Below are 112,958 nucleotides of genomic sequence, written 5' to 3' on the forward strand. Positions count from 1 at the left end.
TGCCCGCCTCGTCGAAGCCGCCCGCCAGCTCGGCTCCCTCGGCAAGACCTTCTAGTTATGTCGGACGAGTTCCGCAAGAACCTGATGGGTCCGGAGCCGACGCTCCTGCCTGCCGAGACCGACGTCTACGAGCAGCTGGACGGCGGCGCCGAACCCCTGGACCTGGTGGAAAAGCACCCCACGTCCTCGCTGTTGTGGGCTGTCCTAGCGGAGGATGCGTGGTCCGAGGGCCGCACCATCGATTCCTACGCCTACTCGCGCGTTGGCTACCACCGCGGGCTGGACTCACTGCGCCGCAACGGCTGGCGCGGGGTGGGCCCTATCCCGTGGGAGCACGGACCTAACCGCGGCTTCCTGCGCGCGCTCTACTCGCTGGGCCGCGCGTCCGCGGCCATCGGCGAAGCCGAGGAACCGGAACGCATCGAGAAGTTCCTCAACGACTCGGACCCGGCAGCCAAGGCAGCCATCGAGGGCAAGTAGTTTAAAGAGCAACGCGGGGTCACTTCCGGCCCGTTCCGCACCGGCGGATGGCTCGGAAGTGACCCCGCGTTGTTTAACGAACGACGGCGGCTAGACTTTCGCGAGTCCTGTGCGGGCCATCGCATCGGTGTAGACGACGCGCATTTCCTCGAGGTACTGTTCCTGCCGCGCGGGCGTCCCGGCGAAGGCGCGGCCGCTGAGGGAGCGGACCTTGTAGGTCTTCAGCCCGCGGCGCCAGAGCAGCGGAACTTCGGTCTTCAGCAGCAGGTTGGCCAGGCGGTTGGCTTCGGTGCCGTGTGCCACGATCACCGAGGCGCGGGGGACCACGGCGAGGAACTTCAGCAGCGGCTTGAGGCCGGCGGAAATCTGGTCCGGCGTGAACTTGCCGTTGACCTCGCCGGGGGTGTGCCAGGGGTGCACGTTCCAGGGCATCACGAACTCCGGGCGCAGGCCCAGCGTCCACTGGATGCCAAGCATGCGGGTGGCGGCGTCTTCGTCGCCGGCGGTGATGAAGCCGGACGGGTCAGCTTCGCCGATGTTGGAGTAGAGGCTGATGATGCGGCACTCGTCGACGTCGTGCATGGGGTCGACGTAGGGGACTTCGGTGTGGGGCTTGACGCTCTGCAGGGAATCGCACAGCTCGTTGACGGCTGCAACGTTGGGCTCGTAGCGGCGGCTGAGGAACTGTTCACGGAGGGATTCTGGGGCCAGGGCTGTCATATAGTGCAATGTCTCCTGCGGGGCTCGGCGATGCTGCCAATCCGGAAAATGGGCGCGTGATGGGCGCGCCCGTCCGGCGTGGTTTCAAATGTGGTGTGGACCGATTCCTGGTCGATCTCTATCAGTTTAGCAAGCCCCGCGAAATGCGGACCCCGTCCGGTGAGATTCCGTGACGAAAGGCATAGGCCGGGCCACTGAGGCGGAGAGTAAAAGCCGCGGACGATCCGTTGTGGCGCGGCAGGCTCCGCAGGCCCAACGGGTGGAGGAAACCCCCGCATCGGCTAAACTTGGGTGGTAAGAGCCCCGGACTCTTGCGTGGTTGGCCGCCGTAGCGGTCCGGCCAGGCTGTGGCCTTCGGGGCATTCTCATGAACGGCGCTACTCGGGTCTGCCATCTCGGTGGACGGACCTGCGCGGCCCGAACGAATGGGGGAGGATCCCATGCCAGCAATCGTGATCGTAGGAGCCCAGTGGGGCGACGAAGGAAAAGGCAAGGCCACCGATCTTCTCGGCGGCCGCGTTGACTACGTCGTCAAGCCCAACGGCGGTAACAATGCCGGGCACACCGTCGTCGTAGGCGGTGAGAAGTATGAGCTCAAACTCCTTCCGGCCGGCATTCTGAGCCCCAACGCGATTCCGATCATCGGCAACGGCTGTGTGGTGAACCTTGAGGCCCTGTTCCAGGAGATCGAAGGCCTGCAGGCCCGCGGCGCGGACACGTCCAAGCTGCGCATCTCCGCCAATGCGCACCTCGTGGCGCCCTACCACCAGGTCCTGGATAAAGTCACCGAGCGTTTCCTCGGCGGCCGCGCCATCGGCACCACCGGCCGTGGCATTGGCCCCGCCTACATGGACAAGGTGGCCCGCCTGGGCATCCGAGTCCAGGACGTCTTTGACGAGTCCATCCTCCGCCAGAAGGTGGAAGGATCCCTACGTCAGAAGAACGAACTCCTGGTCAAGGTCTATAATCGCCGCGACATCGTGGTGGACGAGATCGTGGACTACTTCCTGGCCTTCGCCGAGCGCCTTCGCCCGCTGGTCATCGACAGCACACTTGTCCTCAACAACGCCCTGGACGAGGGCAAGGTTGTGCTGATGGAAGGCGGCCAGGCCACGTTCCTGGACGTGGACCACGGCACCTACCCGTTCGTGACCTCCTCCAACCCCACAGCCGGCGGCGCGTCCGTTGGCTCGGGTATCGGCCCCACCCGGATTTCCCGCTCCATCGGCATCATCAAGGCCTACACCACCCGTGTTGGCGCCGGACCGTTCCCCACCGAACTGTTCGACGAGATGGGCATGTACCTGCAGAAGACCGGTGGCGAGTTCGGCGTAAACACCGGCCGTCCGCGCCGCTGCGGCTGGTACGACGCCGTCCTGGCCCGCCACGCTTCCCGCGTGAACGGCTTCACGGACTACTTCGTCACCAAGCTGGACGTCCTCACCGGCATCGAGCAGATCCCCGTCTGCGTTGCCTACGACGTCGATGGTGTGCGGCACGACGAAATGCCCATGACGCAGACCGAGTTCCACCACGCCGTGCCCATCTTTGAGTACTTCGAGGGCTGGACCGAGGACATCACCGGCGCCCGCACCCTGGAGGACCTCCCCGAGAACGCCCGCAACTACGTGCTGGCCCTCGAAAAGCTCTCCGGCACGCGTTTCTCCGCGATCGGCGTCGGCCCGGACCGCGACCAGACCATCGTGGTCCACGATCTGATCAACGACTAACAGCCTGCAAACCACGACGACGGCGGGTCACCTGAAGAGGTGGCCCGCCGCCGCCGTCTGTTAACCAAAGTGGGTAGCAGTAAGTGTTGTTTTGAGCGTTCAAAACGACACTTACTCGGTGGGGTTGTACGCAATTTACACAGGCTTGACGCAACCGGTCTTGTGAGGCTGTACGCGAGGCGGACAGACTCTTAAGCACACCCTGAACTGATCAGTTGATCATACGACCAGACCCGCAGGTGCCGGACGCAGCGATGCTCCGGGACCGCCCGTGGCGAAGATGCTGCCCGGACGGGACCCGCAGACCGGAAGGATTCATCATGGCCGGGAAGTTTGAAGTTTTCTTGGACTCGGATTCACGTTTCAGGTTCCAGCTCACGGCAGCGGACGGCACGGCGATGGCTGTGTCCGGAGCCTTTAAGGACAAGGCAGCCGTGGCTGCCGGTATCGCCGCCGTCCGCGAATGCGCCGGGACAGGGCTGGTCACCGATCTCTGCCCGGCCGCCAAAGCTGCGCCGACCGCCCCCGCGGCTGCCGCTGTGCCGGGCCGCGCCCAACCCCAGCAGAACCGTGGGGACCAGCGCGTTCCCGCGGCCAGGACGCACACCTTTGTCCTTGCCAAGGGACCGCGCCGGAGGTTGACCACGCCGCGCTGGACGTAGGCAACCCGGCAGTCCACCTGCATCGCGGTCCCGGTCCCGGAAAGTTCTTTGTCCGAGCGCGTAACCCCTGCGATGCCTGGAACGATTACCCCTATGAAGCGCCGGTCTGGAACTTGTCCCCCATCATGTTCCAGACCGGCTCTTTTGTTACCGGAGGGTAAAGTTAGCAGGCGAGGACATTCCGCGTATAACGTGCGGGCCCCAAGATGAACAAGCCCAGTCCCCTCCACCGAAGGCCTTTGTGTCCGTGAGCGATGCACTGACAGACCACGTTCTGCGTGCGCGCGCCCGGGATCCGGAGCTCTTCAGCATCGTGTACCGAACCTATGCGTCACAGGTCCTGGGCTACCTCACAGCCCGCGGGGTAGAAGATGCGGAGGCGGTTATGCAGGAAGTTTTCCTCGCGGTCCTGCCGCGGCTGCAGACGGTTACCGGCGGTGTCGCCGGGCTGCGTACGTTTGTCTTTTCCGTGGCGCACGCGAGGATGGTGGACGATCACCGGCGGCAGCGCCGCGCCCCCGTTGCGCTCCCGTTCGAACCGGACCTGGACGGACGCGTGGAGTCCTCCGCCGAGGATGAAATGCTGCAGCGGATCTCCCCGCGGGAGGTCGCGGATCTCCTGAATGAGCTGTCGGATGAGCAGCGGGAAGTGCTGTCGCTACGTCTCGTCGCGGGCCTGACAGTGGACCAGGCGGCCGCTGTGATGGGAAAGAGCGCCGGTGCCGTCAAACAGCTCCAGCGCCGTGCACTGATCCGGCTGCGCGAGCAGTCCGCAGTGAAGGAGTACGTGGCGCCATGACGTCCAATGCCAGCTCCCTGATCCGCACCGTGGATGAAATGCTCCTTGACGCCGGTTGGGCCGATACCGCAGGGCTCCGAGAAACGCTGCTCGCGGTGGGTTCCCTTGCCTCCCTGCCGGTCCCCGAGCCCGGCTCTGAACTGGCGGCACTGCTCTCGGTCCAGACGCACCAGCTCGCCCGGCACCGCCTGCTCCGCAAGCACCGGACCGCCGTTGTGGGCCTGGCTGTCATCGCGGGGATGGGCCTCGGCGTCACCGGCGTGGCCGCCACCGGGACCGCTCCGGGTGCACAGGCCACCAACTCCATTCAGCAGCTGCTGCAGGACTGGGCTCCCGCCTGGTCCGTGGCGGGGGCCCCCGCCGCCAATGGGAGGGCCGCCAATCCGACGGAGGTGCAGCCGCCCGCAGAGCCGGCATCCCCCGACGACGCTGCGCCGGTACCTCCCGAAAATGTTGATCCGGAAACTGCCCTGCCAGAGGACGGTCCGGAAAACGCAGGCCAGAGCGTGGGAACAGCACCGGCCGGCCGTGGAAACGACACCGCGCCCGGCAAATCAAAGACGGACGACGGCGGCGCGCCGGGGAACGCTGCCGGCGTCACCCCCGGCGGCGCTGCTTCCCGGGACGCAGCGACCCAGGACGCTGCCACCCAGGAGAGCAACGGTCCTGCCAGGGCCGCTGCCGCTGCTGCTGCCGAGCTCGAGAAGGCCGGCAAACAGGTGGCCGGCACCCTGGCTGAAGCAGCCACCGCGGGAGAGTCCCTGACGTCAGCCCTCGTCCCACCGGCACCGACGGAAAGAACCGGGCCCGGCAATGCCGGACCCGGTTCAAACTGGCTGAGGAAGTTCAACCGGTAGTCAGGTTCCCCGTCAGGAAGAGCCTTTCCGCCGGGAAGCACCTCAGGAAAGCAGTTGCCGTTTGGAGGAGATCACGCCGGTATCGAAGCCGGCCAGGTGCAGCCCGCCGTGGAACCGGGCGTGCTCGATCTTCACGCAGCGGTCCATCACAACGTTGATCCCGGCGGCTTCCGCGCCGGCGGCCACGTCCTCATGCCAGGAGCCGAGCTGCAGCCAGAGGGTTTTGGCGCCGGCCGCGATGGTTTCGTCCAGGACGCCCGGGAGGTCATCGTGCTTGCGGAACACATCCACGATGTCCGGGCTTTCGGGAAGATCGGCCAGTGAGGCGTAGGTCGGTTCACCAAGGATCTCCTTGACCACGGGGTTCACGAAGTACACCTTGTACCGCGTGGACGACTGCAGGTAAGTCGCCACAAAATAGCTGGCCCGGGACGGCTTGTCCGAGGCGCCCACAATCGCAATTGAGGTGGCTGCGCGCAGCAGGTTCAGACGCTCCGGCGCCGAAGGTCCGGTCCAGGCGCGTTCGCTGGGGCTCATACGTTCGCTCCAATTGTGCATGATTCTGCTTCGGTGGTTGAGCCCGTCGAAACCCCGGCCTCAACCACCGGTTCCGAGGCCGCGTCCAGTGCCTGGTCCAGGTCCCACAGGATGTCCTCGATATCCTCCAGGCCCACGGAAATCCGGACCAGGTCCTCGGGGACGCCCGCGGACTCCAGCTGGGCCGGGCTCAGCTGCTGGTGCGTGGTGGACCCCGGGTGGATCACCAGCGTGCGGGAATCGCCCACGTTGGCCAGGTGCGAGGCGATCTGCAGGGATTCGATGAACTTCTGCCCGGCCGTGCGGCCGCCCTTCACACCGAAGGAGAAGACCGAGCCGGGGCCCAGCGGCAGGTACTTCTTCGCGCGCTCAAAATGCGGGTGCGAAGGAAGCCCGGAGAAGTTGACGTAGGCCACGCGGGGATCGGCCTCAAGCCATTCGGCCACGGCCTTGGCGTTCTTGAGGTGCTCGTCGAGCCGCTGCGGGAGGGTTTCCACGCCCTGCAGCAACTGGAAGGCCGACAGCGGGGACAGCGCCGGACCGATATCGCGCAGCTGTTCGCAGCGCAGCTTGGTGAGGAAGCCGTACTCGCCGAAGTTGCCCCACCAGGAGACATTTCCGTAGGACGCCACCGGCTCGGTCATGGTGGGGAACTTGCCGTTGCCCCAATCGAACCGGCCGCTCTCCACAATCACGCCGCCCAGGGTGGTGCCGTGCCCGCCGAGGAACTTGGTGGCGGAGTGGATGACGATGTCGGCGCCGTGTTCGATCGGGCGCACAAGGTACGGCGTGCTCAAGGTGGCGTCCACCACGAGGGGGACGCCGGCGTCGTGCGCTACCTTCGCCAGGGCCGCCAGGTCCTGGACTTCCGACGACGGGTTCGCCACCACCTCGACGAAGATCGCCTTGGTGTTTTCCTGGACCGCCGCGGCATAGTCCGCGGGGTCGGTGCCGGGAACGAACGTGGTGTCCACGCCGAAGCGGCGGAGGGTCACATCGAGCTGGGTGACCGTCCCGCCGTACAGCTGGGAGGCTGCCACGATGTGGTCGCCGGACTGGGTCAGCGCGGCGAAGGTGATGAACTCAGCTGCCATGCCGGACGACGTCGCCACCGCTCCGATGCCGCCTTCCAGCGAGGCGATCCGCTCTTCGAACGCTGCCACGGTGGGGTTGCCGATGCGGGAGTAAATGTTGCCGTACTTCTGCAGCGCAAACAGGTTGGCGGCGTCCTGGGTGTCCTTGAACACGAAGGACGTGGTCTGGTAGATGGGCACCGCGCGGGCGCCGTGCTCGGCGTCGGGGGTGCCGCCGGCGTGCAGGGCGCGGGTGCGGAATCCGAACTTGCGGTCAGCCATCAGACAGCCACCGACTCAGCTACAGGCGTGTTGGAGAGATCAAGTTCTGTGCCGTTCTGGCGGGCCAGGTCGGCTTCGAGTTCGCGGACGATCGGCAGGATGTCCTGGCCGAATGCGGCGACTTCCTCCTGGAAGTGAAGGTAGCCGGTGAGGAAGAGGTTCACGCCGATCTTCTTGTATTCCACGATCCGCTCGGCGATCTGCTCGGGGGTGCCGATGAGCTGGGTCTTGAAGCCGTCGTTGTACTGGACCAGGTCCTCGAAGCTGGAGTCGGCCCACATGCCCTTGCCGTCCTTGGTGGACGCGCCGGCTTCCTGCACGGCGTCGCGGAACCCCTGGACTGCAGGCTTGTGTGCCTTCGCCACGATTTCGCGGAGGGTATCGCGGGCTTCCTTCTCGGAATCGCGGGCGATCACAAAGCCGTTGAGGCCGAACCTGGGAGCAGACAGGGCGCCGTCGGTGCCGCGCTTCGTTTCACCCGAAGCTGCGACCACGCCGGCAATGTTCTCCTTGAAGCCTTCCAGATCCTTGCCGTTAGAGAAGTACCAGTCAGCCACGCGGCCTGCAGTGGCCTGTGCCGCCGTCGAGTTTCCGCCGAAAAAGACCTCCGGGTGCGCGCGGCCCGGAACGTCCACGGGGGCCGGGTTCAGGGTGAAGTCGGTGATGTTGTAATACTTGCCGGCCTGGCTGTATTGCTGCTCGGTCCAGAGGCCACGCAGTACCCTGATGAACTCCTCGGTGCGGACGTAACGTTCGTCGTGCTCCAACCAGTCGAGGCCGAAGTTGGTGAACTCATTCTTGAGCCAGCCGGAGACGATGTTGACGGCGGCGCGGCCGTTGGAGATGTGGTCCGCCGTGATGATGAACTTGGCCAGCACGCCAGGGTGCCACATGCCCGGGTGGACGGCGGCGATGACTTTGAGGCGCTCGGTGGCGGCGAGCAGGGCCAGGCTGAACGACGTGGCCTCGTGCTGCTTGTCGGCTCCGTAGGACGCGGCGTACCGGGTCTGCGTCAGGGCGTACTCGAAGCCGGAGTTCTCGGCGATCTGCGCCAGCTTCTTGTTGTAGTCAAAGTCCCAGCCGGTGCGCTGTTCGATGGTGGAGACCACCAGACCGCCGGAGACGTTTGGCACCCAGTACGCAAACTTGAGCGGCTCTGAAAGGCGGGCAACGTTGCTGATGTCTGTCATGAGTTTTCCTTTACTAGGGCCCGCTCGCGCAGGACGTCCTGGATTCCGGCGATCGCCGGTTCGTTTTGAAGTGAGGTGGTGTCGCCCAGGGCGGTCCCCTCAAATAATTGGGTGAGCAGCCGGCGCATGATTTTGCCGCTGCGGGTCTTCGGTACGTCAGGAACGACGACGACGTCGCGCGGTTTGGCGATCGGGCCGATCGCCTTCGCGACGTGCGCTTTGAGCTGGTCCCCGGTGGTTGAGCCCGTCGAAACCCCGGCCTTTAACACCACAAAAGCGACAATCGCGTGCCCGGTTTTGGGATCTGCTACCGGACAGACACCGGCCTCCACCACGTCCGGGTGGGCCACCAGGGCTGACTCGATCTCGATGGTGGAGAGCAGGTGGCCGGAGACGTTCAGGGTGTCGTCCACGCGGCCCAGAATCCAGATATCGCCGTCGGCGTCGTACTTCGCGCCGTCGCCGGCGAGGAACCAGCCCTGCTCCACATACTGGCTCCAGTAGGAGTCGTAGTAGCGGCGGGGGTTGCCCCAGACGGTGCGCGCAATAGCGGGCCCGGGAGTGTCAACCACAATGAATCCCTGGACGCCCGGCGGTACGGTATTGCCGGCGTCGTCCACGATCCTGGTACTGACGCCCGGCAGCGGGCGGGCCGCGCAGCCCGGCTTGAACTCGGTGTCCGTGGGGGCGGGGGAGAGGATGGTGGCGCCGGTTTCGGACTGCCACCAGGTGTCCACCACGGGGGCGGTGCCGGCGCCGACGTTCTGCCGCAGCCAGCGCCAGGCTTCAGGATTGACGGCTTCGCCAACGGTGCCAAGCATTCGGATGGACGAGAGGTCGTAGCTGTCCGGCACGCCCTCCGGGAACCAGCCCATGAGGGACCGGACCAAGGTGGGCGCGGTGTAGTACTGGGTGACCCTATACCGTTCGATGATCTCGAAGTGGCGGCCCGGGTGCGGGGTGTTCGGAGTGCCTTCGAAGATCACCTGGGTGACGCCGTTGGAGAGCGGACCGTAGATCTCATAGGTGTGAGCCGTGACCCATGCGAGGTCGGCGGTGCACCAGTGCACGTCCCGGTCGCGGAGTGCAGGATCGGGGTTGCTGAAGAGGTGTTCGAAGCTCCAGGACGCCTGGGTCAGGTAGCCGCCGGACGTGTGGACCAGGCCCTTGGGCTTGCCGGTGGTGCCGGAGGTGTACATGATGAACAGCGGCGTTTCGGCGTCGAATGCTTCGGCTTCGTGGACGTCCGCCGCGCTCCCGACGGCGTCATGCCACCACATGTCGCGGCCTTCAGTCATGGGGACGGCGGCCAGGTCCTCGGGCGCTGTGGTGCGGTTGATGACCAGCACGTGTTCGATCGCGTTGTCACCGGCGACGGCAGCGTCGGCGTTGTCCTTGACGGGCACGGCGACACCGCGGCGGAACTGGCCGTCCGTGGTCACCAGGAGCTTGGCGCCTGTGTCCTCGACGCGGAACTTCAGGGCTTCGGCGGAGAAGCCACCGAAAACGAGCGAGTGGATGGCGCCGATCCGGGCCACTGCGAGGGTGATGATGACGGTTTCGGGGATGACCGGCAGGTAGATGACCACGCGGTCACCCTTGGTGATGCCCAGGGCCAGCAGGGCGTTGGCGGCCTTGGAGACTTCGCGCTGCAGCTCCGCGTATGTGATGGCTCGGCGGTCCCCGGGCTCGCCTTCGAAGTGGAGGGCCACCTTGTCGCCGCGGCCATTGGCGACGTGGCGGTCCACGCAGTTGTAGGCGACGTTGAGCTTGCCGCCCTCAAACCAGGTGATTTCCGGGCCTTTGCCGGCAGCGGCGTCGGCCGGGACGCGGCGGTGGGCCGTGTGCCAGGGCTTGCCGGTGATTGCTTCAGGCTGCGCCCAGTTCAGGCGGAGGGCCTGCTGCTCCCAAAATGCCACATGGTCTGGTTGGGCGTCTTCGCGTCCTTCTCGGTGCCCCGCCGTCTGCTGTGTCGTGATGGTGCTGCTGTGGCGCGCCGGCCCTCCCGACGGTGCGCCGTGCACGGCGTCGTCGTTCGGCTCGGTCGAGGACCATCCCGATGAGCTGCTGGAAGGGCCGGGCGCGTCACGCAGCCCTGCTTCGACCGCCGTCGCGTTCGAAGTGGATTGTGGGGAGTCCGTTTCAGCGGCCGCTGCTGCGGCACCGGCGGGACTCTGGGTGGGCAAAGCCGTGGCAGAAGATACTTCTGGTGTCATAGATGCGCTCCATCGATCCTGGCGGTAGCACCCTTCGCTGTGTGCCGAGGATGGTCGCCTCAACGGGTACAGCGCTGGTCAGGGATGCTGCGGCTTCATCGATCCAGGTCTCTTGGCCGCTCGGGATGGTCACTTCCACTACAACCGAACCGCACGCCATGCGCCAAATCGGGGTCCACAGAACGTAATATTCGTTCCTGCCATGCGGTGCTGCCTCGAGTCAGTCAATTATTCGACGAGGAGCCACTCCGGAGACGATGTACGCTTGCCTCATGGGCCACGTCAACGATCCTGCCGTTAGTGAGCGCCTGATGCGAAACAAAGGGCGGTGGGCCATCGTGGGCCTGACCACCAACGAGTGGCGCGCAGCTTACGACACCTCGCTGTTTATCCGCGACCGGCTCGGCATGGAGATCATCCCCGTCAACCTTCCCGGCGACCCCGTCCACGGCGAAACCGGGTACCGCACGCTGGGTGAGATTCCCCCTGAAAAGCAACCCCTCGACGTCGTCGACTGCTTTGTGAATTCGCAAAAGGTCGGGGCGGTGGTGGACCAGGCAATTGCGGTGGGCGCCAAGGCCGTGTGGTTGCAGCTGGGCGTTATCGACGAAGCGGCGGTGGACCGGGCCAAGGCCGCCGGCCTGGACGTGGTGATGAACGTTTGCCCCGCGCAGCAGGCATGGAAGTACAACCTCTGACTGGTTCGGGGCGCGCTGATTCCCGCGGCCGCTCAACGCGCCTCGCGCGGCCGCTCAGCGCTGCATAAGCTCCGGGTAGTGGCGTTCGGTCACGTCGGGATGGGCGCGCATGCGGCCCTTGAGCATGTTCAGGCCAAAGGACGCGAGCAGCGGGTTGGCCGGGTCGTCGGAGATGCCGCGGGCCTGGGCTTTGAGCTCGGGCGGAAGCGGTACCGGATCGATGACGGCATCCAGCCGCGGCGACCAGAAGAATGGGACTGAGTAGCGGTCCACGCCGGGTCGCGGCGCCTGGACGCGGTGGATCGTGGCGGCAAGGAAACCTTCCGTGGCCACCTCCAGCATTTCGCCCAGATTCACCACAAGTGCCCCGGGAACAGGCTCAACCGGCGCCCATTCGCTCGTCCCGGGCGGCAGGACTTCGAGTCCGCCTACCTCGTCCTGGAGGAGCAGGGTGACAAAACCGTAGTCGGCGTGGGAGCCCACGCCCTGGTCGCCGGCCGCCTCCACCACACCGCCGACGTAATGCACCAGCTTTCCCATCCACGCCGGTTCGTTGCCGAAGGGCTCGTCGAAGTGGTCCTCGGGCAGTCCCAAGGAAACCGAGATGCCCCGCAGCAGCTCCATGCCCACGCTGGACATCAGGTCGGCCCAGGCCATGGCCGCGGACTTGAGCTCCGGCAATGCCTCATCAGGCCACATGTTGTGCCCTTGGAGCAGCCAGTACGGCTGATCGGCCGGGTAGTTGTGGACGGGTTCGCGTTCCGGGGAGTAGTCGATCTGCTCGCGCGCGTCGGCCCGGCCCTGCGTGATTTCGGTGCCCATCCGGGTGTAGCCGCGGAAATGCGGTGAAATCCTGTTGTCCAGCTTCATCCGCTCCTCGAGCGGCAGATCGAAGAACCGTTTAATGAGGGCCAGCAGCTCCTCGGCCTGGCCGGGGGCGGCGCCGTAACCAGTGATTTGGAAGAAGCCCACGTTGTGGGCGGCGTCCCGCAGCGGGTCAATGAATTCCGGGCTGAAGGAGCCGTACGGCTGGCGTGCGGCGCTCATGTCCAGAACGGGGATGGTGGCCTGGTCGGGTGACATCTTCGCAGACTAGCACCGCCGGGAAGGGCTTTGTAGGCTCGATCCATGGACGCAGCGCAACTCAAGGAAATATGCCTGTCATTTCCCGGTGCCTTCGAGGACTTTCCCTTCGGTCCCGAGACTTCCGTGTTCAAGGTACGGGCCCTGGTAGCTGGTGGCGCCAGGAACGAAGCCAAGATGTTCGCGGCGTCTGCGCTTGACGGCCCCAGCCTTTCCGTCAGCCTGAAGTGCGAGCCCGCCCTGGCTGAGCAGTTGCGCGCAGCCCATCCGGACATTACGGGCGCGTGGCACATGAACAAGACCCACTGGAACGGTGTGCGGCTGGACGGAAACCTGCCCGATGCCACGGTCCGGGACATGGTGGAGGATTCCTACGACCTGGTGGTGGCCTCCCTGAGCCGCAAGCAACAGGAGCAGCTGGGGTGGGCGCGGCTGTCCGGTTCTTCGGGTTCATCGGGCGGGCCCCGTTGACCGGGAAGCGCCTGGCCGCCGGGGACCTCAACTACGCGGGCATCGGCTCCACCGAACACGGCCGGCCGCCGGAAGGCTACGCCTGCTTCGTTTCGCGGGAGTACCTTGGCGTTGGACCGGCGGTCTACCGCCGGGTGGCACACGGAATCCTCACCTGGGAGCTGCAGCGGCGGTCCGGGCTGCGCGTCTGGACTGAGTCCGACGTCGTGGTCCCCGGTGCACGCGTTGTGAGCGGGTTCGGCGTCGGGCCGTTCCGGATCAATGCCCCGTGCGAGGTCGTCTGGGTCCGGCATCCCGTGCCGGGCGAGGGTCCGCAGTCGGCGGGCTTCGGTTACGGGACGCTGCCCGGCCACCCGGAGCGCGGCGAGGAAGCATTCGAAGTTGAGATCGGGGCCGACGGGCGGGTGTTTTTGAAGATCACAGCCTTCAGCAGGCACGCCAACTGGTTCTATCAGGCCGGCGGCCTGCTGGCCCGGGCCGCGCAAAAGCACATCACTTCGCGATACGTTGAAGGGGCACGTCAGCTCGCCGCGGGATAGTCCGTGTTCCGCATCGGAAGGAAAATCCATGATCTTCATCGTCGTTAAATTCAAGGTCAAAACCGAATGGTCCGAGCGCTGGCTCGGCCTCGTTGACGACTTCACCCATGCCACACGGGCGGAGCCCGGTAACCTGTGGTTCGACTGGTCCCGCAGCGTGGAGGACCCCAACGAGTTTGTGCTTGTGGAAGCCTTCAAGGACGACGCCGCCGGGGACCACGTCAACAGCTCCCACTTCAAGCAGGTCATGGCGGACATGCCGCAGGCGCTGGCGGAAACACCGCAAATCATCAGCCGCCAACTCGACGGCGACGGCTGGGACCGGATGGGCGAACTGACCATCTGATGTGGATCGGCTGGATTGAATTCGACATCCTCCTCGGCGATGTCCAGAGCCTGAAGGAGAAACGTTCCGTCATCAGGCCGCTGCTGGCCGAGCTCAAGCGCCGCTTTGACGTGTCCGTCGCGGAGGTGGGGGACCATGACCAGTACCGGCGCTCGCAGGTGGGGGCAGGGCTGGTGGCAGCAGACCGGGCGCACCTCGTGGAGGTACTCACCGCCGTCGAACGCTTTGTGGCCGCCCGGCCCGAATTTGAGCTGCTTAGCTCGAGGCAGCGGGAGCTCCGCAGCGACGATTAAACCAACGCGGGGTCACTTACGGCCCATCCCGAGGGGATTATTGGGCGGAAAGTGACCCCGCGTTGATTTAAGGGTGGGGACTAGCCGAAGTATTTCGGCAGGGTCGCCTCGTGGGCTTCGCGGAGGGCGGCCAGGGACATGGTGTCCACGCCCTTGATCTCCAGGTTGCCGCTGGCTGCGTCCACCACGCCGATCCGGGTGTGGGCAAAGCCGCGGGCCGTGCACATGTCCTTGAACCGGACTTCTTCCGAGCGGGGCACGCCGACAATTGCGCGGCCCTGGGACTCGGAGAACAGCGCCGTGAACAGGTCCACGCCGTCGCGGTCCAGGACGTCCTGCAGGGCGATCCGGGCACCAACGCCGTAGCGCAGCGCGGACTCCACGAGGGCTGCCGCGAGGCCGCCCTCGGAGAGGTCGTGAGCCGAATCCACCATGCCGTCGCGGGACGCGTTGATCAGGATTTCGCCCAGCTCGCGTTCGGTGGCAAGGTCAACCTTGGGCGGAAGTCCACCAAGGTGGCCGCGCATGTTGGCCCATTCGGAACCGTCCAGCTCGGCGGCCGTCGTACCCAGCAGGTAGATGGCCTGGCCATCTTCCCTCCAGCCCGACGGCGTGCGGCGGGCGACGTCGTCGAGCTTGCCCAGCACTGCCACCACGGGGGAGGGGTGGATGGGGGTGGTGCCGGTCTGGTTGTACAGCGAGACGTTGCCGCCGGTGACCGGGATGCCCAGCACCATGCAGGCATCGGACAGGCCGCGGATGGCCTCCGCGAGCTGCCACATCACGTCCGGGTCCTCGGGGGAGCCGAAGTTCAGGCAGTCGCTGACGGCCATCGGAACAGCGCCGGAGGTGGCCACGTTGCGGTAGGCCTCGGCCAGCGCCAGCTGTGCGCCGTGGTAAGGGTCAAGGTATGTGTAGCGGCCGTTGGCATCGGTGGCCAGGGCGACGCCCAGGCCGGTTTCCTCGTCCACGCGGACCACGCCGGCGTCGTCCGGGAACGCGAGGGCGGTGTTGCCGCCGACGTACCGGTCGTACTGGTTGGTGATCCACGCCTTGCTGCACATGTTCGGCGAAGCCACGAGTTCGGTGACGGCGGCAGCCAGTTCCGCAGGGGCGGAGGGGCGGGCGGTGTCCTGGACAGAGCCGGTGAAGGAATCGGCCTGTACGGAATCCTGCCATGAGGGGCGGGCGTACGGGCGGTCGTAAACCGGGCCGTCGTGGGCCACTGTGCGCGGGTCGACGTCCACGATGACTACGCCGTCCCAGGTGATGATCAGGCGGCCGGTGTCGGTGACCTCGCCGAGCCACGAGTACTCCACGGCCCACTTGTCCATCACAGCTTCGAAGGCGGCGACGTTCTCGGGGGTGACCACGGCCATCATGCGTTCCTGCGACTCGGACATCAGGATCTCGCCCGGAGTCAGGGTGGGATCGCGCAGCAGGACGGAGGTCAGTTCAACTTCCATGCCGCCGTCGCCGTTGGAGGCCAGTTCGGACGTGGCGCAGGAGATGCCAGCGGCGCCGAGGTCCTGGATGCCCTCAACCAGCGAGCCCTTGAAGAGCTCCAGGCAGCACTCGATCAGGACCTTTTCAGCGAAGGGGTCGCCCACCTGGACGGCGGGGCGCTTGGACGGCTTCGTGTCATCGAAGGACTCCGAAGCGAGCACCGAGGCGCCGCCAATGCCGTCGCCTCCGGTGCGTGCACCGAACAGGACCACCCTATTGCCTTTACCGGACGCGTTGGCGAGGCGGATGTCCTCGTGGCGCATTACGCCTACAGCCAGCGCGTTGACAAGCGGGTTGCCCTGGTAAACCGAGTCGAACACCATTTCGCCGCCGATGTTCGGCAGGCCCAGCGAGTTGCCATAGCCGCCGATGCCGGCAACGGCACCGTGCATCACTCGGGCAGTGTCTGGGTGGTCAATGGCGCCGAAGCGGAGCGGATCCATCACTGCAACCGGGCGCGCGCCCATGGAGATGATGTCGCGGACAATGCCGCCAATGCCGGTGGCTGCACCCTGGTAGGGCTCCACGAACGACGGCGAGTTGTGGGACTCGATCTTGAACGTTACGGCCCAGCCGTCGCCCAGGTTGGTGACGCCGGCGTTTTCGCCGATGCCCACCAGCATGTCCTTCTTCATCTCCTCGGTCACCTTGTCGCCGAACTGGCGCAGGTGGTTCTTCGAAGACTTGTAGGAGCAGTGCTCGCTCCACATGACGGAGTACATGGCCAGTTCGGCGCCGGTGGGGCGGCGGCCCAGGACCTTGACTACTTCATCGAACTCGTTCTGCTTCAGGCCCAGTTCGGCCCACGGCAGGTCGGTGTCCGGCGTCTTGGCAGCGTTCTCGACGGTGTCAATGTTGAATTTCTTGGATGAGGTCTCGACAGGCTCGACCACCGAATTGGTTTCGGTCATTTGTTGCCTCCCACAATCTTGTTCAGTACGGAGGTGAAGAACCCCAGGCCGTCGGTATCCGTGCCCCCAATGCCATCCAGCGACTGCGGGCCGAAACCAACTTCCACCGCGTGCTCGGGGTGGGGCATAAGTCCCACCACGTTGCCAGCCGCGTTGGAGATGCCGGCGATGTCGCGGCGCGAGCCGTTGGGGTTGAAGCCAACGTAGCGGAACACCACGCGGCCTTCCGCTTCGAGGGCGTCCAGGACTTTTTCGTCGGCGATGTACTGGCCGTCCTGGTTTTTCAGCGGAACCGTGATTTCCTGGCCGGCCTCGTAGTCAAGGGTCCAGGCAGTGTTGCTGTTTTCCACGCGCAGGACCTGGTCGCGGCACATGAACTTCAGGTGGTCGTTCTTGATCATGGAGCCGGGCAGCAGGTGCGACTCGGTCAGGATCTGGAAGCCGTTGCAGATGCCCAGCACGGGCAAAGGATTCGAGGACGCGGTGCCTGTTGCTGCCTTAATGATCTCGGACATCAGCGGGGCGAAGCGGGCGATAGCGCCGGCGCGGAGGTAGTCGCCGTAGGAGAAACCGCCGGGGATTACGACGGCGTCCACGTCACCCAAGGTGGTGTCGGCGTGCCAGAGCGGCACTGGGGTGCCGCCGGCGAGCCGGACTGCACGGGCGGCGTCGCGGTCGTCAAGGGTGCCTGGGAACGTGACAACGCCGATCCGGGCACCGGCGAGCCGGGGCTCGGCGGCGACGGCGATTGCCTCGCCGATCAAGGGAAGTTCAGTCATCTCAGGCCTCGACGACCTCGACGTTGACGACGTCCTCGATCACCGGGTTGGACAGCAGGGTCTCGGCGGCTTCGCGGGCCTGGGCCAGGATTGCGTCTGTCACCTCGCCGTCAACCGTCAGTTCAAAGCGCTTGCCCTGGCGGACAGAGCTAAAGCTGGTGAAGCCCAGACGGGGGAGTGCACCCACGATGGCCTTCCCCTGCGGGTCCAGAATCTCGGGCTTGGGCATGACGTCAACAACGATCCGGGGCATCCGGCAACTCCTGTGCGTGAGCATTGGGTAAGGGCGCAGCGGAGTCACGCCGTCTTACGCCGTTCCAGGATGTTTTTCGAACAGTGTCTTTAGAACAGTGTGAACGGGCGCTCCGCGAGCTTGCTAGCCCATTCTACCGGGCGGAGCGCCGCACCCTGTATTCGGTGGGATCGGCCACAGTCATCGCGGCGGGGCGGGCTTTGGGGAGGTGGAGCACGACGGCGGCTATGGCCTCGCGGTGCTGGCGTCACTAGGATTGCGACATGGCTGAAAAATCGAAATCCGTACTGTTGCCGATGATGGCTGTGGCCGTTTTTGCCGGCTTGGGCCGGATGGTGGCGCAGAAGATCAAGGCGGACCGGGCTGCCCGGGAAACGCGAGTGACCGGCCCTATGGACGAAAAGACCCGGCAGTGGATCAGCGATGTGGTGCGAACGCCCAGGCAGTAGACGCCCGCTTACCCAGGCCTCAAGACTTTACGCAAGCGCAAATGGGCGTCCCACCACGGGGCGCCCATTTTTGTGCCCAGAGACAGGGCCCCAGAGGCAGGGCCCCTGCCCCAGATCCTCGGCTGCAAAATGCCCTGCTCCCCAGGCCCTGACCCAGGCCTCTCTAAAGTTGCGTCTCTGAGGTTGCGTCAGAATCTCCTAGCCATGTGAGGTTCTACACACTATGGTCATAGGACGTCGTATGTGGCAGGTGGTATCCCCTCGGATGCCGCAACCGCCCCGCACGGCCGAATTCTCCCGATCCGCCGCCCCGCGGCGCCTTGAAAGGATATGGATTTGCGACTTTTCACTCAGCGGAGCCGGTACCGGAATATTGGCCGGACCGCAGGAACCGGGCTGGTAGCGCTGGCGCTGCTGGCCGGATCCGGGATCGCCGCGCAGGCGGCACCGATCCCGTCGAACAGCCCCACCACACCTCCCGGGTCGTTTGCGGAGGCCAACATCGGCGCCGACCGCACGGCGGCGAACTTCTTCTATCGGATCCCGGCCCTGACCTATCTGGGTAACAACGTGGTGCTCGCGTCCTGGGACGGCCGCCCCGGCAGCGCAGCCGATGCGCCCAACCCGAACTCCATCGTGCAGCGACGCAGTACAGACGGAGGCCAGACCTGGGGCCGGGTGCAGGTTATCGCCGCGGGCCACCCGGGAGATGCCATTACGCCGAAATACGGCTACAGCGACCCGTCCTACATTTACGACGCCGAGACGGGCAAGGTCTTCTCACTGTTTGTGTATTCCAAGGACCAGGGTTTCTTCGGCAGCCAGTTCGGCAACGACGACGCCGACCGTGCCGTCATTTCCTCCGCCGTCGTCGAGTCCTCGGACGGAGGCATCACCTGGAGCCAGCCGAGGCTCATCACCAACGTCACCAAGCCGGGCACCAGCAAGACCAGCCCCGTGGCCGGCGATATCCGTTCCAACTTCGCGTCCTCCGGCGAAGGTATCCAGCTTAAATACGGCCAGTACAAGGGCCGCCTGATCCAGCAGTACGCCGGCGATGTGCGCCAGACGGACGGCACCAACAAGATCCAGGCCTACAGCGTCTACTCTGACGATCACGGCGTGACCTGGCACAAGGGCGCCAACGTGGGCGACCGTATGGACGAGAACAAAACCGTGGAGCTTTCCGACGGCCGTGTGCTCCTGAATTCGCGCGACAACGCCAACCAGGGCTACCGCAAGGTGGCCGTCTCCACTGATGGCGGCACTACCTACGGTCCGGTCACCCAGGACACCGAGCTGCCGGACCCGGCCAATAACGGCGCCATCGCCCGGATGTTCCCGGCCGCGGCACAGGGTTCGGCGGACGCCAGAATGCTCATTTTCACCAACTCCAATTCCAAGACCGGCCGCGAGAACGTCTCTGCCCGCATTTCCTGCGACGACGGCGCCACCTGGCCCGGCGTGCGCACCATCCACGCAGGCTTCTCCGCCTACTCCACAGTCACCCGGCTGGAGGACGGCAAGTTCGGTGTCCTGTACGAGGGCAACTACACCGACAACATCCAGTTCGCGAAGTTCGACGACGCGTGGCTGAATTACGTTTGCGCCCCGTTGTCCGTGCCGGCCGTCACCACTGCACCCGGTGCCACTTCGCAGGTAGCTGTCACCGTTACAAATCAGGAAGACGCCACGCTCTCCGGCGCCAACGCCACCGTCTACACCCCGGCTGGCTGGTCCGCCACTACGGTGCCCGTGCCTGACGTCGCGCCCGGCGCCTCGGTAACCGTCAACGTCGCCCTGACCGCCCCGGCAAACGCCAGCGGTCCGCAGAACCTCAACGCAGCGTTTGCGACCGCGGATGGCCGGGTTTCGCAGTTCACGTTCACTGCCACCGTCCCGGCAGCTCCGCAGGTTGGGCTCACCATCACCGGAACGGCCCCGGCCCGCGACGTCATCGCCAACCCCTACCGGGCAGGTGACGTACTGACCTACACGTTCGCCGTCAAGAGCACAGCAAATGTCACGGCTGACTCAGTGCCGGTTTCGGGGACCTTCGACTCCGGCTTCCTGCCGCCGTCGGCCCCCAACTGCCGGTACAACACCCTGGCCGCCGGTGCCACCTACAACTGCGGCACCGCCAAGCACACGGTGACCGCCGAGGATATCGCCCGCGGCTACTTCGTTCCGCAGGCGAGCTTCACCATCACGGCCAGCTCGACGCCGTCGCTCACCAAGACGGTTCCGTTCACCGGCGCCGCTGTGGCGATGCGTGATGGTCTGGTCTCCGCCAGCATCACTGGCGCCCGTGCGGATTCCGGCCGTGACCTCGCCACCGCACCGTACGCCGCCGGCGACGCGTTTCCTTACACGTTCAGCGTGAGCAACACGAGTCCACTCGTGGAAAAGGTCGTTCCCACCGCCGGTAACTTCAGCCCGTTCGTCCCCGAAGGCCCGGGTAACTGCCGCTACCGTGTGCTCCCGGCTGGCCAGGGTTACAGCTGCGCCACGCCGCGCCACACCGTGACGGCGGAAGAGGCCGCGCAGGGCTACTTCGTTCCGAACACCACTTGGGAAGTCAGCTCGGCAGGCCAGAGCAGCAAGGTCTACACGATCGACGGCGGCGAAGTGGACCTGAAGGTCCGCGACGCCAGGCTCGACGGTACCGTTTCCACCGAGTGGGCCGACGCCGACGGCGACCGCTACGCCAGCGAAGGCGATACTGTCTCGTACACGTACACGGTAGGAAACGCCGGCAATGTCTCCCTGACCGGGCTGAGTGCCCCGGACGCTTCCATCAGCCAGGACGCCCTGGCCGTGGGCGGAACAGTGTCGGCAACGCGCGAGTACGTCCTGACCGCAGCCGACATTGCGGCAGGCCGCCTCGACGCTGTCTCGTTTGAGGTAGTTGCCACCAACGGCGCCAAACAGGTCGCAGCAACGGTGACCGGTGGCGCCCTGGTGCTAAACCTCCAGCCGGCACAGCCCGGGACTGTCCCCGTCCTCGCTGTGCAGGACTTCGAGGGGCGGACGGCTCCCATTGATCTGGGAACGCAGGAGAAGTACCGCAACGGCCAGAAGGTGACACTGAAGGGTCTCGAGTACGGCCAGTGGTACTACGTGTACCTGAACAAGAAGAGCTACCGGATCGGCTGGATTTTCCCCACCACGGACAACACGGTTGAGTTCATCCTCCCCTCCGACGTACAGAACGGCAGCGACGATGTGGTGGTGCTGGACAAGGATGGCAAGCAGGTCTCCTTTGACCGCCTGCAGGTTACTCCCAAGGGCTAAGCCAGGCGATTTCCCAGCACCAATGAAGACCTCCGCGTGGATCCGGACTGACCCAGAGTCCGGTCCACGGGGGGTCTTTCTTTCGTGCCTTCCCGGCTCTCCCCTGGACGCTGCCTGATTGACGTATGCAACTGATGTGTCCTATGTCATATTCAGCTCTCAGTCTGTACTGTTTGTAACGGCTGGTCATAGCATTACAAAATCTGTAATGCTGTGTGCCGTTCCCAGCTGCTCCAGACCGGCAACGTGGCCGGCCGTTCCTCGTGAAAGGTGTAGTCGCTCGTGAAATCAACTGGACAAAGCCCCATTCGGGGTAGAGGACTCCGGCGGGCGGCGGCATTGGCCGTGGGCTTGCCGCTGCTCCTTTCTTCGATGGCGATGAGCCCCGCTACCGCGGCGCCCGCTGAAGCAAACACGGCAGTTGCCTCAAAGAAGGTCACCCCCGGCGACTACCCCGCTGGCCGGTACATTGTGGTGCTGGCCGAGAAGCCGGCGGCCACCTACGACGGCGGGTCTCCCGGACTCGCAGCGACGAAACCCCAGAACGGCCGCAAGCTTGACGCCGACCGTCCCGAAGTCCAGCAGTACCAGGCGCACCTTGAGGGCAGGCAGAACGCTGTGGCCGGGTCCGAAAGCGTCCGGATCAAGCGCCAGTACACGGCTGCCATCAACGGGTTTTCGGCCGATTTGACCGCCGACCAGGCCGTTAAGCTCGCCAAGGACCCGTCTGTCCTGGTAGTGGCACCGGACACGGAGAACGCGCCGGATTACTCCACCACGGACTTCCTTGGGCTCAGTGGAGAAAACGGCCTCTGGAAGACTGCCTTCGGCGGGCAGGAAAATGCCGGCAAAGGCGTCGTAGTGGGAGTTATTGACTCCGGCTACACCCCCTCCAACCCGTTCTTCGCCGGGGAAGCCGTGCAACCCCTCGCCGGCCAGGCCCAAGTGGGTGCTCCGTACCGCACCGCGGACGGCCACATCGCCATGCTCAAATCCGACGGCGACACCTTCGTCGGTGAGTGCCAAAAGGGCCAGGGGACCGGGGCTGCTTTTGACGGCAGCGCCTGCAATTCCAAAGTCCTGAGTGCCCGCTACTTCGCTGACGACTACATGGCGTACGTGGCACCGGAGAACCGTGCGCCCGAAGAACTGATTTCGCCTGTGGACGTGGGAAGCCACGGGACGCACACTGCCAGCACCGCTGCAGGCAACTCGAACGTCCGGGCCAACCTTGGTGCAACCGATATGGGTATCACCAGCGGGGTGGCACCGGCTGCAAAGGTCTCCGTCTACAAGGTCTGCTGGAAGGACAACAACCCGGCCACGGGCGGGTGCTACAGCTCCGCCTCCGTGGCCGCGATCAATCAAGCCATCCTGGACGGAGTGGATGTGCTGAACTACTCCATCTCCGGCAGTACCTCAACCACCACAGACCCCGTTTCGTTGGCCTTTCTCTCCGCGGCCTCGGCAGGAATCTTTGTTGCCGCGTCCGCCGGAAACTCGGGACCAACGGCAAGTACCGTGAACCACGGCGCGCCGTGGCTGACCACAGTTGCCGCGAGCTCCTTCTCCACGGCATTGCAGGGCACCGTCGAATTTGAGGACGGCAGCAAGTACCGCGGCGCCAGTCTTATGGCCGCTCCCGTTCCTGCGAGCAACGTTGTGCTGGCGGCAGGTGCTGCAGCAGCCGGCGCAGCAAACCCGGAACTGTGCGCCCCCAATGCCCTGGATCCCGCCAAAGTGACAGGGAAGATCGTTGTCTGCGACCGCGGGGTGGTGGACCGCGTAGCCAAGAGCGCCGAGGTGCAGCGTGCCGGCGGCATCGGCATGATCCTGGTCAACGTGACCACCTCCTCCGAGGACCTTGACCGCCACGCAGTCCCCACCGTGCACGTGAACCCGCCGGCCACGCAGCAGATCAAGGACAAGATCACCGCCAACCCCGGCATCAAGGTCGCCCTGGTGAACACGGACACCACGGGACTTCCGGCCGCGCCGCAGCCGCAGATCGCCGGCTTCTCCTCCCGGGGCCCGCTGCTTGCCACCGGCTCAGACCTGCTCAAGCCTGATGTGGCGGCGCCGGGTGTAGCGGTGCTGGCAGGCGTTTCGCCCATCGGTTCCGGCGGCGACCAGTTCGGCATGATGTCCGGGACGTCGATGGCTGCGCCGCATGTGGCCGGATTCGGCGCCTTGATTTTGGCAAAGAACCCCATGTGGTCTCCGGCCACGGTCAAGTCGGCCATGATGACCACGGCAGCTGATATCAAGAACGAAGACGGCAGCCGGAACGGTGACGTGTTCGCCACCGGCGCCGGCCAGGTGGACATTGCGCGGGTCCTTGATCCCGGCTTGGTCTACGACAATTCAGCGGACGACTATCTGAAGTTCATTCAGGGAACGGGCCTGGACCTGGGCATCCCGGGTCTCGGATCAACGGCGCCGCGGGATATGAATGTGGCCTCGTTCGCGCTGGGGGCACTCACCGGGACGACGGAGGTCACCCGGACGCTCACCGCGCTGACCCCCGGCGTCTACCGGGCCAAGGCCAGCGTTCCCGGGATCAAGGTGACGGTCACGCCGTCGATCCTCAGCTTTAATGCTGCCGGCGAGAAACGCACTTTCAGGGTCAAGTTCGAGAACACCAGCGCTGCTTTGGGGCAGTTTGCCATGGGTAACCTCGTCTGGCAGGGTGCGGGCAAGAACGTGGCATCGCCGGTGGCTGTCCGCCCGCAGTCGGTGGTGGCGCCGGCCAACCTGGCCTTCGCCTCGGAAGGCGGCCAGGGGCAGGGCGACATCCCGGTGGTTTCCGGCACCAACGCGCCCGTGAAGATCACCTTGGATGGTCTGTCCAAGGCTGACTCCTCGGCCATCGAGCTGGTTCCCGGACCGCTGGCCCTGGAAACGAACGCGTCCAACTTCGCCAAGGAGGTCACCGTTCCGGCAGGATCGCCGTTGGCAAAGTTCTCCGTCTTTTCAGCGGACCAGGCCGCCGACTTCGACATGGTGGTCTTCAACCCGGCGGGACAGGCGCTGCTGGCACAGACTGCCTCTGCCAGTGAATCGATTTCGGTTCCAAACCCGGCGCCGGGCGTTTACACGATTTTTGTGAACCTCTACGCGAGCCCCAATGGACAGCCCACTAAGGCGTCCGTGGACGCAGCGGTGCTGGGAGCCAACGTGGGAAATGCAACGGTGACCCCCAATCCGCTGCGGCTCGGTAACGGTCAAGCGGGCATTGTGAAGCTGCAGTGGAAGGATCTCGCTGCGGGCTCATACATCGGCCGGGTGACGTTCGCCGGTTCGAGCGTGCCCACCTTCGTCTCCGTGGTAGTCACTCCGGGCAGTGCTGCGGTGGTCCCTGATGACGAAACGGCCGATAACCCTGTCACGGACTCGAAAGACAAGAAGGACAAGGTCAAAAAGGAGAAGAAGAAACAGGAGGTCCCGGAGTTCTCCGGAAACCGCAACATGGATCTCTAGCTCGTCAGGATGAGCACGGGAACGCCGCCGGACCGCTTGGGTCCGGCGGCGTTCCCGTGGGTGCGGAGATTTCCGCCGAGGGTCAGGTTTCGCCGCGGGAACCCGTTGTCCCGCCCAGCAGGGGAGCCATGGCGCGCCAGCGGGAGATTTCACAACCATCAGTTCGCCGGAAAGTTACACTCACGGGACGGCCGTTGATGGAGCCGGTCACAACGGCCACCTGCGGCCCGCCGTATTGCTGCGTGCAGAGTTTCGGGGGGCCCGGTTTGGGGAAGAAGATGTCCTCGCCGAAGCGTTCCATGGCTGACAACGCTCCTGCGGGATCCGGCAACGTGCAACCTTCAGCGGGGCGGCCATCGCGGACTATCAGCCGGAATTCGTACTCGGGGGCGTCGGGGTCTTCCCTGGCCCTGATGGTCAGCTCCAGATCCTTCATACCGTCCTCCCCGCAGGCCGAAGCGGTGCCAAGGCCTGCGCCAGGCGCCCACGGAGTGCGGCAGCCTCGGCCGCGAAGTCCCGCTGATGCTCAACGTAGGCCGCTTTGCCTTCAGCGGTTTCGATCCGGATGGGCGGGTAACCCCACTCCGCGAGGTCATAGGGGGAAGCCTGCATGTCCATGGCCCGGATCCGCCAGGACAGTTCGAAGCAATCCATGACCAGTTCGCTGGGAAGCGCGGGCAGCAGCTTGTACGCCCACTTGTAGAGGTCCATGTTGGCGTGCAGGCAGCCCGGCTGTTCCATGTGCCGCTGGTTTTCGCGGCTGGGCGCCAGTTCGTTCAGCGCCATGGCGTCGGGTGTGTAGAAGCGGAAGGCATCAAAGTGTGAGCACCGGATCCGGTTGTCCTCCACCACTTTGTCCGTGCCGGCAGAACCCAGCCTCAGCTGCAGGTATTCATGGCGCAGGTCGAACTTGTCCTGGCGGTAGACCATGGCCCATTCGTGCAGCCCGAAGCAGCCGAACTGCGCAGGCCGGGCAGCGGTGCCGCGGAGAATGATGTCCGCGAAGGCCACCGCCTCGTGCCGGTCGGCCAGGAATTTGGCGCGATTAAAAGTCACGGCAGGGGTTCCTGGCGGCAGCCCGAGGGAGGCGAGTTCGCCGTCGTCGAGCGTCCTATAGTGCTTCCAGCCCAGGCGGGCAGACGCCGCTTCGCCGGCCAGTACGACGCCGGTTCCCGGGTGCCAGCGCAGCAGCTGGCCAGGCTTCTGGGTGTAGTAGGTGAAAAGAAAGTCCTCCACCGGGTGCTTCCGGCCTGCCGACCGGCGGGCAAGGTAGGGATCGGAATAACGGCGGACACGTTGGGCGTGCGCTTCTTCGCGGGCACGCCAGGCATCGGCCGTCAGCAGGCTAAGGTGCTCCACCGCTGGCACCCAGGACGTCCTGGGCTGCGGTCCAGGCACCGATTTCGCAGCCGTTGGTGCGCGCGAATGCTGCATCCACGGGAGTGTTGCCCACAATCCCGGTGACCGTGGCGGTCTGCGGGCCGCCGTACTGTTCGGTGCAGGCCACGTCTTTGCTCCTGGGAGCCGGGCTGAGGAGCGCAGCGTTGTTCTTGAGGGCCGTGCACGCAGCCTCAGGCGTGGGGTGCTTGCTCTCGGCAGTGGGAAGGCCATCGCGGCAGACCAGCGTGTAGTTCACCGCCGGCTCAGCGGGAGAGGGCTTGACCATGATGGCTAGCTCGGCGTTTCCGGCGCCGGGGCCTGCTGTCGGGGCCGGAGGCGCGGAAGGGGACGGTGCCGGGACGGTGGTCTCGGTGTCAGGAGCGGGGGCGGGGGAAGCGCCCTGGCTGGCGGAGGAGCTGGCTGTAGGGGTGTTGGACGACGTCCCGGTCCCGTCAGACGTGCCCGTACACGCGGCAAGCAAGGCAACGGCGAGGACCGCCAGCAATGGCCGTACTGTTCGCAAACGCATGGTCCCTCCTAGGTTGCTGCCATTTTACGCCTTGGCGGGTTTACGCCCCGACGGGTTGCCCGTCGGTTCCGGCGGTGGCGGCGATGAGCCCCATCATGGATTTGTGCAGCTCGCCCACCTGCTCCCGGGTGAGTCCCAGGCGCTCCATCATGGCGCCCGGGACGGCAATGGCCTGCTGACGCAGTGCGGCGCCGGACGGGGTCAGGCCCACGGCAAGGCTGCGTTCATTTCCGTCCACCCGCTGGCGGGTAATAAAGCCTGCCTCCTCCAGCCGCCGAAGAAGCGGTGAGATGGTGGCCGGCGCCTGCGCCAGGGCTTCACTGATGCTGCGCAGGGTCCGGGGTGCTGATTCCCAGAGGCACAGCATTACGAGATACTGCGGGTGCGTGAGTCCGAGCTTTTCGAGTACGGGCTTGTAGGCGCCCACTACGCTTCTGGATGCCACGGTGAGGGCAAAACAGAGCTGCTGCTCCAAGAGGAGGTCATTTTCCTGCTGCCGCGCGTCGCCGGCCCGTACCGTCATCACATTCCTCCAATACTTAGTGCCCTAATTATTAGCGTACACTGGAGCGAGTAGATGGTTCTATCGAAGGGGTCACTTTCATGGGCACAGGCAAGTGGGCGGACAAGGGCAACGCATCCCAGAGGTTCATGCGGGCAACCGGAAAGCTCCGGGCAATTTTCGGCCCGGCCAACCGCAGTTCCCTGGTGCATGACATGACCGAAGATAACCGGGCACTCCTTGCTCAGCGCGAACGGGAAACACAGCAATGGGAAACGCTCACCCGCCCGGACGGCAGCACCTACGTTGTGCCCAGGAACCCGGACGACCAGTCCCTCCGCTGAGCCTCTCCCGGCCGTCCCATCAGGCCGAACCTCACCGGGCTCTTTTTGTGGCCGCGGGCGTAAAATAAGGGCACTGACTCCAACAGGAGGTAGCGGCTCTTCACCCGCAACGCGGGAAGGGGGTGGAAACAATGGGACATGCGCTCACCGGTTTTATGCACGTGACTGACAGGCTCCGTTTTGTCTTCGGGCCGGCAACGCGTCTGGACACGGATTCGCCCGTGGTCCACAAGCATGATGAGTATGAGCAGGCCTCTGACGAGGACCTTTCCCACTTCGCAGTGGAAACCGATTCCGAAGGTCATCACTACGCCGTGCGCCGCGAAGAACTGGACAAACAAGCCTGAAATAAGGGCAACGCGGGGTCACTTCCGGCCAGATAAACGAAGGTTCTGGCCGGAAGTGACCCCGCGTTGCTTGTAGAGGGCGGACTTGGCCTAACGCCCGGTGCCACCGTAGACGGTGGCCTCGTCCTCGCTGTCCAGGTCGAAGGCCTTGTGGATTGCGCGAACGGCGTCGTCGAGGAAATCGGCGTGTGTCACCACGGAGATCCGGATTTCCGAGGTGGAGATCATGTTGATGTTGATCCCGGCGTCGGACAGGGCCTTGAAGAACGTTGCGGAGACGCCCGGGTGTGACCGCATGCCGGCCCCGATCAGGGACAGTTTGCCGATCTGTTCGTTGTATTCGATGTTCTCGAAGCCGATGTCCGGCTGTGCGGCCTTGAGCGCTGCCAGGGCCTCTGCGCCTTCGACGATGGGGAGCGTGAAGGAAATGTCCGTCCGGCCCGTGCCGTGTGTGGAAACGTTCTGCACGATCATGTCGATGTTCGAGTGGGCGTCGGCAATGACCTGGAAGATCGCCGCGGCCTTGCCGGGGATGTCCGGTACACCCACCACGGTGACCTTGGCTTCGGAACGGTCGTGTGCAACGCCGGAGATGATTGGCTGCTCCAAGGCAACTCCCTCTTGAGTGGTGATCTTGTCTTCGGCGCTGGGGATGACCCAGGTGCCTTCGTTCTGGCTGAATGAGGACCGGACATGCAGCGGCACGCCGAACCGACGCGCGTATTCAACGCAGCGAAGGTGCAGGATCTTTGCGCCGGACGCCGCGAGTTCCAGCATTTCCTCGCTGGAGATGGTGTCAATTTTCTGGGCGGACGGCACCACCCGTGGGTCTGCGGTGTAGATGCCGTCAACGTCCGTGTAGATCTCGCAGACGTCGGCGTCGAGAGCGGCAGCCAGCGCGACGGCGGTGGTATCCGAGCCGCCGCGGCCCAGGGTGGTGATCTCGTTGGTGCTGCGGCTCATGCCCTGGAATCCTGCCACGATCGCGATGTGCCCCTTGTCCAGGGCTGTACGGATGCGGTGCGGATCGACGTCGATGATTCGAGCCTTGCCGTGGATGCCGTCGGTGATCATGCCGGCCTGGGAGCCGGTGAAAGACTGCGCCGAGGCGCCGAACTTGTTGATGGCCATGGCCAGCAGGGCCATGGAGATGCGCTCACCGGCGGAGAGGAGCATGTCCATCTCGCGGGCAGGGGCGGAATCGGTCACCTGCGCGGCGAGGTCCAGCAGTTCGTCGGTAGTGTCGCCCATGGCCGAAACGACCACCACCACTTCGTTGCCGGCACGCTGGGCGTCGACCACGCGCTTTGCGACGCGTTTGACGCCCTCAGCATCCGAGACCGAGGAGCCGCCGAACTTCTGCACGATCAGCTGTTTGGTCGCGGCAGCGGATTCGGGCAGCTCCTGTGGCTGCGTTGCTGCGTGCACTTCGGTAGTGGGCGTACTCATGCGCGTACCTTCACTGGATCAATCGGAGTTCTGGAGGTCAGGCACGGCCTTGCGGCTGGACGGCGTGACGTGTCAGCCCAGTTTATCGCCGCCTGTGGCCGCACGCGGAATTGTGTCCAAATCTCAGCCTCCCGGCGCATTCTGCGCCCGTCGGCTCGGGCGTAGGCTCAAATAGTCAGTATGTATGGACGGCTTGGGGGACAGGTGCTCGGAAAATGACAGAAAATTGGGACCAAATAGGCATTCCGGCCCGGCCGGAAAGCCCTCGTCGGGACGGCATCAGCGCCTCCGCGGTGAGCCGCCGCTTCGGCCAGGTGCACGCCGTCGAGCACATGGATTTTCATGCTCCGGCGGGTAGAGTCACCGCCCTGATCGGCCCTAACGGGGCCGGTAAGACCACCTTGTTGCTTATGCTGGCTTCGCTGTTGGCACCGGATTCCGGCACTATCACGGTGGATGGGCTCGATCCGCAGCACCACAGCGCGGAAGTGCGCAAAAGGATTGGCTGGATGCCGGACACACTGGGGGTGTGGGAGTCCCTGACCGCCCGTGAGATTCTCACGCAGATAGCCCGTTTCTACCAGCTGCCCAAGGCCGGCATCCCGCAGCGCGTCACCGCCATGCTGGAACGTGTCCGCCTGAGCGATCTGGCGGACCAGCCGGCCCGCGTCCTGTCCCGGGGGCAGCAGCAGCGCCTCAGCCTGGCCCGGGCCCTGATCCACGATCCGTCCGTGTTGCTCCTCGATGAGCCGGCGTCCGGCCTGGACCCGGGATCACGGGTGGAGCTGCGCGTGACGCTGCGGCAGCTTGCGGCGGAGGGCAAATCCATAGTTGTCTCCTCCCACGTACTCAGCGAGCTGGACGAGATTGCCGATGCGGCGGTGTTCGTCAACCAGGGGAAGACGGTCCGGCACCAGACCACGGACGAGGCTTCCGCCTCCGGCCGGCGCTACGCCATCTCGGCAACCGACGGTACCGCTCTCGCCGCCAAACTAACGGAGCTGGGCCTGGCGTTCCGGGTTGAGGACGGCCGCCGGCCGGCCGTCAGCCTGGTGTTGCTGAACGACGACGACGCCGCCCGCCTCCTGCGCGACCTGGTGCTGGCCGGCGTCGGGGTCAGCTCCTTTGCGCCCGCCTCGGGTGCCCTGGAAGAGACATACATGAACCTTGAGGGGGAGCGGCGATGAGCGAGCTGACAGATATACCCCAGCGCCCGGCGGCCGCCGGTTTTGGTGCCGGCTACCTTGCCGGTATCCGTGATGTGGTGGTCCTGGAACTCAAACAGCGGCTGCGGTCCCGCGGCTGGTACATCATGCTGGCGATCTGGTTCATCCTGACGGGCCTGGTGACCTGGCTGACGTGGGCCAGCTGGAATGCCCAGCGCGAAGCCCAGCGGGCCTACTCCAACTTCATGCCGCCCGACACCGGACCAGGGTCCATGATCTTCGAAGTGGTCCTGGCCTTTGTCCTCCTTTTCGCGTTGCTGGTGGCGCCCGCGCTCTCTGCCAATGCCGTCAACGGCGACCGCGCCGGCGGCACCCTGGCCATCCTTCAGGTGACCCTGCTACGGCCCGGCCAGATCCTGTGGGGCAAGTTCTTCGCCGCATGGGCCGCCGCTCTGGCATTCCTGGTGGCCAGCACGCCGTTCCTGATCATCGGAGTCGCCCTCGGCGGCATGACGCCCGGCCATGTCCTCGTGGCCCTGCTGATGCTGGCCGTCGAAGTCGGCGTGGTGTGTGCCATCGGCGTCGGAATTTCCGCGCTGGCGGGGCGCCCGCTGTTCTCGATTGTGGTCACGTACCTTGCCGTGGCCGGGCTGGTTTTCGGTTCCCTGATTGCCTTTGGCCTGGGCACCGGACTCTCGCAGGGCACCATCATGGCCAACCAGGCGCAGTACCGCAACTACGAACAGTTGCGGCCGGTACCCGACGAGACGGTGGCGGAGGAGCCGGCGTACACCTGCTCCGGACCGCTGCGTGCCCAGCCGACCGTGCGCACAGAGAGAGTGGCGTGGATGCTTGCCATGAACCCCTACGTGGTGGTGGCCGACGCCATCCCCTATACGGTCCGCGTTAACAGTGGCTTCGGCATGTCGTCTCCGGTAGGGGCCATCGAATCCATCAGCCAGGGTGCGCGTTACGCCATGGCCGGCCCGGAGGGCACATACCCTTGCGCCAATGGCGAGGCCAAGCCTCAGTATCTGGCGCAGTCCACTCCCTTGTGGCCGCTGGGGCTTGGCCTGCAGCTGCTGCTTGCCGGGCTGCTGATGTGGCTGGGATGGCGCTCGCTGCGCACCCCCGCGCACAGGCTGGCGCGCGGTACCCGTATTGCCTGAGGCGGGCACTGGACAGATCTGCCCCCGGCGGATCACGATTGGAATAGCCGGCCGAATGGCCGGTGACCGAGGGGGCTGGGCCTGTCCACCGGGATGGAGGCTCCGTCGTGGCGGAAGCCGAACACACTCCTGACCTGCGTCCCCCTCCCGACGCCGTGTTCGAGCCTATCGGCGGGAGCCTGCCCAGCGAGCCGGAAGTGGGTGACGGTGACTGCTCGCCGACGGAAGGGCAGCCCGGCAGGTGGCTCCTCACGCAGATTGCGCACGAAGGATTTTTGGCCATCCGCAGTCGCCGGTTCTGGGTGGATTCGGCGATTGTCCTGGTAGGTACCGGGCTCGCAGGCACGGTCATTGTTGCGGTCATGTCCGGGGCCGGCGCGCCCGGGCTCGCCGGGACATGGCCCTGGGCCTACGCGCTGACGTCAGCAATTGTGCCTGCGTCGGCCTGCATGCTGGCGGTCCACTGGGGGTTGCTGGGTGAGCGCTGGCGGGGCCAACAGGACTCTTCGGGCTTTGGCCCCGGGTTGCCACTGCTCGCAACAAGTGTGCGGGGTCTGATCTTTGCGGTGCTGGCGTTGATGTCGGAATGGGTGGAGGCAACGATTACCGGCGGTTCCGGCTGGCTTGCCGTCGCTGCCGCTGCCGCCGTTGCCCTGGAATTCCTGGTGTTCGGTGCCATCGGCACGGGGGTGGCCGCGTTGCTAAGGAACCCGGTGCGGGCGGGGGTCCTCGGATGGATGCTCGCCATGATGCTGGTTGCGGGGAACATAGCGGCAGTGTGGGCGCTGATGCCTGCCGTCCGCTCGCAAGAGCCTGTAACAGTTGCCATCAACGTTACGTACGGGCATTTCGGTGAACCTATCGCCTACGACTGCGCGCCCGAAGTGGTGGGCACTGCCGAGGTCTTCCATACTGAACGGATTATGTGGCTGGCCGCCACGAACCCGGTTGTCATCTTCACAATGGTGGCGGCGGATGCCGGGTTCGACGACGGCATTCCGGAATGGATTCCGGCGGCGCTTCAGTCGGCCGGTGACGGAAGCCAGGTTCCGTGTGCGGGCGGCGTTCCTGTAGTCGAAGACTCGCTGCACACTCCGTTGGCCGGAATCGGCCTCGCACTGCAGGGAACCCTGGCCGTCCTCCTCCTTGCCGCCGGCCACTGGGCTGCCCGACGCCGGCTGGCCACGGCAGCTTAGGCCCTCTCGCGGCCGGCGGCTCAGGTCAGGGCGTTGCGGCGGCCTTCGAATGCGCGGCCGAGCGTGACCTCGTCGGCGTACTCAAGATCGCCGCCCACGGGCAGGCCAGAGGCCAGCCTGGTTACCACGATGCCGATGGTCTTCAGCATTCGGGCCAGGTAGGTGGCCGTTGCTTCGCCTTCGAGGTTGGGGTCGGTGGCAATGATGACTTCCTGGATGGCGCCGTCGTTCAGCCGGGTCAGGAGTTCCCGGATCCGCAGTTGCTCGGGCCCCACCCCGGCGATGGGGTTGATGGCCCCGCCCAGCACGTGGTAGCGGCCGCGGAAGGATCGTGTGCGCTCCACGGCGAGGACATCTTTTGACTCCTCCACCACACAAATGACTGACGGGTCCCGCCGGGGATCGCGGCAGATGTTGCACAAGTTCTGCTCGGTGACGTTGCCGCATACCGTGCAGAACTTCACGCGTTCCTTCACCATGGTGATGGCTTCCACGAGTCGCTTCATGTCCTGGGGGTCCGCTTCGAGGATGTGGAAGGCAAGCCGCTGGGCGGACTTGGGACCGACACCGGGAAGCCGTCCGAGCTCGTCAATCAGCTCCTGGACTGCACCTTCGTACACGTTTTCCTCTTTTGGTTTGGCTTGGATGGTGATTGGAGCTGCGCGAGCACGTGCTGCAGGTGCCTAGAACCTCGAAACGATGGGGTCTCCGTCCGGGGACCGCTCCTCGATGAGCTTTCCGCCCAGAATACGCTCCACGGCGGCGCGTCCGAAGACGCCGGATTCCTCGATGGTTTCATCGTCCGCGCTCGGAATGTCCTGGACGTAGGTGGCGGCGGCAGCCTTGGCTGGAGCCTTGGCGCGCCCGGCTTCGGCCTCGGGGCTGTTGGACAGGCGCTGGTAAAGACTCTGCCGGGCGGCAGCAGCGGACTCGGAGGTTGCCGGTGCGGGCTGCAGGGGCACGGCTGCCGAAGTAGTCGATGCCATGGCGTATTCGCGGACTTCGGCCGGTTCTGGAACCACCGCTTTCTCCACAGGGACTGCCGGAGCCGCTGGGAGTTGGCCGGTCGACGCCGGGCTAGGAAGCGCCGCGGTTTCTGGTGCAGGGCTTTGTGGTGCGGCTGGTTGGTGCGCAGCAACGCCTGACGTTGCGGCGACAGCCACGGGCGGCAAGCCCCAACTGGCGTCGGCCTCGGACTGGCTAACCACAGGTGACTTCTGCGGCATCTGAGCGGTGGCCGGCTCGTAGCTGGGGGCGGGAGCGGCGCTGGCGGACTCTTCAGGGACGGGCGTGTTCAGGCTTTTGCCAACGTTGGGTTCGGTACCAACAACCCACACGCCCGGAGCCTGCTCGACGGCGCGGCCCCACGGATCCAGTGCCGAATCGGGCTGCGACGGAGCGGCAGAGGTCCTGGCCGTTGGGGAGGTTCTTGTTGCTGCAGCCTTTGAGGTACTTCGAGCAGGCCGCTTGGCGGGTGTGGCCGCCGAAGCGCCAGTCTGTGAAGGCGACAGCCGTGGCGCAGCAGGAGCCGATGGATCCCAGTCCATGGGGGGTTCCTCGTCCAGGGACGGAGCATCGTCGTCGCGCGGCGGGCCCCAGTCGTCATCGGAGTAGGCGTACGAGCCGGCAGTGGCATCAGACTCAGCCGGCTCGGACTGACCCTGGGCGGCTGGTGCCAGGGCGGACTCTGTGGCTGCCGGGGCGCTGACGGCGCCGGTGTGCTGGACAGGAGACTCCGGAGCCGCTGGGACTGTGGACGGTGCATTATCAGACGGGGCAGCGGTGGCAGGAAGTACGGCCGGTTCAGGAGTACGCGTCGCGGGGGACGGGGCAAGAGAGGGTGCGGGCGCGGTGGCATCGGCGGCAGGGGTGGAAACAGTGGAGGCAGGGGCCAGGCCCCAAGCGACATCGGCTGAACTGGCCGGGGTTTCCGGGCTAGCGGGTGCTTTTGGGTTTGGCTCAGCGCTCGCTGCACTGTTGGCGGCGCCACCGGCGACTGCGGTGATCTGGCAGTCGATGCCTACCGTTTTGTGGATCGCCTGCCGCAGGTTCTCAGCGTGGTCAGCCCGGCCAAAGGCGCCGGCCAACCCCGTGGTGCTGAAGGAAAGCGTCAGGACCTGGCCGTCAAAGGCACCTACCTGGGAGTTAGGCTCAACCAGGGCCCACGTGCTGCGTTTGATCTGGGAGAGCGTCTGCAGAACTTCCGGCCAGGCACGGCGCAGGACTTCAACATCCCCTGTCCCTGCCGCAACGGTGGCGGCGGCCGGGGCAGGAACCGCGACGGGGTCTGTGTTTGCCGGCGGGGTGGCCGGCGGAACTTCGCGGGTGGCGTCTTGCCTGGTCTCCCGGCTGGGCTGACCGGTTGCCTGCGGCGTGGAAACGGGCCGCCGGCCTGTGGACTCGTCAACCGGCCAGTCGTTGGTGCTGACCCTGGGTGGCGTCAGCGCCGGCCTGGCCGCTTCGGCCCCGACGGCCTGTGGGCGTGCAGATTCGGGACCGGCAGCGGAGGGTGGCGAAGGCTGCTGCGCGGCAACCGGCGCCGCCGCACGTTCCGGTGTCGCGGCCGGAACCGAAGCAACCGCGGACGCCGGAGCGGGAGCACCGACGTCGTTCCCTGCGTAGTTCAGGCGCCGCTCCACACGGTCGATCCGGGCAGCGATGCCGCGTTCGGTCTGTTCCGAACTGGGGAGCAGGATGCGGGCGCAAAGCAGCTCGAGGTGCAGCCGGGGGGACGTGGCGCCGGTCATCTCGGTCAGCGCCGTGTTGGTGACATCAGCTGCGCGCGAAAGTTCGGAGGCCCCGAGGTTGTGCGCCTGGTTCTGGAGCCGGGCGATCTGGTCCGCCGGCATACCGCGGAGTATAACCTGGGCGCTTTCGGGCATGGCCTGGACGATGATGAGGTCGCGGAAGCGTTCCAGTAGGTCCTCGACGAAGCGGCGGGGATCGTGGCCGGTCTGCACCACGCGGTCCACAGCCCGGAAAACGGTGGCGGCATCTGAGGCAGCCACAGCTTCCACCACGTCATCCAGCAGCGATGAGTGCGTGTAGCCGAGCAGGGCAACGGCCAGCTCGTAATTGAGGCCGGTGGGTCCGGCGCCGGCCATCAGCTGGTCCAGCACAGATAGGGAATCTCGGACGGAGCCGCCGCCGGCCCGGACCACCAGGGACAGAACGCCGGGTGCCACGGGAACGTTTTCCTGGTTGCAGAGCAGTTCCAGGTACGCCATCAGCGGCTCCGGCGGGACAAGCCGGAAAGGGTAGTGGTGCGTGCGGGAGCGGATGGTGCCGATGACCTTGTCCGGCTCCGTGGTGGCGAAGATGAACTTGATATGCTCCGGCGGCTCTTCAACGATTTTCAGCAGGGCGTTGAACCCGGCGGAGGTGACCATGTGGGCCTCGTCGATGATGAAAATCTTGTAACGGTCGCGGACCGGAGCGTACGTTGCGCGTTCGCGGAGGTCGCGGGCGTCGTCCACGCCACCGTGGCTGGCGGCGTCGATCTCGATGACGTCCAGGGAGCCTGAGCCGCCGCGTGCCAGTTCAATGCAGCTGGGGCACGTCCCACAGGGAGTATCCGTAGGGCCTTGGGCGCAGTTGAGGCAGCGGGCCAGGATGCGGGCGGAGGTGGTCTTTCCGCAACCGCGGGGGCCGGAGAAGAGATAGGCGTGATTGACGCGGTTTTTCCGCAGCGCCGTCATCAGCGGCTCCGTGACATGTTCCTGCCCGATAACGTCAGCGAAAGAGTCCGGGCGGTACCTGCGGTAAAGGGCGGTGGTAGTAACAGTCACGAGAAGACCCTACCAATCCGGGCAGACATCCTGCCGCCCTGTGGGGGAATAGTAAAGACCCCCCATGCACCCGCCAGAGCCCGTTTACCCTTGCTACCTTCCGGTCCTGGGGGAGTTCAACAGGATGACGCCACATGAGGGGCCGCAGACAAGTTTACCCGAAGATTCGGGAAGGTCTGGACGGCCCCGGTGGCGGCCGGCCGCGGTTCCTTTTGCGGTTCAAAGCCCGCAGGTAATCCCCGGCTGGACATAGGCAGCAATTTCCATTGCTTATCCGGCGGATAGGGCCGATCATGGATATGTACACCGATTGGGGCAATCTCAAGGTTGTGAGCTGCGGGGCCTGGCTGGAGGGCCGGACCCGGCAGCTCAACGGCGTATCGGAGGAATGGGCGCATTGGGGGCGTCCATTTTTACGTTAAGCAGCCAAATGAAGTCCGGGTTGCGCGCCCGCGGTAATAGCCCGAAGGACCAATTGGGCGATGCCGGAAAGTTCAGGTAGTCTAGTGTCTGCTTTTGATTCAGAAGCAGCTGGAGAATTCGCCTAGCGGCCTATGGCGCACGCCTGGAACGCGTGTTGGGTTAACGCCCTCGGGGGTTCAAATCCCCCATTCTCCGCCAGCAAAAAACCCGGTCCTGACCTCGTCAGGGCCGGGTTTTTGTTTTGCTCCAGCCAGGCGCTGACAGGTGACTGGAGTCCAGCTTCCCTGCCCAGCTGTCCGGGTCAGCTGCCCGCATAGCCAAGGCGGCGGAGGCGCTCCCGGGCCGCCTGCTCGCTGGGTCCAGGCCCGCGTCCAAGGGCAAGATGTACGACGCCGAGAGTCGCCTTCGTAGCCAGCCTCACGGGGAGCGGGAACGGACCCAGCCGGGGGACCTGGAGCCCCAGCATCAGGCGGTACTTCGGTTCCAGGCTGTAGACGGCGCCGGCGAAGATGATCCGGTAGCCAGGACGCAGCAGCGGGTGCAGCGGCGGGTTGCGGATGAACTCGATGGTCTCGGCAACCCTGCTGTCCGCGACCAGCTCACCGTTGTTATACCAGCGGTCCAGTTGCTCCCGCATTTCGGCCTCGCTCAGGGGTGGATCGCCTATGCCCATCAGCCGCCCGGCCTGGGCCCACTCGCGCACATAGGCGTCCGGGCCGCCGGGGATCGCGGCACCCCAGATTTTGTGGGCCGCGAGGAAGGCGTCCACGAACGCGATGTGGACCCAGCGGGCGAGTTCCGGATCGTTGGCCGAGTAGCTCCGCTCGCCGCCGTGCCCGTCACCGTAATTTCCCTGAACAGGCTCGTGTAGGCGACGGACCCTGGCGGAAGCCTCGTCTGCGGCGGTCTGCGGGCCATAGGTGACAGTGAAGATCCATCGGATGGTCCGGGCCAGCCGGCTCAGCGGATCTGCGCGGAAGTCGGAGTGCTCGTGGATTCCCGCCAGCGCTCCCGGATGCAAGGCCTGCATCAGGAGCGCGCGGACCCCGGCCACAATCGTGGTCATGGAGCCATGCACCGCCCAGACGGCCGAGCCAGGCAGGTGATAGCCGGCGTCGTCCCCGTCGGCCAGCCGCGGAACCCACGCGGGCGGGCCGTCCGTGCTGCCGGTGAATACCCGTTTGATTTCGCCCTGCCATTCCCTGAGGAAATTTCGCATGCCACCATTCTCTCCCAGAACCCGGCGGGCATGCTTTGATGTGGATCCACATAATATCCGCAGCCGTACCGGCGCGGGGGTTCACATGCACGGGGCTTTGTGGTCCCATGAAGTGGTAAAGTCCGTCTGGATCCGGGGTCTGGCGGGCCAACCCGAGAGTAGCGAGTGGGCAATCATTGGGGATCCGGCCGGGCGAAGGAGCCTGCGGGCGGCTGCGTCTTGGCTGTGCGCGTCCTGGCCGCCAGTGCCGTTGTTGCCGCGTCCCTCTTCGCCGCCGGATTCCCTGGAACGCCCCCCATTGAACACAGCCTGGCTTCGCCGGTCGGTGCCGGGCACGTTGGCCTGCCTGGGCTGGCCGGTGCTTACCTGACGGACAGCCGGGCTTTGGTTCCGTTCAACCGCACACTGGTCAGGACCATCGCCAAGGGCGGAAGCGCTCCGCTCAATGTGGCCTCGGCAGGGCTCACGCGCCCGCCGGAGGGGTCCCTCATGGCGCCCCTGGAACTCCTCATCCCAAGCTCTCCTTTCGGGTTCAGGGTCAGCCCGATCACCGGTGCGGGCGGCGACTTCCACCTGGGCCAGGACTTCGCTGCAGGCTGCGGCACCAGGGTCTATTCGGCCGACGCCGGCGTGGTCCGGGCCGCCGGCTGGCACCCCTGGGGCGGCGGGAACCGCGTGGAAATAGACCACGGCAACGGGCTGATCACCACGTACAACCACCTGGAGGCCGTCGCAGTCAGGACCGGGGACTCCGTGCAGGTGGGGCAGGTCATTGCCCGGGTAGGCACTACCGGATGGTCCACGGGCTGCCATCTGCATTTCGAAACCATCCTCCACGGCAAGCACACCAGCCCGCTGAACTGGACACTCCTCCCAATTCGTCAGGTGGACATGCTCGCGGACCTAGCCATGGTCAGCTATGACGCCAAATCCGCAGCTGACGGCGCGCAACGCTGGGCCATCCCGGTCGCCGAGGACAACAGCCACACGGTCCTTGGCGGCGAAGAGGAACTGTCCGAAGCGCCCCTTGTGGACGGAACGCTGCCCGCGACAGAACCGCAGGGCGAGGCACCCACGGGGGCGCCGTCGTCGGACGCTACCTCGCCGGAATCCGCATCGCCGGACCCCAGCGCGACGGAAACAGCGACCGAAACAGCCACTTCGACGGCGTCACCTTCCACGACGTTTTCCTCGCCCGGGGCAACGCCGACGCCTACGGGCACCTCAAGCGACACGCCGACGACGACGTCACCCACCCCCAAGGGCACGTCGCCTGCGCCGACGAGCGCGTCCCTAACTCCGACGCCCACTGTCTCCAGGTCATGGCCGTTCATGCCTACCTCGCGCACAACGCCGGCACCGGCGCCAGCGGTGGAGCCACCGGCCACAACGAGTACAGAGTCCTCGGCGGAAACAGCGTCGTCCTCGCTTACAACTGCAGCCACAGCTACAACCACCGCCACGCCTGGTGACACCGCAACCGGGTCCGAGCCGGCGGGACCCTGACGGGAAACTCCCAGACTGCACCCGTACCCTTGATGGTTGGCAACGGATCACCTGCATGACCAACCTTTCAAGGACGGCGCTGTGACAGACCTGTACACCATTCCCCTTACCCTCAACGACGGCACCGAAACCGATTTCGACCGGTTCAAGGGCAACGTGGTGATGGTGGTGAACGTGGCGTCAAAGTGCGGGTTCACTCCTCAGTACGCGGGCCTCGAGACGCTCTACGAGAAGTTCCGGGACCGCGGCTTCGACCTACTCGGAGTCCCGTGCAACCAATTCGCCGGCCAGGAGCCAGGCAACGACAGCGAGATCGCCGAGTTCTGCGAGCGGAATTTTGGTGTCACCTTCCCGCTGACGGCCAAGGCCAACGTGCGGGGCAAGGACCAGCATCCGCTCTATGCCGAGCTGACGAAGTTTAAAACCAGTGTGCTGCCCGGCCTGGTGAAATGGAACTTTGAAAAGTTTCTGGTCAACCGCAAGGGCGACGTGGTGGCACGCTTCGCGCCCACGGTCGAACCGGACTCCGCCGAAGTCATCGATGCCATAGAAATGGCACTGGCCGAATTCGACGGACCGGCGCCCACAACTGGACTTTCCAGGCCTTAATTCTTAATTTTTTCCAACTGGCCGCAATAATTTACCCACAGTTTGCCAATTGTCTGATTGGATAATAGTTACTGAAGGGTAGAAGGGAAACGCCGTTTCCCACCAACCACAGAGGCAGCAATGAAGCACATCGAGGCCGAACACCCCCGGCCACGCCACTTCCTTCTCCACCTGAGCGACCCCCACTTGTTGGGAGGTCCGGATCCCCTTCACGGCGCAGTCGACAGCGAAGCAAAGCTCATTCAGCTTTTCGAAGAGGTCAGGGCTTCCGGTGCCCGGCCCGAGGCCGTGATCTTCACGGGCGACCTCGCTGACCGGGGCGACCCTGAAGCTTACGCAAAGCTCCGGGCAATCGTCGATCCCGCCTGCGAAGACTTGGGCGCCCAAGTCATCTGGGCGATGGGCAACCACGACAACCGCGCCAACTTCCGGACCGGGCTGCTGGACGAGCAGGCGAGCGATGCACCGGTCGATCGAAGCTACTTCATCAACGGCCTGCGCATCATCACCATGGACACCTCGGTCCCCGGGTACCACCACGGCGAGCTAAGCCCGTCACAGCTGGGGTGGCTCACTCGCCAGCTGGATACCCCGGCCCCCGACGGCACCATCCTGGCGCTCCACCATCCGCCGGTCCCATCGGTCCTTGACCTTGCCGTGCTCGTGGAACTGCGGGATCAGGCAAGCCTGGCGTCTGTGGTCCGCAACTCCGACGTCCGGACCATTCTTGCCGGGCATCTGCACTACTCGACCACCGCCACCTTTGCGGGGATTCCCGTCTCTGTCGCCTCGGCAACGTGCTACACCCAGGATCTCAACGTCGCCGTCGGCGGTACCCGCGGCCGGGACGGCGGGCAGGCCTTTAACCTGGTGCACGTCTACGAGCACACCATTGTCCATTCCGTGGTTCCGCTGGGCAGCGCAGCCACCGTAGGCGAGCATGTCACCGCGGAAATGACTGCCGAGCGACTGGCCGCCGCGGGCGTCAGCATCCCTGACCACGCGAAAACAGGAGGCGTCAGGAAGGTAGCCCTTCCCTACCACGCTGTCTAGCCCTGATCGGCGGCCGGGCATGAGCCCCAGCGCCGGTGGATTAGCGCCAGCGTGCCTGACGTTGGTCCACCCCACCTCAGTGTTCCCAGGGCGCCTTGATGGGGTAGTACTTCTCCAGGAAATCGGTCACGATCTCGGCGCGCTCGTCCGCCGGGACCTCGGGGAAGCTGCCGTCGTTGAGGCAGAAAAAGTCCATGTTCCGCTTCGCCAGCAGCTTGGGCAGGTAGTTCAGCCCGGCGCGGGCGGTGGTGTCCACGTAACGCACCTTGGCTGCGGTTTGGGTGACCGCGCGGCCTGTGAGCAGCGCGTAGTAGTGGTAGAAGGAATTGGTGACCGAGATATTGTCGGCGGCGCGGAACCTGCTGCCCGCCGTCTTCTGGAATTCGTCCGGGAACTCACGCTCCATCCTGGCCACAACGCTGCGTCGCAGCGGGGCAGCGGTGTGCTCGAGGTGCCGTGTGGTGATCCGCCCGAAGCGGTTCCAGAGGAGCTTGCGGTTGACTCGGGCGGCGTTCTCGAAGCCACTGCGCTCGGCATCGTTATCGCCCAGCCCGATCCGGGTCTCGGCTTCGATGAACTTGGTGACGCCACCCGGTGTGAAGAACATGTCCGGGCCCACGGGCCGGCCGAAGAACATGTCGTCATTCGAGTAAAGGAAGTGCTCGGAGAGGCCCTCGATGTTGTGGAGCTGGCATTCAACGGCCTGTGAATTGTGCGTGGGCAGCACCGTGGGATCGGCGAAAAATTCCTCGCTGCGGACGATTGTTACCGACGGGTGGTCGGCGAGCCACTCCGGGGCGGGGGAGTCCGTGGCGATAAAGATGCGGCGGATCCAGGGCGCGAACATGTATACCGAGCGCAGGGCGTATTTTAGTTCGTTGATCTGCCGGAAGCGGGCTTCGTTGTCGTCGCCTTCGCCGAGAACCACACCCTTCTGCTGGGCGCGGCGGGCCGCGATGTAATCGGGCGAGCTGCCGTCCACCCATGAGAAGACCAGATCGATGTCGAAGCTGATGTCGCTGGCGTGATCTGCGAACATGTTCTCGATGGTGGGCCAGGTGTGCCCGTACCGTTCAACCGTCCCGCGGACAGCGTCCTGGGACTGCATGGTGCGGCGGGTCAGGGAGTTTTCGATCGGGAGGATCAGCTGGTCGCCCTCAAAGCTCCAGAGTTCAATCTGGACGCCGGCGGAGGAACCGAACTCGAAACCGCCGTCGGGCTCAACCCGTGGACGGTAGAGGCGGAAGATACGGGCCTGGCGGTTGGGGGAGAGGTCCCCGTCGGCCACCAGCACGGAGGATTTCTTTTTCGCGTCCACGGTCATGGAGTAGACGGGTTCGTTGCGGCAGGCCTCCACCAAGGCTGCCCGCAGCTTCTTGCGGTCCTTCCAGTCCAGGGCGATGACCGGACGGTCGTTGTTGCCCCGGACCAGCAGGTAGTCCAGGCCTTCGCCCGCGAGGACACCACGCAGGAACAACAGGTCCTCAACCATGGCCTGGTACGGCGTCCGGTTGTGGTTGATCAGGGCATACCTGCCCTTGTGTCGGACCACGTCAGGCCGGTGTTTGAGCCGCGCCTCAGCCGCAGGAGATGTCACCTCGGCGTGGGTGCGCGGTTCTACGGACGCCTGGCCGCCGTAGTAGATCTCGTCCTGGACAGGTGCTTCTGTAATGGTTGTCTCCGTCGCGGGTAAATGCTAAGCGTTCTTACCTGAATAATAGCGCGACCCCCAAAATGGCAGGCTTTGCCGGGCGGAAGGCCGCCCGGCAGGGGCTCAGTCGACCATTGCCTTCCGCCAGCTGAGCAGGAAAGCTGCGCCGGCGTCGTCGTGAATGACATCTTCCCCAAGCCCCAGATCGGTGGCCGTCAACACGTCATAGGGTTTGACCGGAACGCCGTCCGCCGGGCGGACATCAACGTGCTTCACGGAATGGTCATTATGGTGCAGCCAGTCCGCCATCGCGTAGTCGGTGCGGGAATCACCCACGGTACGCCAGGCCTGGGGCGTGATGCCCTGCGCCGCCAGCAACTCCACCGCGCGGCTGGCGCCGAGGTCCTTGCCCAGCCGCACCGACTCAATATCGGTGGAAATGATGGTGGGATCGACGCGGTAGTCCACATCGTCGTCGGAATTCGGTGCGTGGTGCTCCAGGCGGACCACGCCCATGCCGTGGCGGGCCATCAGTTCCATGGCATCGGAGTCGAAAAGCTTCTGTTCGGCCAGGTAATCGGTGGAGGGCACCTCGATGTGCTGCTCAACGGACACCATGGCGCGTTTGGTCTCGTCAAAGAACATGTGCTTGGAGTAATCCTCAGCCACGAGCCTGCGTACGTCATCGCCATAAGCCTTTGGCACGGCAAGGTCGCGGTCAACATGGACGGGGCCGGGCCCGGCAGCGGTGTAGCTGAACCACACGGCGCCCTTCTCGCAAATTGCGTGGATGACCGTCCCGGCGGGCATTCCCGCAGCGATCATCGGCTCCATGATCTGCCCGCGGATGAACGCATCGGAGCGGCCGGTATTGAAAATGACCGGAATACCGGCGGTAGCCAGGGCCACAAGATCGGCAATGATGTCCGGTTTCACATCACGGGTCACGGGGCTGGCCACGGGTCCGTCGACGTCGAGCAGGAGGGCGAGGGGCGGGCTGGACGGCAGGCGGACGCCGGGCGTGGTGGCGGCAGGGAATTCGGGTGCAGTCATGGCTCCATTGTGTCAGCCGGAGGGCCCCGAGCCTGCGCCGGCGGTGCAACGTCCGCGGCATGTGACAGTTTGGCTACAACCTTGGGATGCTGCGGGCCGGACACTTCTCTTGGGGCGCCAAGCTGCCTAGGGTGGCATGGTGATATTCAAAGCTGTGGGCGAGGGACGCCCGTATCCCGATCATGGTTTCAACACGCCCAAACAGTGGGCATCGCTGCCGCCCCGCCCTGTCCGTCTGGACGAACTGGTGACCACCAAGCGGACGCTGGACCTGGAAGCGCTCCTGGCTGAAGATTCCACCTTTTTCGGCGACCTCTTTCCCCACGTGGTGCAGTACCAGGGGATCCTGTACCTGGAGGACGGCCTGCACCGCGCCGTCCGGACAGCCCTGCACCAGCGGACCGCCATCCACGCCCGCGTGCTGGTCATAGATGGCTAGGAAACCAAAGGACGCCAGCGTCCTGCACGGCCACCACGTTGTCACCGGCCCCGAACTGCGGGCCACCTTCGAGGCTGCTGGCGACCACGACGATCCGGTGCGGTTGCGCCGCCGCGTGGTGCATGGCGTGGTCCTGGTTTTGCTGCTGGGCCTCATTGCCGGCGCCATCATCGTTGCGCTGGCCATCATGAACGGGCAGCTTAAGCTTCCGACGACGGCGGGCAGCGATGAGCCCCGGACCACCTGCCCCGGGGCCACCTTTGACTACACCCCCAACGACAAAATCAACCTCAACGTCTACAACTCCACCAGCCGTCCCGGGCTGGCCCGCTCTGTGGCGGATGAGTTGCTGGTCCGGAAATTTGTGGTGGGGGCCGTGGCCAACACGGAGGCCGGGTTCCGCGGCGTGGCTGCGGTGGTGTCCGGGGCTGCCGGGCAGTCTGCCGCCTTCAGCGTCCAGCGGAACCTGCCGGGCTCCGACTACTTCCAGGATGGCCGGACGGACGCCAGCGTTGACGTCATTCTTTCCAACGATTACCGGGAGCTCGCCGCCGCGGACCGCGTGGACCAGACGCCGGGGAAGCTCAGCTGCCCGCGTGAAAGCCGGCGGATCGCTGACGACGCCAAGTGGCCGGTTATTCCGACGGCCGGCCCCTGACCTGCCGTTGCTCTATCACGTCTGGTTGCTAAACCAGGCGGATGACGACCGGAGGTGATAGAGCAACGCAGGGGTTACGTCAAGGGGAGGCTAGCGCGCAGGGGTGCGCCGTCGTCGTCGAACCTTGCTCCGGCGCCCAGTTGGATGAACCGCACGGTGCGGGCGACCCGGGCCTCAAGGTCGGCGGGCTCGTTGCTGCCGCGTGCGGCGCTGGAGGAGAGCGTGCCGTGGATGAGCTGCGCCTGCTGGCCAATGTCCGCTTGCGGCAGGTACCCCTGCGCCATAGCGTCCCGGAGGATGCCCTGCAGAAGGACGCTGAGTTCACCCACGTGGCCGGCCAGCTTGGCAAAGGACGACGGCGACAGCACGGCCGCCATCGCCGGTCCGGGCGGGAGGTGGCGGCGGCTGAGGTCCTCCACCTGGGTGCGCACGTACAGGGCCAGCCGTTGGACGGGGTTCTCGAGAGTGTTCAGTGACTCACGCAGTTCGGCCAGGAACCGCTCGGTCTCATCCAGGGTGTAGGAGATCAGCAGCTCTTCGATGTCGGCGTAGTAGTTGTACACCGCGGTCCGCCCCACCCCGGCATGCCGGGCGACGTCCGTCATGGTCAGTCCGGGCAGGCCATGGGTGAACAGGAGTTCCCCGAACGCTGTCAGGACCCGGCGTTGCGTCTCGGCACGTTGCGCGGCATTGTTGGCCGCCGAAATCCTGGGCATGCAGACACTTTACCGCGATGTGTCAGTAAACTGATCGGGCCGGCCCTGTGTAGTCCCGGATCGTTCAGACCGCGCAGCCTTCCGGGCCGCAGGACTCGCCGTCTTTGCCGTTCGCGTCGTTGACCAGAACCAGGGGGTTTGTCTCCTGCCAGGCCTGGTGTAGCGCCGCAGTGAACGTTTCGGCCGGCTGGGCACCGGAAAGGCCGAACTTGCGGTCAATCACGAAGAACGGCACGCCCGTGATGCCCAGGGCGCGGGCTTCCTCGAAATCGAAACGGACGTCGTCGGCGTATTTGTCCGTGGTGAAGAGTTGGGCGACTGCACCGGTGCTGAGGCCCAGCTCCTGGCCTAAAGCCGTGAGGTATTCGGCGTTGCCGATGTCCTTGCCGTGTTCGAAGTGGTCGCTCAGCAGGCGTTCCTTTGCGACATCCTGCTGACCGTGCTCGGCCGCGAGGTGGATCAGGCGGTGTGCGGTGAAGCTGTTGGCCACCACCACCTGGTCGAACCGGTAGTCCAGGCCTTCGCCTTTGGCCTGCTCGGTGACGTGCTCAAACATCTGCGAGACCTGCGCCGGCGCCATGCCCTTTCGCGTGCTCAGGTACTCCAGCTCCGTGCCGTCATAGTGCTCGGGGAGGGTGGGGTCCAGCTGGTAGCTGCGCCACTTCACCTCCACAGCGTCGCGGTGCGGGAACCGGGCCAGGGCGGCCTCGAAGCGGCGCTTGCCGATGTAGCACCACGGACACGCGACGTCTGACCAGATCTCAATCTTCATGCTTGCCATAACGGTGCAGGTCAGGCGCCCATTCCCCGCCGGTGGTGTCGAACCTGTCACATTGGGGCTTGAAATGGGGCCCCTCGCGGGGCGATAGTCGGAACAACGGGTTAAGCAGAGGCCGTTCGGAACACACCATAGCCAGGTCTGGGGGCGTGGCATGTGATCCTCGCGGAGGACAATCATGCGGATAGGTCTTGTTGCAGCACCTTGGATTCCGGTCCCCCCCATCGGATATGGGGGCATAGAGAGGGTTGTTGACTCTCTTGCGCGGGGATTCATCGCGGCCGGGCACGAGGTGTTGTTGGCCGCGGCTTCGGACAGCACGTGTCCGGCATCCCTGGTACCAGGCATGAGGCCTTCAAGACCTGCTGAACTGGGGTTCACGCTGTCAGAGCTCAGCCATGTCGTCAGGGCCTATGAAGGCCTGGGCGACGTGGACATCATCCACGACCACACCCTGGCCGGGCCACTGATGGCCCGGCGGAAATCCAACGCCCCGGTGGTGACCACCATTCACGGTCCCCTCACCCGGACGTCGGCCGATTTATACCGGGCTATGGCCACCGACACGGCCATCGTCGGGATCTCACGTGACCAGGCCTCCAGCGTGAGCGACGTCCCGATCACGCGCGTGATTCATCACGGAATGGACGTCGCTTCCGTGCCCATCGGTTCAGGGAGAGGCGGCTATGCCTGTTTCGTCGGCAGGATTTGCCCGGACAAAGGGATCCTTGAAGCCATCCAAATCGCCCGCAGGGCCGAAATTCCGCTGCGTATTGCGGCCAAGATGCGCGCGCCTGACGAGATCGAGTATTTCCGCTCCGTCATCGAGCCGCTCCTGGGCTCCAACGAGGATTTCCTGGGCGAAGTGGGGGACGCGGACAAGTATCAGCTCATGGGCGAAGCGATGGCGTTCCTGAATCCCATCCAATGGTCCGAACCATTTGGGCTGGTGATGATTGAATCCCTCTCAACAGGCACTCCCGTGGTGGGAACGTCGATCGGATCCGCGCCGGAGATTGTGGACCATGGAAGGACAGGTTACCTGGGGCCGACGGATCAACTGCACACCCTGCTTCCGCTCGCCTCAGGGCTGGACAGGGCACACTGCCGGGACCGGGCCCTCAATCTGTTCAGCACCGAAAGGATGGTGGGCAGCCACCTGGACCTCTATGCAAAACTGCTGGAAACGAGTCAGCGTTCCGGGGTTCCGGTTGCTTCCCATGCAGGCCAGAATCAAACAGGGAGAGCACTTATGCGGGCGCCGGAACCGGGCCCGATCCCCAGCGGGCGGTCATGAGGGAGGAGACCATCCATGACTGCATGGAATGCCGATACCGAGGCTGATGTTGGCGGGGCTGAGGCCATAACGGTGGTGGAAGGGTCTTCCTTCTGTATCTCCACCCGGAGCGGCGACATCAGTTCCGACGGTGAAACGAATGGCGCGTTCTACCGGCAGTTTTCCCGGGGGACGCTTAGGGCGCGGCTCGCTCGAGGACGAAATCGTGCTCCACAGTGGTCCCCAGCCGGAAGGACTTGCTGCCCACCTTGCGAAATCCGCACTTCTCGTAGAAACGGATGGCCCGGGCATTCTGGCTGTTGACACCCAGCCACACCCCGGCCGCGCCCGCCTCTGCCGCCGCAAGGAGGCTGGCGTTCATCAGTTCGGCGGCGGCGCCCAGGCCGTGGTGGTCGGGGTGGACGTAGCATTTGCTGAGCTCCACGGAGGGCAGGACCTCCAACGAAGATGCCCCATCCGCGTCCTCCGCCGGCCGGTTGACCAGCAGGCTGTAGCCGCGGAGCGCGCCGTCGGCATCGATGACCAGGATGGTCACATCAGAATCCGCCAGGTACTCCCGGAAGTGCCGTTCGCTGAGCGTGTTGGCCACGTGCGCGGCAATGTCCTCCGGTGAGGACGACGGCGGGCAGGCCAGCGGGAAGGTGACTGCCGCCAGTGCGGCGAGCGCGCCGGCGTCGTCCGTTAGGGCCTTTCGGATCGTGTGGGTCATGCAGGGATTCTACGTGCGCTTCCTACGGGTTTTTGTCCAGATAACGTCCCCAAAAGGCACTTTTGCTCTTGTTATCTGGACAAAAACTCCTGATGTTACTGCTTGAAGGCGGCGTCGAAGGAGGTGTTCGACGGCGGGAAGTCATACTTTTTCAGCGCTGCGAGGGCTTCGGGCGCGCCGTGGAGGCGGTCCATGCCGGCGTCTTCCCATTCGACGGAGATGGGGCCGGTGTAGCCGATCGCGGCGAGAGCGCGGAAGGATGATTCCCAGGGGACGTCGCCGCGGCCGGCGGAGACGAAGTCCCAGCCGCGGCGGGGGTCGCCCCAGGGCAGGTGGGAGCCCATGACGGTGTTCCGGCCGGTGGGGCGGAGCTTGGTGTCCTTGCAGTCCACGTGGTAGATCCGGTCCTTGAAGTCCCAGATGAAGGAGACGGGGTCGATGCCCTGCCACATGAAGTGGGACGGGTCCCAGTTCAGGCCGAACGCTTTCCGGTGGCCGATCGCTTCGAGGGTGCGGACGGTGGTCCAGTAGTCGTAGGCGATCTCGGAGGGGTGGACTTCGTGGGCGAACCGGACGCCGCATTCGTCGAAGACATCCATGATGGGGTTCCAGCGGTCCGCGAAGTCCTGGTACCCGGCCTCGATCACGGCGGCGGGCACTGGCGGGAACATGGCCACGTACTGCCAGATCGAGGAGCCGGTAAATCCGACGACGGTGTCCACGCCGAGTGCCTTGGCCAGCCGGGCGGTGTGCTTCATTTCCTCGGCCGCGCGTTGGCGGACGCCCTCGGGATCGCCGTCGCCCCAGACCTTCGCGCCCACGATCCCTTCGTGCCGGAAGTCGATGGGGTCATCGCACACGGCCTGGCCCTTGAGGTGGTTGGAGATGGCCCAGACCTTGAGGTTGTACTTGGCCAGGACGGCGAGCTTGGACTCGACATAACCGGGTTCGTCCCAGCGCCAGGCGTCCAGGTGGTCCCCGGAGACGGCGATTTCGAGGCCGTCGTAGCCCCAGCCGGAGGCGAGGCGCGCGACTTCCTCGAACGGGAGGTCGGCCCACTGGCCGGTGAACAGGGTATAGGGGCGGGGCATGTCAGGCTCCTTCATAAGCAGCGGTCAGGGCTGTCGGCGTGCCGGCCGCGGCGCCGGCCAGTTGGATGATGGAACTTTTCGCGGCGGCGGACTCTTCAATGGCGTTCAGGATCCGCTGGATGGTGAGGCCGTCCTCGAACGACGGCGAGGGCGGGGTTCCGGTGCTGATGGCGGTCAGGAAGTCGCGGATTTCGTGGGTGAACGTGTGCTCCCAGCCGATGATGTGGCCCTGCGGCCACCACGCCGCAAGATATGGATGCTCCGGTTCGTTGACCAGGATCCGGCGGAAGCCTTGCTCGCGGACGGACACGGTGGCGTCCAGGAATCCCAGTTCATTCAGGTTCTCCAGATCGAAAAGGATGGCGCCCTTTTCCCCGTAGATCTCCAGTTTCAGCGAGTTCTTCCGGCCGGTGGCTACCCGGGAGACCTCCACGGAGGCGATTGCTCCGGAGGAGAGGGACAGCGTTGCCCAAGCGGCGTCGTCGACCGTTACTTCCTCCAGTCCGGCAGCTCCGGGACGCTGCGTAGTGAAGGTGTGCATCCGGCCGGACACTTCGGTGACCTGGTCCCCGAGCAGGAACAGCACCTGGTCGATCGCGTGGGAGGCGATGTCCCCAAGCGCTCCCGAGCCTGCGGTCTCCTTGCGGAGCCGCCACGTCATGGGTGCTTCGGCGTCCGAGAGCCAGTCCTGCAGATACGCGGCGCGGACGTGCCGGACGGTGCCCAGCCTGCCCTCCGCTATGAGCTCCTTCGCGAGGGCCAACGCGGGCACCCGCCGGTAATTGAAGCCGATCATCGACTGCACACCCTGGGCCCGGGCTGCCTCGGCGGCCGCCGCCATGGACTCAGCCTCGGCAAGGGTGTTGGCGAGCGGCTTCTCCACCAGGACATGCTTGCCGGCCTCAAGCGCGGCGATCGCGATTTCGGCGTGCAGCCAGCCCGGGGCGCAAATGTCAACGATGTCGATGTCATCGCGTTCGATGACCGTCCGCCAGTCTGTGGACGTTTCAGTCCAGCCGTACTTCCCGGCGGCCTCGGCAACCCCGGCGGCGTCCCGGCCCACCAGGACCTTCTGCTCAAACGCCGGGACATCGAAGTAGCTGGCGACGTTCCGCCACGCGTTCGAGTGGGCTTTGCCCATGAACGCATAACCGATCATCGCGACACCCAGTTTTTTGAGTTCCGGGCGCGGATTGTTCGCTGGTTTGTGTGAGGTCATGGTGGGGTTCCTAGAGGGTAGCGGCTTCCGGCGCCCAGTCCTCAGGGAGGGCCGGGGATGCCGGAGCAGAGCTTTCGACGTCCACGAAAGTTCCGGATTCCATGGATTCGGTGATTGAGACCATGGAATCCAGGACGTGGTAGGCCAGGCCGCCAGTGGCGCGGTGGGGGACGCCTGCCCGGATCGACCTGGCCATGTCCAGGACGCCCATGCCACGGCCGTTGGCGGGTCCCGTGGCCGGGACGGTGGTCCAGTCCTCGTCACCGGCACGCCACAGGCGGATGTCGCCGTCGAAATAGTTGGGGTCCGGCAGGGACAGCGTGGCCTCGGTGCCGGTGATTTCCACGAAGCCCATCCGCACGCGGGGGGACTCGAAGGAGAAGACGCTATGCGAGGACGCCCCGCCCTCGAACTGCGCCATGGCGGACACATGCGTGGGCACCTCGACGGTGAACTCCTCGCCGGCTTTGGGCCCTGAACCAATAACCCGGACTTCCTTGGCTTTGGAGCCGACGGCGGCCACCTTGCGGATGGAGCCGAATGCCTGGATCAGGGTGGTGAGGTAGTACGGGCCCATGTCGAAGAGCGGGCCAGCGCCGTGCTGGAAAAGGAAAGCCGGGTTGGGGTGCCAGGATTCCGGACCGGGGGTCTGGAATGTGGTCATGGCGGTCAATGGCGTGCCGATGTCGCCGCGTTCGATGAGCCGCAAGGCGGTCTGGAGGCCGGCCCCGAGGAAGGTGTCCGGGGCGCAGCCGAGGCGGATCCCGGCGGCGTCGGCGGTTTTGAGCAGGCCGAGCCCGGACGCGCGGTCCAGGGAGAAAGGCTTCTCGGTCCAGACATGCTTGCCGGCATTGACGGCGGCCGTGGCCACTTCCACATGCGCCGCCGGGATGGTCAGGTTCACGATGATTTCGACGTCGGGATGGTTCAGTGCCGCGTCCACGCCGCCCCACTCCGCGATGCCGTATTCCTTGGCACGGGCTTCGGCGGCTTCCTCAAAGAGGTCCGCGATCACGTGGACTTTGAGGTCCGGGAAGACGGTGAGGTTGTCCAGGTACTGCTTGCTGATGTTTCCGGCGCCGATGACGGCTACTCCAACCGGGCCGCGGCGGGTCGATGCTGCGTGGCTCATGCGAGTGTTCCGGCCGTGCCGGTTGCCTGTGCGGCATTGAGGTAGGCGAGGCTCTCGGCGATGCCTTCGAAGATGTCGCCTGCATAGTCGTCGAACTCCACCACGCCCACTTCCAGGGATTTTGCGGCGGCGATGACGTCCAGCACAGCGACCTTGCCCTGACCCGCCGGCTGTTGCGCCTTAGTGTCGGTGTTGAGCGGTCCATCCTTGATGTGGATGAATTTCACCCGGTCGCCCAGGCGCTCCAGCACCGCCACCGGGTCCTGGCCACCCACGGCAACCCAGTAGGTGTCCACTTCGAGGACCAGTTCTGGGTCCAGGAGGTCCGCGAAGTACTCCAACGCAGTACGGCCCTCGATGGTTGATTCAAGTTCCCACTGGTGGTTGTGATAACCCACGCGGATGCCGTATCCGGCGCCCTTCCTGGCTGCGGCATTGAGGCCGGTGGCGGTGGCCTGGATGTCTTCGGCGGACTGCCAGCGTTCGGCCGGGATAAAGGGGTCGATGACGGTGGTGATGCCCAGTTCTTTGGCTGCCGCGAAGATTTCGTCCTGGTCCTGGCTGAGGAGCGGAGCGTGTCCGGACGGGGCGGTGAGGCCGTTTTCCTTCAGGGCGGCGCCGAGTTCCTTGGCCGTCGCCACGAAGTTGTAGGGCTCAACCTGGGTGAAGCCGATCTCCGCGACTTTGCGGATAGTGCCGGGCAGATCCTCCTGGATCTCGTCCCGGAGCGAATAGAGCTGGATCGAGTACTTCATTGGTTCTCCTGATTGCAGACGAATCCACGTTGATTGGGTGCTGCCGTGCTGAGGGCGATGCCACTTCCACTAACGCTAGAATTACTTTTGACGATCGTCAAGCAAAAGTTGCCTGGATGCCGCTATTCTTTATTTCGCGTGACAGGCAGAAGTTTCATGTGTTATTCATGATCCATGAGCCTCAGCCCCGGAACCGAGCACGCCGCCCCAGACCACGGCGTCGGCCTGGCGCGCGCCGGCGACCTCTTCCAGCTCCTGCGGGACGGCAAGGCCCGGACGCGGGCGGAGCTGGCCCTGACCACCGGATTGGCACGTTCAACTGTCGCCGCGCGCATCGACGCCCTGATCGCTTCCGGACTGGTGGGCGCGGCGGGTGAGGCGAACTCCAGCGGTGGCAGGCCGCCGTCGCGCTTTGCCTTCAACCCAGCGGCACGCGCCGTCCTGGCCGTCGACGTCGGCGCCACCCACGTGATTGTTGCCGTCACCGATCTCAGCGGCCGGGTTCTGGCGGAGCGGCGGCTGGCCCAGGATGTGGCTGCCGGCCCCGAGGCGGTGCTGGGCCGGGTGATCAAGGAGGGACGGGCGTTGCTTGAGCAGGCCGGGCGGGAACCGCGCGACCTCGCCGGCGTGGGGATCGGCCTGCCGGGGCCCGTGGAGCACGCCACCGGAAAGCCCGTCAAGCCGCCCATCATGCCGGGCTGGGACGGGTTCGACGTCGTCCCGTACGTCCAGCGTTCGCTGGCAGTTCCGGTGCTGGTGGACAATGACGTGAACATCATGGCGCTGGGGGAGCGGACGGCGCACTGGCCGGACCACGGGAATTTCCTGTTCATCAAGGTGGCCACCGGCATCGGATCCGGGATCATCAGCAACGGCGAACTGCAGCGCGGCGCCAACGGAACGGCCGGCGATCTGGGCCACGTACGCGTGCCACGTGGTGACGACGTGCTGTGCCGGTGCGGAAACCATGGCTGCCTCGAGGCGCTCGCGTCAGGACCGGCCCTGGCCGCTGAACTGGAGCGGCAGGGTGTGCCTGCAGCCAAGGGCAGCGACGTGCTGCGGCTGGTGGGCGAAGGCAACTTGCAGGCTATCCAAGCGCTGCGCCAGGCGGGCCGGGATGTGGGCGATGTGCTCGCCACAGTGGTTAACCTGCTCAACCCGTCCGTCATCGTCATCGGCGGGAGCCTCGGCCAGGCCGGTGAGCACCTGATGGCTGGCGTCCGCGAAGTGGTCTACCGGCGGTCCCTGCCGCTGGCAACCAGTCACCTGCGGATCGCCCTTTCCGTGGCCGGGGATCAGGCGGCGATTCTTGGTGCGAGCCAGATGGTCACGCAGTACGTGCTGTCGCCTGCAGCCATTGAGGCAACGCTCCAGGCGGCCGGCTAACCGCCTTTAGGTGGTAACCACGCGGACCGGTGTCCCCTCCAGCCAGGCCCTAACGTCCTCGAACGCGCCGCCGTAGAACTGCCGGTAGCTCTCTGCCGTCACGTAGCCGAGGTGCGGAGACAGCACAGTGTTGGGGGCGCTGAGTAGCGGGTGGCCCGCGGGAAGTGGTTCCTGGTCAAAAACATCCAGGGCCGCGCCCCGGATCCAACCCTCGTTCAAAGCCCGCACCAGGGAGTCCTGGTTCACCAGCGGACCCCTCGAGGTGTTCACCAGGATGCCTTCCGGCCCCAGGAGCCGCAGTTCCTGCTCACCCACGATGTCCTCGGAACGGGGAGATAACCGCAGGTGGAGGGACACGACGTCGGAATTCCTGAAGAGGTCCTCCTTGCTGACCTTCTGAACACCGGCTTCCGCGGCGGCCTCATCGGTCAGATTCTGACTCCAGGCGAGCACCTCCATCCCGAATGCCTGCCCGTACGCCGCGATCCGCCGCCCGATCTTGCCCAGGCCCACGATGCCCAGCGTCTTGCCGGACAGTTCCATGCCCACCGAGGTTTGCCACGTGCCGGCGCGCAGCGAGTTCTCCTCGGCCGGGAGGTTGCGGGCGATCGCGAGCAGCAACGCCCAGGTCAGTTCGGGCGCGGCGGTGGGGGACCCGGGCGTGCCGCACACGGTGATGCCAAGTTCCGTTGCCGCGGCCACATCGATGGCGGCATTGGCCATGCCGGTGGTGACCAGCAGCTTCAGCCCCGGGAGCCGTTCCAGCACTGTGCGGGGGAACGGGGTCCGCTCGCGCATCGCAATGACGATCTGATAGTCGGCCAGCGCGGCTGCCAGGGCGTGTTCGGACTGGAAGGGCTCGCGGAAGACGGACGTTGCCACACCGGACCCTTCCAGAGAGGCCCAGTCGGCAAAGGCATGCGCAACGTCCTGGTAGTCGTCGAGGATGGCAAGCCGTTGCTGCATGTGAAGTTCCTTCGTCCGAGGGGTGCGGCAGTACGACGGTGCGGCTCAATATCCCGCACGTTGGGGCCGGCCGGTGTGAGCTTCATCGTATGCCAGAGCGCCATGACGCGGCCTGCGGCTTCCGGCACAGCCCGGCGTGGTAGCAATGGAAGTGATGAAATCCTTTCCAGCCACCGCGGAATCCTCATGAGCGGACAATTCCTGGCCAAAGTTCCCAAGGCCTGGATCCTCCTGGCCTGCATCGGACTGCTGGCGCTGAACCTGCGCGGGCCCTTCGTTGCCGTTGCCCCGGTGGTTGACCTGATGCAGGCCGACCTCGGATTTACCCCCGTGATGCTGGGCCTGCTGACCAGCATCCCGGTGCTGTGCTTCGCGCTCGCCGCGTCGCTGGCGTCACTGACCACACGGAAACTCGGCGCGGAGTTCGCCGTCTCCCTCACCATCCTTGGCGTCCTGGCCGGCGTGATTGTGCGCTCGGCGGGCGGCCCGGGACCGGTGGTGGTGGGCACGGTGATGATCGGCCTGGCCATCACGGTGGGCAACATCGCAGTGCCGTTGATTATCCGCCGCGACTTCTCCCCGTTGCGCCAAGGGACCGCCATGGGTGTGTACACCGCGGCGTTGAATATCGGCTCATTCCTGACATCGATGGTCACGGCGCCCCTGGCCGAGCTGGCCGGGTGGCGGGTGGCCCTGGCCGCCGTGGGCATCCTGGCCGTGATTGCCATCGTCTTCTGGATCCTCGCCGTGGGCGCCCGCACCGCGTTTGTGCCCTCCCGCACCGTGGTGGCCGGCGGGCAGGAGCACCCGGCCGTCAAGGGGTCCGGCTGGATTACCGCCGGGCTCACCGCAGGCTTCGCCGGGCAGGCGTTTTCCTACTACGCAGTGACGGCGTGGCTGCCGAGCTACCTCAACGACGAGCTAGGCATGTCCGCCTCGGCGGCCGGGGCAGGTGCATCGCTGTTCCAGATCTTCGCCATTGTTGGCGGCCTGGGAGTGCCGTTCGCGGCCAAGTATTTCAGTACGACGACGACGGCCGTCACCATTGGCGTGCTGTGGACGGCCGTGCCGGCCGGGCTGTTGCTGGCGCCTGAGCTGTGGTGGCTGTGGTCCACCTTCGGCGGCGTCGCGCAGGGCGGGGGGATCACGCTGATCTTCATCGCGATCATCAAACTGGCCCGGGACCAGGTGTCCGCGGGCCGGATGTCCGCCACGGTCCAGGGGCTCGGTTACTGCTTCGGGGCGGTGGCCCCGCCGCTGGTGGGCTTCGTGCACGACGCCTCGGGTTCCTGGACCCCGGCGCTGCTGGTGATCCTGGGCTCGGTGCTGATGTTCTCCGTCTGCACGACCCTGGCCGTGCGGCTGGTGCCGAAGGGACGCTGACGCGTCCCGCCGTCGTACGTTCCCTGCCTGCCCTTTCATGATTTACCAACGCTCTCTCACTTAACGCAGCTTAACAACCGACGCTCTCTCACTATCTTGAGGATAGCGAGAGAGCGTCGGCGGGGTCACACGGGGTGTTCCGTCGCCGGGCCGGCGCCCCGGATCTCGGGGATGCCTGTTGCGAAGGGCGTGCCTGCCCGGCAGACGGAAATCTATTCAGTAGCCTGCCGCAGCCTAGGCCGCGGCGAGCTCCTCTTTGGTTGCCTTTTCGCGGGCCTCGGTGAGGTAGCGGGCGTAGGCAGGGAGGGTCAGGAAGGACGGGAAGTCCTGGCTGAGGGTGACTTCCTCGAAGATGTCGCGGGAGTCTTCGAAGCGGTCGCCGTCGAAGCGTTCCAGGCGTGCGAACTCTTCGTCGAGCAGTTCCTCGATCCACTGGTGGGTGATGATTTCGCCGCGGTCTGTGATGGCGGACGCGAACATCCACTGCCAGATTTGGGAGCGGGAAATTTCCGCGGTGGCGGCGTCTTCCATGAGGTTGTGGATGGCGACGGCGCCGTTCCCGCGGAGCCAGGACTCGACGTAGCGAATGCCTACCTCGATGTTGTTCCGGATGCCCTGCTCGGTGATGGTGCCCTCGGTAGCGGCCACGTTGATGAGGGCGCGGTCGTCTGGGATGACGTCCTCACGGGTGCGGTACAGCTGGTTGGGACGTTCGCCGAGGGTGGCGTCGAACACTTCGCGGCAGACCGGCACGAGGTCCGGGTGGGCCACCCAGGAGCCGTCGAAGCCGTCGTTGGCCTCGCGGGTCTTGTCGGCGCGGACCTTCTCGAACGCGTTGGTGTTGGCGGCCTCGTCCTTGCGGTTGGGGACGGCTGCGGCCATGCCGCCGATGGCCATGGCGCCGCGCTTGTGGCAGGCACGGACCAGCTGTTCGGTGTAGGCGCGCATGAACGGCTGCGTCATGGTCACCTGGGCGCGGTCCGGCAGGACGAACCGGGGGCCGCGGGTACGGAAGTTTTTGATCAGGGAGAAGATGTAGTCCCAGCGGCCGGCGTTCAGGCCCGAGGCGTGATCACGCAGTTCGTAGAGGATTTCCTCCATTTCGAACGCCGCGGTAATGGTCTCGATCAGCACGGTGGCGCGGATGGTGCCCTGCGGGATGCCCAACAGGTCCTGGGCGAGGATAAAGATGTCATTCCATAGCCGTGCCTCGAGGTGGTTCTCGATCTTGGGCAGGTAGAAGTACGGGCCCTTGCCCTGGGCCAGGAGCCGGCGGGCGTTGTGGAAGAAGAACAGGCCGAAGTCCACGATGCCGCCGGCCACGGGAGCGCCGTCGATGATCATGTGCTTCTCGGGCAGGTGCCAGCCGCGGGGGCGCACCACCATGGTGGGCAGCTCGCCGGCCGGGCGGAGCTTGTATTCCTTGCCCTCAGGACTCGTGAAGTCGATCCGGCGTTCCAGCGCGTCGGTGAGGTTAAGCTGGCCCTTGATGACGTTCCGCCACGTGGGGGTGGAGGAGTCCTCCATGTCAGCGAGCCACACCTTTGCGCCGGAGTTCAGCGCGTTGATGGTCATTTTCTTGTCCACCGGCCCGGTGATCTCCACCCGGCGGTCCTCCAGGCCAGGGGCCGGGGGAGCGACGCGCCACGAAGGGTCGTTTCGGATGTCCTCGGTTTCGCGGAGGAACCTGGGGTCCTGGCCGGCGGCGATCTCGGCCCGGCGGGTCCGGCGTGCCTGCAGGAGTTCCTGCCGGCGCGCGGCCGTGGCGCGGTGCAGCTTGGCGACAAACTCCAGTGCATCCGGAGTGAGAACCTCGTCCTGCCGGCAAATGGGCTGCGCGGTCAAAGTGATCCCGTTGATGGTGAAGCTGTCAGTGAAGCTGTTCATTTCAATCTCTCCTGGTGCTGTGCCCAACTGGGTAGCAGTAAGTGTCCTTTTGAGCCTCCAAAACGACACTTACTGCTACTTACTTGGGGAAATTTAGTGGAACTGGCCTTCTTCGGTGGATCCCACCAGTGCCAGGGTTGATGCGTTCGGGTTGAGCGCAGTTGCAATGTCGTCGAAGTAGCCGGTGCCGACTTCGCGCTGGTGCTTGGTCGCGGTGTAGCCGCGGGACTCGGAGGCGAATTCCTTCTCCTGCAGCTCGACGTAGGCGCTCATGCCTTCACGGGCGTAACCGTGGGCGAGATCGAACATCGAGTAGTTCAGGGCGTGGAAGCCGGCCAGGGTGATGAACTGGAACGTGAAGCCCATGGCGCCGAGTTCACGCTGGAACTTGGCGATGGTGGCGTCGTCCAGGTGCTTGCGCCAGTTGAACGACGGCGAGCAGTTGTAGGAGAGCATCTGGTCCGGGAAGTCAGCCTTGACAGCCTCGGCGAACTTGCGGGCCAGCTCAAGGTCCGGGGTGCCCGTCTCCATCCAGATGAGGTCAGAGTACGGAGCGTAGGCCTTGGCACGGGCGATGCAGGGCTCGATGCCGTTGCGGACCTTGTAGAAGCCTTCCGGGGTGCGCTCGCCGGTGACGAATTCCTTGTCGCGGGGATCGACGTCGGAGGTGATCAAGGTGGCGGCCTCGGCGTCGGTGCGGGCGATGACCACCGAGGGGGTGCCGGCGACGTCGGCGGCCAGGCGGGCGGCGTTCAGGGTGCGGACGTGCTGCTGGGTGGGGATGAGCACCTTGCCGCCGAGGTGGCCGCACTTCTTCTCCGAGGCGAGCTGGTCTTCCCAGTGCACGCCGGACGCGCCGGCCTGGATCATGGATTTCATGAGCTCGTAGGCGTTCAGCGGGCCACCGAAGCCGGCCTCGGCGTCGGCGACGATCGGGACCATCCAGTCCTCAACGGTCTGGATGCCTTCGGAGAATTCGATCTGGTCGGCGCGGAGGAGTGCGTTGTTGATGCGGCGGACCACGGTGGGAACCGAGTTGGCCGGGTACAGCGACTGGTCCGGGTAGGTGTGGCCGGAGTTGTTGGCGTCGGCGGCGACCTGCCAGCCGGAGAGGTAGATGGCCCGGAGGCCGGCCTTGACCTGCTGCACGGCCTGGTTGCCGGTCAGGGCACCCAGGGCGTTGGTGTACCCGCCGGTCTTGTGCTCTTCGGTGAGCTGCTTCCACAGTTTCTCGGATCCACGGCGGGCCAGCGTGTGCTCTTCGGAGACCCGGCCGCGGAGCTTGACGACGTCCGTTGCCTTGTAGTCACGGGTCACACCTTCCCAGCGGGGGTTGGCGGCCCACTCGAGCTCCAGGGCGGCGGCCTGCTCTTGGGGCGTCTGCTGGGTGGGCTCAAATGCTGCAGTCATCGTTGTCTCCTAGATTGAGCTCCGGGTGGATATTGCCGGCCGGAGCTGCTTCCTTGCAGTTCCGGCCGACTACCCCGGTGCGGTGTTTCTTTCCGTGATCACTACTTTTCAGCACTTCACAACACTTCTCTAGGGGAAAACCCTGGAAAGAAATGCACTTCTTCGCGTATCCTCAAGAAATGACGCCTGGAAGCTGGAATCGCGAAGTCACACCGCCGCCGTCGTCCGCCGCCTCCCCGGAACTGGACGTCATCAGCCTGGGCCGCCGGGTGCGGCATCTGCGCAAGCAGGCCGGGCTCACCCTCGACGACCTGAGCGCTGCCGTCGGGACCGCCCCCAGCCAGTTGAGCCTGATCGAAAACGGCAAACGGGAGCCCAAACTTTCCCTGCTGCAGGGACTGGCCTCTGCCCTGAATGTAAGCATCGACCAGTTGCTTGGCGCCGAGCCGCCGAGCCGCCGAGCGGCCCTGGAAATTGAGCTCGAACGCTACCAGCGCGGACCCCTGTACGAGTCCCTTAATCTGCCCAAAATCCGCATCAGCTCACGGCTCCCGGTCGATGTGCTGGAGGCGCAGGTGGGGCTACTGCACGAGCTCGAACGCAAACTGAACGAGCAGGTGGCGACGCCGGAGGAGGCCCGCCGCGCGAACGGTGAGCTGCGTGCCATGATGCGTGAGCGCGGCAACTACTTCCCGGAGTATGAAGCCGAGGCGCAGAAGGTCCTGGGGCTGGTGGGTTACACGGCCGGGCCGCTGAGTCAGCACGTCATCGCCGACATCGCCGAGAAGCTCGGATTCACCCTCCACCACGTGAGCGACCTGCCGCATTCAACCCGTTCAGTGACGGATTTGAAGAATCACAGAATTTACCTGACGCAGAGCCAGCGGCAGGACCACGACCCCCGCTCTGTGCTGTTGCAGGCGCTGGGGCACTACGTGCTGGGGCACGAGACGCCGAAAAACTACGGCGACTTCCTCGGCCAGCGGGTGGCCACCAACTACTTCGCGGCCGCGCTCCTGCTGCCCGAGCAGGCCACCGTGGACTTCCTGCAGAAGGCCAAGACTGCCAAGGAAATCGCCGTGGAGGACATCCGGGATGCTTTTGCCGTGTCCTACGAGACCGCCGCGCACCGCTTCACCAACCTGGCCACGAAGCACCTGGGCCTCACCACCCACTTCCAGAAGACCCACAAGAGCGGCATCATCTACAAGGCCTACGAGAACGACGGCGTGACCTTCCCGATGGACCACACCGGCGCCATAGAGGGCCAGCCGTCATGCAAGGCGTGGACGTCGCGGGCGGTGTTCGATGTGCCGGACAAGTTCAGCGCGTACAGCCAGTACACCGATACTCCGTCCGGCACGTATTGGTGCACGGCCCGGACCGAGCGATCGGCCAGCGGCGATTTCTCCCTGAGCATCGGGGTGCCGTACCAGCACGTGAAATGGTTCCGCGGCCGGGAAACCACGGCGCGCGAAAAGTCCACGTGCCCCGACCCGAACTGCTGCAAGCGGCCCCCGGCAGCACTGGCCTCCGAGTGGGCCGGCAACGCATGGCCGGCGGCCCGGGCGAACACGCACCTACTGGCCGCGATGCCGCCCGGCGCGTTTCCCGGCGTGGACGAAACCGAGGTGTACAGCTTCCTGCAGGCGCACTCGGGAAGCTGAGCGCAGGACGCTCTCTCACTTTCTTGGGGAGAGTGAGAGAGGGCCGGGGAATTTGGTGCAGCAAGTGATAGAGCGTTTCCTTACCCGTGGAGCTCCCGGTACGCCGCAGCGGCGCCGGGGTGCAGGGGCAAGCCCGCGGTGTTGATCAAGGATTCCGGACTCAGGAACTGGACCCCCAGGCTGGAACGCGGGATCAGTTCCTCGGCGTGGCCCACCAGCAGTTCGACGGTCCGCTTGACGGTACGGTCATCAAGGTCAATCCGGCACAGCAGCAGGTTCGCCACGCCCACGGTCCACACGGCCGGAATGCCCGCGTAGGCGCCCGCAGGGATCAGCACCCGGTCGTAGAAGACGCCGTATTTCGCCCGCAGTGCCGGCAGCAGCGGCGACAGATCCAGGAAACCCAGCCCGACGTCGTCGTTCGCGGCGGCAATGGCTGCGGTAGGCACGCCACCTGACCAGAACAGCGCGTCCACCGTTCCGTCCCGCAAGGCCGCGAGGCCCTCGTTGAGGCCGAGGCTCAGCACTGTGACGCCGCCCGCCGTCCCGGCCGTGGAGCTGAGCGCGGCAGCCTCGATCAGCCGCGGGGTGGTCAGCGACGTCCCCGAGCCGGGCTCACCGACAGCCACAGTCCGGCCGGCAAGCCCGCCGATATCCCGGACCCCGCTGTTCCGCCGGATGACGCAGTGGACGTAGTTCTCGTACACTTTCCCAACGGCGGAAAGTCCGACGGCGGGCGTCTCACCTACCGCGGTGCGCTGGGCCGCCGAATCCGCCAGGGCGACGGCGAACGTGGCTTTGCCGGTCAGCAGATATTCGAGGTTGTCCAGGCTGCCACCGGTAGTCAGCGCCGACGCCTGGCCGGCCACCCCGTGACGCTGGAGGGACGCCGCCAGCAGCTCGGCGAACTCCAGATAGAAGCCGCCAGGCTCGCCGCCGGCCACGGTGACGGTGCCCGGGCGGCCCGTGGGCGTGCACGCACCCAGGGTTGGCAGGAGCAGCCCGGACAAACCGGCCGCGAGCCCGGCCTTGAGGACGGTCCGCCGCGGGGGAAGCGGGGGAGGCGTGGGTAGGTCCAGCGCTCCGGTCAGGTCAGGCACGCGGCGCCACCTGCTCCGGTCCGGCAAAGGGTCCCGGCAAGTCCCCTGCACCCGGAAACTCGAGGCGCGCAATCAGGCCGTGAGGCGCTGCCTCGGCGAGCACCAGCCGGCCGCCGTTGGCTACTGCCAGCTTGTCCACGATAGTCATGCCCAGCCCGGTGCCGCGAGTGGTCCGCTGCACCGGGGACCGCCAGAAGCGGCTCATGGCCGCTGTCCGTTCGTCGGACGAAAGCCCGGGGCCGTCGTCGGACACTTCGATGGACACCGTGCCTTGGCGGGCGCGGGCAGCGACCGAGATGTGGGCGCCGGGAGCGTACTTGATGGCATTGTTCAGAAGTTCGCCGACCATCTGGGCCAGTTCTGCCGAATTGCAGGCGATGTGCACGGCGGGGGCAGGCGGATCTTCGAGCAGGATCGATGCCCCGCTGCGATGGGCGGCAGGGCCCGCCCGTTCGGCTTCTTCCTGCAGAACCGGATAAGGATCGAGGGGCGCCTGCGCCGCGCGGGACGCGGTTCCCAGCGGGCCCCTGGCGGAGTCTTCAGAGGCCCTGTGCTCGGCGGCCGCCAGCTTCAGTACCCCGTCCAGGATCTCCTCTACGCGTTCGAGCTCCGCCAACACCCCTGCCGCGGCGTCGTGTTCCCGGGCGGTCTTAAGTTCCAGTTGCAGCAGATCGATCCTGAGCCGCAGGGCACCGACCGGGTTTCGCAGTTCGTGCGATGTGTCCGCGATCAGTTGTCGTTGGGACTCGAGGCTGTTGCTGACGGTCTGCGCCATGGTGGTGAATGAACGGCTCAGTTGCCGAAGTTCCGGCGGCCCGGCTTCGGGAAGCTGTCCGGTCCGGCCTGTTGCCTCAAGTTCAGTGACGGCCGCGTTCAGGCGGTTCACGGGCCGGAGGACCCACTCGGTCACGCGGGACGCGCCCAGGAGGAGCAGCGCCGCCAGGGCCGCCGCCGCCAATCCGACCACGAGCCATCGCTCCCGCAGTTTCTGCCGGGCCGCGTCCAGGTTGACCTCGAGGACGGCCTCGCCCAGGACCTGGCTCGCGCTGCCGAAGGAGCGGGAGATCACCTCGGAGGATGGCCCGAACGGCCGCAGCGGGGTGAGCGTGGTGTCGTTGAGGTTCAGGTTGGCCCTGGCCACCGCGTCCCGGACGTCCGCCCGGTCCTCGCTGAGGCCACCGGAGTGCAGGGTGCCCTGCTGGAGGCGGATCAGGACTCCCTCACCGTAGTAAGGCCACGCACCTGGACCGCGAACAGGGCGATGCCTGGAACCGGCCTGTAAAGGACGACGACAAAAACCAGGACCTCATCGACGCCTGACGCTGTCGGCAGCTTCAGTGAGCGTACGACGGCGGGTGGCCTCCCGCCGTCGTCCGCTCACCGCCCCGGACGCTCTCTCACTTCCTGCAGGTTTTCTCCAAACGCTCTCTGATCTTCTTGTGGAATGTGCGAGAGCGTCCGGGTTTTTCTTGCATTAGGTGAGAGAGCGTTGCAGCTGCGCAGCCGTTGACTAGCGCGGGCCGCCCTGCCAAAGGGCGTCGAACGGCGCGCCGGAGGCCACGCGGTTGCGGATTCCCGCGGTGACAAAGTCCTTGGCGGTCCGGGCAGCCTCCAGCGGCGTAGCGCCCTTGGCCAGTTCGGCCGTCACCGCCGCGGCCAGGGAGCAGCCGGCACCGGACACGGCCACCTCGCCCACCTTCGGAGCGCTGAGGACCTCCAGGATCTCGCCGTCGTAGTAAACGTCGACGGCGTCCGGGCCTTTTAGCCGCACCCCGCCCTTGGCGAGAACTGCAGCGCCGCTGAGCTCGTGGATGCGGACTGCTGCGGCTTTCAGGGATTCGATGTCGGTGATCGCCAGGCCGGACAGCGATTCGGCTTCGAAGTGGTTGGGCGTGACGAACGTGGCCAGCGGCAGGATCTGCGCCTTCAGGGCCTGGTCCGTGTCCAGTGCGTGGCCCGGCTCCTGGCCCTTGCAGATCAGCACCGGATCCAGCACGACGTTCCGGAACCGGCCGGCTTCCAGTGCTGCCGCGACCGTGCTGATGGTGGCCGGGCTGCCCAGCATGCCGATCTTTACGGTGTCCAGGACAGGCCGGCCCGGCGCCAGCGACTCGCCCGGCGCACCGCCAGCGGTGGCGCCCGACGCCGGACCGTAGGCCGCCGTCGTGGTTTCCAATTGGTCCGCAATGACCTGCTGGTCCACCGGCACAAAGCGGTGGTTCCAGTTGTCGCTAGGATCGAAGGACACGATGCAGGTCAGGTTGGCGATGCCAAATACGCCCAGTTCCTGGAAAGTTTTCAGGTCGGCCTGGGCTCCGGCGCCACCCGTTGCTTCGGACCCCGCGATGGTCAGGACGACGGCGGGAGCGGACACGGGGGACTGGACGGCAGCTGAAGCAAAAGTCATGGCACTATCCTGCCATCCGGTGTCGGGCCAACAAGTTCGGCATCTTCAGCACCGTCGTGTATGGCCACGAGGCCAACAACAGCCAGCCGGCCCACGGCCGCGCAGAATCCGGTCCATAAAACGAGTCCCCACATGCTGTGCCAGTGGGTTCCCGTAAGGAAAAGGAGGGTGAGAAAGCCCGTGACCAGTCCCACCCCGCCGGTGGCCACAATATGAAGCCACTGGTCTCGGACGGGCCGCATCAGCATTCCGGTCGCCAGGGCAAGGGGCATACCAAGAAGCAGAGCGGCCGGGACACCGAAAACGTAGCCTGTCGCGCCGTGCGGAAAGCCGAACAGGAGCACGGTGATGGTGGCGCCCAGCAGGAACGCTCCTGAGCCGAACGTCACCCGGTACGGCCGGCTCATGCCGTCCCTTTGGCGATGGTGAGAAGCGCGCGGCCCAGCTCAGGCTCCCGGAAGATGAACCCCGCGTCCAGCAGTTTCTGCGGCTGTACCCACCGGCTTTTCAGCACGAGCTCGGTCTCTGTTCGGATTAGCACGGCCCCCAGCCGCAGCAGCCACGCCGGAGCGGGGATACCCAGCCTGTCGCCGTAGGCCCGGCGGACCAGCCGCATCAGCTCACGGTTATCCACCACATCCGGGGAAGCCACGTTCACGGGGCCCGAAATGTCCGTTCGCGCGTGAAGGAAGCGGACGGTGCGGTAAAGGTCCTCGACGTGGATCCAGCTGAACTTCTGGCTGCCGGCGCCCATATGTCCGCCCAGTCCAAGCCGGGCCAAGGCAGCGAAAGGCCGGAGGGCGCCACCGCCCGGGCCCAGGACTATGGCGATCCGTAGTGCAATTTTCCGCGTCCCGGGCGTGGCGGCGGCGTCCAGGGCGGCTTCCCATGCCCGGGCCACGTCCACCGAAAAGCCTGTCCCGGGTTCGCCGTCAGACTCTGTCTGCGGCCGGTCATCCGCGTGCCGGTAGATGGTGCCGGTGCTGGCGTTGAGCCAGGCCGACGGCGGCGCCTTGCAGACTGCGAGTGCGCGGCCGAGTGCCGTGGTGGTGGAGACGCGGGAATCGAGGATGGCCGCCTTGTTCCTGGCGCCATAGCGGCAGTTGACCGACCGTCCGGCAAGGTTCACCAGCAGGTCGGCGCCGTCCAGCACCCGGGCGATGGCGCCGTCGTCGTTCCAGTTGGCCGCTTCGGCCGTACCCTCGGTGGCCCGGCGGCCGATGGTGCGCACCGTCCAGCCGTCCTGTTCGAAGCGGTCCCGGAGATAGGTGCCGATGAAGCCCGAGGCTCCGGCGAGCACCACGGTGTTTGTCCTGTTCATTTCTTCCCCCAGCTTTGTGTTCGGTGGCGTGTTCAGTCGCGGATGCTGCGGCTCAGGCTGAGGACATCGTCCAGCACCTTGTTGACGCCGGGAATCCTTGCCAGCGAAAGTCCCCGGGCGATCAACGGGACTACGCCGTCCACCAGCTTCCGGGTCCGGCGCTGGTCTTCGGAGGTGTCGTACACCCAGAACAGGGCGATCCCCATGTAGCCGAGCCAGAGCAGCTCGGGCAGGTCGGCGCGGAGCTTTTTTGGAGCGGCCGGGCTTGCGCCTTCAACCGCTGCCCTGAAGATGCCGAGGGATGCCTCGCGGGCCGCCGTCGACTCGCCCGCGAAAGGGTTGACGGGCGACGTCGGCCGGACGGCCGTGGCCACGAAGTCGGCGCCGAAGCGGTGGTACGGCGCCATGACGTCCAGGCCTGCGTGCAGCGTGGCTTTGAGGCGGCTGCCCAGGTCCTTGAGGCCTTCGAGTGCCTCGTCAGCCTTGGCTGCATGCTCTGCCTGGACCTGGACGTACAGCTCCTGCACCAGGTCATCCTTGGAGGCGAAATAGTAGTAGGCGTTGCCCACGGAGACCCCGGCTTCGGCCGCGATGGCCCGCATGGTGGTCTTCTCGAACCCGATCTCGCGGAACATGCGCAGCGCGACGTCCGCTAGGAGTTGCCTGGTCTGCTCGCTCTTGGCGGTCATGGTTTCCCCTCTTTTGAACATGTTCAAAACTGAGTATGCCATGGAACTGAACATGTTCAAAACACGGCTGCGAACGCCATTGGGAGAGCTGCGCACGTTCAGTGGGAGAATGTCGTGACAGTGCTAATACAGCCGGCGTCCGGCGCAAATTTCGTTGCGGGAACGGTACGCCGAGCGAACCACTACGAATGGAATCTCCCCATGTCTTCCCCCTCGGGCCCTGACGCCCTGCCCATCGCCGGCTCCGCCCCGACGGCACCCAAATTTGCATCGATCGGTTCGCCGTACTTCGGCATCATGCTGGCCTTTATGGCCGTGGTGCTGATCCTGTCGAACATCGGCGCAGCCAAGGGCGTGGCGATCGGCCCGATCATCACCGACGGCGGCTTCTTCCTCTTCCCGCTTGCCTACATCCTGGGCGACGTCATCAGCGAGGTCTACGGCTTCAAGGTGGCTCGCAAAGCCATCTTCACCACGTTCGCGCTGTCGGTGTTCGCCTCAATTTGCTACTGGGTGATCATCGCCCTGCCCGGCTTTGATGACGACTTCGGCACGTCCAAGCAGGTGGCCCTTGAGGGGGCTTTGGGCCCGGTGCCGCAGATTGTGCTCGCCTCGCTGTTGGCATTCCTGGCCGGCCAGACCATCAACTCGTGGATCCTGGTGAAGATGAAGGCCCGCTCCGGGGAGAAATCCCTCTGGGCGCGGCTGATGGGCTCCACCGGTGCTGGTGAATTCGTGGACACCCTGATTTTCTGCAGCATCGCCGCCTCCGTCATCGGCATCACCGACTTCGGCACGTTCGTGAACTACGTGGTGGTGGGCTTTGTCTACAAGACCCTCGTCGAGTTCCTGTTCGTCCCGGTGACGTCCCTGGTGATCCGGTGGATCAAGAAGCGCGAACCAAGCTACGGCGCGGGGTCAGCCCCCGCCTAGCCTCAGCCCTTGAGCGTCCCGTCAAGGAGGGCGCGGAGCTCGGCGTAGTGGCGCTCGGTGGCCTCCGGATGGAACATCGAGGTGTCCGCCATTGAATAGCCATGCTGGGCGCCGACGTAGATCTCGTTGGAAGCCTCAAGCCCGGCAGCTTCGAGTGCCTCACCCAGCCGTGCCACGGCGTCCCGGTCCATGCTCTGGTCATGGTCGGCGTGGCCGAAGACAAATTGCGCCCGGGCCCTGGCGAGCCCCAGGTGGGGGCTGTCCGGGGCGTCGGTTGCCAGCCCGCCGCCGTGGAAGCCGCCGCATGCGGCTACAGCCTCCGGATGGGCAATGGCCGTGCGCACCGCGAGCCGGGCGCCCATGCAGTAGCCGAACGTGCCGAGTGGACCCGGCGCCACGCCGTCGAGCGTTCCCAGTGCCGCAACCCACGCTTCAATATCCGGCAGCGCCTTATCCGTGGTGAGGTGCCCCACCCGCGGGAACGCAGCCTTGCCGGCAGCTGCGCGGCCCCCCGGAGTGGTCATGTCTGTTTCCGGCGCGAGTGCAGCCACAGGTCCGTCACGGTAGAAGACGTTTGGTGCCAGGACCACGTAGCCCCAGTCAGCGATGCGCTGCGCCATCTCCTCGATGCGAGGACGCAGGCCAAAGGCGTCCATGTACAGGATGACGCCCGGGAACGGGCCTTCACCGGTGGATGGGCGGGCCACCAGGGCCTCGGCAGTGCCTTCTGCGGCTGGGATCTCGATGAGCATCTGGTCAGGATATCGTCAGGACGATGGCGGGACGCCGCCCCGGCGGCCAGCGGGCCGGGCCAGCGCTTAGCAGTAGTACTGCGCCAGGGTCTCGGCCTTGAACTCGAAGAAGGTCCCGGATTCGATGGCCAGCCGGGCGTCGTCCACCATCTTCACCACAAAGCGCTCATTGTGGATGGAGATCAGCGTCGCCGAGAGCATTTCCTTGGCCTTGAACAGGTGGTGGATGTACGCGCGCGAGTAGTTGGCGCAGGCGTAGCAGTCACAGCCCTCCTGGAGCGGCCCGAAGTCGCGCTTGTACTTGGCTCCGGACAGGTTGAAGCGGCCTGCGGGCGTGTAGAAGGCGGAGTTGCGGGCCACGCGGGTGGGGGAGACACAGTCGAAGGTGTCCGCGCCGTTTTCGATTGCGGTGAAGATGTCGTCCGGCTCAGAAATGCCCAGCAGGTGCCGGGGCTTGTCCTCCGGGAGCTCCTCGTTGCACCAGCGCACAATCGTGCCCAGGTTTTCTTTCTCCAGCGCCCCGCCGATGCCGTAGCCGTCGAAGTCCATGGCGCCAAGGTCCCGGCAGGCCTTGCGGCGCAGATCCTCGTACTGGGCACCCTGGATCACGCCGAAGAGCGCCTGGTACGGCTTCCCCACCCGTTCGGAGGTCAGTCGGAAATGCTCCTCCAGGCAGCGCAGAGCCCACAGCCGCGTGCGCTCCAGGGATTCCTCCTGGTAGCCGCGGGAGTTCTGCAGCGTGGTCAGCTCATCGAACGCGAACATGATGTCCGCGCCGATCTGGTGCTGGACCTGCATCGAAATTTCAGGGGAGAAGCGGTGGCGGTCGCCGTTGAGATGCGATTTGAACCAGACGCCGTCGTCGTCGATGTGGGCCAGGCGTTCCTTGCCCGGAGCCACGGCGTCGTCCGGTCCGGACGTGTCCACCGATTTCATGTCGATAACCTTCTTGAACCCGGACCCCAGGCTCATCACCTGGAACCCGCCGGAGTCCGTGAAGGTGGGCCCGGACCAGTTCATAAACGAGCCCAGCCCGCCTGCCTCGTCCAGGATGTCCGCGCCCGGCTGCAGGTACAGGTGGTAAGCGTTGGCCAGCACGGCCTGCGCGCCGAGTTCGGCGATGGATTCCGGCAGTACGGACTTCACCGTGGCTTTGGTCCCGACGGCGATGAAGGCCGGCGTGCGTATCTCGCCGTGGGGCGTGGTGATGGTCCCCGTGCGGCCCAGGAATTCGCCGCCGTTGGCAGCTACCTGGGCGGCCGATGCCGCACGGCTGTCAGCAAGGCGGGTGCCAACGGTGAAGGAGAACTGCGACTGGTCAGCTGCAGCGGCGGAGCTGGCCGTCGCTGCGACGGGATCCACTGAGACGGCCGAAACGGAGACGGCCGCAGCTGAGACGGATGTAGCGAAGGCGGGGTTGGCTGGCACGGTTCCAGTGTGCCAGCAAACGCTGCCGATCCCTCAGTGGGCCGCCTCGGATGTGGGGTAGTTCTCAGCCCGCCAGCCGTCCCAGCGCGAATGGATGGACTCGAGGTTGTGGGCCCCCAGATCGTACGTCGAGGCGATCACCATGGCGCCGCCGTGGGGCCGCAGCCCTTCAATAACGGGCTGGTCCGCCACGATCAGCAGGCCGTCCCCGTGCTCCGCGTAGCTGTGGACCGTGAGCCCCACCTGGTGGTTGCTGCGGAACCAGACCTTGCCGGAGATTTCCTCCCCGGTGGCCAGCGTCAGCTCGTAGGGCTCACCCGGCGCGGGCACATCCGACAATCCCAGCTTTTCGATTTCGGAACCCGGCTCACCGGGAAATTCGAAGAACAACGTGTGCCGCTTGCCGTGCGGGTGGTGTTCCAGCGCGAAGCGGAGTTGCTGGAGGAATGTCAGCCAGCCCTGGGTGATGTCCTCGTCCCAGGCGGCCCATTCCGAGTTATGGTCCAGGGCTGACCGGGTGACGCTGACGAGAGTCCCGGCGGACACGGGTTTCAGGTCGAAGACGTCGCCGCCGTTGGTGGTCAGGCTGGTGTGGTCCGGGGCCTCAGCGACCTTGTTGCTGAAGTAGATCCCGTCAATCTCATCAGCCAGTTCATCGGCCTCCCAGCCGTGCCACTGGGCAACCTTGGCCGGTTCACGCAGCATGGTCCAGACCTGCGGCGCGTCAGCATTTATCACCACGCTCAGATTGTTCGTCATAGCCCGAATCTACAACGCGGGCGCAGCCCCGGGTAGGGGGTAATTCCTGCGCCCGGACAGCTCAGGCCCGGACGGCCTCGAGTTCGTTGCTGATCCGGCGCTGGAGTTCGCCCGCACCGATCGTCTCAGACCCGCCGTGTGCCCGCAGGAACAGCAGGGATTCGAGGCGCAGCAGCCGCCACTCCCGCTCGGCCTCATGGTTGGAGTTGTCGATCGAGCGGAAGATCTCTTTGTCGTACAGGTTGGGTTCGTTCAGCGAACGCTGGCGCACCTTGGCGTTCATCCGTGCCTTGAACGGGTCCGTTTCCTGGTTTTCGGGCATGCGCAGCAGCTTTTCATAGACTTCGGCCCGCTCCTCCTGCCGGTCCTGGCGGCAGATGAAGCTTGACAACGCCAGCGACGCCTCCACGGACGCCCACCGGCCCGGGTTGCCGTCGAACGGCAGGACGTTGAGCAGGTCCGCCACCGTGAGCGCCCCGTCCGGATCCTTGAGCGTGATGAACAGTTCGTGGGCAAGGTCGCTGAGGTCCTTGAGGCAGCTGCCGGACTTGAAGTTGATGCCCTTGGCCAGCTTGTCCGCCAGCAGCAGCACCCCAACGGCGTCCGGGTGGGCTTCCGCGGCAGCTTCCACCACGGCTTCGGGGGTGCCCTGCGGCCCCGGAATCCGCGCCAGTTCTTCCGCGGACGGGCCGCTCACTGCGGGCGGGATGGCCGGCAGGGGAGGTACGACGACGGCGGGAGCCGCCGGGGCTTCCTCCCCGTCGCCGGTGTGCTGGGGCTGTTCGGCAGGGGGTTGCGCCGCGACCGGAAGCTGCGTGACGGCGTCGGGCGTGGCGTCCTGAAGCGTGGCGTCCGGAACCGTGATGACCGGGACTGTTGGGTCCAGGATCTTGACGGTGGAGCCGGCCGCGATGCGGAGGGTGCCGCCGCCCGTGAGGTTCGCCAGGACCACCGCAGGGGTCCCGAAATCATCCGGTTCAAACTCCACATGCTGAATTTCGGCGGTGCGTTCACCGTCAGGGAGAAGAAGCTGATCGCCGGTGGTCAGAGATCCAGCCTGCTGTTCGCTGTAGTGCCGGGAGGCTGGGTTTTCGGTCATGGGAGTCCTTAAGTTCTCTTGCGGTCCGCCCTACAGTCTACAAAGCGGGGCGCCGGAAGTCGGGGACGCCGGGATCCCGCGGGCGTCAGTGACCCACTCCGGCAAAGGCCAGCGCCTGGCAGACCAGGGCGCCGCGGCCGCCGCTGAATTCGAGCTGGACGTCGGCGCTGAGCACTTCCGCCGGAGTCATCCACGTCAGTTCCAGGGCATCCTGGCGGGGCTCGCATTCGCCCGTCACGGGGATGACATAGGCCAGGGACACCGCGTGCTGGCGTTCGTCAGTGAAGCCGGTCTGGGACGGGGCCGGGAAGTATTCGGCCACCGTGAAGGGCACCGGGCTGATGGGGAGCTGCGGAAAAGCCAGCGGCCCCAGGTCCTTTTCCATATGGCGCAGGAGTGCGGCGCGGATGGTCTCGCGGTAGATCACGCGGCCCGATACCAGCGACCGGATCATGTTCCCGTCCTCATCGGCCTGGAGCAGCGTGCCAACCTCGTTCACAAAACCCAGCGGATCCAGCCTGACCGGCACGGCCTCCACATAGATCATGGGGAGCCTCCCGCGGGCCTCAAAAAGGTCTTCTTCGGAGAGCCAGCCGGGATTCGGGTCAGGAGTGCGAACGTTCATGGTTAAGTTCTACCCCATCGGACGGCCGTGGACCGCTGAGGGGTGAGCTCTCAGCGTAAAGCGTCGCCCAAAGCGCGGGAATCTCACCCCTCGGCCCGGTTCACTGTGAGGCGAGGCGCTGCGAGATCCAGACGGTGGGCGGGACGTGCGGGGCGGCAGCGGCTGCCGCAGTCCCGGTGGTGCCTGCGGAATCGGGGTTGGCCACGTGCAGGGTCCGGCCGAACGCCTCCTCGGTTTCGCTGACGTCCAGCCCGGCGGCTGCGAGCCGCTCCCGCAAGGCGCCCAGATCGCCGTCGTACTCAAATCCCAGGCCGGACCGCGGCGGGCCGGATGCCGGGCGTACCATCAGCACCCCGCCGTTCTTGGCGGTGAAGTCGGCGGTTTCGTCTGCGTCCGGGACGGGGCGGAACCTGGCGCCGATGTCCTGAAGCGTCACCGCGGCCGCGCCGGGATCCGCCGTAAACCAGACGCCGACGACGGTGAGCGCCGGATCAGCGTCCGCCGCGTTGGGCTCCCGCGCACCTTTGTCAGCCAGGAAGCTGAAGCCGTCCCGGCCGGTGATGCGGCAGGACTCGCCGTGATCAGCGGCAATGAGTTCGGCGACGGTATTTCCGGATTCCTCCGCGGCCAGGGCGGTGCGCCGGGCGAATTCGGCCAGATCGCTCACCTCGACGCCCAGGGCCGTGATGCCGTCATCCATGGCACCCGCGTCGGTCAGATGCAGGGCCAGCCGGCCGGAACCGGCGTCGAACTCCCGCCACGGGCCGTCATCAACGGTCTTGGCCAGGCCCAGGGCAGTCAGGATTGGCTCCCAACTGTCCGGCCGGGAGGTGAAATGGACGGGTCGGACACGCAGCATGGTTCCTCCTCGAAACCGGGACAGGTGGACTACCGCCATCATGCCACTTCCTGCGGAAGGCAGGCAGAATAGGGCCCATGGCCATTGAACTCGAGGAACTGCTGGTAGCGGACGCGGCGGAGTGGCGGCTGTGGCTGGAGGCCAACCACAACGACAGCCCTGGCGTGTGGCTGGTGCTGCACAAGAAGGGCGGCAACACCACCGAACTGGACTACGAAGCCGCGCTGCAGGAGGCGCTGTGCTTTGGCTGGATCGACGGTCAGGGCAAAAGGCGCGACGACGGCAGTTCCTTCCAACGGATGACCCGCCGCGGCCCGAAGAGCGTCTGGTCGGCGCGGAATGTGGACCGCATCGGGAAGCTCGAGGCTGCCGGCCGGATGACTGTGGCAGGCCGCGCGGCCGTCGGCGCCGCCAAGGCGGACGGGCGCTGGGAGGCAGCCTATGTGGGGCAGGCGACGGCGGAAGTCCCGCCGGATCTGGCCGCCGCGATCGCTGCCGTTCCCGAGGCCCAGGCCATGTTCGACGTCCTCACCTCCGTGAACCGGTATGCCCTGATTTACCGGACGAATTCGGTTAAGCAGGCGTCCACGCGGGAACGGAAAATCGCCGGTTTTGTGGAGATGCTGGCCCGGAGCGAGGCGCCGTATCCGCAGAAGAAAAAGCCCCACCCAACTGAGTAGCAGTAACTGTCGTTTTGGGGGCTCATAACGACAGTTGCTGCTACTTAGTTGGGTTTAGTCGTCCAGGGGGAAGGCGACGGCTTCGCCCACCACCCGCAGGCAGAGTTCCATACCGGGCCGGGCGATGGAGGCGTTCCAGTGCCGGATGGTGATGACTTCGCCGCCGCCGGGGTAGCGGTGGTCGGCGCGGCCGGCCAGTTCCGGCGGCACAGAGAGTTTAAGGCGCACGGTGGTTTCCGGGCCGAAGTAGTCGGTGTCCACCACCACGCCGCGGATGGGGCCATCCTCGGCAATGCGGATCTGCTCCGGACGCAGCATCAGCTGCACCCGGCCCTGGGCAGGAGGGCGGCGCACGGGAATTTCGCCCAGTGAGCACGTGGCCAGCGAGCCTTCCATCCAGGCGTCCAGGATGACGGCGTCGCCCAGGAACTCTGCGGTGGCGCGGTCTGCTGGGCGGGTATAGACCACAAACGGGTTGCCGATCTGGGCCAGCTTGCCGCCGCGCATCACCGCCACCTGGTCCGCGAAGGACAGGGCCTCGGACTGGTCGTGCGTGACCAGGATGGTTGTCACGCCGGCTTTGTTGAGAACCTTGGCCACGGCCCGCCGGGTGGCCACGCGCAGGCCGGCATCCAGGGCTGAAAAAGGCTCGTCGAGCAGCATCAGTTCGGGTTCGCGGGCCAGCGCACGGGCCAGGGCCACCCGCTGCTGTTGCCCGCCGGACAGCTGATGTGGCCTCCGCTTGGCCATGGAGGCGTCCAGCGAGACCATGGCCAACAGCTCGCTGATCCGGCCTTCCGCCGCGCGGCGGCCACCCGCCAGCTTGGCGGTGTCCAGGCCGAACGCGATGTTCTGGCCCACCGTCAGGTGCGGGAAGAGCGCCCCGTCCTGGGCCACATACCCCACCTGGCGCTTGTGCGCAGGCAACCATACGCCGTCGCCCGCCACCTTGGTGCCGTTGAGCGAGATGCTGCCGGTGGCGGGGTGTTCAAAGCCGGCGATCAGCCGCAGCAGAGTGGTCTTGCCCGAGCCGGAGGGCCCCACGATGGCGGTGGTGCCGCCCTTGGCCACGGACAGGTTGACGCCCTTGAGGACGGCCTGGGAGGCAAAGTTCTTGGTGACATCGGCGATCTGCAGGTGGCTGTTGGTGGAGGGTGCCACAGACGGCGCGATCCGCGGTACCGGAAGCCTGGAGGGGGATTGTTCGGTCACTGTCCGGCTACTTTCTTGGACTGCTGGAAGAGAAGGTACGTCATTGGAGCCGAGAGCAGAATCATCAGCAGGGCGTACGGGGCGGCGCCCGCGTAGTCGATTTCGCTGCTCTTGCTCCAGAACTCGGTGGCGAGCGTCCGGGTCCCGTTCGGGGAGAGCAGGAGGGTGGCGGTCAGCTCGTTGGCGATGGCCAGGAACACCAGGGCAGCGCCGCCCGCGGCCGCCGGCGCGGTCAGCCGCAGCGTGACCCGGATGAAGGCCAGCAGCGGCGGTTTGCCCAGGGCCTGGGCGGCTTCGTCGAGTTCCTTGGGGGCCTGGGACAGGCCGGCGCGGAGATTGACCAGCGCCCGGGGCAGGAACAGCAGGACGTACGCGGCCACCAGCACTCCGGCCGTCTGATAGACGCCGGGGACCAGACGGATACTGACGGTAACGAACGCGAGGCCCACCACAATCCCGGGCAGGGAACTGGTGACGTAGTTTGAGAGCTCCAGCGACTTGCTGAACCAGCTGGGGTGCCGCACCGCAAGGAAGGCCATGGGGAACGCGACGACGGTGGTCACCACCGCGCCGGCCAGGCCGTAGCCGAGTGTGGTCAGGAGGGCCGGAGCGAACTCGTCGGCAGCCCAGACCGCGGAACCGCCCGCGGTGATCCAGCGCAGGACAAAGAACACCGGCAGCCCGAAGGCCAGTCCCGTCAAAGCAAGCAGGGACAGCTGCGCCGGAACCTCGTAGGCGTGCAGTGGCAGGCGCAGTGCCCTGGCCTGGGCGCCGGATCCTACGCGGGCATAGCGGGCCGTGCCCCGGCCGCGGACCTCCACCACCAGCAGGATCAGGCAGAAAAACACCAGGACGCTGGCGAGCATATTGCCGGCGGTCCCGTTAAAAGTGGACTGGTACTGGACCATGATCGCCGTGGTGAACGTATCGAAACGGATCATCGCGAACGCACCGTATTCGGCGAGCAGGTGAAGGCCCACCAGCAGGGCGCCGCCGGTCATGGCGATGCGCAGTTGCGGCAGGACCACCCGGAAAAAGACCCGCCAGTTGCCGAGCCCCAGCGCGGCCGCGGACTGTTCGATGGCCGGGTCCAGCCGGCCGAGTGTAGCGGCCGCCGGGATGTACACCAGCGGGAAATAGGAGAGCGTGGCGATCAGGACACCGGAGCCCAGTCCGGCCAGGGACGGGACCGCCGATACCCAGGCGTAGCTGTTTACAAACGCCGGGATGGCCAGCGGTGCTGCCAGCAGCACCGCCCAGATTTTGTGGCCGCGGAGTTTGGTCCGCTCCACCAGCCACGCACCGCCAACGCCGAGGACGATGCTGAGCGGAATGGTGATCACCATCAGCAGGACCGTGTTGAGCAGGAGCTCGCCCACTTTCGGCCGGAAGATCAGTTCGACGGCGGTGTCCCACCCGGTGGCCGCCGTCATGTACACGACGTACCCCAGCGGTACCAGGGAAAACAGGGCGATCAGCACTGCCAGGATGGACACCGCGGAAACGCCGAGAGGCGGGCGGGGGCTAGTGCCCCGGCCCGCCGTCGTCGTGCTCCCCGCTGAGGGGGGAGCCGATAGATCAGTGGTCACTGAAATTACAGGAGTCCTGCCTTGGTCATCAGCTCGGTGACCTTCGTGGAGTTCAGCTTGGCCGGGTCCACGGTGGGCGCCTGGAGTTCCTTGATCGGAACCAGCTTGTCGTTGGCGGGCACCTCGGAAGCGATGGCGTACTCGAAGGAGGTGCCGTTCTTGAGGACCTCCTGGCCCTTCTTGCCGGTGATGAACTTCAGGAAGGCCTGGGCAGCCGCAGCGTTCTTGGATGACGTCAGCACGCCGCCGCCGGAGACTGACAGAAACGCGCCCGGATCCTGGTTCTTGAAGTAGTACGGGGTGACGTTCTTGGAGTTCTCGCCGGTCTTGGCCTGGTCGCCGTAGTAGTAGTAGTGGTAGATCAACGCGGCGTCTACTTCACCGGCGTTGACTGCCTTCATGGCGGTGCTGTTGCCCTTGTAGGCTGTGAAGTTTTCCTTCATGCCCTTGAGCCATTCCTCGGTAGCTGCCTCGCCCTTAAGTTCCATCAGCGCGGCCACGATCGCCTGGAAGTCGGCGCCGGACGGTGAAGCGGCCCACTTGCCTTTCCACTCCGGGTTGGCCAGGTCCAGCATGGACTTGGGCAGCTTGTCTTCGCTGATCTTGGTCTTGTCGTACACCAGGACGGTGGAGCGGGCGGCGATACCCGTCCACTTGTTGGTGCTGGGGCGGAACTCGGCCGGAACCTGGTCCACGGTGGCCTTGTCGACGTCAGCAAAGAGGCCGGCGTTTTCAACCTGCGCCATGGCGGGGGAGTTTTCGGTGAGGAAGATGTCAGCCGGGGACGCTGCGCCTTCCTGGACGATCTGGTTGGAGAGCTCGGTGTCCGAACCCTGGCGCAGGGTCACCTTGACGCCGGTCTCCGCGGTGAAGTCGTCGATCCATTCCTTGGTCAGGCTCTCGTGCTGGGCGTTGTAGACCGTGATCTCGCCGGAGACGGCGGAGCCTGAACCGGTGGCTGCCGGGGAGGTGCTGCCGCCGCAGGCGGTCAGTCCGAGGGCTGCGGTGGCGGCGAGTGCGATGCCGGCCAGGGCGCTGTTGCGGATCTTCATGGGGGCTGCTTTCTGGGGAAAAGTGTGTGGACCGTCGGTCCTGGCGAGTCTGGAGTTAGGGTTGGCTCACTCGAGAAACTGTAGGTTAGCCAAACCTAAGACACCAAGCGGCGCGGACCATAAGTGATAAGGATCACATGCATTACGCAACTGTTGCATGACCTAATTGGTCAACGTTTCGGCTGAATGGCCGCAGCGGCTTCCAGTACCATCCAGGCCTGCAGCTGGGTGGAAAGTTCGACGGCGGCACCTGGCGGGTAGGTGGTGTCCGCCGGGTTTGCCGCGTGGGTGGAAAACACATACCTGCCGTTGCCGGCTGTTGCCGCCCCGGCTTCGGCTGGCCGGCGGCCCGCCCAGAGGGCCTCGGCGGTAGCGGTCACCAGCTCCCTGGCCGTGTTCCGCGCGGACTCCGGAAGCCGGGCGTCGACGGCGGCGAGTGCCAGATACCGGCAGAGAATCCCGGTGAAGAGTCCGCCGTCGCCCGTTCCGTCGCAGCGGAGGATGCGGGGGAAACTGCCCGGCGCTGTGGTGTGCACCGTCAGGTGCTGGGTTACGCCGTCAATGACCGCCGCGGCCCGGGCGAGGTTGGCGTCGCCGCCGAGCTCCAGCAGCGCTCCCAGCACGGGGCCTTGGTTGTAGGTGTAGATGGTGTTCTCCACCATCACTTCGCCGGCCGCATTGAGCCGCGCCCCGTCAACGTAGAGGCCCTGAGTCTCGTCAAACAGCACGGCATTGAGCCAGTCCACCAGCCGCTGTGCCTTGGCCTGCTGGCCTGTCCGGGCGTAGTAGAGCGCCACAGGGGCCGTGGCAGGGGTGTTCTTGAAATCGCGCTTTTTGCTCCAGAAGGTCCCCCCGCCCAGGTCGTCCGTGGAGGCGGAATCGAACTGAAGGGTCAGGGTTTTGTGGACCCTGGCGTTGCGGCGGCGTCCGGGTTTACGTGTCTCCTCGGCCAGGCCCTGCAGTCGGCGCGTCGCCAGAGCCAGCCAGGCCATGTCGTCGAAATAGTTGTTGACGAAAGTGAAGGCGTTGCGCAGGCGGATCCCGGTGACGAGCCTGGAGGCGAGCTTGCCGGCGCTGGGGTGGTGCGGGCCGTTGAACCGGGCTGCAGGGGTGGCTCCGTTGCCCAGTTCGCGGCGCCCGGCGTCCACCAGGCAGTCCACGTAGTGGGCCTGCCACCAGTAGTGCCACGGGTGGAGGAGGTTCTTGAGGTGTTTCGACGGCCACTGCACGGCGGCGAGGTGGGTTCCCGGCAGGAACAGCAGGCGCCGGCCGAAAAGTCCCGTGACGGAGCGTGCCGCGACGTTGGCGCGCTCCTGCCAGTCGGCGGGCTGCCAGTTGGTGGGTTCGGCATCCGTCATCCGTTTAGCCTAGCGGGTGCGGCCCACCCGAATTTCAGTTAAGATTCACTAACTTTTGTTTCGCGCCGGTCGCCGGTGTCGGAGCCACATCAAGGAGGATGTATGGACGTCTTGGGTACTGTCGCGTTGATTACGGGTGGGGCGTCCGGCTTGGGGGCTGCCACAGCGAAACGCCTGTTCGACGCCGGCGCCTCGGTGGTGCTGATCGACCTGCCGTCCTCTGCCGGTGCGGCCTACGCCGCCGAGCTTAACGCCGCCGGCAGCGGTTCGGGGCCACGAGCGGCCTTTGTCCCCGCAGACGTCACCAACGAAGCTGAGGTGCAGGCCGCCGTCGACACCGCTGTGGCGCTCGGGCCGCTCCGCATTGTTGTGAACTGCGCCGGCGTCGCCACGCCGGGCAAGGTCCTGGGCCGGGACGGCGTCCTCCCGCTGGACACGTTCAACCGCGTCATCCAGGTCAACCTGATCGGGACTTTTAATGTGCTGCGTCTGGCGGCCGCGGCCATGGTTTCAACGGAACCTGTGAATACTGAGCTGGGCGGCCCTGAGCGCGGCGTCATCATCAACACCGCCTCCGTGGCTGCCTTCGACGGGCAGATCGGCCAGCCGGCCTACGCCGCGTCCAAGGGCGCCGTCGCCGCCATGACACTGCCGCTGGCCCGGGAACTGGCCCGCTCCCTGGTGCGCGTGGTGACCATCGCCCCGGGTATTTTCGAGACACCCATGATGGCGACGCTGTCCGACGAAGCCCAGGCTTCCCTGGGCCAGCAGGTCCCGCACCCGTCCCGTCTGGGCAAGCCCGCGGAATACGCCAGCCTGGTGGCCCACATTGTGGAAAATGCGATGATCAACGGCGAAACCATCCGGCTCGACGGCGCCATCCGGATGGGCCCGAAATGAGCCGGCCCCGCACCGCCGAACCGCCCGCCTCCGGGCCGCCCATTTCGGGACCCGCCGCTTCGGAACCCGCCATCTCCGGGCCAGGGATCGAGGGCCTGCCCACTGCCGATCTTTTCGCTTACGAGTCCTTCCTCAGCGCTAAGGAGCGGGCCAAGCTGGCTGAGCTGCGCGAGTTCCTGGCCACGGAGATCGCCCCGTACGCGTCGGACTGGTGGAACAAGGCGGAGTTCCCGGCGCACATCCTGCCCAAGCTCGCCGCTCTGGAGCTGAGCACGCCGGCTCAGCGCGGCTACAGCAATCTCTTCGCGGGACTGGTCATCGCCGAGATGACGCGCGTTGATACGTCGATCGCCACCTTTTTCCTGGTCCACCACGATCTGTTTGTGGAGTCGCTCTACGGTTTTGGGTCGGCCGGCCAGAAGGCAACGCTGCTTGCGGACGCCTCAAGCCTGCGCATCACCGGCGCGTTCGCGCTCACGGAGCCCGGCCACGGCTCTGACGTGGCCGGCGGCATGGAGACCCGTGCCCGGCGCATCTCCAGCGCTACGGGAGAGCCCGACGACGGCGGCGACTCGTGGGTGCTTAACGGCGCCAAGCGCTGGATCGGGAACGGGACGTTCTGCGACTACCTACTGGTGTGGGCCAGGGACGAGGCCGTGGCCGCCGACGGGCAGGGTGCCGTCCGCGGGTTCATCGTTGATGCTTCATTGCCGGGTGTGAGCCGGAGCCGGATCGAGAACAAGATTGCGCTCCGGACCGTGCAGAACGCGGACATTGTGTTTGAGGATGTCCACGTCGCCGAGTCTGACCGGTTCGCCGGCATCAGCAGTTTCGAGGACACCAACGAGCTCCTGCGTGGCTCGCGGATCATGGTGGCGTGGCAGGCCGTGGGGCAGCAGCTGGCGGCGTTCGACGTCGCCCGGCAGTACGCGGTCGAACGCCACCAGTTCGGCCGGCCGCTGGCGAAATTCCAGCTCATCCAGCAGCAACTGGTGACCATGCTGGGCAACGCGGTGGCGAGTATGGCCATGATGGCGCGTGTTGCCCAATTGCAGGACGACGGCGCGGCGGACATGCCGCAGGTGGCGCTCGCCAAGTCCTATACGAGTGCCCGGATGCGGGAGACCGTGGCGCTGGGGCGGTCCATCCTTGGCGGCAACGGGATCGTGACCGACTACCGGATGGCCAAAATCTTCGCCGACGCCGAGGCCATCTACACCTACGAGGGCTCGTTCGAAATCAACACGCTCATTGTGGGCCGGGCGGTCACCGGCGTCTCAGCGATCGTCTGACCCACCATTTAGCGCGAAAGGACACTTGAGGCCCCGTTCCGCTGGGGCTTAAGTGTCCTTTCGCGCTCAATCAGCGAGGAGAGGCTGCTTTTCGCCGGCTTCGATCTTCGCATCCAGGCTGTTGCCTTTTACGGGCATGGGGCAGGTGCCATACGGGGTGAAGGCGCTGGGGTAGTTGATGGCGCGGTTGAAGTCCAGAACCACAGTGGCCTTCCCTGACGCGTCAACCCGGGGCCGGGGGGTTGAGACTTTGCGCCATTCATCCGTTGATTCGCCGTTGGTTTCGTCATGGAACGTGATGGTCAGCGCCCCCAGTTGTTCCTCTTCGGCGTGCAGCCGGTACTCATGCTCAATCCCCGGTAGCCGGAAAACCACCTCGCCCACCGAATAATGCAACCCGTCCACCAGCGGATTGGCGGTTCCGATCGGGATCGCCACAGGCTCGGGATACGCCTCATAGGCTGCCTGGATCACCAGGGCCGGGTTGTAATCGAAGGTGGGAACGCCGTCGAACTCTGTCAGCACCGGCGACCCGGAATCGTGGGTCCGGATGGCGTACCGGTCTGCGCGCATGGCGAGTTCCACCACTACCTGCTGCCCGTCAGGGCCGCCGAACTGCACCCACATCAGGGATTCCTCGTTGGCCAGGGAGGCAGTAATGGTCCCGTCAACGGGCTCGCCGGTTTCCACCAGCGTCAGGCCGTCCTGCGCCGCAGCGGTGAGTGACGCCGTCGTGCCGTCCGTTGACCAGAGGCCGGGGGCGAGTTCGACGGCGGCGGGCCGGGATTCCAGCCACTGGAAGGAGGTGAGGGTCAGCCAGCCGTGGCGGGCGGCGAGGGCTTTGTTTCGGTTGGTGCGGAAACGCTGCCAGCGTTCCAGCTGCGCGACGGCGTTGGCGGTGGTATTCATGGTTCCTCCAAAAGGGGTTGTGATTCCCCGGCTACGACGTCAAGGTTTACAACCCGGCGCGGACGCTGTCCATTCCACCACGGACCGACGCGGAGCACCACGGACCTCGCGCCGCGTTGCTGCCGCAGCCCTTGTCTTGCAGGCGGCGGAGAGTAACGTCGAAAGCGACGGAACCTAGTTTCCGGACTCCCACGGCTGAACTTGGAGGAACCATGAAAATCGCGGTCCTGGGTACGGGTTTTGCAGGCCGGACCCTGGCGGGCGCGCTGTCCGCGCTGGGACACGACGTGGTGGTGGGAACCCGCGCCCCGGGAGAGACTCTTGCCCGCAGTGCGCCGGACGCCATGGGCACGCCGCCCTTCAGCGAGTGGCACTTAGCGAACCAGCACATAGCACTGGAAACGTTCGCGGAGGCAGCAGCCGGGGCGGAACTGGTAGTCAATGCAACGAACGGCGCGGGTGCGCTCAGTGCCCTCGGCGCCGCGGGCTCGGCCAACCTGTCGGGGAAAGTGGTGGTGGACGTTTCCAACCCGCTCGACTTCTCCCAGGGCATGCCGCCGGTCCTGAACCCGGTCAACACGGACAGCAACGCCGAACGGATCCAGCACGCGTTCCCGGAGGCCCGAGTGGTCAAAACCCTGAACACCATGAACGCCGGGCTGATGGTTGACCCCGGGCGGCTGGGCGGCGGGGCCCACTCGGTGTTTGTCTCCGGCGACGACGCAGACGCCAAGAACACCGTGACGGCCCTTCTCCGGGAGCTGGGCCACCGCGATATTATTGACCTCGGAGACATCACCACCGCTCGTGGGACGGAGATGATGCTCCCGGTGTGGTTGTGCCTGTGGTCGGCGGTGGGCACTCCGGATTTCAATTTCAAGATCGTCCGCTGAGGTCCATTCCGGCAGGGCGGAGACCGGTGCAATATCTGAGACGGATTCCGCCTTCGCCATCCCGTGCAGGTAGCATCGATAGCTAGTAACGTGGCTCACAGTATCCAGCGCAGTGTACGAGCCAAGTCCGAACCCTCGAAAGACAGTTTCCATGGCTAACACTGCAATGAATTCCGCAACCGACCTCGCCTCTGAACTGAGGGCCGATGTCCGGCGCGTCTCCACCCTGCTGGGCGAATCCCTGGTCCGCCAGCACGGGCCCGAACTCCTGGATCTGGTGGAGCAGGTGCGCCTCCTCACCAAGGAATCCAAGGAAGCCGCCCGTGGCGGTGCCGATGCTACCGGCCCCTGGAGTGCGCACGACGTCGTCGAGCAGGTCCGCGAACTGCTCGGCTCCCTGCCGATCGAGCAAGCCACAGACCTGGTGCGTGCGTTCGCGTTCTACTTCCACCTGGCCAACGCAGCCGAGCAGGTCCACCGGGTCCGCGGCCTGCGGACCCGGCAGGAGAAGGACGGGTGGCTGGCCAAGGCCGTCACCGAAATCGTCGCCCAGGCGGGGCCTGAAGTCCTGCAGGAAGTGGTCAACGGGCTGGACGTCCGGCCCATCTTCACCGCCCACCCCACCGAGGCTTCGCGCCGTTCCGTGCTGGACAAGATCCGCAGGCTCTCCGATGTCCTGGCCGAGCCCACGAGGGAAGGCACCACCGCGCGCCGCCGGCAGGACCGCCAGCTTTCGGAAGTCATCGACCAGATGTGGCAGACCGACGAACTGCGCCAGGTCCGCCCCACCCCGGTGGACGAGGCCCGCAACGCGATCTACTACCTCGGCGGCATCCTGACCGACGCCATGCCCGAAATGCTCTCGGACTTCTCGGAACTGCTCGGTGAGCACGGCGTCAGCCTTTCGTCCCAGGACGCACCCATCCGGTTTGGGTCCTGGATCGGCGGCGACAGGGACGGCAACCCCAACGTCACGGCGGCGGTCACCAGGGAAATCCTGCAGATCCAGAACCAGCACGCCGTCCGCATCAGCATCGCAATGATGGACGAGCTGATCTCCATCCTGTCCAACTCCACCGCCTTGTCCGGCGCGGACCAGTCCCTGCTGGACTCCATCAACGCGGACCTGAAAAAGTTGCCGGGCCTGGACCGGCGCGTCCTGGAGCTCAACGCCCAGGAACCCTACCGACTCAAACTCACGTGCATCAAGGCCAAGCTCATCAACACGGGCAAACGGGTTGCCGCGGACTCCACCCACGAGCACGGCCGTGACTACAGGTCCACCGAGGAACTCCTCAACGACCTCGAACTGCTGGAGCTGTCCCTCCGTAATCACTCGGCGTCGCTCGTTGCCGATGGCGCGCTGGCCCGGGTCCGCCGCGCCGTCGCCTCCTTCGGCCTCCACCTGGCCACCCTGGACATCCGCGAGCACGCCGACCACCACCATGACGCCGTTGGCCAGCTGATGGACCGGCTGGGGGGCCCCGGCATCCGCTATGCGGAACTGAGCCGCGTTGAACGCTTTGAGGTTCTCGGTTCGGAGCTGGCGTCACGCCGGCCGTTGTCCGGCCACCCGATTAAGCTCGACGGCGTCGCTGACGGCACGTACGACGTCTTCCGCGAGGTCCGCCGCGCTCTGCGCACATATGGCCCGGACGTCATCGAGACCTACATTATTTCCATGACCCGCGGCGCGGACGATGTCCTGGCCGCTGCTGTCCTGGCCCGCGAGGCAGGCCTGATCAACCTGTTTGGCGAATCTCCCTATGCCAGGATCGGGTTCGCGCCCCTGCTGGAGACCGTGGCGGAACTGCGAGCCTCGGCGGAGATCGTGGACCAGCTGCTGTCCGTTCCGTCCTACCGAGACCTGGTCCGGCTGCGCGGCGACGTCCAGGAAATCATGCTGGGTTACTCGGATTCCAACAAGGAATCCGGCGTGATGACCAGCCAGTGGGAGATCCACAAGACCCAGCGGAACCTCCGCGACGTGGCGGCCAAGCATGGCGTCCGTGTCCGGTTGTTCCACGGCCGCGGCGGGTCCGTGGGCCGCGGCGGCGGACCCACCTACGACGCCATCATGGCCCAGCCCAACGGCGTGCTCGAAGGCGAGATCAAGTTCACCGAACAGGGAGAGGTCATCTCGGACAAGTACTCGCTGCCGGAGCTGGCCCGGGAAAACCTGGAGCTGTCCCTCGCGGCTGTGCTCCAGGGCTCGGCCCTGCACCGGGACCCGCGCACCTCGGATGACCAGCGCGAACGGTACGGGCACGTTATGGAGATCATCTCCGACGGCGCCTTCGACCGGTACCGGAATCTGATTGACCATCCGGACCTGCCCGCGTACTTCCTGGCCTCCACCCCGGTGGAGCAGCTCGGTTCGCTGAATATCGGCTCCCGTCCGTCCAAGCGCCCGGATTCCGGGGCAGGGCTTGGCGGATTGCGCGCCATTCCGTGGGTGTTCGGCTGGACGCAGTCCCGGCAGATCGTGCCGGGCTGGTTCGGTGTGGGCTCGGGCCTGAAGGCTGCCCGCGAGGCCGGAAACTCCGCCCAGCTGGTGGAGATGATGCAAAACTGGCACTTCTTCCGGTCCGTTGTCTCCAACGTTGAGATGACGCTGGCCAAAACGGACCTGGACATCGCCGGGTATTACGTGGCCACCCTGGTTCCCAAGGAATTGCACCACATTTTCGCGGCCATCCGTGAAGAGTTTGAACTCACGGTCACCGAGATCCAGAACCTGACCGGTGAGAATGTGCTCCTCGACGCGCAGCCGACACTTAAGCGTTCGCTTGAGATCCGGGACCAGTACCTGGACCCCATCAGCTACCTGCAGGTGGAACTGCTCCGCCGTGTGCGGGCTGCCCAGGGCGCCGAAGACGAGAGCATCAGCGGTGCCGAGATCGACGAACGTCTCCAGCGGGCCATGCTGATCACCGTTAACGGGGTAGCGGCCGGCCTGCGCAACACGGGCTGACCCCGGACGCTCTCTCACTTAATGCGGCTTTCCCCCCAACGCTCTCTCACCGGTCGGGGCCGGATCCCCAGCACGCCCACTTTGCCGGGTATTCCGAGGTACATGATAGGTCCGCCTTAGGTCTGCGTGGAGGCGTACTGGCTCAGGAGATCGACGACGGCGGCCATCGCCGCCGGGATGGCGGCGGACACGGACGGTGTCAGCCCGATGCCGTCGGTGACGTCGGCCGGAACACAGCCCACCACATAGGTCACGGGGGCCTCGCCGCCCAGCGATCTGAGCTTGCCCAGGACGGCGGCAGGATCCATGCCGTGCGGGTCCAAAGTGGCGCCGGCGTCGAGATCCTCACTGCGGATCCGGAGCACACGGAGACTGCCCGGCGCTTCGTTGTGTACCGTCCCCAACTCCGGCGGCACGGCATCCACAAGGACCAGCATGTCCACTCCGGCCAGGAGATCGTAGGCCAGGTGCATGCCGCGGATGCCGTAGTCTGCCACCTCGACGCCGGGCGGCAGGTCCGCCTCCGAGGCCAGCCGGCGGGCGACTTCCGGGCCGAAACCGTCGTCGCGCAGGAACATATTGCCCACGCCTGCCACCAGCACAGTCATAGCGGGGTCGCATTCGCCGTGCCTTCAGGCATCGCTGGACGTCGGGGGCCGAGCGGATTCACACATAGACGGCGCCGAGTGCCAACGCCCGCCAGAAACGCTACAGTGGCCATTCCGATGATTCTCATGGCGGGCTTTCCTTTCCATCCTGCCCCAGGTTTCGAGCTCTTCCGGTGAGTAATGGAAGGACCGGCCGTACCCCGCGTGGAGGTCTGCGGCGGGATCCTGGTCGAGGACCCGGCCCACGTGGGTGCTGCCGTCAACATCGACGTGCACGTTGGTGACGCGGCCCGTTTGCCCGGCGAAAACAGGTCCTTTTCATCGGCCCGCCGGCCCGTATTCACCCGGCCCCGGCTCCGGTGTTGATCTGCACCACGGGCCGGCCGGCTTTGCGGATGCGATCTGCGTCGAGGGAGGTTTCCTGATCCCCTTCGATGAAACCGGCCTGCAGCCGGTCTACCAGTTCCGTGAGCCTCAGCACCGGGAGCGTGGTTTTGCCGAAGCAGGGGGAGTTCATCGTGTTCAGCGCCCGGACGTTCCGCCCGGCGAGCCAGCCGCGGTTCCGTTCCGCAAGGAGGCCGTTCTTGGCCAGCAGGTTCTGCTCCAGCGGGATGAGTTCCGGGGTGTGCGCGTGACCGTCGGGAGTGCGCGTATGTCCAGGTTCGCGGGAATGCTCATGGGCCTGCGGCTCCTCGATCCGCAGCCGCGCCCCCGCCAGGGTGGTACCCGCTGAAGCCACATCAAAACATAACCGGAGGGCGTCCGGAAGCACTCCCGATAACGACCCGATCCGAAGGCTGACGCCCGTGACTGCCTGGCCGCCTGTCCTGTCCAAAACCGCGTCGATGAGGCTTTGTCTGATCGAGAGTTCGTGCATGGGTACTGCCCCCTATCTGCCCAAGATAGGCTCGTCGAGGCCATAAATCAACCTCGAATTTGACGGCTGTGCATGCGTCGGCTAGGGGCCTCTTGTCATCCCAGAATTCTGCAATGACGCGGAAACCGGAGGCTCGGCAATGCAGCAACCGGAAGCTGGAGGCAACACGCCGACGCAGGCCAGGACCTGCAGGTCCAGTAACTTTTCCGGCCGGTCCAGGAACACGTTGACCGGCCGGGATCGGGCATCGATCGGTGGAATGGCGGCCTTTGCGCTGGGTGTCGGCTCCGAGCAGATGATTTCCCTCCTGGTGGACAGCGCCGGGATCCGGTCCGGTAGCGGCATCGGCAGCTGGACCGTTGGCCGGACCAGTCAGGGGCAGCGGACGGCGGTCTAGCCAGGCCAGCGGACGGCCGGGATAGGGTTGAAGGCATGCCTTCGTTCCAGACGCGCCTGAAAATCACCGGACTGAAACCTGGCAACCCGCCGGAAGCCGTGATGGCCGCCGCTGTTGAGGCATTGGAGTCCCGCCACCATGTGGAATCCAACCAGATCGAACTGGCCGCCGGCGTCCCGCAGCTGAACCTGCGATTCCTCGTGGAGGCGACCGAATACAGCGGTGAGAACCAGCAGGCATGCGAATCGGCAGCGATGATGCGCGATGCCGTCGAACGCGTTGCGCTCACAGGCTCACTGACGGTGCTCCGCCGCAACCGCGGCCGCTGGGCGCCTGTTTAGCTCACTCATGCGACCTCGGCGGAGCTCACTCGCCGGGGGCGGGCTCGTCCACGGGAGAGCGGGTGCCGCGCCGGCGGGTCACGACGATGCCGACGACGACGCCGATCACCAGGCCCAGCACCACACCGATCAGCGAACTCGCCCAGAACGGCAGCTTGGTTGCCGATCCCGTGAAGTAGCCCAGGCCCACTAGCCAGCTGGCCCAGAGGACCGCGCCGAGGCCGGCGCACAGGCTGAAACCCCGGGCGGAAACATCGGCGATGCCCGAAGCGGCCGACGTCGCCAGCCGCCCGCCGGGGATGAAACGGGCGCCGATGATGGTCCCGTAGGTGGAGGAGCGGCCGGCCTTGGCGATGGCCTTATGGATGCCGGTATGGACTTTGCGGCCCCAGCGCCAGCGGTCCAGGACATGGCTGAGCCGGCGTTTGAAGAGCTGGAACACCACCATGTCACCAATCCAGGACGCCACCGCGCACAGTGCCACCACCAGGAAGACGTTGGCCCGGCCGTCGGCGGAGAGGGCCCCGCCGGTGATCACCAACATTTCTGACGGGATGGGCGGGAAGATGGCATCGCCGAGGACCGTGGGGATGATCCAGAAGTAGATCGCCGCCCCCCAGCTGTCGGCATCGCCAAAGTCCATGGCCATAAAGTACCGCACTTTTGCGCGGCAGCACGGCCTGAGCTGGCCGCCGGCACGGACTTCCCCTCACTGGGTTCAGAGAGCGTCCCAGTACTACGCGCGCCAGTACACGGACCTCAGTACACGGACCTCAGTACCCGGCGCCGATGTTCCGGCGGCGTGGCCGTGGGACTCCTCCGCGAACTTCCCTGGGAACATGGCTGAGGTGCCGTCCCGCGAGGAAATACCAGTACGGCCACGCGACCCACGCAACGGCGCCCACGGCAATTCCGGCCCCGCCGAGGCCCCAGCGGATCCAGGCAGGCGCCGGTTCCAGGGCCGTCAGCGCGGCCAATGGCAGCGCCACCACTATGGCGCCGCCGATAAACTCTCCCAGCTTCGCGAGATCCCGTGGACAGCCGCCCGACTGGAGCAGTGACCGGTGGGCCAGCAGGAACCAGCCGGCCTGGACCACCATTGCCCCCACCGAGATGCCGGTGGATACATTGAAATCGAGCTTCTTCGCGACGAGGAGGAACGAGCTTGCCGATCCTGCGGCGCTGGCCGCGATCACCACCCATTTGGCTGCCTCGGAGCCGGGTGTACGGCGCAGGCGCCGGTGGACCTGGACGATCACCGGGATGATCGTCAGCTGGAAGACGCCGCCGGTGGCATCGTTGATGGTGCCGAAGATGTAGGGTCCGTTTCTTGGCACCTCGATGGCGAACATGGCGCCCAATGTTGCCACGCCCACTACGCCTATGCCCGCGGACGCGTAGGCGAACTTGGCCGCCGTTCGATCGCCCGGGATTTCGATGAGGGTATCCATGATGCTTCCTCGCTCGGTGTGGATTCTCGCTCGGTGTGGATTCCGGCTCGCGCTGTTCCCGGCTGGCCACCGTCAGGGTATTGCTGCCGCGGCGCAACCGGCAGCCCCCCAGCAGGCTTAATTCCCAATCCATGCGAGGGCCAGCGTCATGCCTATCCCCTTCAATCGACCGGACAACACGCGATACCCCAGATAACTATCGTGACACTGGGGCGCATCATGTCAAGGCAGTTAGTAAAGGGGGTTTTGCTGGGTTTCCCGCAGGCAATCTCCATCATTTCTTGCTCCTGCCCGGATGAATGGAGATCAGGGGTGCTGCTGCGGTTATGCGGGGCCTTTGAGCCGCACCTCCTAAGTGGGAAACTGGCGGCATGCGGATCACCATCCTCCAAGGCGATATCACCACCCGCACCGTTGACGCGATTGTGAACGCTGCAAATTCCACGCTGCTGGGCGGCGGCGGAGTGGATGGGGCCATCCACCGGGCCGCCGGACCCGAACTGCTGGCCGCCTGCCGGGCACTGCGCAACACGGATCTGCCGCACGGACTGGCTGTGGGTGCCGCCGTCGCCACCCCGGGTTTCCGGCTCCAGGCCCGGTGGGTCATCCACACCGTGGGGCCGAATCGTCGCGCCGGGCAGACCAACCGGGCGCTGCTGGTGTCCTGTTTCAGCGAAAGCCTGCGGCTGGCGGATTCGCTGGGCGCGGCTTGCATCGCACTTCCCGCTGTGGGCGGGGGAGTCTACGGCTGGCACGGGCGCCAGGTGGCGGAGGCAGCGCACGACGCCGTTACGGGGTTTGGTGCCTCACATCCGGCCAGCGCGCTCGAGTTGGTGGAGTTTGTCCTGTTCGGCCCCGAGATGGAGCAGGCCTTCAGGACCGTGTTTGATCAACGCGGTGCTTGAGCAGCCTCGCTGAGGTGGAGCCCGCTGCGGTACTCCACGGGCTTTTTGCTGATGGGGTCCACAAAGCGGATGCCGCGGGCCAGGAGCTGCAACGGTTTGGAGTAGTCGTCCTGAGCCTTGTCCAGGAGGTCCGGGTAAAACGCGTCGTTCACGATGCCCAGTCCCAACGAGGCCATGTGCACCCTCAATTGGTGCGTCTTTCCGGAGTGCGGCTCCAGCCGGTACCGCGCCAGACGCGGCGTAGTACCCGCGTCCGCGTTGATGCCAGAGGCTCGGGCACCAGCGTCGCCGGTGCCAGCGGCACCCACTGAAGCGCCGCCGTCGAACGTTTCCAACCGTTCGATCCTGGTCTCCGCGTTCGGCTCGCCCTCGATGACTTCGGCCAGCAGGTAGCTGCGGGACTTGGTCATCCGGTTCCGGACCACCACGGGGAATTCCACCGCGGGGTGTCCGGCGGCGGGCTCCGCGGCGGACACACACTCGTATTCCTTCTGCACCTGCCGCTTCTCGAAGAGTACCTGGTAATTTCCGCGGGTTTCCGGGTTGGTGGACAGCAGCAGCACGCCGGCGGTCATCCTGTCCAGGCGGTGCATGGGGATCAGGTCCGGCAGGTTCAGCTGGTTCCGGAGCCGGACCAGGGCCGATTCCTGGATGTACGTGCCGCCCGGGGTGGTGGGCAGGAAATGCGGTTTGTCCACCACGAGCAGGTGATCATCCTGGTGCAGGATGCTGATGTCCACCGGGATGCGGGTCTCCGGCGGCAATGAGCGGTAGTACCAGATGAAGGTGTGGTCCTCGAGCCGGGTGGCCCGGTCCAGGGCGACGCCGCCCTCGCCCACGATCTCGCCGGCGTCGAACCTGTCCTCGATGCCCTGCGGATCGATGTGGCCCCAGCGGTGCATCATGTAGTCCATCGCGGTTGTCCACGGCCCCTCGTCCGGGAGGCGCAGGCGGGTGGCGTTCACGCCGTCGCGCACGGGGAGGGGGGATTGCATCACCGGTCCATTCTACTTATTCCTGCCAGGTGCGTGGAGAACCCCGACGTCGGCGGCCGGCCCGGCGGGATGCGGTCTCAGGCGATCGCGACGGCGGGCAGTGCTGAACGATGGCGCCGCAGCGTCGGGACCGAGTCCAGCCTGTGCTGGGCGGCGCGAAGGGCCAGTACCGCGGTTTCCAACTGATCCGACGGCAACGTGAACGGCACGCGGAGATAGTGCTCCAAGGCGCCACCAACGCCGAATCGGGGACCGGCGGCGAGGCGGAGGCCGAAGTCCGGAGCGATGACGGCAAGTGCAGTGCTGACCGGGGCCGGGAGGCGGCACCAGATGGACAGGCCGCCGTCGGGCCGTTCCGCCTGCCACGAGGGCAGATGCTCGGCGACCAATGACAAGAGGGCCTCACGGTTCTCGCGGAGCATGCCCAGCCGTGCCGGGAGCGGTTCGGTCAGGGAATTCACCAGATGGGCCGCAGCCAACTGTTCGACGACGGGTCCGCCCAGATCCATGGTGGTTCGTGCGGCGGCGAAGCGCTGGATCAGCGGCTCGTCGGCGCGGATCCAGCCCGTCCGCAGGCCGGCCCAGTGCGACTTGCTGAGCGACCCGATCGAAACCACAGCCGGGCTGAAGGCAGCCATGGGAGTGGCCGCCTCTGCGTCGAGGTTCAGCTCCCGCAGGGTCTCATCCACCACCAGGACGGTGCCGGACGCCGCGGCGGCGCGGACAAGCCGGCGCCGCTGCGGATCCCGCATCAGCCGCCCCGTGGGGTTGTGGAAGTCGGGGATGACATAGGCCAGTGCCGGCCGCTGTTGCAGGGCAGAGTCCATTGCGTCCAGGTCCCAGCCTGAGAGTGGCCCCGCAGATGGTTGTCCTCGCGGCGCGGCCGGAGGCATCGCTACCGGCACCGGTCTGCAGCCTGCGGCCCGGATGGCATCGAGGGCATGGGGATAGCTGGGGTTCTCTACAAGTACCCTGTCTGCCCGGCCCGTGAGGGTGCGGAGGACAATGTTCAGGGCATGCTGCGCACCGGAGGTGACCAGGATCTGCGCAGCGGCCGTCGGAACCCCGGCCGCGGAGTACCGCGCCGCAACCGCCTCCCGCAGGGCCCGGACACCAAGTGCGTCGTACCCGAATCCCGGAAGCAGGGCAGGAAGTTCTGTAAGCGCGGCGGCGAACGCCCGGTGGACGACTTCGCCACTGGCAGGCAGCGAGGCATACGCCAGGTCAAGGAGTCCGTCTGGAACGGCGAGTCCAGGCCCGCCGCCGAGTCCTGGTCCCGTTGTCCGGACGGCCACGTTGACCTCGGGCCCGGGGACGCCGGTCCTGCCCCTGCTGCCCTGGCCGCCCCGCAGAAGTCCTTGCTCCCGCAGCGAAGCATAGGCGGCCGTGACGGTGGTACGGCTGATGCCGAGGGCGGTAGCGAGGGAACGTTCACTGGGGAGGGCGACGTCGAGCGGAATGCGGCCGTCCAGGACCAGCAGGCGGACGACGTCGGACAACTCGCGGTACGCCGGGGCGGCGCCGGGATTCCACCGGCCGAGCAAGCGGGCGAGGGAACTGGGGGCAAGAGAGCCGGACATAGGGCCAGTATCTCAAACTGGCTATGGATTACAAGGCCAGTTGCCGTCAGGATGGAGTCCATGATGACGCGCAGAATCCTCCAGCTCCTGATCGGCCTCGCCATGTACGGCATTTCCTTGGCGATGTTCATCCGGGCCGGGCTCGGGCTGGACCCGTGGGACGTATTTCATCAGGGACTGGCCGGAAAGACGGGCCTGAGTATCGGCACCGTGGTGATCGTTGTCAGTTTCCTGGTCCTGCTGCTCTGGATCCCGCTCCGGCAGCGGCCGGGGTTCGGGACACTGAGCAATGCCGTGCTTGTGGGGGTTTTCGCGGATGTTGGCCTCGCGATGATCCCGCAGATCACCCAACTGGGCGGACAGATCGGGATGCTCGGCGGCGCCGTGCTGCTCAACGGCGCCGCTTCGGCCTGCTACATCGGCGCCCGCCTGGGCCCCGGCGCCCGGGACGGGCTAATGACCGGCCTGGCCCGGCGCACCGGCTGGTCGGTGCGTACGTCCCGGACCGGGATCGAGGTCGTGGTCCTCGGCGCCGGCTGGCTGCTGGGTGGCTCGGTCGGCGTCGGGACCGTCCTCTACGCGCTGGCCATCGGCCCGCTGGTGCAACTGCTGCTGCCGCGGTTCATGGTGCCGGAAGGGCTGGTGCCCCAGGCTGCCGCTGCCGGACTGGAAGCGTCGCAACCGGTGGCCTCGGAACCGGGCGCATAGAACGAGGACACCTCGCCGGGTGTCGTTGATCCGGCCCGGCCTGGACGCCGTTCGACTATTAGGTCTTGACACTGCCAAAACGTTTTGTATAGAGTGTGAGCAACACAACAGCCAAAACGTTTTGTAAAGGAAAAGTCGAAGATGACAAGAGTCGGGATACGGGATGTGGCGAAGGCCGCCGGGGTTTCGGTCACCACCGTCTCCCACGCGCTCAACGACGTCGACGGCTCCCGGGTCAAAGCGGAAACACAGGACCACATCAGGGCGATCGCCAAAGACCTTGGCTATGCCCCCAACCGGCTCGCCAGCGGACTGCGCAACCAGCGCTCGCAGATTATCGGCCTGGTCAGTGACGAGATTGCCACCACCCCGTTCGCGGGTGACATGATCCGGGGGGCGCAGGACGCCGCCTACGAACGCGGCTACCTGCTCATGGTGGTCAACTCGGGCCTGGACCGGCGCCTGGAAGAGCACGAAATCCGGAGCCTGCAGCAACATCAGGTCGACGGGATTGTCTACGCCAAGATGTTCCACCAGTCGACGGAGGTTCCAGCTGGCCTGAAGGGCATCCCGACGGTCCTCTTGGACGGCACGTCGGGAAACCCGGAGGTTTCCTCGGTGGTGCCGGATGAGGTGGGTGCTGCGGAGGCCGCCGTCGAGGTGCTGATCGAGGCCGGCCACCGCCGGATCGGGATGCTCAACAACGTCGACGACATTCCGGCAACGCATGGCCGCTACCAGGGCTACCGCAGCACATTGGAGCGCCACGGCCTGGCGTTCAATCCCCATTACCTGGCGACGGACCGCCCGGACGCCCGTGCCGGCCGGGAGCAGGCTTTGAAGATGCTTTCGACGGCGGAACGTCCGACGGCCTTGTTTTGCTTCAGTGATCAGGTGGCCATGGGCGCTTACCAGGCCGCTGCGCAATTGGGTCTCCGGATTCCCGAGGACCTGTCCATCATCAGTGTGGACAACCTGGAGATCGTTGCCGGGGCCCTGTGGCCAGGGTTGACCACCATGGCGTTGCCGCACTACGACATGGGGCGTTGGGCAGTTACCCGGCTCCTTGACGACATCGCCACTCCTGGCCGTCCGCCGGAGCAGGAAGTACTAGCGTGCCCGCTCGTGTCCCGGGGGTCCGTCGGTCCGCCGCCGGGCTGACCCGGCGCCGAGTTCCGCCGCGAAATACCCAAATTTCAACCAAACCCAGCAGGGCTAAAAAAGGGGCGCGGCCGTTGCACCGGCCGCGCCCCCAGGATCCCTGCGCCCTCACCAATCATCAGAAAGGTTCACACGACATGAACAAGAAAGTCAGCCGGGTCCTGGTAGCCAGCGTAACGGCCGCCGCCCTCATCGGCACACTGGGTGCCTGCGGAAAAGGCAGCGCCTCCGCGTCCTCCGGGGATGCCAACGAAATCACCATGTGGACGCACAACGCCGGCAACGTCGAGGAACTCGGCGCCATCCAGAACATCGTGGATGCGTTCAACAAGGAGTCCGACGTCAAGGTCAAGGTCCAGGCCTTCCCGCAGGAGTCGTACAACGACTCCGTAGTGGCGGCCGCGTCCGCCGGCAACCTGCCGTGCATCGTGGACATCGACGGGCCGAATGTTCCCAATTGGGCCTGGGCCCAGTACCTGGCACCGCTCAAGCTGACCACCGACCTCAGCACGCACCTGCCCAGCACCGTCGCGAAGTGGGAAGGCGAGACCTACGCGGTGGGCTACTACGACGTCGCCCTGGCCATGATGGCCCGCGCCTCCGACCTGAAAGAAGCCGGAGTCCGGGTGGCAACCATCGAGCAGCCCTGGACCAAGGCAGAATTCGAGGACGCCATGACCAAGCTGAAGGCCCTTGGAAAGTGGGACTACCCGCTGGACATGGGCACCGCCGGAACCGGTGAATGGCTGCCTTACGCCTATTCGCCGTTCCTGCAGTCCTTCGGCGGGGACCTCATCGACCGCACGGACTACCAGTCTGCGGACGGCAAGCTCAATGGGGACGCAGCCGTCGCCTGGGCGGGCTGGTTCAAGGGATTGGCCGATCAGGGCTTTATGGCAACCAAGAGCGGCAAGGACAGCACCCAGGACTTCCTGAACAACAAGAGCGCCGTTCTCTACACCGGTTCCTGGGCTGCGGACAAGGCCCGCACCGCCCTTGGTGATGACCTCGTCGTGATGCCGACCGTTGACCTTGGCAAGGGCCCGAAGATCGGCGGCGCTTCCTGGCAGTGGGGCGTCACCACCGGCTGCGCCAACTCCCAGGCAGCGATGGACTACCTCTCCTTCTCCCTGAAGCCGGAAAACGTGGCCGCAGTGGCCACAGCGACTGGGACCATTCCCGCCAGCACCGGGGCCGCCGCGCTGATTCCCGCCTTCGCTGAGGGTGGCGTGAACCGCGACTTCCTGACCTACTCACGCGATTACGCCCTTATGCGGCCCGAGACCCCCGCGTACCCGATCATCGCCAACGAATTCGGCAAGGCAGTCCAGGACATCCTGGCCGGCGCCGACGCCAAATCCGCCCTGGACAAGGCCACAAAGTCCATTGACACCAACATCAAATCCAACGGCGGCTACAAGAACTAGCCAGCGCCTACGGTGCTGCGGGGGCGGGACGCTCCCGCCTCCGCAGCACCAGCCGCTGGGTTCACCCCCGCCGTTCCGTGTCTGGAGAATCTCATGGCCATTAGTCCACTTCCCACCCGTTCGCGGGCCAACCGCGCCGCTGACCGTGCCGCGTCCACGACGACGCCCGCTCCCACCCGCCGCCGGTCCCGCAACCTTCGCGAGCAGCTGCGCGGGTGGGGCATGATCGCCCCGGCCGCGATTCTGCTGCTCTTGTTTATCTTCCTGCCGGCGATCATCGGCTTCGGCCTGGCTTTCACGAACGCCCGGCTCATTTCGCCCCGTCCCGTCGAGTTCGTCGGAGTGGACAACTTTGCCCGGCTCTTCGCCGATCCCTCCTTCTGGCGGGCACTGCTGAACGTCGGGTACTTCGCCGTCGTCGTCGTCCCCGTCCAGTCCGCACTGGCCCTGGTCATGGCGCTCCTGATCAACAAGAAGTTCCGCGGCGTGAACTTCTTCCGCACCGTCTACTTCCTGCCCGTCGTGACCTCCATGGTGGTGGTGTCCCTCCTGTGGCTCTTTATGTACAGCAAGGACGGGCTATTCAACGAAATCCTTAACAGGGTGACGTTCGGCCTCTTCGGCGGCATCGACTGGTTGAACGAAACCACAACGGCCATGCCGGCCATCATCATCCTGTCCATCTGGCAGGCTGCCGGATTCCATATGATCATCTGGCTCTCAGGGCTGCAAAGCATTTCCGGGGAGCTCTATGAAGCCTCGCAGCTGGACGGCACCAGCCGCTGGCAGCAGTTCAAATACGTGACGTGGCCGGGGCTGCGGCACACCCGCAGCCTGATCCTGGTGACGATCACCATCCAGGCCCTGGCACTGTTCGACCAGGTCAACGTCATGACCCAGGGCGGTCCGCTGGATTCCACCACAACCATTGTCTACGAGGCGGTCCAGACCGGATTCAGGCAGCAGGACACCGCCTACGCGTCGGCGATTTCACTCGTCTTCTTCGCCATCGTCCTGCTCATCTCAGTCGTACAGCGCCACCTGACCCGAGAAAAGGACTGATGTGAAAAACACACTCCGCCTCACCAATGCCGGAACCATGCTTGCGCGGATCCTTCTGGCCATCGCTGCAGTTTTTCCCATCGTCTTTATGCTGGTGTCATCGCTGAAGCCTGACACCCAGATCTTCGGCGACATGTCCTCTGTGGCCGCCTTCCTGCCGATCGGCAACATTTCGGTCGACAACTACACTGCGGTCTTCGACCGGGTTCCCGCGGCCAGGTTCCTGATCAACTCGATCGGCATCTCCGCCATCACCGTCGCCCTGGGCGTGGTCATCAACAGCATGTGTGCCTTCGGCCTCTCCCGCATGCAGGTCCGCGGCAAGCGGATCGTGTTCGGTGCCATCCTCGCCACCCTGATCGTGCCGTTCCAGACCCTCGCCCTGCCGCTGCTGTGGTGGGTCAACCAACTGCCCTGGCTCGAAATGAACGGCTTTAGCCTGGAACTCTCAAAGGGCTGGCTGGACACCTACCAGGTGCAGATCATCCCGTTCATCGCGAACGCATTCTCGATCTACCTGTACCACCAGTACTTCGAATCCATCCCGAAGGAATTGGACGAGGCAGCGCGGATCGACGGGGCGGGCTGGTTCAAAATCTACCGTCAGGTGGTTATGCCGCTCGCCGGTCCGGCGACAGCGACGGTCGCCATCCTGACCTTCCTGCCTGCCTGGAACTCATACCTCTGGCCGCTCATGGTGGTCCAGTCGGAGGAGCTCCGTCCCGTGATGGTCGGCATGCAGTACTTCTTCCAGCTCAACGTCTCCTGGGGCCAGGTCATGGCCTACGGCTCCCTGATCACCATTCCCGTGGTGGTGATGTTCATCGCCTTCCAGCGCTCGTTTATCAACAGCATCGCCTCCAGCGGCGTCAAGGGCTGACCCGGTACTCCTCCTGCACGCCCCCACAGAAAGCCACGAAAGTACCGAACAATGACCACACTTTCTGCTCCAGACAAACTCAACCAGGCCGTGGCGGCCGAATCCGCCGAAGTCTTACGTCCCGCCCTGCACTACACAGCGGACACCACCTGGCTCAACGACCCCAACGGCCTGATCTACCACGACGGGCTCTACCACCTGTACTACCAGAACAACCCGTCCGGCAACGCCTGGGGCAACATGTCCTGGGGTCACGCGACATCCACGGATCTGTGCACCTGGATCCAGCAGCCCGTAGCCATTGCATGCGACGATCAGGCCGACATTTTCTCCGGCAGCATCGTCTTCGACCGGCTCAACACCAGCGGCTTCGGTACCGGACAGGTGGCCCCGCTGGTGGCTGTGTACACCAGCGCCTTTAAGCCTGGATCGGGACTCGAAGGCCGTCAGGCCCAGTCGCTGGCGTACAGCCTGGACGGCGGCTACAGCTGGGAGAAGTACCGGCACAACCCCGTACTTGACCGCGAATCGACGGATTTCCGGGACCCCAAGGTATTCCGCTACGACGGCGACGCCGGAACCTACTGGGTCATGGTCGCCGTTGAGGCCCTTGACTACCAGGCGGTGCTGTACCGGTCGGACAACCTCAAAGACTGGGAGCTGCTGAGCACCTTCGGCCCGGCGAATGCCACCGGCGGAATCTGGGAATGCCCGGACCTGTTCGCCCTGCCGGTCGACGGTGACGAGGCCAGGACCAAATGGGTCCTGACAATCAGCCTGAACCCGGGCGGCCCAAACGGGGGATCGGCGGGCCAGTACTTCGTGGGCGACTTCGACGGCGTCACCTTCACCTCGGAATCCACCGTCTCGGAAGGGCAGCACGAGAAGTCCCGACTGGCTGACTTCGACTGGCTGGACTGGGGCCGCGACTACTACGCAGCCGTGACGTTTGGCGACGTCCCTGACGGAAGAACACTCATGATGGCGTGGATGAGTAACTGGCAGTACGGCCACGGGATCCCGGCCTTCCCGTGGCGGAGCGCCATGGCGTTGCCGCGGGAGGTGTCCCTGCGCAGCGTCGGAGGTTCCTTGCGGCTGGTTCAGCAGCCTGCAGCGGAAGTGCTGGCCCTTCCTGCCTACGGACCGGTGTATAGCACCGGACCGGTTTCCATTTCTGAAGAATCGCGACTCCTTGACGGTGCGGCCGGTACGGTGCAGCGGATCGATGCCGTCTTCACACCGGGAACAGCAGCTGAATTCGGCCTGATCGTCCGGGGCAAGGACGGACAGGGCACCAGGATCGGGATCCGTCCGCGCGATGGCAGGCTCACGGTGGATCGCCGGTCATCAGGGCAGACCGATTTCCACGAGACGTTTGCCTCGGTCGACATCGCGCCGCTGGCGGCCAACAGCAGCAGCTACGAGCTGACGGTCTTCGTCGATGAGTGCTCCGTGGAGATTTTCGCCCAAGACGGCCAGGTGACCATGACGGAACTCATTTTCCCGGCAGAGGGAAGCACCGAAGTTTCCGTTTATGCGACGGGCGGCTCAGCCACAGCGACGTCGCTGACCGTCCGCCAGTTTGCCTGACCGCGGCGCCCCTGCGCACGACTGACCTCGCCGCCAGCGACGGCCTGCTTCGGCGGACGGTGCTGCGTCAGTCAGTGCGCGGAACCCGGCAGCGGCTGGCATTTGGGGCAGAAGTAGATGTCCCGTTCCTCGGTGCCCGTTCCTTTGGCGAGGACCCCGTGGCGCACCGGGGTCCGGCATTTAAGGCAGGCCTGGTGTTCGCGCCGGTAGACCCAGTAACCGGGCAATCCGGAGGTCCGGCCGACAGGTGTCCCGCGCGGGTTGAGTACGGTCACCCTGCGCCCTGGCCCCAGGTTGGCTTCCAGTAGGACCTTCGCGTCGGTGATCATGGCCGTGAGGTCCGGCACTGCGGACACCGGCGCGGCGGGGTGAACTCCGGAGAGAAAGCACGCTTCGCAGCGGTAGATATTGCCGATCCCAGCGAGGTTCCGCTGGTCCAGCAGCGCGACTCCGATCGGGACGTCGGGGTTGGCGCGGAGCCGGGCTTCGGCTTCTGCAAGGTCCCAGCCCGGCCCCAGCAGGTCGGGCCCGAGATGTCCCACCACAGTGTCCTCGTCCGAGGTGCGGACCACTTCGACGACTCCCAGCGAGAAACCCACGGCGTCCGCCGTGGCGGTCCGCAGTACGCACCGGGCCGTGAACCCCGGTTTCCGCCACCGGCCGCCCGGCGGATAGACCTGCCAGGCGCCCTCCATCTTCAGATGTGAGTGGATGGTCAGCCCCTCGTTTGCCCCGCCCGGCCGGATTGGGCCGCCAGCGGCCAGGCTGCTGTCACCGGCCCGGCTGTCCGCGGCGCCGGCCGGGCGCCGGAGCCGCATCAGCAGGTGCTTGCCGCGCGGCACGACTTCGGTCACGGTCCAGCCGGCCAGGTTGAGCGTCGCGAAGCGCGGCACCCGGAAGTCCGAGGAGATGAGTTCCTGCCCCGCAAGGGCGGCATGCAACTGGGCGGTTGCCCGCCAGACGGAATCTCCCTCAGGCACGGATCCTCAATCCTTTCGGGGTGGAGTAGGCGCCCGCGTGGGCCAGGGCGGCGGCGACCGGGGTGTCCAGGATGCCGTGTCCGTTGACTTTTTCCATGATCAGCTTGTCCACCGCACGGCGGGTCACGACGCCAACCAGGGCTTCTCCCGCGGCGGCAAGGATGTCGGAGTCATCCGTGAATGCCAGCAGCGTCTTGCCGCCGCGTTCGACGTAGAGGACCAGAGCGCCGTCGACCAGCACCACGATGGCACCGGCTTTCCGGCCCGGGCGGTGGCCGGTTCCTGCCTCGACGTCCAGGGCCGGCCACGGCAGGGCCGCACCGTAGGGGTTGGCGGGATCAGTCGCCGCGAGGGCCAGCGCCACTGGATCGGGCTTGGACAGTTGGCTGTCCTCGGAGTAGGAGCGCAGCCGGTCGACGGTGGCGGGCACCGCGAACTGGGCAGCGCCGAGATGTTCGATGAAGTACCCCCGGCGGCAGCGGCCCGCTTCCTCCAACCGGGCCAGGACTTTATACATCAGGCCGAAGCCACCCAGGATGTTCTCCGCCATGACCGATCCGCGGGTCAGCACACCGTAGCGGTCCAGCAGTAATTCCGCGGTAGCCCGGGCATGGATGGTCGGGTCAAGCTCGGGGGCGGGTAACGCGGACCAGCGTCCGGCGGCCAGCGGGGGCGTGGGCAAACCTCCCCCGAGGGAACCGTGGCGTCCGCCATCGAGTCCGGGCGACCCGAGCAGCCCGGTGCCGTGCGCCCGGCCCAAGCGGCTCAGCCTCGGCGCCCTGGCACGAGGTGCCCGCGCGGCCTGCCGGTGGGCGGTGTGCCCGCCGGCGATCATTGCCCGGACGGGGCCGAACGTGTCGCCGGTGATCCGGCCGGCCCATACGAGGTCCCACAGTGCGGACACGACGTCCTGATCGCCGAGCACGGCGTCCATTCCGCCGGCAATCTCCTTCAACTGCCGGTAGAAGTAGCCGCCGCCGTTGGTCTTCAGGTGCTCCAGCAGCCGCTGCTGGGCGTCCCCGGGCTCGTGGTCGATCAGAGGATTCAGTGTCAGCTCGGCAGAATCTGCCAGATGCAGGCTGATCCAGCCATCGTTCCCCGGCAGCGCCCCGGCGCCGGACCAGAGGACCTCCCCGGCGGCCATCAGTTCGTCCAGCATGGCCGGCTGATAGTCGGCCACGCGGCTGGCCAGGATCAGTGGTTCCCATGCTGACGCGGGGATGGGCACGCCGGAAAGCTGGTCGACGGCGGTGATAATTCCGTCGAGTCCGCGCAGGACCGACTGGCCCCGCTGGCTGCCCGGTGCGCGGACGTTTTGCCAGGCGGGGAGGAACCGGCCATAGGCGGCGGCGTCGACGGGCTCGACCTCGGCCCGCAGGGCTGCGAGTGAGCGGCGGCGAAGCTTGCGCAGCACCTCGGCGTCGCACCATTCGCTGGCTCCGGCGAGCGGCTGAGCGACGGCGGCAGGTGAAGGAATGACCGCCCCGGCGGCTCCGGCCCGGTCATCAGCGGTTGCAGCGGCCTCGTCCGTGACGGCCAGGTCCTCTGGCAGCGCGGAGTGCGGGCGGAACTCACCCTCGACCACGCGGCCGTCAGCTGCGAGCCGCTTCAGCGCAGTGCCCACGACGGCGACGCCGAGTCCGAGCCGGGCCGCCGCTTCGGCCGCGGTGAACGGCCCGTGGGTGCGGGCGTACCGGGAAACAAGATCACCCAGGGGGTCAGCGACGGGTTCGATAAACGCCAACGGCACGCCCATGGGCAGCGGAACACCGAGGGCATCACGCAGCCGGGCCGCATCCTCGACTGCGGCGTGGTGTTCGATGCCGCCAATGTTGACCTTGATGGCGCGGTTGGCCCGCAGCAACGCGGTCAGGTGCGCAGCAGCGTCGACGGGAGCTACCGCCGGCGCCGGAGCGCTTTCTGCGTTCACGGTCTCCAGCCTGGCGGCTACCTCGTCCGGGGCCAGCGGCCCGAGGAGGCGCAGCAGATCGGCGACGCCTTCCATGCCGCGTACCTTCCGGTCCGGCGCAAGCCGCTGCAGTTCCCGTTCGGTGGCGTCGATGACCTTGGCGTCGAGGAGCTCGCGCAACTCGACCCGGCCGAGGAGCTCGTTGAGCAGGGTCGAATCCAGCGCCAGCGCGGCGGCACGGCGCTCGGCAAGCGGGGAATCGCCCTCATACAGGAACTGGGCGACGTAGCCGAACAGCAAGGACTTCGCGAACGGTGAGGGCTGCTGGGTGGTGGTCTCCACGATCCGCAGTTCACGCCGTTCCACCGCGGCGGCGAGGTCCTTCAGCGCCGGAAGATCGTAGACGTCCTGCAGACACTCGCGCACGGTCTCGAGCACGATCGGGAAGGTCGGGTATTTCCGGGCGACGTCCAGCAGTTGGGCCGAACGCTGGCGCTGCTGCCACAGAGGCTGCCGCTTCCCGGGGTTCTGCCGCGGCAGCAGCAGTGCCCGTGCGGCGCACTCACGGAACCGCGAGGCGAAGAGGGCGCTGCCGCCCACTTCCGCCGTCACGATCTGTTCCAGTTCCGCGGGGTCGAAGAGGAACAGTTCGGCGCCGGGCGGCTCGTCCTCCATCATGGGCACCCGCAGGACGATGCCGTCGTCGGCAGCCATTGCGGAGCCGTCCAGCCCGTAGCGTTGCTGCAGCCGCTGGCCGACCGCGAGGGCCCAGGGAGCATGGACGGGCATACCGAAGGGGCTGTGCAGCACCACCCGCCAGTCACCGAGCTCATCGTGGAAGCGCTCGACGACGAGGGTTGTGTCGCTCGGGACCACCTCGGTGGCGAGTTTCTGCTCGGCGAGGTACTGGATGAGGTTGTTGGCGGCGAAATCGTCCAGCCCGCTGGCCTTACAGCGTTCCGTGGCCGGCCCGACGTCGGACGCGGAGAGTTCACGGACGAACGCACCGAGGGCGCGGCCCAGATCGACGGGACGGCCCAGGGAGTCGCCCTTCCAGAAGGGAAGCTTGCCGGGCTGGCCGAAGGCGGGGGTGACCAGGACACGGTCGTGGGTGATGTCCTCGATCTTCCAGCTCGTCGCACCGAGTGCGAAGACGTCCCCGACCCGTGATTCATAGACCATTTCCTCGTCGAGTTCGCCGACCCGTCGTCCGCCCTTGGCCGCGGCAGCGGCCGGGCTCGCGGCCCGTCCGTCGCCGCCCGCGGAGCCGGATCCTTCCACCTCGGTGCCAATGATGTAGACGCCGAACAGCCCGCGATCCGGAATCGTCCCGCCGGAAGTGACAGCGAGGCGCTGCGCGCCCGGGCGGCCTTCGATAGTGCCGGCGTTGCGGTCCCAGATGATCCGCGGACGCAGTTCGGCGAATTCGTCGGAAGGGTAGCGCCCGGCCAGCAGGTCCAGGGTGGCCTCAAAGGCGGAGCGGGGGAGCGAAGCGAAGGGGGCGGAGCGCCGGACGGTCGCGAACCATTCCTCCACTTCGATCGCGCCGAGCGCGGTCGCGGCCACGGTCTGCTGGGCGAGGATGTCCAGGGGGTTGGCGGGGACGCTGAGCCGTTCGATCTTGCCGCCGAGCATCCGCTCGACCGTGATCGCGGTGTGCACGAGGTCCGCCCGGTGCTTGGGGAACAGGACGCCTTGGGAGATCTCGCCGACCTGGTGCCCGGCGCGGCCTACACGCTGCAGGCCGCTGGCCACCGACGGCGGCGATTCGACCTGAACGACCAGGTCCACGGCGCCCATGTCGATGCCGAGCTCCAACGACGACGTGGCCACGACGCAGCGCAGCCGGCCGGACTTAAGGTCGTCCTCGATCAGGGCACGCTGGTCCTTGGATACCGATCCGTGGTGGGCGCGGGCCAGCACCGGATCGGCGCGTGCGGTACTGCCGGCCTGCGCCATCATGTGCGCCGGGGTGGCCGTCGACGTCGGCGCCAGTGCGGACCCGCCGGTCGATCCCGCCCCGTCAGCCGCCCCGCCAGCCAGGCTGTCATCCTGCGGCGAATCCCATCCGCCACCGGCGGCCATGAGTTGGCGTTCAGCATAGATCTCGTTGAGCCGGGCCGTGAGCCGCTCGGAGAGCCGGCGCGAGTTGGCGAACACGATGGTGGACTGGTTGGCCAGCACCAGGTCCACGATCTTTTCCTCCACATGCGGCCAGATGGATGCCTGCGGCTGCAGGCCCGAGGCCGGGCCGGAATCGAATGCCCCCGCGGCGCCCTGGAGATCGGACATGTCCTCCACCGGCACGGAGACAGTCAGATCCCAGTTCTTCCGCGATACCGGCGCAACAATTTCCACCGGCGCCGAGCCGGCCAGGAACTGCGCCACGAGTTCCCGCGGCTCCACGGTCGCGGACAGGCCGATCCGCTGTGCCGGCTTGGGCAGCAGTGCATCCAGGCGTTCCAGCGAGACGGCGAGGTGGGCGCCGCGTTTGGTTCCGGCGACGGCGTGCACCTCATCAACGATGATGGTGTCCACCTCGGTGAGTGTCTCCCGGGCCTTGGACGTCAGCATCAGGAACAGGGACTCGGGTGTGGTGATGAGAATGTCCGGCGGGTGGCTTAGCAGCGCGCGCCGGTCAGCCGTCGTCGTATCCCCGGAGCGGACCCCGACGGTGATCAGGGGAGTAGGGAGGCCGAGCCGTTTGGCAGTCTGGGTTATCCCGATCAGGGGTGAGCGGAGGTTGCGTTCCACGTCAACGCCCAGTGCCTTTAGGGGTGAGATATACAGGACGCGGGTCTTGCGTTTGGGCGCACGGGCGCGCACGACCTTGACGGGCGCCTCGACTCTCCCCCCGGCTTCGCCCTTTACCGGTGGGGCATCCATGCCGGGCAATTCCGGGGCCGCAGCGAGCAGTCGGTCCAGTGCCCAGAGAAATGCCGCGAGCGTTTTGCCTGAACCCGTGGGTGCCACCACCAGGGCGTGCGCACCGGACGAGATGGCGTTCCACGCGCCGGTCTGCGCCGGGGTTGGCTCCGAAAATGCCCCAAGGAACCAGTCCCGCGTGGACTGGCTGAACTGGTCCATTTGAGCGCCGGGGAGGACATCCGGACCAGTTCCCAGCGGCTTGTTCTCCTGCATGCCTCCATCATGCCCTAACCCACTGACCTGATTACCTGCGGGGGCAGACCGCCGGCAACCGTCCGGATCAGGCAGGTCCAAGCCTCGGGAGATCCTTGGTGGCTGGGCCTTCGAGGAGCTTGCGCCGTTCACCGTAGAGACCGCCACCGGTCGGCTGCAGTCGCGGAACACCATTGCCTGCCCCACTTGTTGTAGCCGGTGCCGAAAATATACGGCCCCGTCCGCGGGCCAGCGGGCCAAAGAAGGGCATCAGATTGGTGGCCTGGTAGTCCTGGGCTGAACACATGTGCGTGGGCACGGCGCCGGGAAAGTGCGCCAGGGCCCAGTCCAGCAGACCCGACCCGTGGGACTTTTGGGATTCGGTCCGCGCCACATGGTGCCCGTCTCCGCCTGCCAGCAGGAGCCGGCGCCCCTCGGCCTCGTAGTCTTGCAGTCAGGTCAACGTAGGCCCCGACCTGTCTTCTGCGGAAAACACCGGGCCAGGCTGGACGGGACGTCATAGACACTAGGTGTACTTACCAAGGCCGGCCGGGCCCAGAGCATCAGGCGGGCTGGAAGGCTCCGACGCTCAGGAGGGCGATGTTCGCATTTGTGCACGCGCTGGTGGGCTGCGGCAGGAACAACGACGCCGTATCTTCCGGCGGGTAGATGCGGTAACCGGCCGCGTCCGTCAGCGTGCAGTCGCTGTAATTCGCGGCCTGGGTGTAGCGGAGGACGGCGGTTCCGGTCTGGTCCGGCGCGAGCAGGACGTCCGCTACGGGGGTGGTTTCGTCGCGGGTCGCCGCCGCGCCAATCGGTGCGCCGTCGGCGTCGGCGGTCAGCGAAACCCCCGGGTATCCCTTGAGCAGGCAGGGCGCCGTGCCCGTGTTCGTGAGGTTCAGTTTCATGTAGACGCTGCCCGCCGCGCCCCCGCCGGACGCATCGGTAGCAGCCGACAGGGTGGCCGCCTTGCAGAGCGCGGGAGCGGGCGGGGTGGTGGACGACGGCGGCGACTGGGACGCGTCCGGAGACGCCGGCGTGGCGGACGGGCTGGCGGAGTTGGTCCCCTGCGTTGTCGTCCCCGGCGTCGCGGTCCCCTGCGTCTGCGGCTGGCTCGGTCCGCAGGCGGTGAGCATCAGCGCCGCCGCCGCGACCGCCGTCGTAATAACAAACCCTTGTGAAATGCGCTGAGACGTCATGGCACCACCTTTGTTGCTGCTGTGACGGGAGTCAACGCTGCCACGGGCCTGCGGGAGGATTTGATGCCCGGATCGTGATCATCCGGGCATCAAATCCGGCGATGTTACGCGGCCGTTTCCTGTCGGCGCTTTGAGCTGCTGCGGGCGAAGGCCACCCCGCCAAGGGCGAGTCCGCCGAGACCGGCAGCAAGCCCCGCCCAGCTGCGGGCGTCCGCGCCACTGTCGGTCACCGAGGTTGCCTGCTCGGTGGTGTGCGCCGTAGAAGCAGCAGCGCCGTGGCCGTCAGCGCTGGCCGCCTCGGTGATGGTGATGGACGGGGCCGGCGCCTTGAGGGAGTGCGGGTCCTGGCCGTCCGTGGCGATCTCCGACCAGTCAGTCTGCCCGCTTTCGCACGACTGCAGCGTGGGGAAGTAGAGCGTGGAGCCGGCCGCATCGGGCAGCTTGACCGACAGCACCAGGGCATCGCGCAGCTCGTGCTCCAGCGGAGCCTTTGCCGTGTACACAATCTGGCTGGTCCGCTTGGTGATGGACGTGCCGTCGGCCAGTTTCTTCGGCTCGGCAAGCTGCTCGGTCACCTTTTCCACGGTCCAGTCGGGGTTCACGGTGGGCTGGGCGTCGTTGAGTTCGGCCGGCAGGGTGATGGCCACTTTGGTGGTGTCGGACTCCTCGCAGCCGTGCGTGATGCCGAAGGTGAGCAGGGCGTAGGAATTGGCGTCAGTTTTGTTCGGGGTGACGCCGACGTGGGCCGACGCGCCTGCTGCTGCGGCCAGGATCAGGACTGCTGCGCCGCCGGTGGCTGTTGCAGAGGTGAGGGTACGGCGAAGGAAGGTGGTGGTCATGGGATTGCCTTTCGGCCGCACGCCGCATGGCGGCGTGCGGAAGTACGGGGTGGGGCCCGCGGCCTGCGGAAGTGCCGTGCGGGCGGGGTCAGGAAGCTACGACGGCGGAAGGCGGGCCGCGTCGGCTGTGTTGCCTGAGGTTCCGCCAGGGGCGGAGGGGGAGAACCGCCGGTGGGCCGGGCACCGAACTCGGCGTAGCGGCGTCGGGGGTTACCGCTTCCGGGAGCCGGACGAGGGGCTTCAGCCACGCGGCCAGAGCCCACAGCGCGGCCTCGCCCTTGGCAAGCAGGAGGGCGCAGGCGGCCGTGGCGAGTGTGTGGGTCAGGAGCATCAGGATGCCCGTGGAGCCGGAATCATTGATGTGGCTGGCGGCTGCCATGACAGGCGCGGCGGCGCCGGAGAAGTGCGCGTTATGGAGCCCGGCGGCAGCAATGCTCGCAGCGCTACCTGTGGAACTGAAGGCCGTCAAGGCTTCGTGCAGGATGAACTGGCCGGCGCCCAGGACCGTGAGCATGGCCGGAAAAGTGAGTCGCAGCCTCGTGGCCGTGGTGGCCGCCAGTACTGTCACTGCGAGCACGGCCAGCAGGATGCCTGGGGCGGGAAGGTCGCCGCCGCCGGCCACGTGGGCCCAGGCGGCAAGAGTCAGGACTCCCGTGGAGAGGGACGCGGCGCGAAGGAAATGGAAGGGTGGCCGGGCATGGTTGGTGCGCACGGATCCTCCTTATTTCGGTCGCCGGTGACGGTCTCCAGTCGCGTTCTAACTGTGGTTCTTCTGCAACGTTCAGATTCTATCGGCCTTTGCGCGGGCCACTGGCGTGTGCCGGGCCGTGCAGCGCGATTACGTTGGATGGGAACTCTGTGGCGTCGGATGGCTCGTCCGCGAGGTTTAGGAAACCTATGGCCAGGTCGAGGCACTGGATGGCCACCGGGGGAACGCGGTAATCAGTCGCGGCCTCCACCAATCCCAGTTCGGCCAGCAGGGATAATTTCTGCTGTGCCTCCAGGGCTGCAAACGATGCGTAGATCTCCTCAAGTGCCATGTCCTCGAGCTCGGTATCCTCGATGTCCGCATCCTGAAGCAAGGCGCCCTCAACGTCCGGCAACGCCATCCGTTCGAGTTCCGCCACCGGCATTGGTTCGTCGGTAGTGCCATACGTGAGGACGGCCAGCAGCGTCCCGGCGACCGCTTCTTGGCCCCACCCCCGGTCCGGGTCCGTGAGTACGCCGGCAAGGAGGACCACCGACAGCATCCGGCGGATGTCCAGCCGTTCCTTGAGCCGGGTGCTGTTCCAGGCGGCCACTTCCGGGCCGGGAATGGCCTTGGTGGATCCGAGTGTGACCAGGCCTGCCCCCACCAGGGCTGACCAGATCTCGCGGAGCACCGGTACGTCGTGCATGGTTCCGACTTCGAGCAATGTTTCGGGCTGGCCCTTGGCAGTTGCCAGATCGAAAGGTGGCGCGGCTCCACTGGCGCCACGCTTCCCACGGGCCTGGACTCCTGCGGCTGCGGCTGCCGGTTCGATGTTCTTCAGGCGCAGCGCGCCCGTACTGGTGATTTCCCTGCCGGTTCCGATCCACTCCAGGAGGGCCGACGCACGCTGGATCAGCGGCATGGCATTGAATGCAGCCTCCTGGTGGTCGTCGCTCAGGTCAGGTACCTGGATAGCCGGCAGTTGCGGGACTGCCGCGGCGATACCGTTTCCCAGGGCCGAATGGAGCTCCTCAAAGGCGGCGTCCGTGCCGGTCCAGCGGCCGGTCCCGTTCAGGAAGTGGATATACGAGTGAAGGGCGAAGTAAATGTCGTCGAAGGCCTCCTCCATGTCGTCGGGGTCCAACGACGCCGCAATTGCTCCGGCCGCCTGCTCCAGGCTTTCACTGTCGATAGCTGTGGCCGAACTCGAACCGTTGATGGCGTGCTGCGACGTGAGGAAGAGTTTGACCAGCTCAAGACACTCGAAGGCGCCGGCAGGATCAGGGTCTTCGGTCGCGTGCCACTGAATGAAGTCGTGAGCCATCGAATCAATCACCCGGTGGTTCATGACCAGCTGCAGGGGCATCTTGGGGGCCGAGGGTACGGCCTTGAGGTGCCGCCGGTCCTTGTTTCTGCTCTTGGATTTGCCGGTCTTTTTGGTCAAGGTTGCCTCCGGTGTCAATGGGCGCTCGCCCCAGGTTCGCGGCCTGGGATAACCGCGGATGTATCGAGCCTACAAAATCTCCGTGCCGGCAAGCAGTTCGGCGAGGACGTCCGCGGCCGAGTCATGCCGGATCAGCGCTGCGGACTGCCCCGCCCAAAGCGACATGAGGTCCGTGTTCCCTTGGGCGGCTGCCTCCGGCCGGAAGCGGCCGGTGAGCCAGTTCTGGGCGGGGAACGGGGCTATTCTTCGCTCCGGGATTCCAGCCTCCGAGAGCCCAGCCTTTGCCACGTTGGCCTCTGAGAGTTCGGCGATGATGCGGTTGGGGATGCCGCGGGCAAGCCGTCCGCTGAGGGTACTTGTCAGCACCGTTTGCCGCGCGGCGGGGCTGTGGAGGACGGCCCGGTACGCAGGCACCGCCGCGGATTCGCGAGTGGCAAGGAACGCCGAGCCCACCTGGACCGCGTCGGCGCCAAGGGCCATGGCGGCTGCGTAACCGCGGCGGTCCGCGATTCCCCCGGCAGCGATGACCGGGATCCTGACGGCATCAGCCACCTGCGGAACCAGAGCAAAAGTTCCGATCAGGGACTCCTCGGCGGGCTTCAGGAACGAGACGCGGTGGCCGCCGGACTCCATGCCACTTGCGACCACGGCATCCACTCCACCGGCTTCCAGGGCAACAGCTTCCGCCACGGTGGTCGCGGTCCCCACCACGACTATGCCACTCCGATGCGCCGCCTCGATCAGTTCCGGCGCGGGCACACCAAACACAAAGCTGACGACGGCGGGACCCGCCGCCAGCGTTGCCTCCACCTGCTCTTCGTAGTCGGGCAGGAAGCGGTCCGGCATGTGCGGAAGCGGAAGGGCCAGTTCGTCGAAGTACGGCTTCAGGGTTTCCAGGTACCGATCGAAGGCCGCCTGGGGGAGCACGGTGGTTTCGTCGCCGGGAGGAATCCAGAGGTTGAGGGCGAACGGCTTCGCCGTTGCCTTCCTCAGCTCAGCCACTGTGTTCCGGATGGCGTCGGCGCCATAACCGTACAGACCGTAGGAACCCAGCCCGCCGCCGTCGCTCACGGCTGCTGTCAGCTCCACGGAAGAGACCCCGCCGAAAGGGCCCAGCACCACCGGAACGTCCGTACCGAACAGATCGGTGATGCGGTTTGTCCGGGCAGAGGTGCGGTGCTCCGGCGTCATACGGCGGCTCCTGAAAGGTCGATGGTTTGGCTTCAGGACCCAGTCTCGCAGGGCTGGCGTCCCCTGCTCAACCTGTGGCCGGGGAGTCAGTCTGTTTCCGGACCCGAGCAGTAATGGCAGTCGTCGGGGCAGGTCTCGGTCGCGGCTGGCTGAAAGGGAGCTGGAGGCCGTCGCTGACCCGGTCGCTGACCTGGAACAGTCTGCGGCCGCCGAGTAGCGCGATTCGTCGTCGAAGTCACGGGTCTTCCTTAATGATCGGGTGCCGGTCAGGCGTGCCGGTCATATTCATCCAACCCGAAGGGCTCTGGTCCGCTCAATGGAGGATATGACCACGGTTGCGGCATTCGATTGTGCAGGCATCCAACAGGGCCATGTACGGCGACACGGGGCAGGGCTAGACTGCTGGCGTAAGTGGCCAACCACCTCAGGGAGCACATGATGAACTACTCAGGAACTGGCAACGAGAAAGCCACCCCGGCCAGCGAACTCAACAGGACCCATGTGGGTCAGACAGTCAGTTTTGAGCCGGACGAATTCACACTGGTGTTCGGAAAAATCGCGGCCATCGCGCGCAAGGAAGGCAGCGTGACCATCGCTTTGCAGGGCGTTGAAGGAAGCGGCGGCCTGCAGTCCAGTTACAGCCTTCCCGGCAGCCGGCACGTGTATTTGCAGCCGGACATGCTCACCAATACCGAGTCCACCATCAAAGACCTCTTCGGCAAGGTCCAGGAGAACCTGCGCGGCGGGCACAAGGGCGATGACAGGACGGACAAGCTCTAATTGGGGAACTATCCGTCGGGTACAGCAAATGTCGTTGCCTTTTAAGACGGAGACGGTCCAAAGTGGGCTGGGCGTAGGGTGGACGTTAGACGGAAGGAGCACTTCATGAAGAAAATCCTCATGGTACTGACCAGCGTTTCCGAGATCGGCGATACCGGAGAGAAGACCGGTTACAACGTGGCCGAGGCCGCACATCCCTGGAAAGTCTTCAAAGATTCCGGGCATTTCGTCGACTTTGCCTCCATGAAGGGTGGCCAGCCCCCGCGCGACGAGGTGGACTCAAAAGATCCCATCCAGGTTGCCTTCACGGAGGACGAGACCACGCGCGCCGGTCTCTACAACACTGCCCGCGTCGACGTCGTTGATCCCGACCAGTACGACGCCGTTTTCCTCGTGGGAGGCCACGGCACCATGTGGGACTTCCCGGACAGCAAGGGTTTGCAGAACCTCGTAGCCAGTGTCTACAA

102 protein-coding genes, 1 tRNA gene, 1 other RNA gene and 1 pseudogene (1 of these 105 running past the window's edge) are annotated in these 112,958 nt (G+C 65.8%); 45 read left to right on the forward strand and 60 right to left on the reverse strand.

From position 1 onward, the window contains the following. Positions 1 to 57 precede the first annotated feature (57 nt). Positions 58 to 480 carry a DUF3151 domain-containing protein gene (locus QK290_RS06500; protein ID WP_282329877.1) on the forward strand — a complete coding sequence of 141 codons (423 nt, stop codon included), beginning with the start codon at positions 58 to 60 and terminating at the stop codon, positions 478 to 480. A gap of 90 nt (positions 481 to 570) precedes the next feature. On the opposite strand, the gene QK290_RS06505 is transcribed toward QK290_RS06500, so the two are convergent. Continuing rightward, on the reverse strand, positions 571 to 1,200 hold the full coding sequence (locus tag QK290_RS06505) for a uracil-DNA glycosylase (protein ID WP_282329878.1): 630 nt from the start codon (positions 1,198 to 1,200) through the stop codon (positions 571 to 573). Between the two features lie 440 nt (positions 1,201 to 1,640). Between QK290_RS06505 and QK290_RS06510 the strand changes: the two genes are divergently transcribed. The 4 genes from QK290_RS06510 to QK290_RS06525 all read left to right on the forward strand — a co-directional run bounded on the left by QK290_RS06510 (position 1,641) and on the right by QK290_RS06525 (position 5,248). Beyond that, positions 1,641 to 2,930, forward strand: coding sequence for an adenylosuccinate synthase (locus QK290_RS06510; protein WP_282329879.1), 1,290 nt, complete (start codon positions 1,641 to 1,643; stop codon positions 2,928 to 2,930). 320 nt (positions 2,931 to 3,250) lie between these two features. Beyond that, positions 3,251 to 3,592 carry a DUF1508 domain-containing protein gene (locus QK290_RS06515; protein WP_282329880.1) on the forward strand — a complete coding sequence of 114 codons (342 nt, stop codon included), beginning with the start codon at positions 3,251 to 3,253 and terminating at the stop codon, positions 3,590 to 3,592. Positions 3,593 to 3,839: 247 nt separating this feature from the next. Further along, a complete protein-coding gene (locus QK290_RS06520) occupies positions 3,840 to 4,391 on the forward strand; it encodes a sigma-70 family RNA polymerase sigma factor (RefSeq protein WP_282329882.1) in 552 nt (183 codons plus the stop codon). Next, positions 4,388 to 5,248 carry a hypothetical protein gene (locus QK290_RS06525; RefSeq protein WP_282329883.1) on the forward strand — a complete coding sequence of 287 codons (861 nt, stop codon included), beginning with the start codon at positions 4,388 to 4,390 and terminating at the stop codon, positions 5,246 to 5,248. The genes QK290_RS06520 and QK290_RS06525 overlap by 4 nt, the downstream gene beginning before the upstream one ends. 42 nt (positions 5,249 to 5,290) lie before the next feature. On the opposite strand, the gene QK290_RS06530 is transcribed toward QK290_RS06525, so the two are convergent. The 4 genes from QK290_RS06530 to acs are packed head-to-tail and all read right to left on the reverse strand — an operon-like array spanning position 5,291 to position 10,546. Then, on the reverse strand, positions 5,291 to 5,785 hold the full coding sequence (locus QK290_RS06530) for a CoA-binding protein (protein ID WP_282329884.1): 495 nt from the start codon (positions 5,783 to 5,785) through the stop codon (positions 5,291 to 5,293). Further along, positions 5,782 to 7,140 (reverse strand): O-acetylhomoserine aminocarboxypropyltransferase/cysteine synthase family protein, encoded by a 1,359-nt coding sequence (locus QK290_RS06535; protein WP_282329885.1) that lies wholly within the window; start codon positions 7,138 to 7,140, stop codon positions 5,782 to 5,784. Before QK290_RS06535 ends, QK290_RS06530 begins: the two co-directional genes overlap by 4 nt. Further along, positions 7,140 to 8,330, reverse strand: a complete 1,191-nt coding sequence (gene sfnG / locus QK290_RS06540) for a dimethylsulfone monooxygenase SfnG (protein WP_282329886.1) — start codon at positions 8,328 to 8,330, stop codon at positions 7,140 to 7,142. The genes QK290_RS06535 and sfnG overlap by 1 nt, the downstream gene beginning before the upstream one ends. Beyond that, positions 8,327 to 10,546: an acetate--CoA ligase gene (gene acs / locus QK290_RS06545; protein WP_282329887.1), complete on the reverse strand. Its 2,220-nt coding sequence runs from the start codon at positions 10,544 to 10,546 to the stop codon at positions 8,327 to 8,329. Before acs ends, sfnG begins: the two co-directional genes overlap by 4 nt. 272 nt (positions 10,547 to 10,818) lie before the next feature. On the opposite strand from acs, the gene QK290_RS06550 reads away from it, so the two are divergent. After that, positions 10,819 to 11,244, forward strand: a complete 426-nt coding sequence (locus tag QK290_RS06550) for a CoA-binding protein (protein WP_282329888.1) — start codon at positions 10,819 to 10,821, stop codon at positions 11,242 to 11,244. 54 nt (positions 11,245 to 11,298) lie between these two features. Here the strand turns inward: QK290_RS06550 and QK290_RS06555 are convergent, their stop codons facing one another. Next, a complete protein-coding gene (locus tag QK290_RS06555) occupies positions 11,299 to 12,327 on the reverse strand; it encodes a 2-oxoglutarate and iron-dependent oxygenase domain-containing protein (protein WP_282329889.1) in 1,029 nt (342 codons plus the stop codon). A gap of 45 nt (positions 12,328 to 12,372) precedes the next feature. Here QK290_RS06555 and QK290_RS06560 point away from each other — a divergent pair, with 45 nt between their 5' ends. From QK290_RS06560 to QK290_RS06575, 4 genes are read left to right on the forward strand one after another with little or no spacing between them, the layout of a single operon-like run. Then, entirely contained in the window at positions 12,373 to 12,798 is a 426-nt protein-coding gene (locus QK290_RS06560) for an MmcQ/YjbR family DNA-binding protein (protein ID WP_282329890.1), read from the forward strand. Beyond that, positions 12,795 to 13,337: a DUF1990 domain-containing protein gene (locus QK290_RS06565; protein WP_282330044.1), complete on the forward strand. Its 543-nt coding sequence runs from the start codon at positions 12,795 to 12,797 to the stop codon at positions 13,335 to 13,337. Before QK290_RS06560 ends, QK290_RS06565 begins: the two co-directional genes overlap by 4 nt. Before the next feature lie 28 nt (positions 13,338 to 13,365). After that, on the forward strand, positions 13,366 to 13,683 hold the full coding sequence (locus QK290_RS06570; RefSeq protein WP_282329891.1) for a putative quinol monooxygenase: 318 nt from the start codon (positions 13,366 to 13,368) through the stop codon (positions 13,681 to 13,683). Beyond that, positions 13,683 to 13,976, forward strand: coding sequence for a DUF503 domain-containing protein (locus QK290_RS06575; RefSeq protein WP_248762970.1), 294 nt, complete (start codon positions 13,683 to 13,685; stop codon positions 13,974 to 13,976). The genes QK290_RS06570 and QK290_RS06575 overlap by 1 nt, the downstream gene beginning before the upstream one ends. 80 nt (positions 13,977 to 14,056) lie before the next feature. Here QK290_RS06575 and purL read toward each other — a convergent pair whose 3' ends face one another. The 3 genes from purL to purS are packed head-to-tail and all read right to left on the reverse strand — an operon-like array spanning position 14,057 to position 17,425. Further along, positions 14,057 to 16,393 carry a phosphoribosylformylglycinamidine synthase subunit PurL gene (gene purL, locus QK290_RS06580; protein WP_282329892.1) on the reverse strand — a complete coding sequence of 779 codons (2,337 nt, stop codon included), beginning with the start codon at positions 16,391 to 16,393 and terminating at the stop codon, positions 14,057 to 14,059. Continuing rightward, on the reverse strand, positions 16,390 to 17,172 hold the full coding sequence (gene purQ, locus QK290_RS06585) for a phosphoribosylformylglycinamidine synthase subunit PurQ (protein ID WP_282329893.1): 783 nt from the start codon (positions 17,170 to 17,172) through the stop codon (positions 16,390 to 16,392). Before purQ ends, purL begins: the two co-directional genes overlap by 4 nt. Position 17,173: 1 nt before the next feature. Continuing rightward, entirely contained in the window at positions 17,174 to 17,425 is a 252-nt protein-coding gene (gene purS, locus QK290_RS06590) for a phosphoribosylformylglycinamidine synthase subunit PurS (protein ID WP_056631212.1), read from the reverse strand. Positions 17,426 to 17,688: 263 nt separating this feature from the next. Between purS and QK290_RS06595 the strand changes: the two genes are divergently transcribed. The 3 genes from QK290_RS06595 to QK290_RS06605 all read left to right on the forward strand — a co-directional run bounded on the left by QK290_RS06595 (position 17,689) and on the right by QK290_RS06605 (position 24,648). Then, complete coding sequence (locus QK290_RS06595) at positions 17,689 to 17,874, forward strand: hypothetical protein (protein WP_282329894.1); 186 nt, start codon at positions 17,689 to 17,691, stop codon at positions 17,872 to 17,874. A 336-nt stretch (positions 17,875 to 18,210) separates the two neighbouring features. Continuing rightward, on the forward strand, positions 18,211 to 21,168 hold the full coding sequence (locus tag QK290_RS06600) for an exo-alpha-sialidase (RefSeq protein ID WP_282329895.1): 2,958 nt from the start codon (positions 18,211 to 18,213) through the stop codon (positions 21,166 to 21,168). A 372-nt stretch (positions 21,169 to 21,540) separates the two neighbouring features. Continuing rightward, the gene (locus QK290_RS06605; protein WP_282330045.1) at positions 21,541 to 24,648 is read left to right on the forward strand and encodes a S8 family serine peptidase; all 3,108 of its coding nucleotides are present in this window, start codon (positions 21,541 to 21,543) and stop codon (positions 24,646 to 24,648) included. A gap of 82 nt (positions 24,649 to 24,730) precedes the next feature. On the opposite strand, the gene QK290_RS06610 is transcribed toward QK290_RS06605, so the two are convergent. Genes QK290_RS06610 through QK290_RS06625 form a run of 4 tightly spaced genes read right to left on the reverse strand, consistent with a single transcriptional unit; the run spans position 24,731 to position 27,080 of the window. Beyond that, positions 24,731 to 25,084, reverse strand: a complete 354-nt coding sequence (locus tag QK290_RS06610) for a serine protease inhibitor (protein ID WP_282329896.1) — start codon at positions 25,082 to 25,084, stop codon at positions 24,731 to 24,733. Then, a complete protein-coding gene (locus QK290_RS06615) occupies positions 25,081 to 26,016 on the reverse strand; it encodes a 3-methyladenine DNA glycosylase (protein ID WP_282329897.1) in 936 nt (311 codons plus the stop codon). The genes QK290_RS06610 and QK290_RS06615 overlap by 4 nt, the downstream gene beginning before the upstream one ends. Further along, positions 25,994 to 26,557, reverse strand: a complete 564-nt coding sequence (locus QK290_RS06620) for an SSI family serine proteinase inhibitor (RefSeq protein WP_282329898.1) — start codon at positions 26,555 to 26,557, stop codon at positions 25,994 to 25,996. The genes QK290_RS06615 and QK290_RS06620 overlap by 23 nt, the downstream gene beginning before the upstream one ends. A 40-nt stretch (positions 26,558 to 26,597) precedes the next feature. Beyond that, positions 26,598 to 27,080, reverse strand: coding sequence for a MarR family transcriptional regulator (locus QK290_RS06625; RefSeq protein ID WP_282329899.1), 483 nt, complete (start codon positions 27,078 to 27,080; stop codon positions 26,598 to 26,600). An 80-nt stretch (positions 27,081 to 27,160) separates the two neighbouring features. On the opposite strand from QK290_RS06625, the gene QK290_RS06630 reads away from it, so the two are divergent. Then, positions 27,161 to 27,403: a hypothetical protein gene (locus tag QK290_RS06630; RefSeq protein ID WP_282329900.1), complete on the forward strand. Its 243-nt coding sequence runs from the start codon at positions 27,161 to 27,163 to the stop codon at positions 27,401 to 27,403. Positions 27,404 to 27,534: 131 nt separating this feature from the next. Next, positions 27,535 to 27,750 (forward strand): hypothetical protein, encoded by a 216-nt coding sequence (locus tag QK290_RS06635; protein WP_282329901.1) that lies wholly within the window; start codon positions 27,535 to 27,537, stop codon positions 27,748 to 27,750. A gap of 90 nt (positions 27,751 to 27,840) precedes the next feature. Here QK290_RS06635 and QK290_RS06640 read toward each other — a convergent pair whose 3' ends face one another. Then, positions 27,841 to 29,199, reverse strand: a complete 1,359-nt coding sequence (locus tag QK290_RS06640) for an aspartate kinase (RefSeq protein WP_282329902.1) — start codon at positions 29,197 to 29,199, stop codon at positions 27,841 to 27,843. 215 nt (positions 29,200 to 29,414) lie between these two features. On the opposite strand from QK290_RS06640, the gene QK290_RS06645 reads away from it, so the two are divergent. From QK290_RS06645 to QK290_RS06655, 3 genes are all read left to right on the forward strand, one after another. Then, positions 29,415 to 30,386, forward strand: coding sequence for an ABC transporter ATP-binding protein (locus QK290_RS06645; RefSeq protein WP_282329903.1), 972 nt, complete (start codon positions 29,415 to 29,417; stop codon positions 30,384 to 30,386). Then, positions 30,383 to 31,534 carry an ABC transporter permease subunit gene (locus QK290_RS06650; protein WP_282329904.1) on the forward strand — a complete coding sequence of 384 codons (1,152 nt, stop codon included), beginning with the start codon at positions 30,383 to 30,385 and terminating at the stop codon, positions 31,532 to 31,534. The genes QK290_RS06645 and QK290_RS06650 overlap by 4 nt, the downstream gene beginning before the upstream one ends. Before the next feature lie 107 nt (positions 31,535 to 31,641). Beyond that, entirely contained in the window at positions 31,642 to 32,730 is a 1,089-nt protein-coding gene (locus QK290_RS06655) for a hypothetical protein (RefSeq protein WP_282329905.1), read from the forward strand. Between the two features lie 20 nt (positions 32,731 to 32,750). Here QK290_RS06655 and recR read toward each other — a convergent pair whose 3' ends face one another. The 3 genes from recR to ffs form a co-directional block, all read right to left on the reverse strand. Beyond that, a complete protein-coding gene (recR, locus tag QK290_RS06660; protein ID WP_282329906.1) occupies positions 32,751 to 33,350 on the reverse strand; it encodes a recombination mediator RecR in 600 nt (199 codons plus the stop codon). Positions 33,351 to 33,413: 63 nt separating this feature from the next. After that, on the reverse strand, positions 33,414 to 36,458 hold the full coding sequence (locus tag QK290_RS06665) for a DNA polymerase III subunit gamma and tau (protein ID WP_282330046.1): 3,045 nt from the start codon (positions 36,456 to 36,458) through the stop codon (positions 33,414 to 33,416). A 110-nt stretch (positions 36,459 to 36,568) separates the two neighbouring features. Then, positions 36,569 to 36,665, reverse strand: an RNA gene (gene ffs / locus QK290_RS06670) — signal recognition particle sRNA small type. Positions 36,666 to 37,051: 386 nt separating this feature from the next. Here ffs and QK290_RS06675 point away from each other — a divergent pair. Continuing rightward, positions 37,052 to 37,139 (forward strand) — tRNA-Ser (locus QK290_RS06675). 103 nt (positions 37,140 to 37,242) lie between these two features. On the opposite strand, the gene QK290_RS06680 is transcribed toward QK290_RS06675, so the two are convergent. Then, positions 37,243 to 38,160: an oxygenase MpaB family protein gene (locus QK290_RS06680; RefSeq protein WP_282329907.1), complete on the reverse strand. Its 918-nt coding sequence runs from the start codon at positions 38,158 to 38,160 to the stop codon at positions 37,243 to 37,245. A gap of 165 nt (positions 38,161 to 38,325) precedes the next feature. Between QK290_RS06680 and QK290_RS06685 the strand changes: the two genes are divergently transcribed. The 3 genes from QK290_RS06685 (at position 38,326) to QK290_RS06695 (ending at position 41,328) form a co-directional block, all read left to right on the forward strand. After that, positions 38,326 to 39,666: a M23 family metallopeptidase gene (locus QK290_RS06685; protein WP_282329908.1), complete on the forward strand. Its 1,341-nt coding sequence runs from the start codon at positions 38,326 to 38,328 to the stop codon at positions 39,664 to 39,666. An 81-nt stretch (positions 39,667 to 39,747) separates the two neighbouring features. Continuing rightward, positions 39,748 to 40,275 (forward strand): glutathione peroxidase, encoded by a 528-nt coding sequence (locus QK290_RS06690; RefSeq protein WP_282329909.1) that lies wholly within the window; start codon positions 39,748 to 39,750, stop codon positions 40,273 to 40,275. Positions 40,276 to 40,395: 120 nt separating this feature from the next. Then, positions 40,396 to 41,328 carry a phosphodiesterase gene (locus tag QK290_RS06695; protein ID WP_282329910.1) on the forward strand — a complete coding sequence of 311 codons (933 nt, stop codon included), beginning with the start codon at positions 40,396 to 40,398 and terminating at the stop codon, positions 41,326 to 41,328. Between the two features lie 76 nt (positions 41,329 to 41,404). Here the strand turns inward: QK290_RS06695 and QK290_RS06700 are convergent, their stop codons facing one another. Both QK290_RS06700 and QK290_RS06705 read right to left on the reverse strand, forming a co-directional pair. Further along, entirely contained in the window at positions 41,405 to 42,925 is a 1,521-nt protein-coding gene (locus QK290_RS06700) for a stealth family protein (protein WP_282329911.1), read from the reverse strand. A gap of 177 nt (positions 42,926 to 43,102) precedes the next feature. Beyond that, positions 43,103 to 44,032 (reverse strand): hypothetical protein, encoded by a 930-nt coding sequence (locus tag QK290_RS06705; protein WP_282329912.1) that lies wholly within the window; start codon positions 44,030 to 44,032, stop codon positions 43,103 to 43,105. A 139-nt stretch (positions 44,033 to 44,171) separates the two neighbouring features. On the opposite strand from QK290_RS06705, the gene QK290_RS06710 reads away from it, so the two are divergent. After that, a complete protein-coding gene (locus tag QK290_RS06710; protein WP_181577293.1) occupies positions 44,172 to 44,471 on the forward strand; it encodes a type II toxin-antitoxin system VapB family antitoxin in 300 nt (99 codons plus the stop codon). Beyond that, positions 44,464 to 45,129, forward strand: a complete 666-nt coding sequence (locus QK290_RS06715) for a LytR C-terminal domain-containing protein (RefSeq protein ID WP_282329913.1) — start codon at positions 44,464 to 44,466, stop codon at positions 45,127 to 45,129. Before QK290_RS06710 ends, QK290_RS06715 begins: the two co-directional genes overlap by 8 nt. 74 nt (positions 45,130 to 45,203) lie before the next feature. Here the strand turns inward: QK290_RS06715 and QK290_RS06720 are convergent, their stop codons facing one another. Further along, positions 45,204 to 45,845: a TetR/AcrR family transcriptional regulator gene (locus QK290_RS06720; protein ID WP_282329914.1), complete on the reverse strand. Its 642-nt coding sequence runs from the start codon at positions 45,843 to 45,845 to the stop codon at positions 45,204 to 45,206. Between the two features lie 64 nt (positions 45,846 to 45,909). Then, positions 45,910 to 46,617, reverse strand: a complete 708-nt coding sequence (locus tag QK290_RS06725) for a DsbA family oxidoreductase (protein ID WP_282329915.1) — start codon at positions 46,615 to 46,617, stop codon at positions 45,910 to 45,912. Positions 46,618 to 46,801: 184 nt separating this feature from the next. On the opposite strand from QK290_RS06725, the gene QK290_RS06730 reads away from it, so the two are divergent. After that, a complete protein-coding gene (locus tag QK290_RS06730; RefSeq protein ID WP_282329916.1) occupies positions 46,802 to 47,920 on the forward strand; it encodes a glycosyltransferase family 4 protein in 1,119 nt (372 codons plus the stop codon). 175 nt (positions 47,921 to 48,095) lie between these two features. Here QK290_RS06730 and QK290_RS06735 read toward each other — a convergent pair whose 3' ends face one another. From QK290_RS06735 to QK290_RS06755, 5 genes are all read right to left on the reverse strand, one after another. Next, complete coding sequence (locus tag QK290_RS06735) at positions 48,096 to 48,629, reverse strand: GNAT family N-acetyltransferase (RefSeq protein ID WP_282329917.1); 534 nt, start codon at positions 48,627 to 48,629, stop codon at positions 48,096 to 48,098. A 95-nt stretch (positions 48,630 to 48,724) separates the two neighbouring features. Continuing rightward, entirely contained in the window at positions 48,725 to 49,720 is a 996-nt protein-coding gene (locus QK290_RS06740) for a sugar phosphate isomerase/epimerase family protein (protein WP_282329918.1), read from the reverse strand. Position 49,721: 1 nt separating this feature from the next. Further along, entirely contained in the window at positions 49,722 to 50,939 is a 1,218-nt protein-coding gene (locus QK290_RS06745) for a Gfo/Idh/MocA family oxidoreductase (protein WP_282329919.1), read from the reverse strand. 10 nt (positions 50,940 to 50,949) lie between these two features. Then, entirely contained in the window at positions 50,950 to 52,071 is a 1,122-nt protein-coding gene (locus QK290_RS06750) for a Gfo/Idh/MocA family oxidoreductase (RefSeq protein ID WP_282329920.1), read from the reverse strand. Further along, positions 52,068 to 52,826, reverse strand: coding sequence for a sugar phosphate isomerase/epimerase (locus tag QK290_RS06755; protein ID WP_282329921.1), 759 nt, complete (start codon positions 52,824 to 52,826; stop codon positions 52,068 to 52,070). Before QK290_RS06755 ends, QK290_RS06750 begins: the two co-directional genes overlap by 4 nt. A gap of 174 nt (positions 52,827 to 53,000) precedes the next feature. Here QK290_RS06755 and QK290_RS06760 point away from each other — a divergent pair, with 174 nt between their 5' ends. After that, positions 53,001 to 54,212, forward strand: coding sequence for an ROK family transcriptional regulator (locus QK290_RS06760; protein WP_282329922.1), 1,212 nt, complete (start codon positions 53,001 to 53,003; stop codon positions 54,210 to 54,212). Between the two features lie 6 nt (positions 54,213 to 54,218). On the opposite strand, the gene QK290_RS06765 is transcribed toward QK290_RS06760, so the two are convergent. Then, complete coding sequence (locus QK290_RS06765; protein ID WP_282329923.1) at positions 54,219 to 55,178, reverse strand: D-2-hydroxyacid dehydrogenase family protein; 960 nt, start codon at positions 55,176 to 55,178, stop codon at positions 54,219 to 54,221. Between the two features lie 186 nt (positions 55,179 to 55,364). Between QK290_RS06765 and QK290_RS06770 the strand changes: the two genes are divergently transcribed. Beyond that, positions 55,365 to 56,561, forward strand: a complete 1,197-nt coding sequence (locus tag QK290_RS06770) for an MFS transporter (protein WP_282329924.1) — start codon at positions 55,365 to 55,367, stop codon at positions 56,559 to 56,561. Between the two features lie 234 nt (positions 56,562 to 56,795). Here the strand turns inward: QK290_RS06770 and aceB are convergent, their stop codons facing one another. Beyond that, complete coding sequence (gene aceB / locus QK290_RS06775) at positions 56,796 to 58,448, reverse strand: malate synthase A (RefSeq protein ID WP_282329925.1); 1,653 nt, start codon at positions 58,446 to 58,448, stop codon at positions 56,796 to 56,798. Between the two features lie 93 nt (positions 58,449 to 58,541). Next, on the reverse strand, positions 58,542 to 59,858 hold the full coding sequence (gene aceA / locus QK290_RS06780; RefSeq protein WP_282329926.1) for an isocitrate lyase: 1,317 nt from the start codon (positions 59,856 to 59,858) through the stop codon (positions 58,542 to 58,544). 152 nt (positions 59,859 to 60,010) lie between these two features. On the opposite strand from aceA, the gene QK290_RS06785 reads away from it, so the two are divergent. Further along, the gene (locus tag QK290_RS06785; RefSeq protein WP_282329927.1) at positions 60,011 to 61,525 is read left to right on the forward strand and encodes an XRE family transcriptional regulator; all 1,515 of its coding nucleotides are present in this window, start codon (positions 60,011 to 60,013) and stop codon (positions 61,523 to 61,525) included. Between the two features lie 80 nt (positions 61,526 to 61,605). On the opposite strand, the gene QK290_RS06790 is transcribed toward QK290_RS06785, so the two are convergent. From QK290_RS06790 to QK290_RS06815, 6 genes and pseudogenes are all read right to left on the reverse strand, one after another. Then, on the reverse strand, positions 61,606 to 62,625 hold the full coding sequence (locus QK290_RS06790) for a TAXI family TRAP transporter solute-binding subunit (RefSeq protein ID WP_282329928.1): 1,020 nt from the start codon (positions 62,623 to 62,625) through the stop codon (positions 61,606 to 61,608). Next, positions 62,618 to 63,853, reverse strand: a pseudogene (locus QK290_RS06795) (HAMP domain-containing sensor histidine kinase); the annotation flags it as partial. The gene QK290_RS06790 and the pseudogene QK290_RS06795, both read right to left, overlap by 8 nt. 282 nt (positions 63,854 to 64,135) lie before the next feature. Beyond that, positions 64,136 to 65,032, reverse strand: a complete 897-nt coding sequence (locus QK290_RS06800; protein WP_282329929.1) for a hydroxymethylpyrimidine/phosphomethylpyrimidine kinase — start codon at positions 65,030 to 65,032, stop codon at positions 64,136 to 64,138. Beyond that, entirely contained in the window at positions 65,029 to 65,439 is a 411-nt protein-coding gene (locus QK290_RS06805) for a hypothetical protein (protein WP_282329930.1), read from the reverse strand. The genes QK290_RS06800 and QK290_RS06805 overlap by 4 nt, the downstream gene beginning before the upstream one ends. Continuing rightward, positions 65,436 to 66,353, reverse strand: a complete 918-nt coding sequence (locus QK290_RS06810) for a TIGR01777 family oxidoreductase (protein ID WP_282329931.1) — start codon at positions 66,351 to 66,353, stop codon at positions 65,436 to 65,438. The genes QK290_RS06805 and QK290_RS06810 overlap by 4 nt, the downstream gene beginning before the upstream one ends. Positions 66,354 to 66,385: 32 nt before the next feature. Continuing rightward, entirely contained in the window at positions 66,386 to 67,042 is a 657-nt protein-coding gene (locus QK290_RS06815; protein WP_282329932.1) for a TetR family transcriptional regulator, read from the reverse strand. A gap of 201 nt (positions 67,043 to 67,243) precedes the next feature. On the opposite strand from QK290_RS06815, the gene QK290_RS06820 reads away from it, so the two are divergent. Then, positions 67,244 to 67,975 (forward strand): queuosine precursor transporter, encoded by a 732-nt coding sequence (locus QK290_RS06820; RefSeq protein ID WP_282329934.1) that lies wholly within the window; start codon positions 67,244 to 67,246, stop codon positions 67,973 to 67,975. A 2-nt stretch (positions 67,976 to 67,977) separates the two neighbouring features. Here QK290_RS06820 and QK290_RS06825 read toward each other — a convergent pair whose 3' ends face one another. The 6 genes from QK290_RS06825 to QK290_RS06850 form a co-directional block, all read right to left on the reverse strand. After that, the gene (locus QK290_RS06825; protein ID WP_282329935.1) at positions 67,978 to 68,727 is read right to left on the reverse strand and encodes a dienelactone hydrolase family protein; all 750 of its coding nucleotides are present in this window, start codon (positions 68,725 to 68,727) and stop codon (positions 67,978 to 67,980) included. Between the two features lie 66 nt (positions 68,728 to 68,793). Further along, positions 68,794 to 70,089, reverse strand: coding sequence for a tRNA guanosine(34) transglycosylase Tgt (gene tgt, locus QK290_RS06830; protein ID WP_282330047.1), 1,296 nt, complete (start codon positions 70,087 to 70,089; stop codon positions 68,794 to 68,796). Positions 70,090 to 70,188: 99 nt separating this feature from the next. After that, positions 70,189 to 70,914, reverse strand: coding sequence for an SRPBCC domain-containing protein (locus tag QK290_RS06835; RefSeq protein WP_282329936.1), 726 nt, complete (start codon positions 70,912 to 70,914; stop codon positions 70,189 to 70,191). A 61-nt stretch (positions 70,915 to 70,975) separates the two neighbouring features. After that, the gene (locus tag QK290_RS06840; RefSeq protein ID WP_282329937.1) at positions 70,976 to 72,013 is read right to left on the reverse strand and encodes a DUF6707 family protein; all 1,038 of its coding nucleotides are present in this window, start codon (positions 72,011 to 72,013) and stop codon (positions 70,976 to 70,978) included. Positions 72,014 to 72,098: 85 nt separating this feature from the next. Continuing rightward, positions 72,099 to 72,638, reverse strand: coding sequence for an NUDIX hydrolase family protein (locus tag QK290_RS06845; protein ID WP_282329938.1), 540 nt, complete (start codon positions 72,636 to 72,638; stop codon positions 72,099 to 72,101). Between the two features lie 100 nt (positions 72,639 to 72,738). Further along, positions 72,739 to 73,497: a VOC family protein gene (locus tag QK290_RS06850; protein WP_282329939.1), complete on the reverse strand. Its 759-nt coding sequence runs from the start codon at positions 73,495 to 73,497 to the stop codon at positions 72,739 to 72,741. 77 nt (positions 73,498 to 73,574) lie between these two features. On the opposite strand from QK290_RS06850, the gene QK290_RS06855 reads away from it, so the two are divergent. Then, positions 73,575 to 74,177: a YdeI/OmpD-associated family protein gene (locus QK290_RS06855; protein ID WP_282329940.1), complete on the forward strand. Its 603-nt coding sequence runs from the start codon at positions 73,575 to 73,577 to the stop codon at positions 74,175 to 74,177. Positions 74,178 to 74,231: 54 nt separating this feature from the next. Here QK290_RS06855 and QK290_RS06860 read toward each other — a convergent pair whose 3' ends face one another. The 4 genes from QK290_RS06860 to QK290_RS06875 form a co-directional block, all read right to left on the reverse strand. After that, on the reverse strand, positions 74,232 to 75,389 hold the full coding sequence (locus tag QK290_RS06860) for an ABC transporter ATP-binding protein (protein WP_282329941.1): 1,158 nt from the start codon (positions 75,387 to 75,389) through the stop codon (positions 74,232 to 74,234). Then, positions 75,386 to 76,978: an iron ABC transporter permease gene (locus QK290_RS06865; RefSeq protein WP_282329942.1), complete on the reverse strand. Its 1,593-nt coding sequence runs from the start codon at positions 76,976 to 76,978 to the stop codon at positions 75,386 to 75,388. Before QK290_RS06865 ends, QK290_RS06860 begins: the two co-directional genes overlap by 4 nt. Before the next feature lie 5 nt (positions 76,979 to 76,983). Next, complete coding sequence (locus tag QK290_RS06870; RefSeq protein WP_282329943.1) at positions 76,984 to 78,030, reverse strand: iron ABC transporter substrate-binding protein; 1,047 nt, start codon at positions 78,028 to 78,030, stop codon at positions 76,984 to 76,986. A gap of 170 nt (positions 78,031 to 78,200) precedes the next feature. Then, complete coding sequence (locus QK290_RS06875) at positions 78,201 to 79,388, reverse strand: glycoside hydrolase family 76 protein (protein WP_282329944.1); 1,188 nt, start codon at positions 79,386 to 79,388, stop codon at positions 78,201 to 78,203. Between the two features lie 102 nt (positions 79,389 to 79,490). Between QK290_RS06875 and QK290_RS06880 the strand changes: the two genes are divergently transcribed. After that, positions 79,491 to 80,288: an SDR family NAD(P)-dependent oxidoreductase gene (locus QK290_RS06880; protein WP_282329945.1), complete on the forward strand. Its 798-nt coding sequence runs from the start codon at positions 79,491 to 79,493 to the stop codon at positions 80,286 to 80,288. Positions 80,289 to 80,359: 71 nt separating this feature from the next. Further along, the gene (locus tag QK290_RS06885; protein ID WP_282330048.1) at positions 80,360 to 81,580 is read left to right on the forward strand and encodes an acyl-CoA dehydrogenase family protein; all 1,221 of its coding nucleotides are present in this window, start codon (positions 80,360 to 80,362) and stop codon (positions 81,578 to 81,580) included. A gap of 66 nt (positions 81,581 to 81,646) precedes the next feature. Here QK290_RS06885 and QK290_RS06890 read toward each other — a convergent pair whose 3' ends face one another. Continuing rightward, positions 81,647 to 82,489, reverse strand: coding sequence for a DUF1684 domain-containing protein (locus tag QK290_RS06890; protein WP_282329946.1), 843 nt, complete (start codon positions 82,487 to 82,489; stop codon positions 81,647 to 81,649). A 212-nt stretch (positions 82,490 to 82,701) separates the two neighbouring features. On the opposite strand from QK290_RS06890, the gene QK290_RS06895 reads away from it, so the two are divergent. Together QK290_RS06895 and ppc are read left to right on the forward strand one after the other, a co-directional pair. Further along, a complete protein-coding gene (locus QK290_RS06895) occupies positions 82,702 to 83,382 on the forward strand; it encodes an NAD(P)-binding domain-containing protein (RefSeq protein ID WP_282329947.1) in 681 nt (226 codons plus the stop codon). Positions 83,383 to 83,533: 151 nt separating this feature from the next. Beyond that, complete coding sequence (gene ppc, locus QK290_RS06900) at positions 83,534 to 86,356, forward strand: phosphoenolpyruvate carboxylase (RefSeq protein WP_282329948.1); 2,823 nt, start codon at positions 83,534 to 83,536, stop codon at positions 86,354 to 86,356. Positions 86,357 to 86,472: 116 nt separating this feature from the next. On the opposite strand, the gene QK290_RS06905 is transcribed toward ppc, so the two are convergent. Together QK290_RS06905 and QK290_RS06910 are read right to left on the reverse strand one after the other, a co-directional pair. Next, positions 86,473 to 86,964 carry a hydrogenase maturation protease gene (locus QK290_RS06905; protein WP_282329949.1) on the reverse strand — a complete coding sequence of 164 codons (492 nt, stop codon included), beginning with the start codon at positions 86,962 to 86,964 and terminating at the stop codon, positions 86,473 to 86,475. A 340-nt stretch (positions 86,965 to 87,304) separates the two neighbouring features. Continuing rightward, a complete protein-coding gene (locus tag QK290_RS06910) occupies positions 87,305 to 87,841 on the reverse strand; it encodes a hydrogenase/urease maturation nickel metallochaperone HypA (protein ID WP_282329950.1) in 537 nt (178 codons plus the stop codon). Between the two features lie 226 nt (positions 87,842 to 88,067). Between QK290_RS06910 and QK290_RS06915 the strand changes: the two genes are divergently transcribed. Together QK290_RS06915 and QK290_RS06920 are read left to right on the forward strand one after the other, a co-directional pair. Beyond that, positions 88,068 to 88,238 (forward strand): hypothetical protein, encoded by a 171-nt coding sequence (locus QK290_RS06915; RefSeq protein WP_282329951.1) that lies wholly within the window; start codon positions 88,068 to 88,070, stop codon positions 88,236 to 88,238. A gap of 35 nt (positions 88,239 to 88,273) precedes the next feature. Further along, a complete protein-coding gene (locus QK290_RS06920; protein WP_282329952.1) occupies positions 88,274 to 88,579 on the forward strand; it encodes a hypothetical protein in 306 nt (101 codons plus the stop codon). 25 nt (positions 88,580 to 88,604) lie between these two features. Here the strand turns inward: QK290_RS06920 and QK290_RS06925 are convergent, their stop codons facing one another. Together QK290_RS06925 and QK290_RS06930 are read right to left on the reverse strand one after the other, a co-directional pair. After that, complete coding sequence (locus QK290_RS06925; RefSeq protein ID WP_282329953.1) at positions 88,605 to 89,228, reverse strand: VTT domain-containing protein; 624 nt, start codon at positions 89,226 to 89,228, stop codon at positions 88,605 to 88,607. Between the two features lie 124 nt (positions 89,229 to 89,352). Continuing rightward, positions 89,353 to 90,030, reverse strand: a complete 678-nt coding sequence (locus tag QK290_RS06930; RefSeq protein WP_282329954.1) for a hypothetical protein — start codon at positions 90,028 to 90,030, stop codon at positions 89,353 to 89,355. Between the two features lie 371 nt (positions 90,031 to 90,401). Here QK290_RS06930 and QK290_RS06935 point away from each other — a divergent pair, with 371 nt between their 5' ends. Continuing rightward, complete coding sequence (locus QK290_RS06935) at positions 90,402 to 90,935, forward strand: O-acetyl-ADP-ribose deacetylase (RefSeq protein WP_282329955.1); 534 nt, start codon at positions 90,402 to 90,404, stop codon at positions 90,933 to 90,935. Here the strand turns inward: QK290_RS06935 and QK290_RS06940 are convergent. Beyond that, the gene (locus QK290_RS06940) at positions 90,920 to 91,930 is read right to left on the reverse strand and encodes an RluA family pseudouridine synthase (RefSeq protein ID WP_282330049.1); all 1,011 of its coding nucleotides are present in this window, start codon (positions 91,928 to 91,930) and stop codon (positions 90,920 to 90,922) included. The two genes, QK290_RS06935 and QK290_RS06940, sit on opposite strands and share 16 nt — an antisense overlap. A gap of 77 nt (positions 91,931 to 92,007) precedes the next feature. Then, positions 92,008 to 93,510 (reverse strand): PLP-dependent aminotransferase family protein, encoded by a 1,503-nt coding sequence (locus QK290_RS06945; protein WP_282329956.1) that lies wholly within the window; start codon positions 93,508 to 93,510, stop codon positions 92,008 to 92,010. 60 nt (positions 93,511 to 93,570) lie between these two features. Between QK290_RS06945 and QK290_RS06950 the strand changes: the two genes are divergently transcribed. The 6 genes from QK290_RS06950 to QK290_RS06975 all read left to right on the forward strand — a co-directional run bounded on the left by QK290_RS06950 (position 93,571) and on the right by QK290_RS06975 (position 100,338). Beyond that, the gene (locus QK290_RS06950) at positions 93,571 to 94,218 is read left to right on the forward strand and encodes a hypothetical protein (protein ID WP_282329957.1); all 648 of its coding nucleotides are present in this window, start codon (positions 93,571 to 93,573) and stop codon (positions 94,216 to 94,218) included. Positions 94,219 to 94,359: 141 nt separating this feature from the next. Beyond that, on the forward strand, positions 94,360 to 95,379 hold the full coding sequence (locus tag QK290_RS06955; protein WP_282329958.1) for a LacI family DNA-binding transcriptional regulator: 1,020 nt from the start codon (positions 94,360 to 94,362) through the stop codon (positions 95,377 to 95,379). A gap of 137 nt (positions 95,380 to 95,516) precedes the next feature. Beyond that, the gene (locus QK290_RS06960) at positions 95,517 to 96,806 is read left to right on the forward strand and encodes an extracellular solute-binding protein (RefSeq protein WP_282329959.1); all 1,290 of its coding nucleotides are present in this window, start codon (positions 95,517 to 95,519) and stop codon (positions 96,804 to 96,806) included. 93 nt (positions 96,807 to 96,899) lie between these two features. Beyond that, positions 96,900 to 97,868, forward strand: coding sequence for a sugar ABC transporter permease (locus tag QK290_RS06965; RefSeq protein ID WP_282329960.1), 969 nt, complete (start codon positions 96,900 to 96,902; stop codon positions 97,866 to 97,868). 37 nt (positions 97,869 to 97,905) lie between these two features. Further along, a complete protein-coding gene (locus QK290_RS06970) occupies positions 97,906 to 98,748 on the forward strand; it encodes a carbohydrate ABC transporter permease (RefSeq protein WP_282330050.1) in 843 nt (280 codons plus the stop codon). 51 nt (positions 98,749 to 98,799) lie between these two features. Then, a complete protein-coding gene (locus tag QK290_RS06975) occupies positions 98,800 to 100,338 on the forward strand; it encodes a glycoside hydrolase family 32 protein (RefSeq protein WP_282329961.1) in 1,539 nt (512 codons plus the stop codon). Between the two features lie 71 nt (positions 100,339 to 100,409). Here the strand turns inward: QK290_RS06975 and QK290_RS06980 are convergent, their stop codons facing one another. The 7 genes from QK290_RS06980 to QK290_RS07015 form a co-directional block, all read right to left on the reverse strand. Further along, on the reverse strand, positions 100,410 to 101,318 hold the full coding sequence (locus QK290_RS06980) for a DNA-formamidopyrimidine glycosylase family protein (protein WP_282329962.1): 909 nt from the start codon (positions 101,316 to 101,318) through the stop codon (positions 100,410 to 100,412). Then, positions 101,311 to 106,368 (reverse strand): ATP-dependent helicase, encoded by a 5,058-nt coding sequence (locus QK290_RS06985; protein ID WP_282329963.1) that lies wholly within the window; start codon positions 106,366 to 106,368, stop codon positions 101,311 to 101,313. Before QK290_RS06985 ends, QK290_RS06980 begins: the two co-directional genes overlap by 8 nt. Positions 106,369 to 106,910: 542 nt before the next feature. Beyond that, a complete protein-coding gene (locus QK290_RS06995; RefSeq protein WP_282329964.1) occupies positions 106,911 to 107,546 on the reverse strand; it encodes a DUF4232 domain-containing protein in 636 nt (211 codons plus the stop codon). A 104-nt stretch (positions 107,547 to 107,650) separates the two neighbouring features. After that, on the reverse strand, positions 107,651 to 108,385 hold the full coding sequence (locus QK290_RS07000; protein WP_282329965.1) for a YcnI family protein: 735 nt from the start codon (positions 108,383 to 108,385) through the stop codon (positions 107,651 to 107,653). Between the two features lie 88 nt (positions 108,386 to 108,473). Next, the gene (locus QK290_RS07005; RefSeq protein WP_282329967.1) at positions 108,474 to 109,097 is read right to left on the reverse strand and encodes a hypothetical protein; all 624 of its coding nucleotides are present in this window, start codon (positions 109,095 to 109,097) and stop codon (positions 108,474 to 108,476) included. Between the two features lie 76 nt (positions 109,098 to 109,173). Continuing rightward, positions 109,174 to 110,520, reverse strand: a complete 1,347-nt coding sequence (locus QK290_RS07010; protein ID WP_282329968.1) for a hypothetical protein — start codon at positions 110,518 to 110,520, stop codon at positions 109,174 to 109,176. 69 nt (positions 110,521 to 110,589) lie between these two features. Continuing rightward, a complete protein-coding gene (locus QK290_RS07015; protein ID WP_282329969.1) occupies positions 110,590 to 111,711 on the reverse strand; it encodes a nitronate monooxygenase in 1,122 nt (373 codons plus the stop codon). A 438-nt stretch (positions 111,712 to 112,149) separates the two neighbouring features. On the opposite strand from QK290_RS07015, the gene QK290_RS07020 reads away from it, so the two are divergent. Both QK290_RS07020 and QK290_RS07025 read left to right on the forward strand, forming a co-directional pair. Then, the gene (locus QK290_RS07020; protein WP_185262540.1) at positions 112,150 to 112,491 is read left to right on the forward strand and encodes a hypothetical protein; all 342 of its coding nucleotides are present in this window, start codon (positions 112,150 to 112,152) and stop codon (positions 112,489 to 112,491) included. A gap of 105 nt (positions 112,492 to 112,596) precedes the next feature. Then, positions 112,597 to 112,958 carry the 5' end (the start) of a type 1 glutamine amidotransferase domain-containing protein gene (locus QK290_RS07025; RefSeq protein WP_282329970.1) on the forward strand. It continues 418 nt past the right edge of the window, so the window shows 362 of its 780 coding nt (coding positions 1-362); its start codon is at positions 112,597 to 112,599; its stop codon lies beyond the right edge, outside the window.

This window comes from Pseudarthrobacter sp. AL07 (assembly GCF_029960665.1).
Lineage (GTDB): Bacteria > Actinomycetota > Actinomycetes > Actinomycetales > Micrococcaceae > Arthrobacter.

Bases quoted from the DNA above. Each gene is read 5' to 3' on its own strand.
- QK290_RS06500 (WP_282329877.1), top strand. From the start codon at position 58: ATGTCGGACGAGTTCCGCAAGAACCTGATGGGTCCGGAGCCGACGCTC.
- QK290_RS06505 (WP_282329878.1), bottom strand. From the start codon at position 1,200: ATGACAGCCCTGGCCCCAGAATCCCTCCGTGAACAGTTCCTCAGCCGC.
- QK290_RS06510 (WP_282329879.1), top strand. From the start codon at position 1,641: ATGCCAGCAATCGTGATCGTAGGAGCCCAGTGGGGCGACGAAGGAAAA.
- QK290_RS06515 (WP_282329880.1), top strand. From the start codon at position 3,251: ATGGCCGGGAAGTTTGAAGTTTTCTTGGACTCGGATTCACGTTTCAGG.
- QK290_RS06525 (WP_282329883.1), top strand. From the start codon at position 4,388: ATGACGTCCAATGCCAGCTCCCTGATCCGCACCGTGGATGAAATGCTC.
- QK290_RS06530 (WP_282329884.1), bottom strand. From the start codon at position 5,785: ATGAGCCCCAGCGAACGCGCCTGGACCGGACCTTCGGCGCCGGAGCGT.
- QK290_RS06535 (WP_282329885.1), bottom strand. From the start codon at position 7,140: ATGGCTGACCGCAAGTTCGGATTCCGCACCCGCGCCCTGCACGCCGGC.
- sfnG (WP_282329886.1), bottom strand. From the start codon at position 8,330: ATGACAGACATCAGCAACGTTGCCCGCCTTTCAGAGCCGCTCAAGTTT.
- acs (WP_282329887.1), bottom strand. From the start codon at position 10,546: ATGACACCAGAAGTATCTTCTGCCACGGCTTTGCCCACCCAGAGTCCC.
- QK290_RS06550 (WP_282329888.1), top strand. From the start codon at position 10,819: ATGGGCCACGTCAACGATCCTGCCGTTAGTGAGCGCCTGATGCGAAAC.
- QK290_RS06555 (WP_282329889.1), bottom strand. From the start codon at position 12,327: ATGTCACCCGACCAGGCCACCATCCCCGTTCTGGACATGAGCGCCGCA.
- QK290_RS06560 (WP_282329890.1), top strand. From the start codon at position 12,373: ATGGACGCAGCGCAACTCAAGGAAATATGCCTGTCATTTCCCGGTGCC.
- QK290_RS06570 (WP_282329891.1), top strand. From the start codon at position 13,366: ATGATCTTCATCGTCGTTAAATTCAAGGTCAAAACCGAATGGTCCGAG.
- QK290_RS06575 (WP_248762970.1), top strand. From the start codon at position 13,683: ATGTGGATCGGCTGGATTGAATTCGACATCCTCCTCGGCGATGTCCAG.
- purL (WP_282329892.1), bottom strand. From the start codon at position 16,393: ATGACCGAAACCAATTCGGTGGTCGAGCCTGTCGAGACCTCATCCAAG.
- purQ (WP_282329893.1), bottom strand. From the start codon at position 17,172: ATGACTGAACTTCCCTTGATCGGCGAGGCAATCGCCGTCGCCGCCGAG.
- purS (WP_056631212.1), bottom strand. From the start codon at position 17,425: ATGCCCCGGATCGTTGTTGACGTCATGCCCAAGCCCGAGATTCTGGAC.
- QK290_RS06595 (WP_282329894.1), top strand. From the start codon at position 17,689: ATGGCTGAAAAATCGAAATCCGTACTGTTGCCGATGATGGCTGTGGCC.
- QK290_RS06605 (WP_282330045.1), top strand. From the start codon at position 21,541: ATGGCGATGAGCCCCGCTACCGCGGCGCCCGCTGAAGCAAACACGGCA.
- QK290_RS06610 (WP_282329896.1), bottom strand. From the start codon at position 25,084: ATGAAGGATCTGGAGCTGACCATCAGGGCCAGGGAAGACCCCGACGCC.
- QK290_RS06620 (WP_282329898.1), bottom strand. From the start codon at position 26,557: ATGCGTTTGCGAACAGTACGGCCATTGCTGGCGGTCCTCGCCGTTGCC.
- QK290_RS06625 (WP_282329899.1), bottom strand. From the start codon at position 27,080: ATGACGGTACGGGCCGGCGACGCGCGGCAGCAGGAAAATGACCTCCTC.
- QK290_RS06630 (WP_282329900.1), top strand. From the start codon at position 27,161: ATGGGCACAGGCAAGTGGGCGGACAAGGGCAACGCATCCCAGAGGTTC.
- QK290_RS06635 (WP_282329901.1), top strand. From the start codon at position 27,535: ATGGGACATGCGCTCACCGGTTTTATGCACGTGACTGACAGGCTCCGT.
- QK290_RS06640 (WP_282329902.1), bottom strand. From the start codon at position 29,199: ATGAGTACGCCCACTACCGAAGTGCACGCAGCAACGCAGCCACAGGAG.
- QK290_RS06645 (WP_282329903.1), top strand. From the start codon at position 29,415: ATGACAGAAAATTGGGACCAAATAGGCATTCCGGCCCGGCCGGAAAGC.
- QK290_RS06650 (WP_282329904.1), top strand. From the start codon at position 30,383: ATGAGCGAGCTGACAGATATACCCCAGCGCCCGGCGGCCGCCGGTTTT.
- QK290_RS06680 (WP_282329907.1), bottom strand. From the start codon at position 38,160: ATGCGAAATTTCCTCAGGGAATGGCAGGGCGAAATCAAACGGGTATTC.
- QK290_RS06695 (WP_282329910.1), top strand. From the start codon at position 40,396: ATGAAGCACATCGAGGCCGAACACCCCCGGCCACGCCACTTCCTTCTC.
- QK290_RS06705 (WP_282329912.1), bottom strand. From the start codon at position 44,032: ATGACTGCACCCGAATTCCCTGCCGCCACCACGCCCGGCGTCCGCCTG.
- QK290_RS06715 (WP_282329913.1), top strand. From the start codon at position 44,464: ATGGCTAGGAAACCAAAGGACGCCAGCGTCCTGCACGGCCACCACGTT.
- QK290_RS06720 (WP_282329914.1), bottom strand. From the start codon at position 45,845: ATGCCCAGGATTTCGGCGGCCAACAATGCCGCGCAACGTGCCGAGACG.
- QK290_RS06725 (WP_282329915.1), bottom strand. From the start codon at position 46,617: ATGAAGATTGAGATCTGGTCAGACGTCGCGTGTCCGTGGTGCTACATC.
- QK290_RS06730 (WP_282329916.1), top strand. From the start codon at position 46,802: ATGCGGATAGGTCTTGTTGCAGCACCTTGGATTCCGGTCCCCCCCATC.
- QK290_RS06735 (WP_282329917.1), bottom strand. From the start codon at position 48,629: ATGACCCACACGATCCGAAAGGCCCTAACGGACGACGCCGGCGCGCTC.
- QK290_RS06740 (WP_282329918.1), bottom strand. From the start codon at position 49,720: ATGCCCCGCCCCTATACCCTGTTCACCGGCCAGTGGGCCGACCTCCCG.
- QK290_RS06745 (WP_282329919.1), bottom strand. From the start codon at position 50,939: ATGACCTCACACAAACCAGCGAACAATCCGCGCCCGGAACTCAAAAAA.
- QK290_RS06750 (WP_282329920.1), bottom strand. From the start codon at position 52,071: ATGAGCCACGCAGCATCGACCCGCCGCGGCCCGGTTGGAGTAGCCGTC.
- QK290_RS06755 (WP_282329921.1), bottom strand. From the start codon at position 52,826: ATGAAGTACTCGATCCAGCTCTATTCGCTCCGGGACGAGATCCAGGAG.
- QK290_RS06760 (WP_282329922.1), top strand. From the start codon at position 53,001: ATGAGCCTCAGCCCCGGAACCGAGCACGCCGCCCCAGACCACGGCGTC.
- QK290_RS06765 (WP_282329923.1), bottom strand. From the start codon at position 55,178: ATGCAGCAACGGCTTGCCATCCTCGACGACTACCAGGACGTTGCGCAT.
- QK290_RS06770 (WP_282329924.1), top strand. From the start codon at position 55,365: ATGAGCGGACAATTCCTGGCCAAAGTTCCCAAGGCCTGGATCCTCCTG.
- aceB (WP_282329925.1), bottom strand. From the start codon at position 58,448: ATGAACAGCTTCACTGACAGCTTCACCATCAACGGGATCACTTTGACC.
- aceA (WP_282329926.1), bottom strand. From the start codon at position 59,858: ATGACTGCAGCATTTGAGCCCACCCAGCAGACGCCCCAAGAGCAGGCC.
- QK290_RS06785 (WP_282329927.1), top strand. From the start codon at position 60,011: ATGCACTTCTTCGCGTATCCTCAAGAAATGACGCCTGGAAGCTGGAAT.
- QK290_RS06800 (WP_282329929.1), bottom strand. From the start codon at position 65,032: ATGACTTTTGCTTCAGCTGCCGTCCAGTCCCCCGTGTCCGCTCCCGCC.
- QK290_RS06805 (WP_282329930.1), bottom strand. From the start codon at position 65,439: ATGAGCCGGCCGTACCGGGTGACGTTCGGCTCAGGAGCGTTCCTGCTG.
- QK290_RS06810 (WP_282329931.1), bottom strand. From the start codon at position 66,353: ATGAACAGGACAAACACCGTGGTGCTCGCCGGAGCCTCGGGCTTCATC.
- QK290_RS06815 (WP_282329932.1), bottom strand. From the start codon at position 67,042: ATGACCGCCAAGAGCGAGCAGACCAGGCAACTCCTAGCGGACGTCGCG.
- QK290_RS06820 (WP_282329934.1), top strand. From the start codon at position 67,244: ATGTCTTCCCCCTCGGGCCCTGACGCCCTGCCCATCGCCGGCTCCGCC.
- QK290_RS06825 (WP_282329935.1), bottom strand. From the start codon at position 68,727: ATGCTCATCGAGATCCCAGCCGCAGAAGGCACTGCCGAGGCCCTGGTG.
- QK290_RS06835 (WP_282329936.1), bottom strand. From the start codon at position 70,914: ATGACGAACAATCTGAGCGTGGTGATAAATGCTGACGCGCCGCAGGTC.
- QK290_RS06840 (WP_282329937.1), bottom strand. From the start codon at position 72,013: ATGACCGAAAACCCAGCCTCCCGGCACTACAGCGAACAGCAGGCTGGA.
- QK290_RS06845 (WP_282329938.1), bottom strand. From the start codon at position 72,638: ATGAACGTTCGCACTCCTGACCCGAATCCCGGCTGGCTCTCCGAAGAA.
- QK290_RS06850 (WP_282329939.1), bottom strand. From the start codon at position 73,497: ATGCTGCGTGTCCGACCCGTCCATTTCACCTCCCGGCCGGACAGTTGG.
- QK290_RS06855 (WP_282329940.1), top strand. From the start codon at position 73,575: ATGGCCATTGAACTCGAGGAACTGCTGGTAGCGGACGCGGCGGAGTGG.
- QK290_RS06870 (WP_282329943.1), bottom strand. From the start codon at position 78,030: ATGAAGATCCGCAACAGCGCCCTGGCCGGCATCGCACTCGCCGCCACC.
- QK290_RS06875 (WP_282329944.1), bottom strand. From the start codon at position 79,388: ATGACGGATGCCGAACCCACCAACTGGCAGCCCGCCGACTGGCAGGAG.
- QK290_RS06880 (WP_282329945.1), top strand. From the start codon at position 79,491: ATGGACGTCTTGGGTACTGTCGCGTTGATTACGGGTGGGGCGTCCGGC.
- QK290_RS06890 (WP_282329946.1), bottom strand. From the start codon at position 82,489: ATGAATACCACCGCCAACGCCGTCGCGCAGCTGGAACGCTGGCAGCGT.
- QK290_RS06895 (WP_282329947.1), top strand. From the start codon at position 82,702: ATGAAAATCGCGGTCCTGGGTACGGGTTTTGCAGGCCGGACCCTGGCG.
- ppc (WP_282329948.1), top strand. From the start codon at position 83,534: ATGGCTAACACTGCAATGAATTCCGCAACCGACCTCGCCTCTGAACTG.
- QK290_RS06905 (WP_282329949.1), bottom strand. From the start codon at position 86,964: ATGACTGTGCTGGTGGCAGGCGTGGGCAATATGTTCCTGCGCGACGAC.
- QK290_RS06910 (WP_282329950.1), bottom strand. From the start codon at position 87,841: ATGCACGAACTCTCGATCAGACAAAGCCTCATCGACGCGGTTTTGGAC.
- QK290_RS06920 (WP_282329952.1), top strand. From the start codon at position 88,274: ATGCCTTCGTTCCAGACGCGCCTGAAAATCACCGGACTGAAACCTGGC.
- QK290_RS06925 (WP_282329953.1), bottom strand. From the start codon at position 89,228: ATGGCCATGGACTTTGGCGATGCCGACAGCTGGGGGGCGGCGATCTAC.
- QK290_RS06930 (WP_282329954.1), bottom strand. From the start codon at position 90,030: ATGGATACCCTCATCGAAATCCCGGGCGATCGAACGGCGGCCAAGTTC.
- QK290_RS06935 (WP_282329955.1), top strand. From the start codon at position 90,402: ATGCGGATCACCATCCTCCAAGGCGATATCACCACCCGCACCGTTGAC.
- QK290_RS06940 (WP_282330049.1), bottom strand. From the start codon at position 91,930: ATGCAATCCCCCCTCCCCGTGCGCGACGGCGTGAACGCCACCCGCCTG.
- QK290_RS06945 (WP_282329956.1), bottom strand. From the start codon at position 93,510: ATGTCCGGCTCTCTTGCCCCCAGTTCCCTCGCCCGCTTGCTCGGCCGG.
- QK290_RS06950 (WP_282329957.1), top strand. From the start codon at position 93,571: ATGATGACGCGCAGAATCCTCCAGCTCCTGATCGGCCTCGCCATGTAC.
- QK290_RS06955 (WP_282329958.1), top strand. From the start codon at position 94,360: ATGACAAGAGTCGGGATACGGGATGTGGCGAAGGCCGCCGGGGTTTCG.
- QK290_RS06960 (WP_282329959.1), top strand. From the start codon at position 95,517: ATGAACAAGAAAGTCAGCCGGGTCCTGGTAGCCAGCGTAACGGCCGCC.
- QK290_RS06965 (WP_282329960.1), top strand. From the start codon at position 96,900: ATGGCCATTAGTCCACTTCCCACCCGTTCGCGGGCCAACCGCGCCGCT.
- QK290_RS06970 (WP_282330050.1), top strand. From the start codon at position 97,906: ATGCTTGCGCGGATCCTTCTGGCCATCGCTGCAGTTTTTCCCATCGTC.
- QK290_RS06975 (WP_282329961.1), top strand. From the start codon at position 98,800: ATGACCACACTTTCTGCTCCAGACAAACTCAACCAGGCCGTGGCGGCC.
- QK290_RS06985 (WP_282329963.1), bottom strand. From the start codon at position 106,368: ATGCAGGAGAACAAGCCGCTGGGAACTGGTCCGGATGTCCTCCCCGGC.
- QK290_RS06995 (WP_282329964.1), bottom strand. From the start codon at position 107,546: ATGACGTCTCAGCGCATTTCACAAGGGTTTGTTATTACGACGGCGGTC.
- QK290_RS07000 (WP_282329965.1), bottom strand. From the start codon at position 108,385: ATGACCACCACCTTCCTTCGCCGTACCCTCACCTCTGCAACAGCCACC.
- QK290_RS07015 (WP_282329969.1), bottom strand. From the start codon at position 111,711: ATGACGCCGGAGCACCGCACCTCTGCCCGGACAAACCGCATCACCGAT.
- QK290_RS07020 (WP_185262540.1), top strand. From the start codon at position 112,150: ATGAACTACTCAGGAACTGGCAACGAGAAAGCCACCCCGGCCAGCGAA.